This is a genomic window from Allobosea sp. Root483D1, assembly GCF_001429505.1.
Lineage (GTDB): Bacteria > Pseudomonadota > Alphaproteobacteria > Rhizobiales > Beijerinckiaceae > Allobosea.
Map to the genome: position 1 here is coordinate 202,334 of NZ_LMJW01000001.1, position 111,819 is coordinate 314,152.

The 111,819-nt window shown below is 66.8% G+C and carries 111 protein-coding genes and 1 tRNA gene (1 of these 112 running past the window's edge); 53 read left to right on the plus strand and 59 right to left on the minus strand.

What is annotated here, in order from left to right; genetic code table 11:
• Window positions 1-1,096 carry the 5' end (the start) of a hydantoinase B/oxoprolinase family protein gene (locus ASE66_RS01000; RefSeq protein WP_057187714.1) on the minus strand. Its footprint begins 2,501 nt before the window's first position, so only the first 1,096 of its 3,597 coding nucleotides appear in the window; it begins with the start codon at window positions 1,094-1,096; its stop codon lies off the left edge, out of view.
• Window positions 1,097-1,433: 337 nt separating this feature from the next.
• Between ASE66_RS01000 and ASE66_RS01005 the strand changes: the two genes are divergently transcribed.
• The 4 genes from ASE66_RS01005 to ASE66_RS01020 all read left to right on the plus strand — a co-directional run bounded on the left by ASE66_RS01005 (window position 1,434) and on the right by ASE66_RS01020 (window position 5,040).
• Window positions 1,434-1,982, plus strand: coding sequence for a TRAP transporter small permease (locus ASE66_RS01005; protein WP_057187715.1), 549 nt, complete (start codon window positions 1,434-1,436; stop codon window positions 1,980-1,982).
• Entirely contained in the window at window positions 1,982-3,286 is a 1,305-nt protein-coding gene (locus ASE66_RS01010; RefSeq protein WP_057187716.1) for a TRAP transporter large permease, read from the plus strand. Before ASE66_RS01005 ends, ASE66_RS01010 begins: the two co-directional genes overlap by 1 nt.
• 47 nt (window positions 3,287-3,333) lie before the next feature.
• Window positions 3,334-4,320, plus strand: a complete 987-nt coding sequence (locus ASE66_RS01015; RefSeq protein WP_057187717.1) for a TRAP transporter substrate-binding protein — start codon at window positions 3,334-3,336, stop codon at window positions 4,318-4,320.
• Between the two features lie 201 nt (window positions 4,321-4,521).
• On the plus strand, window positions 4,522-5,040 hold the full coding sequence (locus tag ASE66_RS01020) for a winged helix DNA-binding protein (RefSeq protein WP_244494764.1): 519 nt from the start codon (window positions 4,522-4,524) through the stop codon (window positions 5,038-5,040).
• A 9-nt stretch (window positions 5,041-5,049) separates the two neighbouring features.
• On the opposite strand, the gene ASE66_RS01025 is transcribed toward ASE66_RS01020, so the two are convergent.
• A complete protein-coding gene (locus ASE66_RS01025; RefSeq protein ID WP_057187719.1) occupies window positions 5,050-6,723 on the minus strand; it encodes an acyl-CoA dehydrogenase family protein in 1,674 nt (557 codons plus the stop codon).
• Window positions 6,724-6,953: 230 nt separating this feature from the next.
• On the opposite strand from ASE66_RS01025, the gene ASE66_RS01030 reads away from it, so the two are divergent.
• Window positions 6,954-8,222, plus strand: coding sequence for a cell wall hydrolase (locus ASE66_RS01030; RefSeq protein WP_057187720.1), 1,269 nt, complete (start codon window positions 6,954-6,956; stop codon window positions 8,220-8,222).
• Between the two features lie 66 nt (window positions 8,223-8,288).
• Here ASE66_RS01030 and ASE66_RS31895 read toward each other — a convergent pair whose 3' ends face one another.
• A complete protein-coding gene (locus tag ASE66_RS31895; protein WP_156411976.1) occupies window positions 8,289-9,848 on the minus strand; it encodes a hypothetical protein in 1,560 nt (519 codons plus the stop codon).
• The gene (locus ASE66_RS31900) at window positions 9,845-10,639 is read right to left on the minus strand and encodes a hypothetical protein (RefSeq protein ID WP_156411977.1); all 795 of its coding nucleotides are present in this window, start codon (window positions 10,637-10,639) and stop codon (window positions 9,845-9,847) included. The genes ASE66_RS31895 and ASE66_RS31900 overlap by 4 nt, the downstream gene beginning before the upstream one ends.
• 58 nt (window positions 10,640-10,697) lie before the next feature.
• On the opposite strand from ASE66_RS31900, the gene ASE66_RS31905 reads away from it, so the two are divergent.
• Complete coding sequence (locus ASE66_RS31905) at window positions 10,698-10,898, plus strand: hypothetical protein (RefSeq protein ID WP_156411978.1); 201 nt, start codon at window positions 10,698-10,700, stop codon at window positions 10,896-10,898.
• 202 nt (window positions 10,899-11,100) lie between these two features.
• The gene (locus tag ASE66_RS01045; protein WP_057187723.1) at window positions 11,101-11,292 is read left to right on the plus strand and encodes a hypothetical protein; all 192 of its coding nucleotides are present in this window, start codon (window positions 11,101-11,103) and stop codon (window positions 11,290-11,292) included.
• 115 nt (window positions 11,293-11,407) lie between these two features.
• Here ASE66_RS01045 and ASE66_RS01050 read toward each other — a convergent pair whose 3' ends face one another.
• On the minus strand, window positions 11,408-11,689 hold the full coding sequence (locus ASE66_RS01050; protein ID WP_057187724.1) for a hypothetical protein: 282 nt from the start codon (window positions 11,687-11,689) through the stop codon (window positions 11,408-11,410).
• A gap of 375 nt (window positions 11,690-12,064) precedes the next feature.
• Between ASE66_RS01050 and ASE66_RS01055 the strand changes: the two genes are divergently transcribed.
• The 6 genes from ASE66_RS01055 (at window position 12,065) to ASE66_RS01080 (ending at window position 17,052) form a co-directional block, all read left to right on the plus strand.
• Complete coding sequence (locus tag ASE66_RS01055) at window positions 12,065-13,093, plus strand: MipA/OmpV family protein (RefSeq protein WP_082613121.1); 1,029 nt, start codon at window positions 12,065-12,067, stop codon at window positions 13,091-13,093.
• Window positions 13,094-13,234: 141 nt separating this feature from the next.
• On the plus strand, window positions 13,235-13,441 hold the full coding sequence (locus ASE66_RS01060; protein ID WP_057187726.1) for a CsbD family protein: 207 nt from the start codon (window positions 13,235-13,237) through the stop codon (window positions 13,439-13,441).
• A gap of 184 nt (window positions 13,442-13,625) precedes the next feature.
• Entirely contained in the window at window positions 13,626-14,669 is a 1,044-nt protein-coding gene (gene pstS, locus ASE66_RS01065; RefSeq protein ID WP_057187727.1) for a phosphate ABC transporter substrate-binding protein PstS, read from the plus strand.
• Between the two features lie 100 nt (window positions 14,670-14,769).
• Entirely contained in the window at window positions 14,770-15,792 is a 1,023-nt protein-coding gene (locus ASE66_RS33635; RefSeq protein WP_057187728.1) for a sensor histidine kinase, read from the plus strand.
• A gap of 88 nt (window positions 15,793-15,880) precedes the next feature.
• Entirely contained in the window at window positions 15,881-16,183 is a 303-nt protein-coding gene (locus ASE66_RS01075) for a hypothetical protein (protein WP_057187729.1), read from the plus strand.
• Between the two features lie 248 nt (window positions 16,184-16,431).
• Window positions 16,432-17,052: a hypothetical protein gene (locus ASE66_RS01080; RefSeq protein WP_057187730.1), complete on the plus strand. Its 621-nt coding sequence runs from the start codon at window positions 16,432-16,434 to the stop codon at window positions 17,050-17,052.
• Between the two features lie 214 nt (window positions 17,053-17,266).
• Here ASE66_RS01080 and ASE66_RS01085 read toward each other — a convergent pair whose 3' ends face one another.
• The 4 genes from ASE66_RS01085 to ASE66_RS01100 form a co-directional block, all read right to left on the minus strand.
• Entirely contained in the window at window positions 17,267-17,536 is a 270-nt protein-coding gene (locus tag ASE66_RS01085; protein ID WP_057187731.1) for a hypothetical protein, read from the minus strand.
• A 4-nt stretch (window positions 17,537-17,540) separates the two neighbouring features.
• Window positions 17,541-17,810, minus strand: coding sequence for a translation initiation factor IF-1 (infA, locus tag ASE66_RS01090; protein WP_057187732.1), 270 nt, complete (start codon window positions 17,808-17,810; stop codon window positions 17,541-17,543).
• 73 nt (window positions 17,811-17,883) lie between these two features.
• Window positions 17,884-19,371 (minus strand): DEAD/DEAH box helicase, encoded by a 1,488-nt coding sequence (locus ASE66_RS01095; RefSeq protein ID WP_057187733.1) that lies wholly within the window; start codon window positions 19,369-19,371, stop codon window positions 17,884-17,886.
• 237 nt (window positions 19,372-19,608) lie between these two features.
• Complete coding sequence (locus ASE66_RS01100) at window positions 19,609-19,818, minus strand: cold-shock protein (protein ID WP_057187734.1); 210 nt, start codon at window positions 19,816-19,818, stop codon at window positions 19,609-19,611.
• 291 nt (window positions 19,819-20,109) lie between these two features.
• Here ASE66_RS01100 and ASE66_RS01105 point away from each other — a divergent pair, with 291 nt between their 5' ends.
• Window positions 20,110-20,604, plus strand: a complete 495-nt coding sequence (locus ASE66_RS01105; RefSeq protein WP_057187735.1) for a GFA family protein — start codon at window positions 20,110-20,112, stop codon at window positions 20,602-20,604.
• Between the two features lie 13 nt (window positions 20,605-20,617).
• Here ASE66_RS01105 and ASE66_RS01110 read toward each other — a convergent pair whose 3' ends face one another.
• Both ASE66_RS01110 and ppdK read right to left on the minus strand, forming a co-directional pair.
• Window positions 20,618-21,316 carry an HAD family hydrolase gene (locus ASE66_RS01110; protein ID WP_156411979.1) on the minus strand — a complete coding sequence of 233 codons (699 nt, stop codon included), beginning with the start codon at window positions 21,314-21,316 and terminating at the stop codon, window positions 20,618-20,620.
• 96 nt (window positions 21,317-21,412) lie between these two features.
• Window positions 21,413-24,097, minus strand: a complete 2,685-nt coding sequence (gene ppdK, locus ASE66_RS01115) for a pyruvate, phosphate dikinase (RefSeq protein ID WP_057187737.1) — start codon at window positions 24,095-24,097, stop codon at window positions 21,413-21,415.
• 312 nt (window positions 24,098-24,409) lie between these two features.
• On the opposite strand from ppdK, the gene ASE66_RS01120 reads away from it, so the two are divergent.
• Window positions 24,410-25,555 carry an alpha-hydroxy acid oxidase gene (locus ASE66_RS01120; protein ID WP_057187738.1) on the plus strand — a complete coding sequence of 382 codons (1,146 nt, stop codon included), beginning with the start codon at window positions 24,410-24,412 and terminating at the stop codon, window positions 25,553-25,555.
• Window positions 25,556-25,567: 12 nt separating this feature from the next.
• Here ASE66_RS01120 and ASE66_RS01125 read toward each other — a convergent pair whose 3' ends face one another.
• A complete protein-coding gene (locus tag ASE66_RS01125) occupies window positions 25,568-26,065 on the minus strand; it encodes a YcgN family cysteine cluster protein (protein ID WP_156411980.1) in 498 nt (165 codons plus the stop codon).
• A 183-nt stretch (window positions 26,066-26,248) separates the two neighbouring features.
• On the opposite strand from ASE66_RS01125, the gene ASE66_RS01130 reads away from it, so the two are divergent.
• The 7 genes from ASE66_RS01130 to ASE66_RS01160 all read left to right on the plus strand — a co-directional run bounded on the left by ASE66_RS01130 (window position 26,249) and on the right by ASE66_RS01160 (window position 33,741).
• Complete coding sequence (locus tag ASE66_RS01130; protein ID WP_057187739.1) at window positions 26,249-27,391, plus strand: ABC transporter substrate-binding protein; 1,143 nt, start codon at window positions 26,249-26,251, stop codon at window positions 27,389-27,391.
• 29 nt (window positions 27,392-27,420) lie between these two features.
• Complete coding sequence (locus ASE66_RS01135; RefSeq protein WP_057188625.1) at window positions 27,421-28,491, plus strand: FecCD family ABC transporter permease; 1,071 nt, start codon at window positions 27,421-27,423, stop codon at window positions 28,489-28,491.
• The gene (locus ASE66_RS01140) at window positions 28,488-29,285 is read left to right on the plus strand and encodes an ABC transporter ATP-binding protein (RefSeq protein WP_413814240.1); all 798 of its coding nucleotides are present in this window, start codon (window positions 28,488-28,490) and stop codon (window positions 29,283-29,285) included. Before ASE66_RS01135 ends, ASE66_RS01140 begins: the two co-directional genes overlap by 4 nt.
• Before the next feature lie 30 nt (window positions 29,286-29,315).
• Window positions 29,316-30,110, plus strand: a complete 795-nt coding sequence (locus ASE66_RS01145) for a class I SAM-dependent methyltransferase (RefSeq protein WP_057187741.1) — start codon at window positions 29,316-29,318, stop codon at window positions 30,108-30,110.
• A 162-nt stretch (window positions 30,111-30,272) separates the two neighbouring features.
• Window positions 30,273-32,486: a transglycosylase domain-containing protein gene (locus ASE66_RS01150; protein ID WP_057187742.1), complete on the plus strand. Its 2,214-nt coding sequence runs from the start codon at window positions 30,273-30,275 to the stop codon at window positions 32,484-32,486.
• A 32-nt stretch (window positions 32,487-32,518) separates the two neighbouring features.
• Complete coding sequence (locus ASE66_RS01155; protein WP_057187743.1) at window positions 32,519-33,094, plus strand: DUF1214 domain-containing protein; 576 nt, start codon at window positions 32,519-32,521, stop codon at window positions 33,092-33,094.
• A complete protein-coding gene (locus ASE66_RS01160; RefSeq protein ID WP_057187744.1) occupies window positions 33,091-33,741 on the plus strand; it encodes a hypothetical protein in 651 nt (216 codons plus the stop codon). The genes ASE66_RS01155 and ASE66_RS01160 overlap by 4 nt, the downstream gene beginning before the upstream one ends.
• A 68-nt stretch (window positions 33,742-33,809) precedes the next feature.
• Here the strand turns inward: ASE66_RS01160 and corA are convergent, their stop codons facing one another.
• From corA to ASE66_RS01175, 3 genes are all read right to left on the minus strand, one after another.
• Window positions 33,810-34,865, minus strand: coding sequence for a magnesium/cobalt transporter CorA (corA, locus tag ASE66_RS01165; RefSeq protein ID WP_057187745.1), 1,056 nt, complete (start codon window positions 34,863-34,865; stop codon window positions 33,810-33,812).
• Between the two features lie 130 nt (window positions 34,866-34,995).
• On the minus strand, window positions 34,996-35,787 hold the full coding sequence (locus tag ASE66_RS01170) for a hypothetical protein (protein ID WP_057187746.1): 792 nt from the start codon (window positions 35,785-35,787) through the stop codon (window positions 34,996-34,998).
• Window positions 35,788-35,861: 74 nt separating this feature from the next.
• Window positions 35,862-36,062: a hypothetical protein gene (locus ASE66_RS01175; protein ID WP_057187747.1), complete on the minus strand. Its 201-nt coding sequence runs from the start codon at window positions 36,060-36,062 to the stop codon at window positions 35,862-35,864.
• A 179-nt stretch (window positions 36,063-36,241) separates the two neighbouring features.
• Here ASE66_RS01175 and ASE66_RS01180 point away from each other — a divergent pair, with 179 nt between their 5' ends.
• Entirely contained in the window at window positions 36,242-37,369 is a 1,128-nt protein-coding gene (locus ASE66_RS01180; RefSeq protein ID WP_057187748.1) for a DUF2336 domain-containing protein, read from the plus strand.
• A gap of 3 nt (window positions 37,370-37,372) precedes the next feature.
• Here the strand turns inward: ASE66_RS01180 and ASE66_RS01185 are convergent, their stop codons facing one another.
• The 3 genes from ASE66_RS01185 to ASE66_RS01195 are packed head-to-tail and all read right to left on the minus strand — an operon-like array spanning window position 37,373 to window position 40,091.
• Window positions 37,373-37,708 carry a DUF1491 family protein gene (locus tag ASE66_RS01185; RefSeq protein ID WP_057187749.1) on the minus strand — a complete coding sequence of 112 codons (336 nt, stop codon included), beginning with the start codon at window positions 37,706-37,708 and terminating at the stop codon, window positions 37,373-37,375.
• Window positions 37,709-37,733: 25 nt separating this feature from the next.
• Complete coding sequence (locus ASE66_RS32635; RefSeq protein ID WP_200964530.1) at window positions 37,734-38,276, minus strand: hypothetical protein; 543 nt, start codon at window positions 38,274-38,276, stop codon at window positions 37,734-37,736.
• A gap of 18 nt (window positions 38,277-38,294) precedes the next feature.
• Complete coding sequence (locus tag ASE66_RS01195; protein WP_210178636.1) at window positions 38,295-40,091, minus strand: PAS domain-containing sensor histidine kinase; 1,797 nt, start codon at window positions 40,089-40,091, stop codon at window positions 38,295-38,297.
• A gap of 359 nt (window positions 40,092-40,450) precedes the next feature.
• On the opposite strand from ASE66_RS01195, the gene ASE66_RS01200 reads away from it, so the two are divergent.
• Together ASE66_RS01200 and ASE66_RS01205 are read left to right on the plus strand one after the other, a co-directional pair.
• A complete protein-coding gene (locus ASE66_RS01200) occupies window positions 40,451-40,732 on the plus strand; it encodes a hypothetical protein (RefSeq protein WP_057187752.1) in 282 nt (93 codons plus the stop codon).
• Between the two features lie 91 nt (window positions 40,733-40,823).
• Window positions 40,824-41,249, plus strand: a complete 426-nt coding sequence (locus ASE66_RS01205) for a SufE family protein (RefSeq protein WP_057187753.1) — start codon at window positions 40,824-40,826, stop codon at window positions 41,247-41,249.
• Here ASE66_RS01205 and ASE66_RS01210 read toward each other — a convergent pair.
• The 3 genes from ASE66_RS01210 to ASE66_RS01220 all read right to left on the minus strand — a co-directional run bounded on the left by ASE66_RS01210 (window position 41,246) and on the right by ASE66_RS01220 (window position 43,125).
• On the minus strand, window positions 41,246-42,052 hold the full coding sequence (locus ASE66_RS01210) for a DUF6456 domain-containing protein (RefSeq protein ID WP_057187754.1): 807 nt from the start codon (window positions 42,050-42,052) through the stop codon (window positions 41,246-41,248). The two genes, ASE66_RS01205 and ASE66_RS01210, sit on opposite strands and share 4 nt — an antisense overlap.
• Window positions 42,049-42,417, minus strand: coding sequence for a helix-turn-helix domain-containing protein (locus tag ASE66_RS01215; RefSeq protein ID WP_244494765.1), 369 nt, complete (start codon window positions 42,415-42,417; stop codon window positions 42,049-42,051). Before ASE66_RS01215 ends, ASE66_RS01210 begins: the two co-directional genes overlap by 4 nt.
• Before the next feature lie 291 nt (window positions 42,418-42,708).
• The gene (locus tag ASE66_RS01220) at window positions 42,709-43,125 is read right to left on the minus strand and encodes a MucR family transcriptional regulator (RefSeq protein WP_057187756.1); all 417 of its coding nucleotides are present in this window, start codon (window positions 43,123-43,125) and stop codon (window positions 42,709-42,711) included.
• 394 nt (window positions 43,126-43,519) lie between these two features.
• Here ASE66_RS01220 and ASE66_RS01225 point away from each other — a divergent pair, with 394 nt between their 5' ends.
• Complete coding sequence (locus tag ASE66_RS01225; RefSeq protein WP_057187757.1) at window positions 43,520-45,670, plus strand: S9 family peptidase; 2,151 nt, start codon at window positions 43,520-43,522, stop codon at window positions 45,668-45,670.
• Between the two features lie 85 nt (window positions 45,671-45,755).
• On the opposite strand, the gene ASE66_RS01230 is transcribed toward ASE66_RS01225, so the two are convergent.
• Window positions 45,756-47,210, minus strand: coding sequence for a hypothetical protein (locus ASE66_RS01230; RefSeq protein WP_057187758.1), 1,455 nt, complete (start codon window positions 47,208-47,210; stop codon window positions 45,756-45,758).
• A gap of 283 nt (window positions 47,211-47,493) precedes the next feature.
• Here ASE66_RS01230 and ASE66_RS01235 point away from each other — a divergent pair, with 283 nt between their 5' ends.
• On the plus strand, window positions 47,494-48,093 hold the full coding sequence (locus tag ASE66_RS01235; protein WP_057187759.1) for a superoxide dismutase: 600 nt from the start codon (window positions 47,494-47,496) through the stop codon (window positions 48,091-48,093).
• Window positions 48,094-48,159: 66 nt separating this feature from the next.
• Here ASE66_RS01235 and ASE66_RS01240 read toward each other — a convergent pair whose 3' ends face one another.
• Complete coding sequence (locus tag ASE66_RS01240; protein WP_162262432.1) at window positions 48,160-49,857, minus strand: methyl-accepting chemotaxis protein; 1,698 nt, start codon at window positions 49,855-49,857, stop codon at window positions 48,160-48,162.
• A 130-nt stretch (window positions 49,858-49,987) separates the two neighbouring features.
• On the minus strand, window positions 49,988-50,815 hold the full coding sequence (locus ASE66_RS01245; RefSeq protein WP_057187761.1) for a ChbG/HpnK family deacetylase: 828 nt from the start codon (window positions 50,813-50,815) through the stop codon (window positions 49,988-49,990).
• 106 nt (window positions 50,816-50,921) lie between these two features.
• Between ASE66_RS01245 and ASE66_RS01250 the strand changes: the two genes are divergently transcribed.
• Together ASE66_RS01250 and murJ are read left to right on the plus strand one after the other, a co-directional pair.
• Window positions 50,922-51,947, plus strand: a complete 1,026-nt coding sequence (locus ASE66_RS01250; RefSeq protein WP_057188626.1) for a glycosyltransferase family 2 protein — start codon at window positions 50,922-50,924, stop codon at window positions 51,945-51,947.
• Window positions 51,948-52,135: 188 nt separating this feature from the next.
• On the plus strand, window positions 52,136-53,662 hold the full coding sequence (gene murJ / locus ASE66_RS01255) for a murein biosynthesis integral membrane protein MurJ (protein WP_057187762.1): 1,527 nt from the start codon (window positions 52,136-52,138) through the stop codon (window positions 53,660-53,662).
• Between the two features lie 161 nt (window positions 53,663-53,823).
• On the opposite strand, the gene ASE66_RS01260 is transcribed toward murJ, so the two are convergent.
• The 4 genes from ASE66_RS01260 to ASE66_RS01275 form a co-directional block, all read right to left on the minus strand.
• On the minus strand, window positions 53,824-54,804 hold the full coding sequence (locus tag ASE66_RS01260; RefSeq protein ID WP_057187763.1) for an NAD(P)H-dependent flavin oxidoreductase: 981 nt from the start codon (window positions 54,802-54,804) through the stop codon (window positions 53,824-53,826).
• Between the two features lie 8 nt (window positions 54,805-54,812).
• Window positions 54,813-55,679, minus strand: coding sequence for a branched-chain amino acid aminotransferase (locus ASE66_RS01265; protein WP_057187764.1), 867 nt, complete (start codon window positions 55,677-55,679; stop codon window positions 54,813-54,815).
• Between the two features lie 176 nt (window positions 55,680-55,855).
• Window positions 55,856-56,173 carry an AzlD family protein gene (locus ASE66_RS01270; protein WP_057187765.1) on the minus strand — a complete coding sequence of 106 codons (318 nt, stop codon included), beginning with the start codon at window positions 56,171-56,173 and terminating at the stop codon, window positions 55,856-55,858.
• Entirely contained in the window at window positions 56,160-56,888 is a 729-nt protein-coding gene (locus tag ASE66_RS01275; RefSeq protein WP_057187766.1) for an AzlC family ABC transporter permease, read from the minus strand. The genes ASE66_RS01270 and ASE66_RS01275 overlap by 14 nt, the downstream gene beginning before the upstream one ends.
• A gap of 126 nt (window positions 56,889-57,014) precedes the next feature.
• Here ASE66_RS01275 and ASE66_RS01280 point away from each other — a divergent pair, with 126 nt between their 5' ends.
• Entirely contained in the window at window positions 57,015-57,623 is a 609-nt protein-coding gene (locus ASE66_RS01280) for a 4'-phosphopantetheinyl transferase superfamily protein (RefSeq protein WP_057187767.1), read from the plus strand.
• 10 nt (window positions 57,624-57,633) lie between these two features.
• Here the strand turns inward: ASE66_RS01280 and ASE66_RS01285 are convergent, their stop codons facing one another.
• The 7 genes from ASE66_RS01285 to pheS all read right to left on the minus strand — a co-directional run bounded on the left by ASE66_RS01285 (window position 57,634) and on the right by pheS (window position 66,091).
• A complete protein-coding gene (locus ASE66_RS01285; protein WP_057187768.1) occupies window positions 57,634-58,377 on the minus strand; it encodes a TerC family protein in 744 nt (247 codons plus the stop codon).
• Window positions 58,378-58,398: 21 nt separating this feature from the next.
• Window positions 58,399-59,103 (minus strand): TerC family protein, encoded by a 705-nt coding sequence (locus ASE66_RS01290; RefSeq protein WP_244494766.1) that lies wholly within the window; start codon window positions 59,101-59,103, stop codon window positions 58,399-58,401.
• A gap of 72 nt (window positions 59,104-59,175) precedes the next feature.
• Window positions 59,176-60,255: a tartrate dehydrogenase gene (locus ASE66_RS01295; protein ID WP_057187769.1), complete on the minus strand. Its 1,080-nt coding sequence runs from the start codon at window positions 60,253-60,255 to the stop codon at window positions 59,176-59,178.
• Window positions 60,252-61,154, minus strand: coding sequence for an alpha/beta fold hydrolase (locus ASE66_RS01300; protein WP_057187770.1), 903 nt, complete (start codon window positions 61,152-61,154; stop codon window positions 60,252-60,254). The genes ASE66_RS01295 and ASE66_RS01300 overlap by 4 nt, the downstream gene beginning before the upstream one ends.
• A gap of 225 nt (window positions 61,155-61,379) precedes the next feature.
• A complete protein-coding gene (gene pheT / locus ASE66_RS01305) occupies window positions 61,380-63,803 on the minus strand; it encodes a phenylalanine--tRNA ligase subunit beta (RefSeq protein WP_057187771.1) in 2,424 nt (807 codons plus the stop codon).
• A complete protein-coding gene (locus ASE66_RS01310) occupies window positions 63,800-64,987 on the minus strand; it encodes a glycosyltransferase (protein WP_057187772.1) in 1,188 nt (395 codons plus the stop codon). The genes pheT and ASE66_RS01310 overlap by 4 nt, the downstream gene beginning before the upstream one ends.
• 21 nt (window positions 64,988-65,008) lie before the next feature.
• On the minus strand, window positions 65,009-66,091 hold the full coding sequence (gene pheS, locus ASE66_RS01315; protein WP_057187773.1) for a phenylalanine--tRNA ligase subunit alpha: 1,083 nt from the start codon (window positions 66,089-66,091) through the stop codon (window positions 65,009-65,011).
• Between the two features lie 222 nt (window positions 66,092-66,313).
• On the opposite strand from pheS, the gene ASE66_RS01320 reads away from it, so the two are divergent.
• The gene (locus tag ASE66_RS01320; RefSeq protein WP_156411982.1) at window positions 66,314-67,075 is read left to right on the plus strand and encodes a TIGR00730 family Rossman fold protein; all 762 of its coding nucleotides are present in this window, start codon (window positions 66,314-66,316) and stop codon (window positions 67,073-67,075) included.
• Between the two features lie 212 nt (window positions 67,076-67,287).
• On the opposite strand, the gene rplT is transcribed toward ASE66_RS01320, so the two are convergent.
• Window positions 67,288-67,662 carry a 50S ribosomal protein L20 gene (gene rplT, locus ASE66_RS01325; RefSeq protein WP_057187775.1) on the minus strand — a complete coding sequence of 125 codons (375 nt, stop codon included), beginning with the start codon at window positions 67,660-67,662 and terminating at the stop codon, window positions 67,288-67,290.
• Window positions 67,663-67,690: 28 nt separating this feature from the next.
• On the minus strand, window positions 67,691-67,891 hold the full coding sequence (rpmI, locus tag ASE66_RS01330) for a 50S ribosomal protein L35 (protein ID WP_057187776.1): 201 nt from the start codon (window positions 67,889-67,891) through the stop codon (window positions 67,691-67,693).
• A 278-nt stretch (window positions 67,892-68,169) separates the two neighbouring features.
• Between rpmI and ASE66_RS01335 the strand changes: the two genes are divergently transcribed.
• Window positions 68,170-69,207, plus strand: a complete 1,038-nt coding sequence (locus ASE66_RS01335) for an amino acid ABC transporter substrate-binding protein (RefSeq protein ID WP_057187777.1) — start codon at window positions 68,170-68,172, stop codon at window positions 69,205-69,207.
• Window positions 69,208-69,269: 62 nt separating this feature from the next.
• On the opposite strand, the gene ASE66_RS01340 is transcribed toward ASE66_RS01335, so the two are convergent.
• Window positions 69,270-70,493, minus strand: coding sequence for an MFS transporter (locus ASE66_RS01340; RefSeq protein WP_057187778.1), 1,224 nt, complete (start codon window positions 70,491-70,493; stop codon window positions 69,270-69,272).
• A 129-nt stretch (window positions 70,494-70,622) separates the two neighbouring features.
• Here ASE66_RS01340 and ASE66_RS01345 point away from each other — a divergent pair, with 129 nt between their 5' ends.
• The 5 genes from ASE66_RS01345 to ASE66_RS01365 all read left to right on the plus strand — a co-directional run bounded on the left by ASE66_RS01345 (window position 70,623) and on the right by ASE66_RS01365 (window position 75,268).
• Entirely contained in the window at window positions 70,623-71,213 is a 591-nt protein-coding gene (locus tag ASE66_RS01345; RefSeq protein ID WP_057187779.1) for a TetR/AcrR family transcriptional regulator, read from the plus strand.
• Between the two features lie 111 nt (window positions 71,214-71,324).
• Window positions 71,325-72,218: a MurR/RpiR family transcriptional regulator gene (locus ASE66_RS01350; protein ID WP_057187780.1), complete on the plus strand. Its 894-nt coding sequence runs from the start codon at window positions 71,325-71,327 to the stop codon at window positions 72,216-72,218.
• A complete protein-coding gene (locus ASE66_RS01355) occupies window positions 72,215-73,552 on the plus strand; it encodes an aspartate aminotransferase family protein (RefSeq protein WP_057187781.1) in 1,338 nt (445 codons plus the stop codon). The genes ASE66_RS01350 and ASE66_RS01355 overlap by 4 nt, the downstream gene beginning before the upstream one ends.
• 58 nt (window positions 73,553-73,610) lie before the next feature.
• Complete coding sequence (locus tag ASE66_RS01360; protein ID WP_156411983.1) at window positions 73,611-74,639, plus strand: amino acid ABC transporter substrate-binding protein; 1,029 nt, start codon at window positions 73,611-73,613, stop codon at window positions 74,637-74,639.
• On the plus strand, window positions 74,639-75,268 hold the full coding sequence (locus ASE66_RS01365) for an aspartate/glutamate racemase family protein (protein WP_156411984.1): 630 nt from the start codon (window positions 74,639-74,641) through the stop codon (window positions 75,266-75,268). Before ASE66_RS01360 ends, ASE66_RS01365 begins: the two co-directional genes overlap by 1 nt.
• 56 nt (window positions 75,269-75,324) lie before the next feature.
• Here ASE66_RS01365 and infC read toward each other — a convergent pair whose 3' ends face one another.
• On the minus strand, window positions 75,325-75,894 hold the full coding sequence (gene infC / locus ASE66_RS01370; RefSeq protein ID WP_057188629.1) for a translation initiation factor IF-3: 570 nt from the start codon (window positions 75,892-75,894) through the stop codon (window positions 75,325-75,327).
• Between the two features lie 58 nt (window positions 75,895-75,952).
• Entirely contained in the window at window positions 75,953-77,176 is a 1,224-nt protein-coding gene (locus tag ASE66_RS01375) for a glycosyltransferase family 4 protein (protein WP_244494767.1), read from the minus strand.
• Window positions 77,177-77,300: 124 nt separating this feature from the next.
• Between ASE66_RS01375 and ASE66_RS01380 the strand changes: the two genes are divergently transcribed.
• Window positions 77,301-78,086, plus strand: a complete 786-nt coding sequence (locus ASE66_RS01380; RefSeq protein WP_057187783.1) for an alpha/beta hydrolase — start codon at window positions 77,301-77,303, stop codon at window positions 78,084-78,086.
• Window positions 78,087-78,096: 10 nt separating this feature from the next.
• On the opposite strand, the gene ASE66_RS01385 is transcribed toward ASE66_RS01380, so the two are convergent.
• From ASE66_RS01385 to ASE66_RS01410, 6 genes are all read right to left on the minus strand, one after another.
• On the minus strand, window positions 78,097-78,351 hold the full coding sequence (locus ASE66_RS01385; protein ID WP_057187784.1) for a DUF1150 family protein: 255 nt from the start codon (window positions 78,349-78,351) through the stop codon (window positions 78,097-78,099).
• Window positions 78,352-78,466: 115 nt separating this feature from the next.
• The gene (locus ASE66_RS01390) at window positions 78,467-78,895 is read right to left on the minus strand and encodes an Hsp20 family protein (protein WP_057188631.1); all 429 of its coding nucleotides are present in this window, start codon (window positions 78,893-78,895) and stop codon (window positions 78,467-78,469) included.
• A gap of 137 nt (window positions 78,896-79,032) precedes the next feature.
• Window positions 79,033-79,437, minus strand: a complete 405-nt coding sequence (locus tag ASE66_RS01395) for a RidA family protein (RefSeq protein WP_057187785.1) — start codon at window positions 79,435-79,437, stop codon at window positions 79,033-79,035.
• Between the two features lie 99 nt (window positions 79,438-79,536).
• Window positions 79,537-79,613, minus strand: a tRNA-His gene (locus ASE66_RS01400).
• 128 nt (window positions 79,614-79,741) lie between these two features.
• Window positions 79,742-80,764 (minus strand): hypothetical protein, encoded by a 1,023-nt coding sequence (locus tag ASE66_RS01405; RefSeq protein WP_057187786.1) that lies wholly within the window; start codon window positions 80,762-80,764, stop codon window positions 79,742-79,744.
• Window positions 80,765-80,924: 160 nt separating this feature from the next.
• Entirely contained in the window at window positions 80,925-81,320 is a 396-nt protein-coding gene (locus ASE66_RS01410) for a phasin (protein ID WP_057187787.1), read from the minus strand.
• A 256-nt stretch (window positions 81,321-81,576) separates the two neighbouring features.
• Here ASE66_RS01410 and ASE66_RS01415 point away from each other — a divergent pair, with 256 nt between their 5' ends.
• From ASE66_RS01415 to ASE66_RS01460, 10 genes are all read left to right on the plus strand, one after another.
• The gene (locus tag ASE66_RS01415; protein WP_057187788.1) at window positions 81,577-84,543 is read left to right on the plus strand and encodes a PAS domain-containing sensor histidine kinase; all 2,967 of its coding nucleotides are present in this window, start codon (window positions 81,577-81,579) and stop codon (window positions 84,541-84,543) included.
• A 116-nt stretch (window positions 84,544-84,659) separates the two neighbouring features.
• Window positions 84,660-85,817, plus strand: a complete 1,158-nt coding sequence (locus ASE66_RS01420; RefSeq protein ID WP_057187789.1) for an acyl-CoA dehydrogenase family protein — start codon at window positions 84,660-84,662, stop codon at window positions 85,815-85,817.
• 69 nt (window positions 85,818-85,886) lie between these two features.
• Window positions 85,887-86,549: a glutathione S-transferase family protein gene (locus ASE66_RS01425; protein ID WP_057187790.1), complete on the plus strand. Its 663-nt coding sequence runs from the start codon at window positions 85,887-85,889 to the stop codon at window positions 86,547-86,549.
• 86 nt (window positions 86,550-86,635) lie between these two features.
• Window positions 86,636-87,577 (plus strand): DMT family transporter, encoded by a 942-nt coding sequence (locus ASE66_RS01430; RefSeq protein ID WP_244494768.1) that lies wholly within the window; start codon window positions 86,636-86,638, stop codon window positions 87,575-87,577.
• A 231-nt stretch (window positions 87,578-87,808) separates the two neighbouring features.
• Window positions 87,809-88,798, plus strand: a complete 990-nt coding sequence (locus ASE66_RS01435; protein WP_057187791.1) for a LysR family transcriptional regulator — start codon at window positions 87,809-87,811, stop codon at window positions 88,796-88,798.
• Window positions 88,798-89,316, plus strand: a complete 519-nt coding sequence (locus ASE66_RS01440) for a tripartite tricarboxylate transporter TctB family protein (RefSeq protein WP_057187792.1) — start codon at window positions 88,798-88,800, stop codon at window positions 89,314-89,316. Before ASE66_RS01435 ends, ASE66_RS01440 begins: the two co-directional genes overlap by 1 nt.
• Before the next feature lie 3 nt (window positions 89,317-89,319).
• Complete coding sequence (locus ASE66_RS01445) at window positions 89,320-90,822, plus strand: tripartite tricarboxylate transporter permease (protein ID WP_057187793.1); 1,503 nt, start codon at window positions 89,320-89,322, stop codon at window positions 90,820-90,822.
• A gap of 61 nt (window positions 90,823-90,883) precedes the next feature.
• Window positions 90,884-91,855: a tripartite tricarboxylate transporter substrate-binding protein gene (locus ASE66_RS01450; RefSeq protein WP_057187794.1), complete on the plus strand. Its 972-nt coding sequence runs from the start codon at window positions 90,884-90,886 to the stop codon at window positions 91,853-91,855.
• An 80-nt stretch (window positions 91,856-91,935) separates the two neighbouring features.
• Window positions 91,936-92,481, plus strand: a complete 546-nt coding sequence (locus ASE66_RS01455; RefSeq protein WP_057187795.1) for an ureidoglycolate lyase — start codon at window positions 91,936-91,938, stop codon at window positions 92,479-92,481.
• A 103-nt stretch (window positions 92,482-92,584) separates the two neighbouring features.
• A complete protein-coding gene (locus tag ASE66_RS01460) occupies window positions 92,585-93,031 on the plus strand; it encodes a DUF1236 domain-containing protein (RefSeq protein ID WP_057187796.1) in 447 nt (148 codons plus the stop codon).
• Window positions 93,032-93,126: 95 nt separating this feature from the next.
• Here the strand turns inward: ASE66_RS01460 and ASE66_RS01465 are convergent, their stop codons facing one another.
• The 8 genes from ASE66_RS01465 to ASE66_RS01495 all read right to left on the minus strand — a co-directional run bounded on the left by ASE66_RS01465 (window position 93,127) and on the right by ASE66_RS01495 (window position 101,038).
• Window positions 93,127-93,564: an RES family NAD+ phosphorylase gene (locus ASE66_RS01465; RefSeq protein ID WP_057187797.1), complete on the minus strand. Its 438-nt coding sequence runs from the start codon at window positions 93,562-93,564 to the stop codon at window positions 93,127-93,129.
• Window positions 93,564-93,992, minus strand: a complete 429-nt coding sequence (locus ASE66_RS01470; protein ID WP_057187798.1) for an antitoxin Xre/MbcA/ParS toxin-binding domain-containing protein — start codon at window positions 93,990-93,992, stop codon at window positions 93,564-93,566. Before ASE66_RS01470 ends, ASE66_RS01465 begins: the two co-directional genes overlap by 1 nt.
• A gap of 66 nt (window positions 93,993-94,058) precedes the next feature.
• The gene (upp, locus tag ASE66_RS01475; protein WP_057187799.1) at window positions 94,059-94,700 is read right to left on the minus strand and encodes a uracil phosphoribosyltransferase; all 642 of its coding nucleotides are present in this window, start codon (window positions 94,698-94,700) and stop codon (window positions 94,059-94,061) included.
• A 34-nt stretch (window positions 94,701-94,734) separates the two neighbouring features.
• Window positions 94,735-95,952, minus strand: a complete 1,218-nt coding sequence (locus tag ASE66_RS01480; RefSeq protein WP_057187800.1) for a URC4/urg3 family protein — start codon at window positions 95,950-95,952, stop codon at window positions 94,735-94,737.
• Window positions 95,953-95,960: 8 nt separating this feature from the next.
• Entirely contained in the window at window positions 95,961-97,223 is a 1,263-nt protein-coding gene (locus ASE66_RS01485) for a GTP cyclohydrolase II (RefSeq protein WP_057187801.1), read from the minus strand.
• Between the two features lie 228 nt (window positions 97,224-97,451).
• Complete coding sequence (locus ASE66_RS32595) at window positions 97,452-97,613, minus strand: Thivi_2564 family membrane protein (RefSeq protein ID WP_129158631.1); 162 nt, start codon at window positions 97,611-97,613, stop codon at window positions 97,452-97,454.
• 369 nt (window positions 97,614-97,982) lie between these two features.
• Complete coding sequence (gene glyS / locus ASE66_RS01490) at window positions 97,983-100,121, minus strand: glycine--tRNA ligase subunit beta (RefSeq protein WP_057187802.1); 2,139 nt, start codon at window positions 100,119-100,121, stop codon at window positions 97,983-97,985.
• Window positions 100,121-101,038 carry a glycine--tRNA ligase subunit alpha gene (locus tag ASE66_RS01495; protein ID WP_200964547.1) on the minus strand — a complete coding sequence of 306 codons (918 nt, stop codon included), beginning with the start codon at window positions 101,036-101,038 and terminating at the stop codon, window positions 100,121-100,123. The genes glyS and ASE66_RS01495 overlap by 1 nt, the downstream gene beginning before the upstream one ends.
• 230 nt (window positions 101,039-101,268) lie before the next feature.
• Between ASE66_RS01495 and ASE66_RS01500 the strand changes: the two genes are divergently transcribed.
• Window positions 101,269-101,553 (plus strand): hypothetical protein, encoded by a 285-nt coding sequence (locus tag ASE66_RS01500; protein ID WP_057187804.1) that lies wholly within the window; start codon window positions 101,269-101,271, stop codon window positions 101,551-101,553.
• 7 nt (window positions 101,554-101,560) lie between these two features.
• Here ASE66_RS01500 and ASE66_RS01505 read toward each other — a convergent pair whose 3' ends face one another.
• Window positions 101,561-102,328, minus strand: coding sequence for a tRNA1(Val) (adenine(37)-N6)-methyltransferase (locus ASE66_RS01505; RefSeq protein WP_057187805.1), 768 nt, complete (start codon window positions 102,326-102,328; stop codon window positions 101,561-101,563).
• Window positions 102,318-102,545 carry a DUF2007 domain-containing protein gene (locus ASE66_RS01510; protein WP_057187806.1) on the minus strand — a complete coding sequence of 76 codons (228 nt, stop codon included), beginning with the start codon at window positions 102,543-102,545 and terminating at the stop codon, window positions 102,318-102,320. Before ASE66_RS01510 ends, ASE66_RS01505 begins: the two co-directional genes overlap by 11 nt.
• Window positions 102,546-102,839: 294 nt before the next feature.
• Here ASE66_RS01510 and ASE66_RS01515 point away from each other — a divergent pair, with 294 nt between their 5' ends.
• Together ASE66_RS01515 and ASE66_RS01520 are read left to right on the plus strand one after the other, a co-directional pair.
• A complete protein-coding gene (locus ASE66_RS01515; protein WP_057187807.1) occupies window positions 102,840-103,856 on the plus strand; it encodes a polyprenyl synthetase family protein in 1,017 nt (338 codons plus the stop codon).
• Window positions 103,857-103,879: 23 nt separating this feature from the next.
• Entirely contained in the window at window positions 103,880-104,461 is a 582-nt protein-coding gene (locus tag ASE66_RS01520; protein WP_057187808.1) for an NUDIX domain-containing protein, read from the plus strand.
• Between the two features lie 15 nt (window positions 104,462-104,476).
• Here ASE66_RS01520 and ASE66_RS01525 read toward each other — a convergent pair whose 3' ends face one another.
• The 3 genes from ASE66_RS01525 to ASE66_RS01535 form a co-directional block, all read right to left on the minus strand.
• Complete coding sequence (locus tag ASE66_RS01525; protein ID WP_057187809.1) at window positions 104,477-105,361, minus strand: 4-(cytidine 5'-diphospho)-2-C-methyl-D-erythritol kinase; 885 nt, start codon at window positions 105,359-105,361, stop codon at window positions 104,477-104,479.
• Between the two features lie 3 nt (window positions 105,362-105,364).
• Window positions 105,365-107,125: a tetratricopeptide repeat protein gene (locus ASE66_RS01530; RefSeq protein WP_244494769.1), complete on the minus strand. Its 1,761-nt coding sequence runs from the start codon at window positions 107,123-107,125 to the stop codon at window positions 105,365-105,367.
• Between the two features lie 463 nt (window positions 107,126-107,588).
• Window positions 107,589-109,268: an electron transfer flavoprotein-ubiquinone oxidoreductase gene (locus tag ASE66_RS01535; RefSeq protein ID WP_057187811.1), complete on the minus strand. Its 1,680-nt coding sequence runs from the start codon at window positions 109,266-109,268 to the stop codon at window positions 107,589-107,591.
• A gap of 172 nt (window positions 109,269-109,440) precedes the next feature.
• On the opposite strand from ASE66_RS01535, the gene ASE66_RS01540 reads away from it, so the two are divergent.
• The gene (locus tag ASE66_RS01540; RefSeq protein WP_057187812.1) at window positions 109,441-110,241 is read left to right on the plus strand and encodes a uracil-DNA glycosylase; all 801 of its coding nucleotides are present in this window, start codon (window positions 109,441-109,443) and stop codon (window positions 110,239-110,241) included.
• A gap of 141 nt (window positions 110,242-110,382) precedes the next feature.
• Window positions 110,383-111,813, plus strand: coding sequence for a cytochrome ubiquinol oxidase subunit I (locus ASE66_RS01545; protein ID WP_057187813.1), 1,431 nt, complete (start codon window positions 110,383-110,385; stop codon window positions 111,811-111,813).
• Window positions 111,814-111,819 lie beyond the last annotated feature (6 nt).

Consider the following 111,819-nt stretch of genomic DNA (forward strand, 5'->3'; position numbering starts at 1 on the left):
CGGTCACGGCAAGCGGGCCGCCGCGGCGATAGGCGGCCGGGCCCGGATTGGCACCGGCGGAATCGGGACCGACGCGGAAGCGCGAGCCGTCATAATGGAGAATGGATCCTCCACCTGCAGCAACGGTGTGGATCAGCATCATCGGCGCCCGCATGCGCACGCCGGCAACCTCGGTCTCGAAGGCGCGCTCATACTCGCCATCGAAATGAGCGACGTCGGTCGAGGTACCGCCCATGTCGAAGCCGATGACCTTGTCGAAGCCGGCTGAGCGGCCGGTCTCGGCAAGACCGACGACGCCGCCGGCCGGGCCGGACAGGATCGCGTCCTTGCCCTGGAACAGCTCGGCAGCGGTAAGACCTCCCGAGGACATCATGAACATCAGCCGCGCGCCGGTTCGGGCGATGTCGAGCTCCTCCGAGACCTGTGCGACATAGCGGGCGAGGATCGGCGAGAGATAGGCGTCGACCACGGCGGTGTCGCCACGGCCGACCAGCTTGATCAGCGGCGAGACCTCGTGGCTGACCGATACCTGCGGGAAACCGATCTCGCGGGCGATCCTGGCGGCGAGCTGCTCATGGGCCGGGTAGCGATAGCCGTGCATGAAGGCGATCGCGACGGCGCGAAAACCGGCATCGTACTGCGCCTGCAGTGCGGCGCGGATCGCGACCTCGTTCGGCGCCTGCTCGACGCTGCCGTCGGCCAGAATGCGCTCCTCGACCTCGACGACCGCGTCATAGAGCTGCTCGGGTTTGATGATCTCCTTGGCGAAGATGTCGGGCCGGGCCTGGTAGCCGATGCGCAGCGCATCGCGGAAACCCTTGGTGATGACGAGCAGCGTGCGGTCGCCCTTTCGCTCGAGCAGCGCATTGGTCGCGACCGTCGTGCCCATGCGGACCTCGCCGACCGTGCCGGCCGGGATCGGCTCGCCGGTCTTGAGGCCGAGATGGTCGCGGATGCCCTGGACGGCAGCGTCGCGATAGGCGCCGGGATTCTCGGAGAGCAGCTTGCGGGCATGCAACTTGCCTGCAGGATCGCGGCCGATCACGTCGGTGAAGGTGCCACCACGGTCGATCCAGAAGTCCCAACGGCCGCTCATGATCCGATCCCCCGATTATTGGCCCATAAGGCTCGGCGCGCTTTCCGTTCAGCCGGTTCCGGCTGAACGACAAGAATTCGCGCCAGATAAAAAGCCGAGCATGTTCTCATGGTGCCCACTTTTGCGGAACATGCTCACTGACGTTTCATCGATAAATCGTCGATGAAACGTTGACAAGCTCATTTCGCCGATTAGGATCGGCTTTGCGATCGGGACATGGCTGAGGGGCCGGACCGATCTTAGGGGAGGCTTTCATGACGGGACCGGTCCTGGCAACCGCTGCTTTGTGCATGGCGCAATCGGCTGGCATGGCGACACGCCGTCCGGAGGCGCGCGCATGATCCGCCGCTTCCTCGACGCGCTCTATCTGGTCTCCGGCTGGCTCGCCGGCGCCAGCCTCGTCGCCATCTTCTTGCTGATGATGTTCCTGTCCATCGGCCGCGAGATCAATTTCAACATTCCATCGGGCGACGACTTCGCGTCATGGGCCCTGGTCGCGATGGCCTTTCTCGGGCTCGCCCACACTTTCAAGCGCGGCGAGATGATCCGGGTCGGCCTGCTGATCGAGCGCCTTCAGGGCCGCCCCCGGCAGGCGGCGGAACTCATTTCCCTGACAGTCGCATCTGGCTTCATCGGCTACTTCGCCTTCCAGGCCGGGCGCCTCGCGCATGATTCCTGGCGCTTCAACGACATGTCGACCGGCGTCGTCTCGGTGCCGCTATGGATCCCGCAGCTCGGCATGGTGATCGGCCTCGCGATTCTGCTGATCGCCATGCTGGACGAGTTCGTCATCGTGGCGCGCGGCGGGAAGCCTACCTACCAGCCGGAACCGCCGAAAACCGTCGAGGAACTGGTCGAGCGCGTCGCGCAGGGCGGAGGCGTCTGATGGCCCTGCCCGAACTTGCGCTGGTCCTGCTGCTCTTCCTCGTCCTCATCCTGGCAAGCGGCATCTGGATCTCGGTCGGCCTTGGCCTGGTCGGCCTGCTCGCGATGACCCTCGTCACCGACGTGCCTATCGGCCAGGTGATGGCGACGACGGTGTGGAGCGCGACTGCGTCATGGACCCTCGCCGCGCTGCCACTGTTCATCTGGATGGGCGAGATCCTGTTCAGGACGCGGCTCTCCGAGCAGATGTTCCAGGGCCTGTCGCCCTGGCTGCAATGGCTGCCCGGCCGCCTGATCCACACCAACATCGTCGGCTGCGGCATCTTCGCGGCGGTCTCCGGCTCGTCCGCCGCAACCGTCGCCACCATCGGCAAGATCGCCCTGCCGGAGCTGAAGAAGCGCGGCTATGACGAACGTCTGAGCCTCGGCACGCTCGCCGGTTCCGGCACGCTCGGCCTCTTGATCCCGCCGTCGATCCCGATGGTGGTCTATGCGGTCACCGCCAACGTCTCGGTGCTCCAGGTCTTCCTCGGCGGCTTCCTGCCCGGCCTGCTCGTGATGGCGCTCTATATGGGCTACGTCATCATCTGGTCGCTGCTCAACCCGGACAAGACGCCGCCGCGCGACCCCATCATGCCGCTGCGCGCGAAACTGCGCCAATCAGCCAAGCTAGCGCCCTGTCTGCTGCTGATCGCCGCGGTCTTCCTGTCGCTGGTCCTCGGCTTCGCCACCGCGACCGAATGTGCCGCCTTCGGCGTCACCGGCGCGCTCTTCCTCGCCTGGTGGAGCGGCACGCTGACCTGGCCGACGCTGCTCGAAAGCATCATGAGCGCGACGCGGCTGACCTGCATGATCATGCTGATCCTGGCAGGCGCAGCCTTCTGCACCGCGGCGATGGGCTTCACGGGCATCCCGGCGGCGCTGGCGGACTGGGTCAAGGGCCAGCAGCTTTCGCCGCACATGCTCGTCCTGGCGCTGACCGTGATGTACATCATCCTGGGCTGCCTGATCGACGGCATCTCGATGATCGTGCTGACGGCAGTGATCGTGCTGCCGATGGTGAAGGAGGCCGGCTTCGACTTAGTCTGGTTCGGCGTCTACCTCGTCATCCATGTCGAGATGGCGCAGATCACCCCGCCGGTCGGCTTCAACCTGTTCGTGCTGCAGAACATGAGCGGCAAGGACACCTGGACGGTTGCGAGAGCGGCCTTTCCGTTCTTCATTCTGCTCAACGTCGCCGTGCTGATCATCACGACCTTCCCGCAGATCGTGCTCTATTTGCCAAAGCTCGCCTTCCCAGATTGAGATCAAGACCGAGCTACCAAGACCAAGCAACAGAGAGGGACAACGACATGCTCAACCGCAGAACCGCGATCGCCGCCTTTGCGCTCGGCTGCAGCGCCTTCGCGCTCGCCGCCCCGGCCTCAGCGCAAACCAAGTGGAACCTGCCGGCCGCCTATCCGTCCGACAACCCGCATTCGGAAAACCTTGTCCTCTTCGCCAAGGACGTCGAGACCGCGACATCAGGCAAGCTGCAGATCACCGTCCATCCCGGCGCCGCCTTGTTCAAGGCCCCCGAGATCAAGCGCGCGGTGGCCAGCGGCCAGGCCCAGATGGGCGAGGTGCTGATGTCGCTGCACGAGAACGAGGACCCGGTCTTCGGGATCGACGTCGTGCCGTTCCTGGCGACCTCGTTTGCCGACTCGCTGAAGCTCTACAAGGCGTCGAAGGCGGCGGTCGAGAAGAAGCTCGACAGCCAGGGCGTCAAGCTCCTGTTCATGGTCCCGTGGGCGCCGCAGGGCGTCTACACCAAGAAGGAGCTCAGCACGATCGACGACATGAAGGGCCTGAAATGGCGGGCCTATAATGTCGGCACGGCGCGCCTCGGCGAGCTCCTCGGCATGCAGTCGGTGACGATCCAGGCGGCCGAGCTGCCGCAGGCCCTGGCAACCGGCGTGGTCAACTCCTTCATGTCGTCGGGCGGTACCGGCTATGACTCGAAGGCTTGGGAGACCCTGACGCATTTCTACGACGTGCAGGCCTGGATCCCGAAGGACGCCACCTTCGTCAACAAGGCCGCTTTTGACGCCCTCGACAAGCCGACGCAGGAGGCGATCCTGAAGGCTTCCGCCGCCGCCGAAGCCCGCGGCTGGAAGATGTGGGAAGAGAAGACCAACTGGTATCTCGACCAGCTCAAGGCCAAGGGCATGAAGGTGCAGGCCCCCTCCGCCGCGCTCGCCGCCGGCTTCAAGAAGGCCGGCGAGACGCTGACCGCCGACTGGCTGAAGAAGGCTGGCGCCGACGGCCAGGCGATCGTCGACGCCTACAAGAAGATGTGAGGCATTACGGCCAACACGGGCGAACCGCCTCTTCCCTTCTCCCGAATGGGAGAAGGTGGCGCGGAGCGCCGGATGAGGGCCTGCCGCTTCCGCAAAAGGCGCGGCGGCAAAGCTGTCATCCGAACTTGAGAGGGCAGTCCCTCACCCCTACCCCTCTCCCATCCGGGAGAGGGGATCCCGCGCTCCATCCGGCACCGCATGATGCAATCGCCTGACGACCTCGGCCCGATCGTTTCCTCCGGCCATCTCGCCTCCGGCGCGATGCCGGCGCTGTCGGAGTTCGAGTTCGCGATGAACATGACGGTGCACGCCTTCCAGCGCTGGATGCTGCGCTGCATGACGGCGGCAGGCATTCCCGACCTGACGCCGATGGACGTGCTCGTCCTGCACAACGTCAATCATCGCGGCAAGGCCAAGCGCCTCGCCGACATCTGCCTCGTCCTCAACATCGAGGACACGCATCTGGTGAACTATTCGCTGAAGAAGCTCGAGCGCCTGAAGCTCTTGAAGAGCGGGCGCAAGGGCAAGGAGAAGACCGTCGCCATCACCCCGGCCGGCGAAGAGGCCTGCAAGCGCTACGCCCAGATCCGCGAGCAGCTCCTGGTGAAATCGGTGCTGGCGACCGGCATCGACCCGGCTCGCCTGTCGGAGATCGCCGCCGCGATGCGCTCGCTCTCCGGCCAGTACGACCAGGCGGCGCGGGCGGCGGCGAGCCTCTAAGAGCCCCGCTCACCCCTCGACCAGCCGCCGCGCGATCACCTGCGCCTGGATCTCGGCTGCGCCCTCGAAGATGTTGAGGATGCGGGCGTCGCAGAGCACGCGGCTGACCGGGTATTCCAGCGCAAAGCCGTTGCCGCCATGGATCTGCAGCGCATTGTCGGCCGCCGCCCAGGCAACGCGGGCGCCCAACAATTTGGCCATACCGGCCTCGAGATCGCAGCGCCGACCGGCATCCTTCTCGCGCGCGGCGAAATAGGTGAGCTGGCGGGCGATGACGAGCTCGGCCGCCATCATCGCGAGCTTGTCGGCGACGCGCGGGAAGGCGATCAGCGGCTTGCCGAACTGGAGGCGCTCCTGAGCGTAGCGCAGACCGAGATCGAAGGCGCATTGCGCGACGCCGAGCGCGCGCGCCGCGGTCTGGATGCGTGCCGCCTCGAAAGTCTGCATCAACTGCTTGAAGCCCTGACCCTCGACGCCGCCGAGCAGGTTCTCCCCCTTGACCTCGAAACCGTCGAAGGCGAGCTCGTATTCCTTCATGCCGCGATAGCCGAGCACCTCGATCTCGCCGCCGGTCAGGCCCTCGACCGGGAACGGATCGGCATCGGTTCCGCGCGGCTTTTCGGCGATCAGCATGGAGAGGCCACGATAGCCCGGCGCGTCGGGATCTGTGCGCACCAGCAGCGTCATGATGTCGGCACGGACCGGATGGGTGATCCAGGTCTTGTTGCCATGGACCTTCCAGCTGGCGCCGTCCTTCACCGCCTTGGTGCGCAGCGAGGCGAGATCGGAGCCGGTATTGGGCTCGGTGAAGACGGCGGTCGGCAGGATCTCGCCGGAGGCGATCTTCGGCAGCCAATGGGCCTTCTGCTCGTCGGTGCCGCCGTTGAGGATCAACTCGGCGGCGATCTCGGAGCGGGTGCCGAGCGAGCCGACGCCGATATAGCCGCGCGAAAGCTCCTCGGAAACGACGCACATCGAGACCTTCGACAGGCCCATGCCGCCGAACTCCTCGGGGATGGTCAGGCCGAAGACGCCGAGCTCGGCCATCTGCTCGACCACCGGCATCGGGATGTATTCGTTCTGCAGGTGCCATTCATGCGCATGCGGCGTGACCTGCTGCTCGCAGAAGCGGCGCATCTCGGAGCGGATCGCTTCCAGCGTCTCGTCGAGACCGGGATCGCCGACGCTGGCGAGCCCCTGGCTCTGGCTGAACAGCGCAACGAAGCGGGCGCGGTTCTCGGGCGTGTTGCCCTCGGCGATCAGCGCTTCGGCCGCATCCGAGCAGGCGGCGGCGACGGCCTTGGCCGTGAGGCCGAGCGACGGCAGACGGACGATCTCGCCTTGGCTCATCGGGATGCCGCCGAAGATCTGCGCGGCATATTCGCCGGCGCCGATCCGGATGGCGTAATCCTCGATCGCGCCGTAGCGATCCTCGGCCTGGAGCCGCTCGCCATAGGCTTTCAGCTCGCGCAGCGCCATCACATAGGTCGCGAGCCAGGAGAGGCCGTGGGCGGCGTGCTGCTCCTGCTCCAGCTTCGACGAGGAGATCCGGCCGTCGGCCAGCACCTTCTGCCTGACGGCGGCGATTGCCTCCTCCAGCAAAGCCTCGAAACCGGGCAAGGCGGCAGCGATCAACGCGACGGCATTGGCTTCGGAATCGGCCTTGAAGGCGGTGGCATTCATGTCTCTCTCCCTTTGTTGCGGCGCAGCATAAGGGAAGACTGGCGGATCGCGAAAGCCGTCTTTTGGCGAAGGCCCGAGGTGGCGGGCGCCGGGCGTTAACCCCCCTTCAACCCTGACAAGGGATTATCCGAGTGTCGCGAATTTGCATCATCGGATTCGCGGTCACTCAACTTTCGTCTTTCGGCAACGAGGGCCAGGGTCAGTTGCGTCTGCGTCGGCGATCGAAGCGAATGGGCTGGCAGAAGCTGCGCTGGGCGCTGGCGACCGTCGCCCCCTGGGCGCTCTCGGCCGGCATGCTGGTCTCCTTCACCGCCTCGGCCGGGCAGAAGCCCGATACGCTCGGCCCGCCGGGCTCGCTGATCCCTCGCACCGCGCCCGGCGCGCTCTCCGATCTCGCGGAAGGCCCGTCCCTGCTTGTTGCCGCCAGCGCCTTCCACATGCCGGAGCGCGCCTATGCCCGCCTGATCCAGCCGGCGCGCCTCTCCTTCGAGACGCCCGAGCGGACCTTCGCGATCGATCCGCGCCAGCCGCGCGAGGACATGAAGCGCACCGCCAATGCCTTCCCGCAGGTCGACCGCAGCAGCAAGGGCGACCCGCTCGTCGGCCTGCGCCCCACTCTCAGCCGCAACGGCCCGCCCGGCGAGTTCGAACGCGTCGTCTTCGGCGACACCGAGCCGGGGCTGATCTCGGCCGGCTTCTCGCTCGACGCGCTGGAAAGCCCGGAGGAGCCGCCGCTCGGCTTCGAGCCCTTCCTGCGCGACGAGGGCGTCACCGACCCGGCTCTGTCCGATTCCTCGCCGACGGCGGTGCCGAAGAGCATCGGCTCGCCGCGCCATGGCGAACTCGCCCCGGAAAGCCTCGACGGCGCGACACCGAACGTTCCCGCCGCGCTCGGCCAGTCCTCCAGCACGCCGGCGGCCACCGGCATGGCGGGCACGACCTCGGCGACGCCGATGCAGATGGCGCCCGTCGCCGGCGAACCGAAATCGCGCAGCCGCGTCGCCAAGTCGGAGCGCGGGGCAACCACGGACCTGCGCACCGTCGATCCCGCCGAGAAGCAGATCTACACCAGCCTGATCGCGCCCGAGAACATGGCCAAGGAGCAGCGCTGCCTGGCCGAAGCCGTCTATTTCGAGGCGCGCTCGGAGGGCGAGCAGGGCCGCGCCGCGGTAGCGCAGGTGGTGCTCAACCGGGTCAAGAGCGGGCTCTACCCGAACACGGTCTGCGGCGCGGTCTATCAGAACGCCAGCCGCCACCTCGCCTGCCAGTTCACTTTCGCCTGCGAAGGCAAGTCGCTGCGCATCACCGAGCCCGGCCCCTGGCGCGACGCCACCCGCATCGCCCGCGAGGTCTATGACGGAACGACCTATCTGGCGGAAGTCGGCGCCTCGACGCATTACCACGCCGACTATGTCCGGCCGTACTGGGCGCGCAAGCTGAAGAAGATGGACACGATCGGCCGGCATGTCTTCTACAAGCTCAGGCCGGGGCAGACGTAGTCGTGCGAAACGAATAATTACATGGCGACGGCAGGCGTTGCGCGAGACTAAACCATGCGTTGGCGATCACTTCTTTGCGGTTACTGAAGCGGGGATTCTTTGCTCGATTGCACCTTCGATCGGCGCCGAGCCAGAGCCGTATTTGTGACGTTTCAGCTCAACCAATTGCGCAGGCCCGTCGCTGAGCATGATGCCAATTTCGTAGATCAGATGTTTGCCAATAGGAACTTGAACATACTCGTACATCGAGAACGCTTCATGTTCCTCGACATGTCGAACGGAAATGACCACACCGCCTTCCATAAATTTGGGCTGCAGCAGTGTCATGCGATCGGATTTTTGAGCGGTCGCATTGCCTAAGAGCACACCAAAGAAGCGCTCCCTCGCCTTCAGATCAGAAGATTTCACCATGCGCCGCGCAAGGTGGCGAATAATCGACCACACCGATCCATCGGCTTCTTTGAAGTGCGCCAAATCAGAAATAGTTATCGGAATGTGCGCGCTATTGATCCCCAAAGCGAGTTGCCGGTCTGTGAGCGTCAGATGCACACTTATCCCGTAAACCTTGGCAAGATCAGGTGCCGGTTCACCAGAGAGCAACGATTCCGAAAGATCTACATCGAGCGTGGCCAGGCGTCCTACAATGCCCAAATCATCAGATCGCGGCCGTTCGGAAACGCTCCAGCCATTGTCGACAAGCTGCTTTCGCACGCCTAACTTGAACATTTCCGCCGAAGCCTGGTCGGTTTCCGGTACAAATAGAACGGCCGCCCCATTGCGGCGCAGAATGCGTCGACTGCTTTCGTCGCTGATACTGTTGAGGCCTTGAAAAACAGTGTCTTCGAAGCCTTTTGCTGTGCCGTGGGCGCCAAAACGCCACCCGAGACGCGGAAACGAATGGAGTTCGCGGGCGCGCTCGAAAATCTTTGCCCAGGCTGCAGATGGATTCCCCCTGCCAGCCGATCGTAAGAAGACCGTGGCACCCATTTTCCGAACATGTGGGCTGAGCCACGTCCAGTTGAGCCCCAACAACAATAGCAGATCGCGAGCGGCTGACCCTGGTTCGCGCGCCCAACCAAGTTCCGGAACAATAATCGTCGGCCGATCATCCGCCATCAGATCGAGTAAAGCTGGCGTTCGCCGTAAGCGGGTTTCAGCAATAGACACAACACGAATCGCGTGACCGGGCACAGGCAGCGATGCCATGCCTGCCTCCAGAACGAAGGCAGGTCGATCTGGGTCCGCAAGCTGAGCGTGAAACTCGTTCGTCTCGCCGTGGTGGTAGACCGCTACATCGCAAAGCTGCAAGAGGTCTGGCAACCAGCGGGGACTTTCCAAATCTGGCGCGAGCAAGATGTGAAGCTCGGCTCTTGGCGGCTGGACCGGATGATCTCGGATGACATCGTCGAAAAGGGTCCTATTGTCCCGCTTAATTTTGCTGATGTCCAAAGGGCTGAAGAGCATACCACGAAGGTCTTGCCCCCTTACATCTGCACCGTCGATGCTGGTTCCGATGTAGAATGTAGCAGGATCGAAACCCGCGACCTTCGCCAGTTCGCGAAGGTCAATCGTGGGCGCGTCAACAATTGCATCGATCGCCGCGAGCCAGTGCTTGCGCTCTTTCACGCCTGGCTCTCCGCTATGATGGCCGACAAGGTGATCGTGGCGTAAGGATCGTCAATCGGCCCGTTGAGTAAGCCAGCTTCCATAAGTCGATTACGGATCACCGCTTCCGCTGCAATTCGCTTGTTCGTGACCCACGGGACACCGGATTTTCGGTGAATAACTGGAAAATCGAGGTCTTCTCGTCTGCATCTGAGCTCAACGCGTATGCTCGGCTCAATACCCTTGGAGCGGTCGGGTCGCTCATCACGAACGGATAGCAGGCTGCTTCGCATCGCATTCCATGGGTGACCTGACAGCGCATCGCTTGAAGCTGGAGAGATTGCCCAGGCGTATTCGCCATCGCGAGTCTTAATCTGCGATACCGCCATGCTCTTGGACGCGGACACTATCCGGGTTGTGTCTTCACTGGCCTTCGAAGCCGACATGCCAACAGCCGCCTTGAAGCGGGCCTTCAATCCGTTTTCCGCAAGGCTTGTTGAAGCTTCGACACCTGCTTGAGCTTTGAGGCGTGTGGAGATCGTTCGCGCACGCGTTACTTTTGTATTGTCGGTGTCGCGACGAACGGACGAAATGACGACGCTGGCAGGTTCTGAAGAAGGCACAATTACCACCACCTCCACCCTTCTGAGCCGAAGTTCGAAGCGAACTGGGGACTCCGCCTCTTCTCCAATTCGGCCGGTTGCAAATGACACGTCGACGTGGAGTTCGGATACCTCCTGCGCAACAGAAAATTGCTTATGCCAGGAATCAAGACTTGCGACCTCAGCGAGCGCCCTTTTTCGGTTGTCCATGCTGCCCTCCCAGCCCATGTCGATGTGATATCACGACCCGCCGTCGGGTCGTGTTGAAATGCGCGCGCGCGACATTATCCGCGCTATGGCCGACTTCCTCGACGCCGCGCTGATTTTCGATCCGGATACCCGCACGGCTGACGTCGAGCTGGGTGAGGACGGCGATCTGCTGCTCGACGAGACGGCGCTCACCCCCCATGCTGATCTGGCTCGGCTCGGATCGGCGAACCACCGGCGGCCGAATAATCCACGGCCATAGTAATGGTCGGTGCCCCAATACGGCAGTCGAGATAGAGCAGAGTGCCCCGCCGATCCAAGCGCCGGATTCGTTCAAAGACCAGCGCCAGAAGGCGGGCGCATCCAAATTGCCCTAACTCTCGTAATTGCCCCAACCAGCCGCAGCGTTTTCCGCCCTGACGGCCGCAAGCAGCACAACGATCTGCTGTGTTGGAGCGCCCCTCATGGACCACGACAGAATTCGACAGGCTCAGGTCTTGCGTGTGAAAGCCTTGAAGTGCCGCCGCTGGGCCGCCACGGCCTGCGACCGCGAGATAGAGGCCCGCCTGACGGCGATGGCGAGCGCCTATGAGGGGCAGGCGGACGCCCTCGAACAGGACGCTGCCGCACCCGGCTGGACGCAGCAGGGACGATAGGCGCGCAACGCGGCTATGGCCGGTCTCGAGGCGCCGTCGGTGCCTGCGCTGGTGGGCCCGCGCATGGCAAAACCGCCCTGAGGCGATCTTGGCCAGATGCCTCGCCAGAACGCCTCTATTCGCCGTAGAGCACCGAGTGCCGCGCCGCTGCGAGGCTGTCGACCTGGCCCTTCCCGATCTTCTCGGGGTCGTAGAGCCAGCAGATCTCCTCGCCCTCGTTCGTCATCCGGCCCTGGGCGAGCTCTGCACCGGCATAGCCTGCTTCGCGCAGGTCGCGCCTGAGCCGGCGAGAGTCCCATCTGATCGCGGCATAGCCGAAGGCGTCATTATCGAGGACGAACCCGTCCTCCTTGATCCGCAGGAGGGCGTTCGTGATGTCTTGCGCTGAGTATGTCATGGCCTGTTCTGGGCTGTGATGACGCTCCTCTAGCCCGCTGGCTCTTGGCCAACCGATACGGATTTAGCTCGCATTTTAGCGACCGGCCGATTTCGCGCCTCGGTTGATCCGGTCCTTCGGCGAGCCTGCCCTACCGGACCCTGCACTGATGATCGAGCGCTGTCGCCGGCTGCGGCAACGCTGGTGCAATCAACCATCTTTACAGCGAAAAGATGGTGCGAGACGCCCGGCATCTGCGCGCAACCGTGACCGTATTGCCTAGCTGGGGAAAGCCAACCGAACCTCAGCCAGAGCAGACCGAGTTCATCGCCAACAGGCGGTGCGCATACAGCGAATAAGAGCCCCTTTCAGAATCCTGCGGACCCGGAGCCTTGAATGCTTTCTTGCAGCAGAACCGAGAAACTGGTCACGGCATCACGCGGAAACGGCCGTGGCTGCTTGTCAATTCACGCTTTCCCGAACGAGGCGGTCGATCACATGCCGGCCAAACCTGCCGGCAGGGTGAAGCGGCGACGGGTCGGGAACCGGGTTCGGATGGCGGGCTTTGCGATCGTGTTCCCGATGTCGGCTGCTGCCGCCGCCGCGGAGCTGGTGCGGCCTGCTGCTTCGACCATCCCCAAGACCGCAGCGAAAAAGCCGGACTGGACGGTCGAGCTCGGCGCGTTTGGCCTGTTCTCGCCGAAGTTCTTCGGCGCCAAGGACTCCAAATTCTCGGCGCTGCCCTATGTATCGATCAAATACAAAGACATCGCCTTCGCATCGATCGACAGGGGCATCGGGGTCAATGTCTTCTCGACGAACGGCTTCACGGCGGGAGCGTTCGTGAACTATCGGCCTGGGCGCGAGGTGAAGGAGAGCAGGCGATATCTGACCGGGCTCGGCGACGTCGACCCGACCCTCAGCGCCGGTGCGTTCCTCAAATATGATTATGGACGGTTCTTCTCCACGCAGATCACGCTCAGCAAGGGCATCGCGTCGATTGGCGACAACAAGACCAAGATCAACGCCATGGGGTTTCTGGAGAAAAGCAAGGGCGATCTCGGCACGCGCATAGACTGGAGTGCCGATGTACGGATGCCGCTGCTCGACAACCGGCTTCACCTGTCCGTAGGCCCCCGCGTCAGCTTCTTCGACAAGGAATACGCGGAAGCCGCGTATGGGATCACGGTCAATCAGGCGCTCGCATCCGGCTACCGAGCCTACAAGGCGAAAGGCGGCATCGGCGGAGTCGGCGTCGGCGGCAGCGCGCGCTATCGCCTGACAGACAACATCTCCGCGACCGCTTTCGGCAGCTATACCAGAATCGTCGGTGACGCCGCCAAGTCGCCGCTCGTGACCGGGCCAGGCGGCTCCAAGGACCAGTTCAAGGCAGGCGTTGGGCTGACTTACCAATTTGGCCTGTAAGATCGGCTTGTCCCGGGGTTCGAGGCTCCTGCGTGACCCTGCCGTACGGCAAGCGGCGATCGAAATCGGGCTCATCTCGCGAACAATTCAGCCGCCTGCGCGTTTCCTCATCACACCCATTACGAATATGAGGAGCGTCCGATGGACTGGAACCGCGTCGAAGGAAACTGGAAGCAGCTCAAGGGCAAGGTCAAGGAGCAGTGGGGCAAGCTGACCGATGACGATCTCGATGTCATCGCCGGCAAGCGCGACCAGCTCGAAGGCAAGATCCAGGAGCGTTACGGCATCGAGAAGGACAAGGTCCGCACCGATGTCGACGACTGGTACGGCCGTCAGACCTGGCACTGACCGTTCACGGTCGGTGCACGCTGCTAAACGGGCATGACCGTTGAAGGAAGGCCCCGCCGGCTCGCACCGGCGGGGCCTTTCGTTTGCCTGGACCATACCCGTCATCGCAACGTCACCGCCCCGCCCTAGCGTCGCCTTTGTCCATCATGGCCCGCTGGCGGCCTCGATACGGGTGAGAGACGATATGAAGCTCCTGGCCAGACTGGCTGTCGCCACCGCCCTCCTCGCCTCCTCCGCCATGCCCGGCACTGCGGAGCCGATCACCGGGGCCGGTTCGAGCTTCGCCTTCCCCGTCATCGGCAAATGGGCGCAGAATTATCGCATCGCCAAGTCGGATGGCGCCGAGATGACCCCGCTCGACATCGGCGTCGATTACGAGCCGATCGGCTCGCTCGGCGGCGAGGTCCGCGTCACCCAGCGCGCCGCCGATTTCGGGGCGACCGACCGGCCGCTCTCCTCGGAGGAACTGCAGCGCTCGGCCCTGATCCAGTTCCCGATCGTGATGGGCGGCATCGTCCCGGTGGTGAACCTCGAGGGCGTCGGCCCCGGCCAGATCCGCTTCACCGGCGCCCTCCTCGGCGACATCTATCTCGGCAAGATCAAGCTCTGGTCCGATCCGGCGATCAAGGCGGCCAATCCCGAGCTCAAGCTGCCCGACGCGCCGATCAGCGTGATCTACCGCGCCGACGGCTCCGGCACGAGCTTCAACTGGACCGACTATCTCGCCAAGGCGAGCCCGGAATGGCGCGACAAGGTCGGCGTCAACACGCAGGTTCCGTGGCCGGTCGGCGCCGGCGCCGAGCGCAGCCAGGGCATGACCGAGGCGGTGAAGCGGACGAAGAACGCGATCGGCTATGTCGAGTTCGGCCAGGTCGTGCGCGCCGGCCTCGCCTACGCCCAGGTGCAGAACAGGGCCGGTAACTTCGTGAAGCCGGATCCGGCGAGCTTCACTGCCGCGGCCGCCAGCGCCGAATGGGCGAAGGCCAAGGATTTCGGGCTGATGCTGACCGATGCGCCGGGCGCCGAGGCCTATCCGATCGTCGCCACGACCTTCGCCCTGATGCCGAAGCCGCGGACGCGCCAGACGCAGGAGGTACTCGACTTCTTCCGCCTCTCCTTCGAGAGCGGCGCAGCGGACGCCACCACGCTCGGCTATGTGCCGCTGCCGGAGACGCTGGTGAAGCAGGTCGAGGACTACTGGGCCGCCAGCATGAAGGCGGGCAGCTGACTTGCCGGCAGCGACGCGACGAACATCCTGTCAAATGACTTTGCATCCGTGACGGAGCTGCCTTAGTCCTGCGGTCACGGCGGGTAGCGAGGCGGCTGGCATGGATCGGGATGCGTCCTCGGACGCTCAATATCGGCTTGCGGCACGCGAGGCCGAGCTCGCCCGTGTCCAGAAGATCGGCCAGATCGGCGGCCTGACCGTCGATCTGCGCGGCGGCCAGTTCCGCAACACCCGCTCACCCGAATATCTCGTCGTCCACGGCCTGCCGCCCGAGGCGGTCCACGAGGCGCATGAAGACTGGGTCCGGCGCATTCACCCGGACGACCGCGACCGCGTTCTCGGCCATTTTCTAGCGACCGTCGACAGCCGCTCGACCGACTACGAGGTCGAATACCGCATCATCCGGCCAAGCGACGGGCAGACACGCTGGATTCTGGCCAAGGCCGAGATCGAGCGGGACGAGAACGGAACGCCGGTCCTGCTCCAGGGCGCGCATATCGACGTCACGGCCCGCAAGCAGGCAGAAGAGCAGTATGAGCTCGTCGCCCGCGAATTGTCGCATCGCATCGCCAACATCTTCGCGGTCGTGAGCAGCCTTGTTCGGATGGCGGCGCGGGCCGAGCCGGAAAGCCGCGCCTTCGCCGCGAAACTCGAGGAGAGATTGGCGGCGCTGCATCGCGCGCATGCATTTGTCGGCCGAGGCCGGGCCGAAAGCGAGGGAGGCCTGGTCGACCTGCTGTCGCGTCTTCTCGCCCCTTACGGCGAAGGCTCGGCGGGACGCGTCCGGATTGAGGGGCAGGACGGGCCGATCGGCCCGCAGGCAGCGACCTGCATCGCGCTGATCGTCCATGAGCTGGCGACGAACGCGGTGAAGTACGGCGCGCTCTCGTCGCAGACCGGGACCGTGACGGTCTCGGTCCATCGTGACGAGCGCGCCGGCCGCGTCGAATGGCGCGAAACGGGAGGACCTGCGATCGAGGCCCAGCCCACACGCGGCGGCTTTGGCTCCACCATGATCGAACGCACCATCAGAGCTCATCGGGGGCTCGAGTTGCGATACGAATGGGAACCAGCCGGCCTGTTCGTCACGATCGACGCAAGCACTGACGCGCTGAGCCGCTAGCCGCTCAGCCCCCGTTCATCGGTGCGTTCCTAGTCTGCTTGTGATCATCTGTCCCAGGCCCGGGCCTGGGAAGACCAGGAGGACAGCCATGATGTTGAAGACGCTCGCCATCGCGGCCGTCATCGGCGCTGCCATTTCGTCGACGACCAGCGCGAACGCCCAGTACTACGACCCCTATTACCGGCCGGCTCCGCGCTATGATTACGACAGGCCGCCCCCGCCCTATGGCTATGACCGCCCGCGCTATGGCTATGAGCGGCCTTACCGCCGGCGCATCAACGATGTCTGCGTAACCTCGCGCGGCTCGTGCGAGGCAAGGCCCGCGCCATCCAACACGCCCTGCAGCTGCTATATCGAAGGCTTCGGCATGAAGCGGGGCGCAATCGAGTGAAGCGAGCCGGAAGCGCCCTACCCTCGGGCGGGGCCTGCCCTTGGCCGGCCGCACACCGGCGGCCCGAAGGACTTTGAATACAGGACAACCCGGCCGACAGATCAGTCGCCGACGGAGCGCGTCCAGCTGAACGGAACTGGTTAATTTTACCTTGTTTTGCAGTTAACCTTGTCTTCATAGATCGTCTCAGGCTTTCTTACCTCAACGACGCAGCGGCAGCGTTGCGCAACGCAGGGTTGGGGTCAGCTATGACGTTCAGACTTCTTTCGCTTTCGGCTCTCGCCGCCACGGCCTTGATGGGCCTCGCCGCTCCGGCAGTCGCCGGCGGCTGCACCGCTTCCTCCTGCTACCGGGCCCCGGTCAGCAATTGCGGCGGTGGCTCCTGCTACAAGCTGGTCACGGCGCCGCCGGTCTACGACACCGTCAACGAGAGCTATGTCGTGCGCCCGGAGCGCACCTTCTCCAAGGTCATCCCGGCGGAGTACGAGGCCGTCATCGAGAAGGTGGTGGTCCAGCCGGAACGCCGCATCGCCCGCCAGATCCCGGCCCAGTACCGGACCGTCTCCGAGAAGGTGCTGATCTCGCCGGCCACCCGGCGCTGGGAAGTCAGCCGTGACGCTTACGGCCAGACCACCGGCTGCTGGGTCGATGTCCCCGCGCGATACGGCTATCAGCAGCGCACCGTCGAGGTTTCGCCCGCTTCGGTCGATTACGACGTCGTTCCGGCCGTCTATGGCGAGCGCAGCCGCCGCGTCATGGTCAGCGCCTCGCGGGTCGTCCACGAGACCGTGCCGGCCGAGTATGCGACGCGCCAGCGTCAGGTCATGGTCAGCCCCGGCTCGCAATACTGGGCCAAGGGCGGCTACTGAGTTTTTCGAGTTTTCTTCGTAGTACCTGTCACCACGTAACAAGCACCTCACGCCCCGGCTTCGGCCGGGGCTTTTTTTTATTGAGCGGTGGAATTGCAAGTCATGCTCGGGCTTGACCCGAGCATCTCAGGCCGGATGAGGCTCGGGCCTGCGCCTTCTCGTCCTGAGATTCTAAGCCTGCGCTCCGCTCCGCCCGAGAATGACGGCGGAGGGTTCAGGCGAGCCCGCCGGTCAGCAGGATCAGCACGCCGATGCCGAGCGCGAAGGCGAGGATGCGGGCCGGCATCGTGAACAGGGCGCCGGGCGGCTGCTTCATCGCAATGCCGGCGACGACCTCGACCAGCGCCAACGCCAGCAGCACGTAGACGAAGGGCGGGAAGGTGCCGCCCTTGGCGATCCAGCCGGTGTTGACCGCAAGCGAGGCGAGCGCGCCGAGCCCGATACCGGCCGCGATGAAGAATTGCTCGGGCCGGCTGAAGCGCACGGCGTCAGCGCCGGCGGAAGTTCTGCGGCCGCGGCGGCATCGGTCCGGGGCTGGCGGTCTTCTGGCGGAAGTTGATCCGGCCGCGATCGAGATCGTAGGGCGACATCTCGACGACGACGCGGTCGCCGGCGATGGTGCGGATGCGGTTCTTCTTCATCTTCCCGGCCGCATAGGCCAGGATGACGTGATCGTTGTCGAGCTTGACCCGATAGTTGCCGTCGGGGAGCACCTCGACCACGGTGCCGTCGAATTCGAGCAGTTCTTCTTTCGCCATTCGCTGATCCTTCGTCTTGTCCTCGGCGTGGGGCTAGGCCGGATAGGCCTGGCCCCAGCGATTGCGGTGCCTGTCAGTTCGGGCGCCGTCCGCCGCCGGTGCGTCGTTGACCCGTTCTTTGCTGCAAGAACGCGACGCCGCCAAGTCCTTCCTTGCCGGAAGCCGCTTCTTTTCGCGCTCCGGCCGCCTCATGGCGCGGGGCGGGACGCTCTTGGCGCGGCTGCTCCGGACGGGCCTGCTGCGGCCGCGACTGGTTCTGTCGTGGCTGCTCGCGGCGCTGCTCCTGACGCTCGCCCTGCTCGGGCCGCTGGGCGTTGCGGCCCTGTCCGCCCCTGCCGTCGCGGCGCTGGCCATTCTGCGGCTGCGGTCGGCCCTGTCCCTGACTGCGACCGCCGCGGTTCTGCGGCGGCTTCTTCGGGGTACGACCATCCCAATGCGGCACGTCGCCGATCGGGGTGAGCGCGATCTTGGTCAGCTTCTCGATCGCGGCAAGATCGCCGCGCTCTTCCGGCGTGCAGAAGGCGATGGCGACGCCGGACGCGCCGGCGCGCGCCGTGCGGCCGATGCGGTGGACATAGGTCTCGGGCACGTTCGGCAGATCGAAATTGACGACATGGCTGATGCCGTCGACATCGATGCCGCGCGCGGCGATGTCGGTCGCGACCAGGATGCGCAACTCGCCATCACGGAAGGCGCCGAGCGCACGCTCGCGCTGACCCTGGCTCTTGTTGCCGTGGATCGCGGCGGACTTGATGCCGGCCAGCTCGAGCTGACGCACGACCTTGTCGGCGCCGTGCTTGGTGCGGGTGAAGACGATGGCGCGCTCCATCTCGGGAACGCTCAAGGTCTTCGCCAGCAAGGCCGGCTTCTGGCCGGCTTCCGTGAAGATGACGCGCTGGTCGACCTTCTCGGCGGTGGTCGCGACGGGCGCGACCGCAACCTCGACCGGATCAGTCAGATAGGCGGAGGCGATCTCGCGGATCGCCTTCGGCATCGTCGCCGAGAACAGCAGGGTCTGGCGCTGCTTCGGGATCAGCGTCGCGATCTTGCGCAGCGCGTGGATGAAGCCGAGGTCGAGCATCTGGTCGGCCTCGTCCAGCACCAGGAACTCGATCTCGCGAAGCGAGACGGCGCGCTGGTCGACGAGGTCGAGCAGGCGGCCGGGCGTGGCGACGAGGATGTCGATATGCTGGCCGAGCGCGCGGATCTGCTTGCCGACCGGCACGCCGCCGAAGATCACCGTCGACTTCAGCGAGGTGAACTGGGCGTAGGTGCGGATGCTCGCCTCGATCTGGGCTGCGAGCTCACGGGTCGGCGACAGGATCAGGGCGCGCACGGACCGCGGCTGCATGCGCCGCGGCTGGTTCATCAGCCGGTGCAACATGGGCAGCGAGAAGGCTGCCGTCTTGCCGGTGCCGGTCTGGGCGGCGCCGAGCAGGTCACGACCGTCGCGAATGGAAGGGATCGCCTGCGCCTGGATCGGCGTCGGCGTCTCATAACCTTCGGCGGCGAGCGCTTTCAGAAGCGGCTCGGCCAGGCCGAGGTCGGTAAATTTGGTCAAATCAGGTCTTTCTGAGCCGAACAGCGTGGGGCGCACGTGGTGAACGGAAGCGCCTCGGCATGCCATCTCGGTCTACGCATGGTCTCTTTCCGCCCGGCGAACCGCTAGCCACTGCGCCGGGGGATATTGGTGCAACGGGCCTGGCACGCCTTGTCGTTCAGCCATTACGGCCGAAGACAGGCGTGCCAACCCGATCTGGGAACGGACGGACCGTCGCGGTCCGTCCGGATCGTATCGTCAGCCGACGGCGAGATTGCCAGCCGAGGACTTGCCGGTCTTGCGATCGGCGATCAGCTCGTAAGAGACGACCTGGCCCTCCTGCAGCTCGCGCAGGCCGGCCCGCTCGACTGCGGAGATGTGGACGAAGATGTCCTGACCGCCGTTCTCAGGGGTAATGAAGCCATAGCCCTTGGTGGCGTTGAACCACTTGACGGTGCCCTTGTTCATATCGGGACTAATCCTTGCACTTCAGATCCGCGTATTGGTGGAATCCAGAGCCGGACGCGCGGACGCCTCGCCATGGTCGTGTAGCGACGTGTGGTGGATCTGAAGTGGCCCGCCGACCGGAATACCCGCGCGGAGGATTGGCCAGAACCGGCCGCATCTCGTCTTACATCGGTGGAGCTAGCACAAATTGCAAGGTCGGTCCAGTTTGGGCGGGATGCGTCTCCGTCGCAACGGGTTGAACAAGCCTGCGTCCAGCTGGTTGTCGTCTGAAGGATAGTCGGGACGCGCACGATGCCGATCACACTGAAAGGTTCCTGTCGCTGCGGCAAGGTCCGCTTCACGGCAGACAGTCATACGCCGGTGCCCTACCAGCTCTGCTACTGCTCGATCTGCCGCAAGACCGCAGGCGGCGGAGGATTCGCCATCAACATCATGGCGGATGCAGCCACTCTTGCGATCGAAGGCGAAGACGCGATCGGCGTCTTCCAGGCCGAGATCCGTGACGACACCGGCCGCTGCGAGACCTCGCGCGGCGAACGGCGCTTCTGCAAGAGCTGCGGAACGGCGCTATGGGTGTTCGATCCGGCCTGGCCGGAACTCATTCATCCCTTTGCCTCCGTCATTGACAGCGACCTGCCGAAAGCCAGCGAAAAGACCCACTTGCTGCTCCGTTTCAAAGCAGACTGGGTCGAACCCGCTTTCGGGCCCCATGATCAACGCTTCGACGACTACCCCGCGGAATCGATCGAGGATTGGCATCGCAAGCGCGGACTGTGGGTCGACTAGCGCTGGCGCGCGCTCAATCGATCTCGCGGACCAGATCGACCAGCCCGCCGAGATCGACGAGCTTGCGGAAGCGCACCTCGCCGGCCGGCTCCTCGGCATGCTCCAATGCCCAGGTCAGTTCATGCGGCACATGCGCCGCCCAGGCGCCGGCGACGAGCGCCGGGACGATGTCTGATTTCAGCGAGTTGCCGACCATCAGCGCCCGCCCCGGCCCGTCGCCATGGCGGGCGAAGAGCCTCTCATAGGTCGCGGCGCTCTTGTCGCTGACGATCTCGACCGCGTCGAAGAAATCGCCGAGACCGGACTGCGCGAGCTTGCGCTCCTGGTCGAACAGGTCGCCCTTGGTGATCAGCACCAGCCGGTAACGGCCGGCGAGCGCGGCAAGTGTCTCCTGCGCATGCGGCAGCGTCTCGACCGGATGGCTCAGCATCTCGCGGCCGGCGGCGAGGATCTCGCCGATCACCGCCGGCGGCACCTGGCCGCGCGTGATCTCGAGCGCGGTCTCGATCATCGAGAGGGTGAAGCCCTTGATGCCGAAACCGTAGAAGGAAAGGTTGCGCTTCTCGGCCTCGAGCAGCTTGCCGGAGATCTCGGCCGCCTCGCCATGCTCGCCGAGCAGTGCGACGAAACGGTCCTCCGTCAGCCGGAAGAACTGCTCGTTCTGCCAGAGCGTGTCGTCGGCATCGAAGCCGATGGTGGTGAGCTGGCTCATCCCGCCCTCCATTACCCCTACAGCCCTCATCCTGAGGAGCGATCGCAGATCGCGTCTCCTCAGGATGAGGGCTGCTGGAGTTACAAAGCGCCTCGCTCAGGCGTCCTTGGCCTTGATCGCCCCCAACGCCGCCTGGGCGGCGGCAAGCCGCGCGATCGGCACGCGGAAGGGCGAGCAGGAGACATAGTCGAGGCCGACGCTCTCGCAGAAGCCGATCGAGGCGGGATCGCCGCCATGTTCGCCGCAAATGCCAAGCTTGATGTCCGGTCGCGCCTTGCGGCCACGCTCGACGGCGATCCTGACGAGTTCGCCGACGCCGTCCTGGTCGATCGTCACGAAGGGATCGGATTCGAGCAGGCCCCGCGCCGTATAAGCGCCGAGGAAGGAGCCGGCATCGTCGCGGCTGATGCCGAGCGCGGTCTGCGTCAGGTCGTTGGTGCCGAAGGAGAAGAACTCGGCGCTCCTTGCGATCTCCTCCGCCCGCAGCGCGGCGCGTGGCAATTCGATCATGGTACCGACCTGATAGGCGAACTCGCTGCCACTCTCCTCCTTCACGGCAGCCGCCATCGCATCGATCCGGCCCTTGACCAGGTCGAGCTCGGGCGCGCCCATGACGAGCGGTACCATCACCTCGGGAATGACCGGATGGCCGGTCTCCTTAGCTGCGATCACGGCGGCCTCGAAGATCGCCCTGGCCTGCATCTCAGCGATCTCGGGATAGGCGACCGCGAGGCGCACGCCGCGGAAGCCGAGCATCGGATTGATCTCGTGCAACTCGCCGGCGCGGCGCTTCAGCTTGTCGACGGTCGTGCCCATGGCTGAGGCGACCTCGGCGATCTCGTCGTCGGTGTGCGGCAGGAACTCGTGCAATGGCGGATCGAGCAGGCGGATCGTCACCGGCAACCCCTGCATGATGGTGAAGAGCTCGACGAAGTCCTGGCGCTGCATCGGCAGGAGCTTGGCGAGCGCAACGCGCCTGCCCTTCTCGTCCTCGGCCAGGATCATCTCACGCACGGCAAGGATGCGGCCGGCATCGAAGAACATGTGCTCGGTGCGGCAGAGCCCGATGCCCTCGGCGCCGAACTCGCGCGCCGCCTTGGCATCGCGCGGGGTTTCGGCATTGGCGCGGACCTTGAGGCGCCGCACCTTGTCAGCCCAGCCCATCAACGTCCTGAAATCACCGGAGAGTTCCGGCTGCTGCATCTTGACCTCACCGAGCAGCACCTGGCCGTTGCTGCCGTCGATGGTGATGAAATCGCCGGCCTTGAGCGTGGTCTGTCCGACGGTCATCGTGCCCTTGGCGTAGTCGACGCGGATCTGGCCGGCGCCGGAAACGCAGGGCTTGCCCATGCCCCGCGCCACGACCGCCGCATGCGAGGTCATGCCGCCGCGCGTGGTCAGGATGCCCTCGGCGGCGTGCATGCCGTGAATGTCCTCGGGGCTCGTCTCGACGCGCACGAGGATGACCTTCTTGCCGCCCTTCTTGGCGGCCTCGGCTGCCTCGGAAGTGAAGACGATCTCGCCGGCAGCGGCGCCGGGCGAGGCCGGCAGGCCGCCGGTCAGCACGCGCCGCTCGGCCTTGGTGTCGATGGTCGGATGCAGCAGCTGGTCGAGCGCACCGGGCTCGACGCGGCCGACCGCTTCCTGCTCGGTGATCAGGCCTTCGTGGGCGAGTTCGACCGCGATCCTGAGCGCCGCCTTGGCGGTGCGCTTGCCGGAACGGGTCTGCAGCATCCAGAGCTTGCCCTCCTGGATGGTGAACTCCATGTCCTGCATGTCGCGGTAGTGCTTTTCGAGGATGCCGTAGATGCGGCAGAGCTCGGCATAGGCCTCCGGCATCGCCTTCTCCATCGAAGGCTTGTCGGATTTGGCGGCCGCCTTGGCCACCTCGGTAATGTCCTGCGGCGTGCGGATGCCGGCGACGACGTCCTCGCCCTGGGCGTTGATCAGGAACTCGCCATAGAGCGCATTCTCGCCGGTCGAGGGGTTGCGGGTAAAGGCGACGCCGGTCGCCGAGGTCTCGCCCATATTGCCGAAGACCATCGACTGGACGTTGACCGCCGTGCCCCAGGAGGCCGGGATGCTGTTGAGCTCGCGGTACTTGATGGCGCGAGCGTTCATCCACGAGGAGAACACGGCGCCGACCGCCCCCCAGAGCTGCTCATTCGGATCCTGCGGGAAGTCGGAGCCGAGCTCCTTCCTGACGATATCCTTGTACTTGCCGACCAGCACCTTCCAGTCATCGGCCGAGAGATCGGTGTCGAGGTTGAGGCCCTTGCGCTCCTTGTAGTCTTCGAGCGCCTCCTCGAAATGGTCGTGATCGATGTCGAGCACGACGTTCGAGTACATGGTGATGAAGCGGCGATAGCTGTCGAAGGCGAAGCGGGCATCGCCTGAAGCCTTGGCGACGGCTTCGACGGTGACGTCGTTGAGGCCGAGGTTGAGGACCGTGTCCATCATGCCCGGCATCGAGGCGCGCGCGCCGGACCGAACCGAGACGAGCAGCGGATTGGCTGGATCGCCGAAGGTCTTGGCCGTCAGCTTGGCCATGCCCGCCAACGCCGCCTTGACCTCAGTCTCGAGCGCAGCCGGGAAGTTCTTGCCGTTGTCGTAGTACCAGGTGCAGACCTCGGTGGTGATAGTAAAGCCTGGAGGCACCGGAAGTCCCAGATTGCTCATCTCGGCCAGGTTCGCGCCCTTGCCGCCGAGCAGGTTCTTCATGCCCGCCTCGCCTTCGGCCTTGCCGTCGCCGAAGGTGTAGACCCACTTCTCGCCTGCCATAGCCTGCCTTTCCCAACGTTGGTGACCGGCATTGAACGCCGGCGCGCCCGCATGGTTTCGCATTTGCGGCAGCACCTGCTGCGGCGCACCCGCGCGGCGTGGTCATGCCGAAAAGCGCATGAACAATCAATGAGCATGCGCAATGCCATCTCGCCGCCCGGCAATATCAGGCCGACGGCGACACGCGGCGCAATATGGTCAAGGCCGGTGCCGCGCGATAGGGTGCCGTCCCGCCTTGAGAAGCGGCAGCGGCCGCCGATCCAATGGTTGCCAGCGCCGCCTCACCTACCCAGAACGACGCCGAAGCGAACGATGCGCCTGAACGACTGCCACAATTTCCACGACTTCCGCAGGCTCGCCAAAAAGCGGCTGCCGGAGCCCATCTTCAACTACATCGACGGGGGCGCCGATGACGAGGTCACTCTCCGGCGGAACTCCGAGAGCTTCGAGCGTTGCGATCTCATTCCGAGTGTCCTGCGCGGCGTGAGCAGCCTCGACACCTCCGTCACCGTGATGGGGCAGAAGCTCGCCGTGCCGTTCTACTGCTCGCCGACGGCTCTGCAGCGGCTCTTCCATCATCAGGGCGAGCGCGCGGTCGCCGCCGCGGCGGCTCGCCACGGCACCATGTTCGGCGTCTCCTCGCTCGGCACCGTCAGCCTCGAGGAGTTGCGCAAGACCCATAGCGGCCCGCAGGTCTACCAATTCTACTTCCACAAGGACCGCGGCCTGAACCGCGCGATGATGGAGCGCGCCAAGGCGGCCGGCGTCAACGTGATGATGCTGACCGTCGACAGCATCACCGGCGGCAACCGCGAGCGCGACCTGCGCACCGGCTTCTCGATTCCGTTCAGGCTCAACCTCGCCGGCATCACCCAGTTCGCGATCAAGCCGCAATGGGCGCTGAACTATCTCACCCACGAGAAATTCAGCCTGCCGCAGCTCGACAGCCACGTCGACATGGGCGGCGGCGCGATGTCGATCAGCCGCTACTTCACCGAGATGCTCGACCCCGCGATGACCTGGGACGACGTCGCCGAGATGGTCAGGCTCTGGTCAGGGCAGTTCTGCCTGAAGGGGATCATGTCTGTCGCCGACGCGAAACGCGCGGTCGAGATCGGCTGCACCGGCATCATCCTGTCCAACCATGGCGGCCGGCAGCTCGACGGCTCGCGCGCGGCCTTCGACCAGCTCGCCGAGATCGTCGATGCCGTCGGCGACCGCATCGACGTGATCATGGATGGCGGCATCCAGCGCGGCACACATGTGCTGAAGGCCCTGTCGCTCGGCGCCAAGGCCGTCGGCGTCGGGCGCTATTACCTCTATCCGCTCGCGGCGGCCGGGCAGCCGGGAGTCGAACGGGCCCTCGATCGGCTCAAGACGGAAGTCGAACGCGGCATGAAGCTGATGGGTGTCACCAGGCTCGATCAGCTGTCGCGCGAGAATCTGCGCTTCCGGTAGCCTCCCGGCGCTTCAGCCGGCCTTCTTGCCGCGCGCCGCCTTCGGCCAGCGCAGCGGCCAATTGACGATGCGCTCGACGATCTCCTCCTCGGCGACCTCGTCCTCATTGGCGTAGACGCGGTTTCTGACAGACACGCCTGCGGCAACCACCGTCTGCGGGTCGCCCGAGACGAGCGGATGCCACCAGGGCAGGTCCCTGCCCTCGCCGACGAGCTTGTAGGCGCAGGTGGGCGGCAACCAGGACAGCGTGCGCACAGCCTCCGGCGTGAGCGTCACGCAATCGGGAACGGTCTTCGAGCGGTTGGCGTAGTCGTGGCAGCGGCAGGTCGCCGCATCGAACAGGCGGCAGCCGATATCGGTGGCATGGATGCGGCCGGTATCGTCGTCCTCGAGCTTGACCAGGCAGCAGCGCCCGCAGCCGTCACAGAGCGATTCCCACTCCGCCTCGGTCATCTCGTCGAGCGTCTTGATCCGCCAGAAAGGCGGGTTCTCGGTCATCCCATCGGCCATGGCCGCTTATGCCTCGGCGCGGCGGCAGAGGGAAGCGCGCTACCGTCGCAACGCGCCGGACTCGGCCACACAGCTTATATCCGTTCTAATCTCTATTTAGAGAAATTATAATCTACGAAAATTGACCGAATACTCGGATCGGCCTAACGGGAGGAAGAATTCCCTCGTTCACGAGCTCCCCCGATGCTGACCCGTCGACATCTGCTGCGCGCCTTTACCGTGACCGCGGGCCTGGCGATCACGGCCCTGCCCGCACTGGCCGACAAGGTGACGGTCACCGATATCGTCGGGCGCAAGGTCGAGGTCGAGGCGCCGGTCAAGCGTATCATCCTCGGCGAAGGCCGGCAGATGTACTTCGTCGGCGCGCTCGACAAGGACGAGCCGTTCAAGCGCGTCGTCGGCTGGCGCGACGATCTCGGCAAGGCCGATCCCGAGACCTACCGCGCCTATGAGAAGCGCTATCCGCAGATCGCCAAGCTGCCGACCTTCGGCGGCATGAAGGAAGGCGCCTTCGACATCGAGCAGGCGATCGCGCTCAAGCCCGACGTGCTGTTCCTCAACATCGAGGCCAAGATCGCCAGCGACGAGGCCAAGCTGGTCGAGAAGCTCGCCTCGGTCGGCATCCCCGTCGTCTATGTCGATTTCCGCGAGAAGCCGTTCGAGCATACCGAGCCGTCGATGCGGCTGATCGGAAAGCTCTTCGGCAAGGAGCAGGTGGCGGAGGACTTCATCACGTTCCGCGCCGAGCAGATCAAGGTCGTGACCGATCGCCTCGCCAAGGCGACCGATCTCAAGCGCCCCCTCGTGATGGTCGAGCGCGCCGGCGGCTATTCCGACGATTGCTGCATGTCCTTCGGCAACGAGAACTTCGGCAAGATGGTCGACTTCGCCGGCGGCCGGAACCTGGCAACGCCTTTGATCCCCGGCACCTTCGGCACGGTCAATCCCGAGCGCATCGTCGCCGACAATCCTGATGTCGTGATCGTCACCGGCAGCAACTGGGACGGCTACGTGCCGGGCGGCGCCTGGGTCGGCCTCGGCTATGGCGCCGACATGACAGAGGCGCGCCGCAAGCTCGCCAACCTGATGAAGCGCCCCGCCTTCGCGCAGACCACGGCGGTGAAGACCGGCCGCGCCTACGGCATCTGGCACCAGTTCTACAACAGCCCTTATCAGTTCGTGGCGATCCAGCAGATCGGCAAATGGCTGCATCCCGAGCTGTTCAAGGACGTCGATCCCGACGCGACCATGAAGACGCTGCACGAGCGCTTCCTGCCGCTGCCCTATTCGCCGGGCCTGTGGGTCTCGCTCGAGGCCGGCAAGTGAGCCTGGCCCCCGCCAGCGCGGAGGAGATCGTGGCCCAGCCGGCGGAAGCCGCGGTGCGCGCCGCGCAGGGGCGGGACGCCTACCGGGCGCTGGCGCTGCGCCGCAAGCTGATCCTCGCCGGCTTTGCGGCCGTGCTGCTGGCCTGCCTGATCGTCGACCTGATGCTCGGGCCGGCGCGCTACAGCGTCGCCGAAGTCGTCAACGCGCTGATCTCGCCTTCGACCGCGCCGGCCGCGGTCCGTGTCGTGATCTGGGACATCCGCCTGCCGGTCGCGCTGATGGCGGTCGTCACCGGCGCCGCGCTCGCCATCGCCGGCGCGCAGATGCAGACCGTGCTGAACAACCCGCTCGCCAGCCCTTTCACGCTCGGCATCTCGGCGGCGGCGAGCTTCGGCGCGGCGCTGGCGCTGGTCTTCGGCGTCTCCATCGTCCCGCTCGCGATCGACTATGTCGTGCCGCTCAACGCCTTCATCATGGCGATGGGCGCCTCGCTGCTGATCCATCTCCTGAGCCAACGTCGCGGCGTCACCACCGAAACGGTCGTGCTGCTCGGCATCGCACTGGTCTTCACCTTCAACGCCCTGCTGTCGCTGCTGCAGTTCTTCGCCTCCGAGCAGGCGCTGGGGGCGGTCGTCTTCTGGATGATGGGCTCGCTGACCAAGGCTAACTGGCACAAGCTCGCCATCACCTCGGCCGTTCTGCTCGTCTGCATTCCGCTGTTCGCCCGCCAGGCCTGGGCCCTGACGACGTTGCGCCTCGGCGACGAGAAGGCGGCGAGCTTCGGCATCAACGTCAAGCGGCTGCGGCTCGAGACCATGCTGCTCGTCGCCCTGCTCGCCTCGGTGCCGGTCGCCTTCGTCGGCACGATCGGCTTCATCGGCCTGGTCGGCCCGCACATCGCCCGCATGGTGATCGGCGAGGACCAGCGCTTCTTCATGCCGGCCTCGGCGCTGGCCGGCGCCGCCGTGCTCTCGGCCTCGTCGGTGGTCAGCAAGTCGCTGATCCCCGGCCTGATCTTCCCGATCAGCATCGTCACCGCATTGGTCGGCGTGCCCTTCTTCTTCAGCCTGATCCTGACCAGCCGGAAACGCTCATGGTGAAGCGCCTGACGCTCAACGATGTCGGCGTCGCCTATGGCAAGCGCCAGATTCTCTCGGGGATCACCACGCCGGCGATGACGGGCGGCGAAATCATCGCCGTGATCGGCCCCAACGCCGCCGGCAAGTCGAGCCTGTTTCGCCGCATCGCCGGCCTGCTCGGAGGCGCCGGCTCGGTCCAGATCGACAGTTCGTCCGGCAAGTCGCCCTGCTACCTGCCGCAGGACACTGCGGTGAACGCGGTGCTGACCGTCTACGAATCGATCCTGCTCGCCCGCAAGCAGGGCGGCTCCTGGGGCGTCGGCGACGACGAACTCGCCGCGATCGACGAGGCCCTGCATGCGCTCGACATCGCCGACCTCGCCTTCCGCGGCCTCGGCGAACTCTCCGGCGGCCAACGCCAGCTCGTCTCGATCGCGCAGACGCTGGTGCGCCGGCCCGAGATCATGCTGCTTGACGAGCCGACCAGCGCGCTCGACCTGCACCGCCAGTTCGAGGTCCTGAGCCTCGTCAGCCGCCTGGCGCGCGAACGGCAGATCTGCGTGCTGATCGCGATCCACGATCTCAACCAGGCGCTGCGCATCGCCGACAAGGTGATGGTGCTGTCGCAGGGGCGGCTCGCCGCCTTCGGCGATCCGCGCGAGATCATCACGCCGGCCCTGCTGGAAGAGGTCTACGGCGTCGTCGCCCGCGTCGAGGCGAACGACGGCGAAACGCCCTTCGTCGTGGTGCATGGTTCCGCCCGCAGGCGCAGCCGCGGCGATACGGAGCTTGCACACGCCCGGGCAGCGGAATAATTCCATCCCAGTTCAGCTTGGCGAACGCCGATGTCAGACAGCAGCCTCCCCACCGGTCGTTCCACCCCTGGCGCCAACTTCTCCCTCAAGGAGGAGATCCGGTCCTATTGGTCCGGGCGCGCCGCCACCTTCGACAGCCAAGTCGGCCACGCCATCAAGTCGGATGCCGAGCTCGCCGCCTTCCAGTCGCTGCTGCGCCAGTCCTTCGGCACGGCGCCGCGCGAGGTGCTCGACCTCGCCTGCGGCACCGGCGAGATCACCCGCGCGCTGCTCTCGCTCGGGCACAAGGTCACGGGAATCGACTTCTCCGACGAGATGCTGACGCGCGCCCGGGCCAAGCACGGCGACAAGGCCCGCATCCTGGCCGGCGATGCCGAGCGCCTGCTCGACGACGATGGAACCTACGAAGCGCTGGTGACGCGCCATCTGGTCTGGACGCTGACCGATCCGGAAGCGGCTTTCGCCGAATGGTTCCGGGTGCTGAAGCCCGGCGGCAAGCTGCTCGTCATCGACGGCGACTGGATCAACCGCTCCTGGCTGCAGGGCCTGCTCAACCGCGCGGCGACTTTCCTGCGCGAGCGTGCCGGCGCCAGCCCGCACGGCTCAGATCGCGAGGCCTTCGACTCGATCACCAGCCGCTTCTTCTTCCGCGAGGGCCTGAGCTTCGAGCGGCTCGGCACGATGCTGCGCCAGGCCGGCTTTGCCCGCATCGAAGCGGCCGACTATGCGCAGGTGGTCAAGGCGCAGCAGCGACATGCGGCCCTGCACGATGCTCTTCGGCTGGCGTCCTCGACCCGCTTCGCGCTGCTGGCCACCAAGGGCTGACCACACAGCGGCACATCCTTTTTGCCGTGCGGCCACACCATCGCCCTCTTCCGTTGCCGGCCCCGAGCCCTTACCTTCTGAGATCGGGCCAGGTCTTCGCCGACCGGTCCGGGATACCGCGGACGTGCGCCCGCGGCAGGCTCAGGATGCCCGACCGCCGTGATGGAGTTCAGGAAAGCGAGCTGGACGACCCGTCTCAAGCGCTTCGCGCTGAGTGTGGATTCGTGGATCGACGCTTCGCTTTATTCCGCGGGTCATCGCGCCGGCGATATCTATGAACGCATCCGCAGCATCACCGACCGGCTGACCGTCAGCGGCCCGAAGCGGCTCGCGGCTGAGTTCGCCAGCGAGGGGCTCAATGTCGGCATCGCCGGCGCGATCGTGATGCTGATGCTGGCGATCCCCGCCTTTCGCGAGGGGCGCGAGGAAGCACTGAAGAACCAGGTCTTCGCCGTCACCTTCCTCGACCGCTACGGCTCCGAGATCGGCCATCGCGGCGCCCGCCATGACGACTCGCTGAAGCTCGAGGAATTCCCCGACCACCTGCTCAAGGCGGTGCTGGCGACCGAGGACCGACGCTTCTACGACCACTTCGGCATCGACGTGATCGGCACCTTCCGGGCGCTCACTGTCAACGCCCGCGCCTCCGGCGTGGTCCAGGGCGGCTCCTCGATCACCCAGCAATTGGCCAAGAACCTCTTCCTCAACAACGAGCGCTCGCTCGACCGCAAGATCAAGGAAGCCTTCCTCTCGCTCTGGCTGGAATACCGGCTGACCAAGAACGAGATCCTCAAGCTCTATCTCGACCGCGCCTATATGGGCGGCGGCACCTTCGGCGTCGCGGCGGCGGCCGAGTACTATTTCGGCAAGTCGGTGAAGAACGTGACGCTGGCGGAAGCGGCGATGCTCGCCGGCCTGTTCAAGGCCCCGTCCAAGTTCGCGCCGCATGTCAACCTGCCGGCGGCGCGGGCGCGCGCCAACGACGTGCTCGGCGCGATGGTCGATGCCGGCTTCATGACCGCCGGCCAGGTCGATTCCGCCCGCCGCAACCCGGCGACGCCGATCGACCGCAGGCGCGATGCCAGCCCCGACTACTATCTCGACTGGGCGTTCGACGAGATCCGCAAGCTCGCCGAGGACGGCAAGCTCGGGCCGGAGCGGGTGCTGACGGTCAAGACCCCGCACGATCCGGCGATCCAGAAGCGCGCCGACGAGGCGGTCGAGTCGATCCTGCGCCAGCACGGGCCGGCCTATCGCGCCCGGCAGGCGGCGGCGGTGATCATGGACCCGGACGGGGCGGTGCGCGCCATCGTCGGCGGGCGCGACTATGGCGCGAGCCAGTTCAACCGCGCCACGGCGAGCCTGCGCCAGCCCGGCTCCTCCTTCAAACCTTACGTCTACGCGGCCGCAATGAGCGCCGGGCTCTACAAGCCGACCACGATCGTCACCGACCGGCCGGTCTGCATCGGCAACTGGTGCCCGAACAATTACGGGCGCTCCTATTCCGGCTCGATGCCGCTGACGGTGGCGCTGGCGAAGTCGATCAATACGATCCCGGTGCAGATGTCGATCGCGATCGGCAAGGCGACCGGCGAGACGCACGAGGCCCGCGCCGCGCGCATCGGCCGGATGAAGATCGTCGAGACCTGCCGCGCCATGGGCCTGACCACGCCGCTGACGGACACGGTCTCGCTGCCGATCGGCGCCGCCGAGGTCACCGTCCTCGAACAGGCCGCCGGCTATGCCGTCTTCGCCAGCGGCGGCAAGCGCGCCAAGCCCTATGCCGCCTTCGACATCCGCAATTCGGCCGGCGAAGAGATCTACCGCCATGATCGCGACGAGCCGCCGCCGCCGCAGGTGCTGAGCACGCAGGTCGCCTTCGAGATGAACCAGATGCTGTCGACTGTCCCGACCGCCGGCACCGGCCGGCGCGCTGCGCTCGATGGCGTCGTCAGCGCCGGCAAGACCGGCACGACCAACGGCTACAAGGATGCCTGGTATGTCGGCTACACCGGCAACCTCGTCGGAGCGATCTGGTTCGGCAACGACGATTCCTCCGAGACCAACAACATGACCGGCGGCTCGCTGCCGGCGATGACCTGGAAGGAGATCATGGCCTTCGCCCATCAGGGCATCGAGCTGAAGCCGATCCCGGGCGTGGCGCCGCAGCCGGGCGACGCCAAGATCGCCGCGGCGAAGGCTGCCGACCCGGCGGCGACGGCCGGCGCCAGCGCCGGCCACATGCCGCGCAGGTCCTTCGAGGTGCTTTCCTCGGTCGGCGCGATGTTCAAGGCCGTCGAGGCGCCGCGGGCCGCCCGCGCCTCCGTCCAGGCCGGGGTCCGGGACGTCCCCGCCGGCCGCTCCGTCATTCGTTAGGATCCCAAGCTGATACGGACCGAGATCGTTCCATGCGCGTCCTCCCGCTGGCCTATGTGATCGCGCTCGGCGCCGGGCTCGGCCTCGTCTCCGCGCGCTATGCGGTGGCGGAGCGGCCCTGGTTCGGCCGAGCCCAGGTCGGCGCCTGGACGAGCTGGCCGAACAGCGGTGCGCGCGACATCGACCCCTATATGCGGGCCTATCTGGCGCGCGGCGTGCACCTGCCGCTCGGCGCCGGCGAAGGCCTGGAGCTGATCGCCAAGGAGGACGACGCCGGACAGGGCCTCGACGCGCGCTGCCGCTATCTCGTCAGCGGGGCGACACCGCCGGCGCGCGGCTGGTCGCTCGGCGTCACCGACCCCAGCGGACGCTCCCTGCAGCTGCCGATCGAGCGCGAGAGCTTCACCGATGCCGAGATCGTCCGCGGCGAGCGCGGCGGCATGCGCATCGCGCTGGCGACCACGCCCGAGACCGGCAATTGGCTGCCCTTGCCAGCGGGGGGGCGCTTCCAGCTGCGCCTGCGTCTCTACGATACGCCGATCTCGAGCCATGCCGGCGAGCTCAGGCCAGATGCCCTGCCCCGCATCACCAGGACCGACTGCCGGTGAGCGCGATCGACGATAGCCTGATGGTGCCGGCCGCGGAGCAACCCGCCGCCCGCGCGCGGGCATTGCCGCGCCGCCTCCTGTCGCGGCTGGGGAGCGGCCTGCTGCGGCTCGTGCTGCTGACCCTGGCAGGCCTGCTGCTAGCCGGAATCGTCCACATCGTCACCGTGCTCCGCATCCCCGTCCTCGCCACGCACGATGCGGCCACGGTCTACGCGGCGCTGGGCGCGAACGGCCATGCCGACCTTGCGACGCCACCGCCAGCGGGACTGCCCGCCATCCTCGACGGCGCCCCCAACAGCGTCGCGGCGGTCTGCAGCTACGACCTCGCGGCCGGGCCGCTGCGCGTGGTGGCCCGCACCGGCTCCCTGCCGCTCGGCCTCACCGTCCACCGTCGCGGCGGCGGCGTCGCCTATGCGATCACCGACCGCGCCGCGATCCGCGGCGTCCTCGAATTCGTGGTGATGACGCAGGAACAGCTCGACGAGCGCCTTGCCAATGACGAGGAAGGCGAGACGTCGCGGGAGCTGCGGGTCATCTCGCCCTCGCTGCAGGGGCTGGTCGTCGCCAGGGTGGTGGTCAGCCGCGCCTTCGACCGCAGCGAGGCGGAGGCGCTTGCGACCGGCGTCGCCTGCGGGATGGCGGATTAGGCGCTCCGGCGCTTTGTTCTATCGCATCTTCTTCGCGCGAACCGGCGTCCACTTCGCTCGGAAATGCTCTACAGCCAGCCGTTGCGCTTGAAGCGCCAGAAGAGCGTGAGGCAGGTGGTGACGATCACCACCAGGACGACATAGTAGCCGTAATGAGTCTCCAACTCGGGCATGTTCTTGAAGTTCATGCCATAGATGCCGGCGACCGCCGTCGGCACCGCGAGAATGGCCGCCCAGGAGGCGAGCCGCTTGGTTATGGAGTTCTCCAGGCTCTGGCCGACGAGCAGGCTCGCCTCGAAGGCGAAGGCGAGCACCTCGCGCAGGCTGTCGATCTTCTCCTGCACGGTGCGGATATGGTCGGTCACGTCGCGGAACATCGCGGCGAGCGTCGGGCGCACCTGCGGCACGCTGCCATTGGTCAGGCGCTGGCAGACCTCGACGAGCGGGCCGACCGCATTGCGCAGGCGTAAAAGGTCGCGCCTGAGCATGTAGAGCCGCTCGATATCGGCGCGCGCCATCGGCTTGGCGAGGACCTTGTCCTCGATCTGCTCGACCTCGTCATGGATCGATTCGAGCACCGGCATGTAGTTGTCGACGATGAAATCGAGGATGGCATAGAGGATGAAGTCCTCGCCCTTGGCCAGCGAGGTCGGGCAGGTCTCCCAATGCTGCCGGACCGATGTGTACGACGTCGAGGCGCCGTGCCGGACGCTGACGATATAGCCGTGCCCGATGAAGATGTGGGTCTCGCCGAAGGCGATGCGCTTGTCGATCATCTGCGCGGTGCGGGCGACGACAAACAGGGCGTCGCCATATTGTTCGAGCTTGGGCCGCTGATGGGCGTTGGTCGCGTCCTCGACCGCCAGGGGATGCAGGTTGAACTGCTGCTGCACGCATTTGAGCAGCGCCGCCTCGGGCTCGAGCAGCCCGATCCAGACGACATGGCCGTCCTTGCGGGACCACTCGCCGGCTTCCTCGATCGGGATGTCGGCGATGCGCACGCCATGGGCGTAGACGCTCGAGGCGACGACGCCGGCCTCATGGCGATGGCCCTGATCGACCGCGGGGTCGGCGGGCGCTTCCGCCGCCGAGGACGCCGTGAACCTGACGTGTGCGACTGACATGGGGTCACTCCACTGATCGCCAGCTCATCGGCAGGCTAGACCCAATCTGGCGGGGATGGGAACCATTTTTCGCAGTGCAGCTTCGCCGTGGCTTCGGCTTGCCGGGAAGCGCGTTCTCGCGGGAGCGTCCCTACCCCTTGTAGACCACGGGCCCGCGCCCTGCCGGAGCGCCTGTTCCGCCGAAGACGCCGATCAGCGGCAGGTTGCAGGCCGTGCCGAGCTCGCTCTCCAGCCCCATGATGGCGCGCTCGGCCCGGACCGCCTCGCGCGACGGCATCTCGACGACCAGATTGTCCAGCGAGAAGCGATAGCTCTTCAGCCTGAAGCGGGCGCGCTCGCAGACCCAGAGCATCAGCCCCTCGTTCTCGGCGACGCGCTGGGAGGCCGGATCGCGCTGTTCGGGCAGCACAAGCTGCGAGGCATCGAGGGCCCGCAGGCGCGCGCGGTCGGCATTGATGACTCGCAGGGCGTTGGCGCGGAACTGGGCCAGCAGCAGCCGGTCGCCATTGGCGTCCTCGCTCAGCCGGTTGTAGCGCGATGCCTGCGAGGCGAAGGAGCCCGAAATCAGGGCGCGATGATAGGCGGCGACGTCGTTCGACTGGGCCTCGACCGGCAGGATGCGGGCATGGGCGAGCTTGGAGACTTCCCGGTCGAAATCGCTGCGCTCATGCGCGGGCAGGACGAGCCGCCAGGCGCGGGCCCGCAATTGCTCTTCGTCGTCGGTCAGGTGGAACCAGGACGAGGCCTCGCCGCGAAAGCGGGCGCTCCAGTCGCCGATGGCCGGCGCGATCTGGTCGGCGAAGATGTTGGGGCGGGGCCGGCCGAGATCGCCGGTGGTCGAGCAGCCAGCGAGGAGAAGACAGGACAGGGCCGCGGTTGCGACCGAGTGGGATGCGAAAGAGTGGGAACCGGTTTTTCGCATGAATCCCACTCGAACTCTCAAGGCCGGATCGTGGTTGCTCTGGATCGATCCAGATCATCGCGATCTGACGGCTCTCACCCCGGGCGCCTGCGCCGCGTCTCGCGTTCGCCGCGACCGGCGGGCCGCGGCCGACGTGGCGGCTTGCTCGCGGCCGGCTCGTGCTGGCGCTCGTAGCGCACGCCGGTGAAGAACAGGATTTGGCCGAACGGCCCCTCTGCCAGAGGAGCCTGGCTGGCGAAGCGCCTGCGCGGCGCGAAAGGAATGACGTCTGCCATGATGCGCCTCCCTTGCTGGCGCCTGCACCCAATTCGCAAAAAACGCGGAAGCCCGGACAGCCTTTGCACAAACTGCGCCGCTCATCCTCAAGACCATCAAGGGCCATCATGGTTAACGCCGTGCTAACGCATCGGGGATAAATTTCTGAAAAATGCACTCCGCCTGATGAGAATCGCCCATGCCGTCCCGCATCGCCGCAGACCTTGCCGAACTCGCCAGGCTGGCCAGCGATGGCGGGCTCGACCTGCGCCAGGTCGCCCTGCGGGTGAAGACCGATCTGCTTCTGGCGACGCCGAGCCCCTCGCATGAGGACATGGAGGCCTTCCGCGCCATGGCGGAGGCCCTGGTCCCGGTGATCGACGAGACGACGGCGACGATTCTCGCGCGCAAGCTCGCGAACTGGCCGCATGCCCCGCGCGAGGTGCTCGCAGACTTGCGCGCCCGCGGGGGCGAAGTCCTGGCCGCCCTGATCAGCCATGGCATGCCGCTCGGCGCGACGGAGATCGAGGAGATCGCGGCCGAAGGAGAGGATGAAGCGCGACTTGCCCTCGCCGGCCGGCATGACCTCACCGGCAGCGCCAGCATCGCGCTCGCCGGCTGCAACGACATTAAGATCGACGCGGCGCTGGCTGCGAATGCGGCGGCGCCGCTGCCGCACGCCGCGCTCGACCTGCTGCTGCCGCGCGCGGTCCAGAGGCCCGCCCTCGGCGCGAGCCTGCTGGCGCGGTCCGACCTGCCGGTGTCGGAGCTGACGCCGCTCTTCCTGCAGGCCAGCCTGGAAAAGCGTCTCGCCATGATCGATGCGGCCAAGGCGCATGAGGCGCTGGCGCCTTCGCCGCGACCAACGACGCTCGACGGCGACCAGATCTCCGGCCTGGTCGCGACGGCCCTTTCCGACCGGCAAGGCGCCTTCGCGGCACTGGCGGGTGCCTTCGGCGGCGATGCCCGCCTCGCCACGGCGATGGCGAACGATCCGTCGCGCCAGCTCGCGGCGCTGGCGCTGATCGGCTGCGGGGCGAGCCCGGAGGATGCGACGCGCTTCCTGATCGGGCTCGGCGACGACGCGGCCCGCTCGGTCGAGCGCATCTTCGCTTTAGTCGAACTGATGCGCTCGCTGCAGCCGGCGGTGGCGCGGCGACTGGCGCAGCAGATCGGCGGGATCGCGCCGCGCAGCAGCCGTCCGGGCACGCTGCAGCCCGCCATGGACCCGAGCGGCACGCCGGCTCGCCCCGGCGCCGAGCGGGCGCCAATGCGCGGCATCGTCCAGGAGGTCAGGCGCAGACTCGGCGGCGGCAGCAGCGACTGAGAGCTAGCTCTCGACGACGTCCAGGCTGGGATCGCCGGCGCGGTTCTCGATCTCGACCAGCCAGAGATCGCTGTCGAAGCGGACCTCGCGTTCGACCCGGTCCTCGATCGCGAGCGGATCGGCGTCGAGTACGAGCTGGAAGCGCCGCTCGCCGGTCTCGTCGGCCAGCGCCTGCGGCGCCGGGCCGTAGAGCGCGGCGGTGCCGTCGAGGCGATCGAGCTTGACGAAGATGGCGCCGGCCTCGCGTGCGCCACGCCGGCGCAGCACCGCGACGAGCCCGTCATGCGCGGTCCGGCGCAGATAGGCCGAAACCCAGAAATCGCTGGTCAGGCGCGGCAAGGTCAGCGCTTGCGTGGCGCGGGCTTCAACGCCGCACTCCGCGGATATCCGCCGGGGGGCGAATGTCGGAACCGTTGATCAGGTCAGCGATCGGATCGCGCGCCGCCGGCGGGGCAGCCGGAGCCGGGCGGGCCGGAGCCGCCTGCGCCTGGCGCGGCTGTGCAGGCGCGACCGGAGCCGGCGGGCGCGGCGCGGTGTCACGGGCAGCCGGCGCCAGCGTGCCGGGGCGCGACGGCGGCATGACCGCCTGCTGGGCGGCCGAATTCGCTGGCTCGGCGACCACCGGGGTCTCGGCCCGGCGCGGCTCGGCCGTCCGCGCTGCCGATTGCGACGGCGGCGACAGCATCGGCGCCGGATGGCGGCCCTTCTGGAACAGCACGGCGTTCAGCACGATCAGCACCGACACGGCCGCGAAGAGCAGCACGAGGAGGCCGCGGCCCGGCCGGCGGGTGAGCCAGCGCAGCATCCGAGCCGGCATGGACGGTGCGGCGCGTCGGCCGGCAGGGCGGCGCACGGGCATAGACAGCGTCGCATCGGAACGGGCACGGGCGGCGAGCGTAGCTGACATGGGTCTTGAACTCTCGGGTCAGGCGGTCAGGCGAACGGGTTGCTTGGTCTCGAGGCCGCGGCGCGGGGCGCGGGCAAAGGTCGCGATGCGGGCCGGCTCGCTCGAGGCGGCGACGCCGCCGATCGGCAGACGGACGCCGACGCGGGTGCCGACACCGGGCGCGCTCTCGATGGTGAGCGTGCCGCCATGCAGGCCGACCAGCCCGCGCACCACCGATAGGCCGAGCCCGGTTCCGTCATGGGCGCGATCATAGGACGACTTGGCCTGGAAGAAGGGATCGCCCAGCCGCGGCAGATCGGCGGCGGCGATGCCGATGCCGGTATCGGAGACCGACAGGTCGATCATCCCGCCATCACGCACCAGAGCGAGCATGACGCGCCCGCCCGGCGGCGTGAACTTGATCGCGTTCGAGAGCAGGTTAAGCATGACCTGCTTCAGCGCGCGCCGGTCGCCGAGCAGCTGCGGCAGATCCGGACCGACGATGCGTTCGAGTGCGACCGTGCCGCTGCTGGCCTTGAGCGCGACGACGTTGCAGCAATCCTCGGCAAGCTCGGCCAGGTCGAGCGGGTCCTGCTCGATCGTCATCGCCCCGCTCTCGATCTTCGAGACGTCGAGCAGCGTGTTGACCACATCGAGCAGATGATGGCCGGAATCATGGATGATCCTGGCGTATTCCTGGCGCTGCGCCGGGCTGAAGGAGGTCCCGAGCTCGCCGCTCAGCATCTCGGAGAAGCCGATGATCGCGTTGAGCGGCGTGCGCAGCTCATGGCTGACCGTCGCCAGGAACTGGCCCTTGACGTCGCTCGCCTTGACCGCCTCGACGCGGCCGCGCTCGCGCTCCTCGTCGATCGCGTGCCGGTCGGTGACGTCGCGGCTGACGCAGACGACGGCTGCGCCGGCGCGCGGGCCGGTCTGCTCGATGCGCCGGGCGCTGAGATCGAGCCAGCGTACCACCGGGCTCGCGCTGGCGTGGCCATCGGCGCCCGCCGGAACGAAGAGGACGCGGAAGCAGGCGCTGGCCCGGCCGCCGCCATGCGCGGCATCGCTCAACGCCTTGAGAAAGAGCGGCCTGTCGGCGATGTGGACGCGCTCGAACAGCCCCCGGCCGAAAAGCTGGGCCGGCTCGGCCCCGGTCAGGCCGCGAGCGGCCTCGTTGGCGAAGACGACGGAACCGGCCGCGTCATGCCAGGTGACGAGATCGCCGACATGCTCGAGCATCAACTGGGCCCGCGCATCGGAGGCGCGGTGCTCGCGCAATTCGTCGTCGCGGCGATAGAGGAAGCCGATCGTGATCAGCGCGGCATGCAGGATCGCGACCGCCGCGAATGCCGGCATCGCCTGCCAGGTCCATGACGCCGGCTCCAGGATCGCGCCCGTTCCCTGCAGGGCGACGACAGCGCCAAGACCGATCACCGCGAGCGCGCTGGCGCGCGCCACATAAGGCCGCGAGCCGAAAAACATCGCCTCGGCCGGGACCGCGGCAAGCCAGATGAGCAGCGGCGAAGACGCCCCACCGGTCAGGCAGGCGAGCGTGGTGATCAGCAAGGTCAGGGCAGCGCCGGAAATGCAGTGCGCGAGATCGAGCCGGCCGGTGCGGGAGAGCAGGAACACCGCGAGCAGCGGCAATGTCAGCGCGACGAGCACGAGCAGTTCGAGCGCACCGATGCGGCCGCGCCAGGCAATATAGGCCGGCATCAGGCTGAGCGCCGCGATCGAAGCGGCGAGCCTGCTCAGCATGAAGCGCTCATGACGCATGCGCTCGAGCGAGTCGGCCAGCGCCGATGGATGGACCATCGCCGCGACCTGCGCCCTCACCGCCGTCATCAAACTGGAAAACCGCAAACGCGCACCTCTGCCGGCCTCGGCGCTTTCGCCTCGCCTTGTTGTCACGATCCTCGCGGCTGCCGTTTAAGCGGGGCTTAAAGCGACGAGATCCGAAAATGGGCACCTCCTCGGTGCATGGCAAAATAACTCTTGTTTTTCAATAAATTGCACCGACCGCGGCGCTCTGCGCCAAGCCAAGTGGTTGTTGGCAGCAAGGTGAATGGAAGCTGAAGACGATGCGCCGTCTTTGATTCAAATCGAGGCTTTCCGCGACACGCGATCTTTCGACCCACGCGCTATCGTCACGTCATTCACGGGCTGGGGAGCCTGGAACCGGACGGGGACGACAGATGGCCTATCTTCTGCGCAGCCTGGCGATCGTCGGCGTGATCGCGCTGAACTCGCCCGTGCATGGCACGAAGAGCGAGCCCGATCCGCTCGCGGTCGATGCCAAGGCGGCGATCGCGATCCTCGCCAAGATCGACCCCAAGGCGGCGCTGCAAGGCGCGACCAGCCTGCGCGAGGCCGCCGAGGTCCTGGCCGGACTGGAGCCCGAGACCCGCGCCCGGGTCCTTGCCCTGGCGGCAAGTGCTGCAACCCGTGCCACCGAAAGCCAGCCGCGACAGCGCTGAGACTTGACCTCTCCGCGCGGGAGGCCGAAGACGCTCGCCATCGCCGCCGCCCGTCAGCGGCGGGATGAGCCGGAGGCCGACTGCGGAGTCCATGAGCGAGAGCCTCGACGAGATCGTCGCCAATTTCGAGCTGCTCGACGACTGGGACGATCGCTACCGCTATCTGATCGAACTCGGCCGCACGCTCGCGCCCCTGCCCGAGGCGGCGCATAACGACGCCAACAAGGTGCGCGGCTGCGCCAGCCAGGTCTGGCTCGAGACCCGCGCCGAGGGCGGCCCCGGCGAAACCACGCGCCTGTTCTTCCACGGCGACAGCGACGCTCATATCGTGCGCGGGCTGGTCGCGCTCGCCATCGCCATCCATTCCGGCCATACGGCGCAGGAGATCCTGACGACCGACGCCTTCGCGATCTACGAGCGGCTCGGCTTGGCGGCCCATCTGACGCCGCAACGCTCGAACGGCGTGCGCGCCATGATGGAGCGGATCAAGAACGACGCCCGCGCCGCGCTCGCCTAATCCGGACGTTCCGACTGTGGAATCGACGGGCGCGCATCGGGCGCGCGCCAGGCGGATCGGCCTGCTGGCAGACACTGCTTCCCACCCAGCCCGTAGTGCTCGACAAGCGCCGCCAGTGCGAGCCGGAGCACGACCTTGGCCGAACGCGCCGGCCATCTGCGCTCGCGCTCGATCAGGTCGAGTCCTTTGAGGAAGCCGCAGACATCGATCGCCAGGCCCGATAGTTCGGGGCCGAGACGTTTGCAGGCGAGGCGCACGCGCTGGCGCGCCGCCAGGCTGGCATCGGAGGCTTCGGCCGGCCCGCGCATCGCAGCGTGGGTGCCGGCAGCGAGGGCGGCATCCCAGTTAACCGTCGTCCGCGGCAGCATCTGCGCCAGCGTCAGATCGGCGCGGAAGCGCTCGCCGGCGGCGAACTCGACGGCAGAGATCTGTGGCGCCCCGTCCTTGCCCGGGCGACGATGGAGCCAGAGCAGTGGGCTTTCGCGCTCATCAAGCACGACCTGCTGGGCCTCGCCAGCGACCATGACCGTCGTCGTCGCGCGCGGCCTTTCGGCCTCGGTCTCGGCAAGACCCAGCCGCCGCTTGCCCCTTTCCATGAACCATGCGGCGAAACCGGCAGCGACCATCGCATCCGCTTCGCCGGCGGGGACATAGCCTGCCCCGAGCGTGGCACCTCCGGCACCGCGACGGTAGAGCGCGATCCGGCCACAGCCGAGCGGCGAGTCGACCGCATAGGCGCCGGGTTCGCTCAGATGTCGCAGCAGGCGGGACGACGATTGGGGGCGCTCGTCACCGACGCTCATCGTGCAGCCTCCGGCCCGAAGCCGAGTTGCAAGCCGAACGCCAGATGCGCCAGACCGGTCTCCAGTGCCGAGACGGCGAGGTCGAAGGCCGGCTGCTCGCGCCGATCCTCGACCAGGGCGCAGGCGTGACGCACGGTCGTGCGGTCACGCTCGAAGCAAGCGCCGACCTCCGTCAGCGTCAAGCCGAAGCCGACATGCGTCAGATACATCGCAAGCTGGCGGGCGAAGGCGATCCTGCGGGGTCCGCGGCCGGTACGCAGGGCTCCGGCCGGCAATTGCAGTGCGCCGCAGACGGCCGCCTCGGCGAGCCGCGCCGGAGCGCTCCACGGCATCGAATCTGACCGCTTGGCGATCAGTATGTTCATGATATGTTCCATTGCGAGCATCGCCTCCGCGAACTCAACCGCGATGCTTAAAGGTATATATTCCTATGTCATCTCGCTGCAAGCGCAGAAGCGGCCGTCCCGACAGGCTCCTGACAGTTTCCGGTTCCGGCCGGCGGGCCTGGAGCGGCGACGAACTCACCAGCGCGACGACTTGCTGGACGGCGCACCCTCCAGTCCCGCGCCGTGAAAAGAAGCGATCCCAAAGAAAAAGCCGCCGGGCGAACCGGCGGCTTCACTGCATGGGCTATGATGCAGCTTGGTCGGGATAGATCAGCGGCGCTTGCGGCGCTGCTGGCCGAGACCCATCTTCTTGGCGAGCTGCGAGCGCGCCTCGGCATAGTTCGGCGCGACCATCGGGTAATCGGGCGGCAGGCCCCACTTCTCGCGATACTGCTCCGGCGACATGTTGTACTGGGTGCGCAGATGGCGCTTCAGCGACTTGAACTTCTTTCCATCCTCCAGGCAGATCAGATAATCGGCCGTGATCGACTTCTTCACCGCGATAGCAGGCTTGGGCGCCTCGACCGGAACAACCGGTGCAACGCCGCCAACGACGCGACTGAGAGCGGCGTGAACGTCGCTGATCAGCGCCGGCAGTTCGGAGGCAGGAACAGAATTGTTCGACACGTAGGCGGAAACGATATCTGCCGTGAGCTCGATGAAATCGGAACCGTCTTGGTCAGCCATGATGGCGTTGCTCCATTGTTATCTTTGACCGGTCGTAGCGGTGACTGCGCCCAGATCTGTTTCCAGGCGCGAGCGCCTTCTCTGACCTCCGCCGACGAACGGTCGAATTCCCGCCGGAATAGAATCATGCAAAACGGACCAGCCGGCACTCGTCTAAGCCATGCAGATCAATATCGCAAGTGGCCTAACAAGGATTCGAATACATTCGCTGAGACATATTATTGCTTATTTTAAGAGCGCAAACCGTAACCATCGCGCTTTGCGCTGCAGCATTTGCGCCAAAAGGTTGTCCTTGTCAGTGTCTGCATCGACCTCTACCTGTCGGCAAAAGACAAAATGATCCTGATCCGGATCCCCTCCTCGGAGGTGGTCTAACCGACACTGGAGACCAAGCATGACTAGCCCGCGCAAGGTCGCCTCGCCGCCGACTGCCGCCATCCGTGCGCAGAACCTTACCGTCCACGGCGTTGCATTGAGCGACGACTATGCCTGGCTCAGGGCCGAGAACTGGCGCGATGTGCTGCGCGACCCGGACACCCTACCGGCCGAAATCCGAACGCATCTCGAGGCGGAGAACGCCTGGTGCGACACGCTGATGGCGCCAACGCAGGCGCTGCAGCGCGCGCTGATCAAGGAAATGCGCGGCCGCATCAAGGAAGATGACAGCGAGCCGCCCCAACCTGACGGCCCCTTCCTCTATTACAGCCGTTATCGGCGCGGCGGCGAGCATCCGCTGATCTGCCGCAAGCCGCGCGCGGATGAGCGTGACAAGGCTGGCCGCGAGCAGGTCATGCTCGACGCCGACGCGCTCGCCGAGGGCAAGGAGTTCTTCGATCTCGGCGATGCCGAACACAGCCCCGATCATCGCCTGCTCGCCTGGAGCGCCGACGAGGCGGGCTCCGAGCTCTTTCTGATCCGGATTCGCGACCTAGCAACCGGCAAGGACCTGCCGGACGCGATCGCCGACACCTCCGGCGAGATGATCTGGGCCGCCGATTCCAGCGCTTTCGTCTATGTCGCGCTCGATGACGACCATCGCCCGACGCGCGTGCTGCGCCACCGGCTCGGCACGCCGCAGAGCGAGGACGAATTGCTCTACGAAGAGGCCGATCCCGGCCTGTTCGCCGATATCGACCAGACCCAGTCGCGCCGTTTCCTGCTGATCTCCAGCAGCGATCACGAGACCTCGGAGGTCAGCCTGGTCGACCTGGCCGAAACGGCCGGCACGCCCAGGCTGATCGCGCCGCGACTGGTGGGACGGCAGTATAGTGTCGAGCATCATGGCGACGAGTTGCTGATCCTGACCAATGCCGACGGCGCCGAAGACTTCAAGATCGTGCGCGCGCCGCTGGCCGATCCTTCGCCGTCGAACTGGATCGATCTCGTGCCGCACAAGCGCGGCCGGCTGGTCCTGAGCCATATCTGCCTCGCCGACCGGCTGATCCGCCTGGAGCGCGAGGACGGGCTGCCGCGCATCGTCATCCGCGACCTCAAGAGCGGGACGGAAAGCAGCGTTGCCTTCGACGAGGAAGCCTATGGGCTCGGCGTCGATGCCGGCTACGAATTCGACACCGACACCCTGCGCTTCATCTACGCCTCGATGGCGCGCCCGGCCGAGACCTATGACTACGACCTCGCGACCGGCGAACGCAGGCTGGTGAAGCGCCAGGAGGTGCCGTCCGGCCACGATGCCGAGGCTTATGTCGTGCGCCGCATCTTCGCGACGGCCAAGGACGGCGCGCGGGTGCCGGTCTCGCTGCTGCACCGGCGCGACCTCGTGCTCGACGGCTCGGCTCCCTGCCTGCTTTATGGCTACGGCTCCTATGGCGCGGCGATGTCCGCCTCCTTCCGGACGCGGCCGCTCAGCCTGGTCGACCGCGGCTTCGTCTACGCCATCGCCCATATCCGCGGCGGCACCGACAAGGGCTGGGGCTGGTATCTCGACGGCAAGCGCCAGAACAAGCCCAACAGCTTCACCGACTTCATCGCTGCCGGCGAAATGCTCGCGGATGAGGGCTTCACCAGCCGTGGCCGCATCGTCGCCGAAGGCGGCAGCGCCGGCGGCATGCTGATGGGCGCCGTCGCCAATCTCGCGCCGGAGCTGTTCGCCGGCATCATCGCCGAGGTGCCCTTCGTCGATGTGCTCAACACCATCCTCGACGAGAGCCTGCCGCTGACCCCGATGGAGTGGCCGGAATGGGGCGATCCGATCCGGGACGTCGCCGCCTTCAAGACGATCCTGGGCTACTCGCCCTATGACAACGTCAAGGCGCAGGCCTATCCGCCGATCCTGGCCACGGGCGGGCTGGCCGATCCGCGCGTCACCTATTGGGAGCCGGCTAAATGGGTGGCGCGCCTGCGCGCAACCATGACCGGCGGCGGCCCGATCATGCTGCACACCAACATGGACGCCGGCCATGCCGGCGCCGCCGGGCGCTTCGATTCGCTGAAGGAAACCGCCCTCGCCTACGCCTTTGCCATCACGGCAGCCGGCGACGGCTGGGATGCGGCGAGGGCAGGATCGGATCAGACTGAAGCAAGCTGACCGGTCCGTCTCACTTTTTGATCGAGACCGCTTTTCTGATCAGCTTGCAATGCAGGCTGATCAGAAAGGGCTATAGCGAACCGGGTCAGTTCGCGCTGGATTCCAGCTTGTCCTTCTCGCTGGCGAGGTAGGTCTTGAGCTCGTCCATTGAGGCGAAGACATAGTCGCCGTCCGGCGTACGGGCATGGATCGAGCCGTCAGCGAACATGGTGAACTGCGTCTCGCCGACCTGGTAGGCGCCGATCACGCCTTCTTCCGACGCCGCCGGCTCTTCGCCAGGCTTGGTTTCGGCTGCCAGCGTTCCGGCATTCTCCGCAAGTGGTGTTTCCGCTGGCGGTGTTTCCGCCATGGTGGAAGCCGCGTCCTGAGCTTCCTCGTCCTGACGCGCGGACTCGGGCTCCGCTGCGGTGGGCTCGTCCTGCTGCGTGGGAGCCGGCTCGGCCTTCGCGTCCTCCGACGAGGCCTTGTCGGCGGCTTCGGCCTCGCCCTCGCTCAAGGCGCCGGGATCGCGTGGCTGCGTCACCGGCGGCCAGGGCCGCGGCGCTATCCAGCTCTCCGCTGTGTCGAGGGTATCGCGGTCGCGTCGCGGCGGCTCGACCTCGGGCGCATTGACGACACCGGAAAGCTGGTCGCGCAGCGCATTGAACTCGTCGTCGACCGAGGCAGATTGCTCGCGCGCCGGGCGGTCGATGCGCGGCCACCAAAGCTGATCGTCGTGCACCAAGACAGGCGCGGATTCCTGCTTCACCGTGGCCGACTCGTCGTCCGCTGGCTTGGCTTCAGGCTCATCGACGGCGGCGGCAGCGGGTCCGTCCTCGCCGCCCTTTTCGTCAGCTGGTTGCGGAACCTCTTCGGCGTCGACAGAAACCGGCAATTCCGGCTCGTCTTTCGACGTGTCGGCCTTCTCACCGGCTTCTCCGCTCTCGCCCCGCTCATCCGGATGGACGTCAGAGGGCGCCGCATCGAGCACCGGGGAGACCGGGGGTAGCAGCCAGTCGTCGATTTCGCCGGCCGTGGCCGAGGGCGCTTGCGAGGGCTCGGCGGCGGCGGTCTCGGGGCGATCGGAGTGGACGCTGCCGTCCTCCTCCGTCTTATCGGCTTCATCCGCCTCGTCGGCCGCCTTCACGAGCGGCTCTTCCTCGGTCTTCGCCAGGCCGAGGAGCGCCCCAGTGGCGGCGGTAGCGCCTGCACCGGCCGCCAGCGCGGTCGCGATGCCGATGGAACTCGCCTCTGGTGTAGGCGCCCTCTCGACCACCGGCTCCGCCCGCGCAGGCGCCTCGCTCGGCAGCGGTCGTTCGGCGGGACGCGGTTCGGACAGCGCCACCACTGCCATGGCGCCGCTGACCAGGCTCTTGAGCCGGCGGATTTCGGCGAGCACGGCCGCGAGCGCGAGCAGGATCAAGCCGCCCACCACCGACAGTCCTCCAAGGATGACTTCTGTGAAGCCACGTTCCAGGACACGATATGGCCAGCCATCGACGATGGCATAAGCGCCGCCCGCCAGCAGAGCGAACCCGAGAACCACGAAAAGCCTGACCAACGCTTGCTCCTTTGAGGCCGGACGAGCTGCGACAGCTTGCCACCTCGGCGGTTAACCTATCGATACCGTCCGGTATTGCCAACCAAACGGCCTGTGCGAGCCCTCCCGCCGAGACCCAAGGCGGCCGTGCCGGATTTCTGCGGCCCCGGCGGTTGCCGCTGCCGGCCGAGGGGCTTAACTAACAGGCGAATGGCGGGGTGATCCGCCGGGCAATCATTGCCCAAGCGTTGCGTCATCGCAGCCATTCTCACGTCGCGATTTCGACAGCCCAAGGAGAGGCCCCATGTCCTTTACCCTGCCCGATCTTCCTTATGCGCATGACGCCCTCCAGCCCTATATGTCGAAGGAGACGCTGGAGTTCCACCACGACAAGCACCACCTCGCCTACGTCAACAACGGCAACAACGCGATCAAGGGCACGGAATTCGAGGGCAAATCGCTCGAGGAGATCGTCAAGGGCTCCTACGGCAAGAACCCGGCCGTGTTCAACAATGCCGGCCAGCACTACAACCACCTCCACTTCTGGAAGTGGATGAAGCCGAATGGCGGCGGCAAGCTGCCGGGCGCGCTGGAGAAGGCGATCACCGATTCCTTCGGTTCGGTCGACAAGTTCAAGGAAGACTTCGTCGCCGCCGGCGTCGGCCAGTTCGGCTCCGGCTGGGCCTGGCTCGAGGTCAAGGGCGGCAAGCTCGCCGTCAGCAAGACCCCGAACGGCGAGAGCCCGCTGGTCCATGGCGGCACGCCGATCCTCGGCGTCGACGTCTGGGAGCACTCCTACTACATCGATTACCGCAATCGCCGCCCGGACTATCTCAAGGCCTTCCTCGAGAGCATGGTCAACTGGGACTACGTCGCCGAGCTCTACGACGGCGCCAAGGCCTGATCGCTGCGCTCGAATCGATGAGTATGGACAGGGCCCGAAAGGGCCCTGTTTCGTTTATGGGAGATGTCAGGCGGCGACGCGCTTGAGGAACTGATCGACGGTCGAATCGAGTCGCATCGCCTGAGCCGAGACCTCGCCGGCGGCATGACGGACCTGCTCGGCCGAGCGACCGGTCTCCTCGACACTGTCGGCCAGCACGCTGAGGTCGCTCGAGACCGAGAGCGCCGAGGTGCTCGCCATGGCAACGCCGCTGGCGATCTCGCCGGTCGCGATCGCCTGCTGCTCGATCGAGGTCGCGACCGAATTGGCGAAGCTCTCGATCGCGCCCATGCGGCTGGCGATGTTCTGGATCGCGGCGACGACCTCGGTCGTCGCGCCCTGGATGGCGCCGACCTGGCTGACGATCCGGTCGGTCGCGTCGGCCGTCTGGGACGCCAGGCTCTTCACCTCGGCTGCGACGACGGCAAAGCCACGCCCGGCCTCGCCGGCGCGTGCCGCCTCGATGGTCGCGTTCAGCGCCAGCAGATTGGTCTGTGCGGCGATGTCGCGGATCAGGTTCACCACCTCGCCGATCGCCCGCGCTGTCTCGTCCAGTGCCTGGACGGAGCCCGCCGTGTCACGGGAGGCGGAGGCCGCCTCGACGATCTCGCTGCGAACGCGGCGGATCTGGAACTCGACCTCGCGGATCGCCGCTCCCATCTCCTCGGCCGCCTGGGCGGCGCTCTCGACATTGGCCGAGGCGCCATGGGAGTTCTGCGCGGCGCGGGCCGCCCGCTCCGAGGATTCCGCCGCGACCCGGGCAAGCCCGTCCGACGCTTCGCCCATCCGGTCGGCATTGCTCTTGAAGGCCTCGAGCGCGACACCGACCTCACCGCGGAAGAGGGCAATCGCCTCCTCGACACGCTTTTGATGGCTATGGCGCTCCGCCTCGGTCACGAGCTGCCGCTGCTGCAGCGTCGCGCGCTCGGCGAGGCGCAGCTTCAGGACGCCGAGCGCCCTGGCGATCGCCCCGATCTCGTCCTGCCTGCCGGCCGCGTCGATCGGCGTGTCGAGCTTGCCGTCGGAGATGCCGACGATCGCCCGGGTCATGCTCTTCAGCGGCCGCATCGTCCGCGACAGCGAGATCCAGAGCAGCGGCCCGAGGACGACGAGCAGGGCGATGCCGATCCCGATCGTCAGGAACTGCTCCCAGGCCGAGCGCGCGATCAGCCGGGTCTTGTCGAAGCGCAGGGCGACATAGCCGATCTGCTTCTTGAAGCCGCCGACCTTCACCGACAGCAGCTGCGTCACATAGGTCTTATCCTCGAGCCGCAGCGTGTCCTGCTCGCCAAGCACATCCCAAGCCTCCCGCCCGAGCAGCCGGGCGAGCTTGTTCGGGGTCAGGGACAGCCGCGCCTCATCAGTGCGGCCGGCCGTGGCCAGAGCGACGAGATCGTCGGCGACGAAACCGGCGTCGAAATCGGGATCGCGCTTCAGCGATTCCAGGATGTAGCTCAGGGTGACGGTGTCGCGCGCCAGGATCAGCGGCGGCGAGGCATGGGCGATCATCGCGGTCAGCGACATCATCTTCTGTTCGAGATCGCCGCGCGTCTTGGCCTCGTTGTAGCGGGCAGCCGCGATGACGACGAAGACGATCGCGATGGCGACGATGGCGACCGCTGCGCCCGCGATCTGGCTGCTGAGCGAGCGCATCACCCGCTCGACCTGGCCGATCTGCGGCGTGGCCGTCTGCGATCGCTGCGCCCGCGACTGAAACCAGGCCATCACGCTCATATCCCGCGGACTCCAGACACCGACATCCCAGACGTCGGGACTGCCACCCCACAGAGTGAACGAACGAGGTAAATTTTCGATTGCGTACGAACGGGTTTGCACGCAGGACGACAAGCCAAAACTAAGCAGCAGCCGCGAAACGGGCGATCCGAAGCCCCTGCGGCGCGAAAGCCATCAGCGCCGCATGTTCGAGCGGACGCGTCGCGACGACCGGGTCGAGCGCGATCAGCTCGTCGTCGACATGGCCGGGATGGCACATCACCAGATGCGCCGGCCCCGGCTGGATGAGGAAAGCCGTGAGATCGTCGGTGAAATCGCGCCGGGGATCGAAGGGCGAGAAGCCCGAGAAACCACGATTGGTCGGGATGCCGCGCCGGGCCGCGGCGCGGCGCAGGCCGGTGGCGAGCCCGGCCACCGTCAACGCTTTGCCCATAGCGACACCGCGTGCCCGGATCGCGGCGAATGAATCGGACGGGTCGCGCAGATAGACCGAGCCGGCCGGGTAGCGCGCCGCCAGCGCATCGAGCACCGCCCGACGGATACCGGGGAGGACATGGACATGCTGGTGGCCGTCGACGAAATCGGGCGCCCGGCCGAGATGCTGCTCGAATGCGTCGAGCTGGCGGGCGATCTCGCCGGCGATCTCGGCGCGCGCGATGCCCGAGCGCAGCGCCAGCGGCGCGAGCTCGCCGAGCTTCGGCAAGCTACCGGACGCCGCGACGGTGGGCATGGCCGAGAGCGGCGCGGCGCAGGTCAGGTTGAGATGGAGGCCGAGATCGGCCTTGCCGGAGAAGGCGGCGAGCTCGCCGGCCAGACGCGGCCAGTGCGGTCGGTTGGTCATCGCCCCCGTGGCCGAGAGCCTGCCCGCCGCGAGCAGCTCCAGGATCGAACGGCTAACGCCCTCGGTCATGGCGAAATCATCGGCGCAGAGCACGAAGCTGCGGGTCATGCTGGCCGTTACCCCCTATTCATCTGCTCTGGTGTATGGAGCCTGCGGCTGGTTCCACGGACACAGCCCTAACTGAGCAACGAAGGTCCCGAAAGTCTTGTCCGCGATTGCGCCCAGTTCCGCCTCCGCCACGACGCAGGCGTCCGCTCCACGGCCGCAGCTCTCGATCGTGGTGCCCGTCTACAACGAGGCTGACAATCTCGCGCCGCTGATCGCCCGGCTCGAGCCGATCCTCCACGCCCATGCCGCGTCCTGGGAGATCATCTGCGTCGATGACGGCAGCCGCGACGGGACGCTGGCCGCGCTGCGCGCCCTGCACGCGCAGGACAGCCGCATCAACGCCATCTCATTCAGCCGCAATTTCGGCAAGGAGGTCGCGATCGCCGCCGGGCTCGACCATGCCAACGGCGACGCCGTCGTGATCATGGACGCCGATCTGCAGCATCCGCCGGAGGTGATCCCCGCCTTCCTGGCGAAATGGCGCGAGGGCTTCCTCAACGTCTACGGCCAGCGCACCGACCGCGAAGGCGAGAGCCCGCTGAAGCGCAATTTCGCCAAGGCGTTCTACAAGCTCTTCGCCAGCTTCGGCGAGACCGAATTGCCGGAGGGCGCCGGCGATTTCCGCCTGCTCGACCGGCGCGCGGTCGAGGCGCTGCGCGCCCTGCCCGAGCGGGCGCGCTTCTCGAAAGGCCTCTATGCCTGGGTCGGCTTCCGGGCGACGGGCGTTCCCTTCGAGGTCGGCGAGCGCGCCCATGGCGAGAGCAAGTTCCGCTTCAGCAGGCTGTTCAGCTTCGCCTTCGACGGACTGTCCTCCTTCTCGACCGTGCCGCTCAAGATCGCGACCTGGCTTGGCGTGCTGATCGCGATCGTGGCCACCCTGACGGGCCTGTATTTCATGGTCCGGACGCTGCTGTTCGGCACCGACCTGCCCGGCTTTCCCTCGCTGATCGTCTCGATCATGTTCTTCTCCGGCATCCAGCTGATCTCGCTCGGAATGATCGGCGAATATGTCGGGCGCATCTTCGCCGAGGTGAAGCGCCGGCCGCTCTATCTGGTCGGCGAGCGCGTCGGCTTCGACACGAATGACGGCATCACGCCACGCGGCGATGTGCTGCCGCCAGTGATCGGGTAGGTCGACGCTGGACATTCTCCATCAGCGGCGGCATCGCTTCCGACATGATTCCGACGTCATTCCGGCCGAAGCGCAGGAAAGTGCCGGAATCCATCATAGGGCTCGGCGCTCTACGATGGATTCCGGATCAGCGCCGCTTCGCGGCTTGTCCGGAGTGACGGGGCGGACATGACGCACTCTTGCGGACGATGCTGAGAAAGATCCTCTCCGTCAGCGGCTTCACGCTGCTCTCGCGACTGTCCGGCTTCCTCCGCGACATCGTGCTCGCGGCTGCGCTGGGCGCCAGCGGGCTGATGGACGCCTTCTCGGTGGCGCTGCGCCTGCCCAATCATTTCCGCGCCATCTTCGGCGAGGGCGCTTTCAACCAGGCCTATATCCCGGCCTATAGCCGCATTCGCGAGCAATCGGGCGAAGCCGCCGCAGCACAGTTCTCGAATCGCGTCTTCTCGCTGAACCTCGCCGTCCAGCTCGTGCTGCTGGCGCTCGCCATCCCGTTCATGCCGGAGCTGGTACGGCTGCTCGCGCCCGGCTTCGTCAACGACCCCGTCCGCTTCGACCTCGCCGTCACGCTGACGCGGATCACCTTCCCCTATCTGCTCTTCATCACGCTGGTGACGCTGCTCTCGGCCAATCTCAACGCGGTCGACCGCTTCGCCGCCGCGGCGGCAGCGCCGATCCTTCTGAATATCTGCCTGATCGGCGCGCTCTTCACCGCCTTCCTGTTCCCGAGCGCAGCGCATGCCGCCGCCTGGGGCGTCGCCGTCGCCGGCGTGCTCGAATGGCTGCTGCTCTGGATCGCGGCGCGGCGGACGGGCGTTTCGGCGGCGCTGACCCGGCCGCGCCTCGATGGCGAGGTGAAGGGCTTCCTCAAGGCTTTCGGGCCGGCCGTGATCGGCTCGGCCGGAGTGCAGATCGCTCTCTTCGCCGACACCATCATCGCCTCGCTGCTGCCGGCCGGCGCCTATTCAGCCCTCTACTATGCCGAGCGTCTCTACCAATTGCCGCTCGGCGTGATCGCGATCGGCGTCGGCACAGTGCTGCTGCCGACGATGAGCCGCGCCATCGCCACCGGCAACGAGGCAAAGGCGGAAGCAGCACAGAACCGCGCGATCGCGCTGACCCTTGTGGCGGCAGCACCCTTTGCCGCCGCCTTCCTCGCCATCCCCGAACTGATCGTCGGAGCGCTGTTCGAGCGCGGCCGCTTCGACGATGCGGCGACGCAGGCCGCAGGCGCGGTGCTGTTCGCCTATGCAGTCGGGCTGCCTGCGATTCTGCTGATCCGCGCGCAGGTCTCCAGTTTCCAGGCGCGTGGCGACACGACCACGCCGATGCTGGTCTCGCTCGCCGCCATCGCCGCCAATGTCGGGCTGAAGCTGCTGCTCTGGAAGAGCCATGGCGCGCCGGGCCTCGCTTTCGCCACCGCCGTCGGCGCCTGGATCAATCTCGGTGCGCTCTATGTACTGGCGCTGAAGCGCGGCTGGACCAATCCTGATCGCCGCCTGCCGCTGCTGATCCTGATCGTCGGCGTCGCCGCCGGTTTCGCCGCGCTGGTCGCGCGGCTATTGGCCGAGCCGCTTTACGGCCTGCTGATCTCATTCCCTTACGAGCCGCGCCTGATCGCGCTCGGTATCCTCAGCCTCGTCGCCGCCGGTATCTACGGCGTGGTCGCGCTCGGGGGCCTGCGATCGGCCGGGCTCTGGCGGCTGCTGCGGTAAGCTCAGTCGTCATTCCGGGGCAGGCCGAAGGGCTGAGCCCGGAACCCAGAACCGATGTCCTGGTCGAAGGAGCACGTCGCCCACCACATCATTGTTCCGACCGGCATCGGTTCTGGATTCCGGGCCCTTCGCTGCGCGAAGTCCCGGAATGACGATGTGTTTCAGCCGCCAACCAGCCGAGCGCCGGCCTTCAGCTGGCTGGCCGCCTCATCCACCATCCGCACCACGATCTCGCCGGCAGTGGGAATGTCCGAGATCAGGCCGGCGGCTTCACCGAAGACCACCGCCGCCCTGTCCGGGTCGCCGGCCATGAAGGCCTCGCGATAGGCAGGAGCCTCTTCTTCGATCGCCGCCCGCAAATCGGCATCGCGGCCACGCCATCTGGCGATGAAGTCATTGTCGCTGACGCGGATGTCGAAGGGCTGCGGCCAGTCGAGCCGGCGGGCGATGTCCGGAAGCGGAGAACGCACCGTCTGGTCGCCCGTCGCAGCGACGGCCGCGGCATGATGGTTGGGATGGACCAGCGCCTCGCGGCTCGCCCAGAAGCGGGTGCCGACCAGGACGCCGTCGGCGCCGAGCATCAGCGCCGCGGCGAGGCCGCGCCCATCGGCAATGCCGCCGGCGGCGAGCAGGAGTGTATCCGGGCTTTCGCGTGAAAGCAGGTCGGCAACCTCGGGCACGAGGGGAAAGGTGCCACGGTTCTGCCCGTGGCCACCCGCCTCGGCGCCCTGCGCAACGATGATCGCGGCCCCTGCCTCCAGCGCCGTCCGGACATGGCCGAGGTTCTGGCACTGGCAGATCAGCGGCACGCCGGCCGCGGCGACCTCGCTCGCAAAGGGCATGGGATCGCCGAAGGAGAGCATCAGCGCCGCCGGCTGGCGCGCCAGGACCTCGCCGAGCAGATGCGGCTGCTTCGCCAGCGACCAGGTGATGAAGCCGCAGCCGGTACGGGTGTTGCCGGCGGCAGCATATTGCGTGGTGAGCCAGGCGCCGTCGCCATAGCCGCCGCCGATCAGGCCGAGCCCGCCGGCGCGGGTCACCGCGGCAGCGAGCGCCCCGCCGCCCGCCAGAGCCATCGGCGCCGACAGGATCGGATGCTCGATCCCGAGGCGCTCGGTCAGGCGGGTGGCGAGGCGGGCCATAATGGGCCTCAGGCGCCCTTGCTGCGGGCGAAGTCCATGTAGAGCTCGCGCGCCTTGCGGAACATCGGACCGGGCTGGAGCTGCCGGCCGTCGATGCGCGAGATCGGCATGACCTTGGAGTAGTTGCCGGAGGAGAAGATCTCGTCGGCCTGCTCGAAATCGGCGTAGCCGAGCGTCGTCTCCTCGACCGGCACGCCGGCCTGGCGCAGCAGGCCGATGGTGCGCTGACGGGTGATGCCATTGAGGAAGGTGCCGTTCACGGCCGGTGTCTTCACCACGCCGTCCTTGGCGAGGAAGACGTTGGAGGTGCCGGTCTCGGCGACATTGCCGAGCATGTCGAGGACGAGCGCGTTGTCGAAGCCCCTGCCCTTGGCTTCACGCAGGATGCGGGCATTGTTGGGATAGAGGCAGCCGGCCTTGGCATCGGTCGGCATGGTCTCGAAGGTCGGGCGGCGAAAGGCGCCCTTGGTCACCGAGAAGCCGGTGCCGGGGTCGCCCATCGGCGCCTCGAACAGGCAGAGCGCGAACTGGGTCGATTCGGGATCGCCGATGATGGTCGACGGGCCATCGGCCTCGGCCCAATACATCGGCTTGATGTAGAGCGCGGCGCCGCTGCCGAATTTCTTCACCCCTTCGGCGGTCTTGGCGATGATCTCCTCGGCCGACACGGTCGACTTCAGGCCCATCGCCACGGCGGACCGGTTCACGCGGGCGGCGTGCCGGTCGAGATCGGGCGAGACGCCATCGAAATAGCGGGCCCCGTCGAAGACTTGGGAGGCCTGCCAGGCGGCATGGGTGCGCGGCCCCATGATGCCGGGATTGCCCTCGCGCCACTCGCCGTCGAACCAGGTCCATGTCTGCGAATACCAGGCCATCATGCGCTCCGATCGTCAGTGCTTCTGGCCGGCACCGTCTGCCGCAGGCAGGGCGACGTCAACATGTCGCCCGCATGCCGGCGAACGATTGCTGTGATGGGTGCGATCGTAGCCGGTGATGGATCGCCGTGGCGGGCGGAAGGGCCCAACTGACCCATGGCCTGGCGCCCGGGGCGTCAGAAGCCGGCGGCGCGCATCAGCGAGACCACGCCCATGCCGACAAGGAGCGCGAGCAGCTCGCTGCGCCGGATCACCATGCTGGCGATCGCAGCCAGCAGAGCCAGGCCAGCGGCGAGGCCGAGCCGCTCGATCAGCGGCAACACGGTCGCGACCACGATCGAGCCCGGCAGGGCCGCGAGCCCGCGCCGCACCCGCGGCGTCAGCGGGATGAAGCTCATCAGCACGACGCCGGAGATGCGGCAGAGATAGGTCACCAGCGCCATGCCGAGGATGGCGAGATAAGGCCCCCAGCTCCCGGGCTCAGGCAGGGTCATCGAGCAAGGCTCCTGCCACTGCGCCGGACAACGCGCCGACGATGATGAAGGCATAGCCGTCGACGAGGCGCACGGTGATCAGCGCGACAATGCCGGAGACGATCCAGGGCAGCGCCGCGCGCTTGCCGCGCCAGAGCGGCACGATCATCGCCGCGAAGAAGATCGGCATGACCATGTCGATGCCGTATTTGCGGGGATCGGCGATCAGGGCTCCGAGCAAATGGCCGGGGATGGTCATGAGCACCCAGACCACCCAGAGCCCCAGACCGGCGCCAAGAACGACACCGACGTCGCGTCCGCCTTCGCCGTGATAGCGCGTGCCGACCAGCCAGTTGGCGTCGGTGAAGAAGGAGAGCTGGAAGGCGGTCACGAACCAGTGATAGCGCGAGAACCAGGGCTGCAGAGACGCGGCCTGCAGGACGGTGCGGGCGTTGACCGTCGCAGTAACGAAGGCGAGCGCGACGATCGCTCCCCAGGTCCACTCCGGGCGCCAGAGCTCCATCGCGACGAGCTGCGAGACGCCGGCATAGACCAGCGCGCTCATCATAACCGCCTCGAACAGGCTGAGGCCCTTGGCCGAGGCGGCGGCACCGAAGGCGACGGCGAAGATGATTACGCCCGGCATCAGCACGGAGACGCGGCGCAGGCCGAGCAGCATCCCGGCAAGGGTGAGCTGGGCCGCGGGGTGTGGTTCGGATTTCGCTTCGGAAGCCATGTGTCCTCGAACCGGTTTCCTGATGTTGCGTCAACGCCTTGCAAGCTCCGGGCCTGCATGAGCGTGGCGCAGGGCGGACCGGTCAGTCTCCTTCCGATGAGAGGCATGCTGCACTAGAACCACGGCATGCTCTGGCTCTCCTCCATCGATCAGACCGCCCCTGCCCTGCCCGCGGTGTGGCTGATCGCAACAGAGACGCAACCGACAAACCTGCCGGAGCGCTCGGAGCTGCGGCGATCATTGGCCCGCGAGACGCTGGCGCGCCAGTTCGGTCTAACGGAAGATGCTGTCGAGATCGGGCATGAGCCGGCAGGACGCCCACTGATCGTCCGCCCGCGTGGCAGCGGTCTGCACCTGTCGCTGGCTACGCGCTCCGGCCTCGTCGCGATCGCCCTGGCGCATCGGCCGGTCGGCGTCGATGTCGAGCGGGTCGCGCTCGCAAGCGAGCCGCCGCTTGCCGCTCTGCATCCCGGCGAGCGACGCTGGCTGGAGAGCCTGCCGGCCGCTGCCCGGCCATTGGCCTTCGCCCAGCTCTGGAGTGCGAAGGAGGCCTATGTGAAGGCGCTCGGGGCCGGCTTTATGCGGGCGCCCGAGAGCTTTTCGGTGCGACTCGACAGCGCCGAACGTTTCGCCATCGTCGACGAAGCAAACGGGGGGCGGTCCAGCGGCTTCCTTACGCTCACGAAAAACGGCGGCCATGAGACCATGGCCGCCGCGTTCGTCACGCTCGATTGAGCCTGGTTTTTCAGCCGGGCTGATCGACCGGCTTCTTCTTGAGGAGATAGCCGGCGACGACGACGACCAGTGCGCCGAGCACCGCCGCCGTATAGAACGGCGTCTTCGCAGGCAGGAGGCCGATCGGGTTGACGTCGGAAACCGGCGTGCTGACGACCCAGTTCGGCATGTTCGCCTGCAGCCACTGCAGCACCGCCATGTCGCTCAGCAGCATCTCGCCGGCGATCCAGCCGAGCAGGGCCGCACCGAGCCAGATCAGGATCGGGAAGCGCTCGAGGACGGTCGAGAGCATCCGGGCGCCGAAGATGATCAGCGGGATGGTCAGCAGCAGGCCGAAGATGAAGAGCTCGAAGTGTCCGCGCGCCGCAGCGGCGATGGCGAGCACGTTGTCGAGGCTCATCACCGCGTCGGCGATGGCGATGGTGCGCACCGCCTTCCAGAGATTGTCGCTGGCTGCGACGTCGCTATGCGCTTCCTCCTCACCCTTGGCGAGCTTGATCGCGATCCAGAACAGCAGGAGCGCGCCGACGACCTTCAGGAAGGGGACGGCGAGCAGATAGGTGACGACCACCGCGAAGATGATGCGCAGGCCGACGGCAGCGCCGGCGCCAAGCCAGATGCCGACCTTGCGCTGCTTTTCCGGCAGCGAGCGAACGGCAAGCGCGATCACGACCGCGTTGTCACCGGAGAGCAGGAGGTCGATCCAGATGATCTGGAGTAGCGACGTCCAGAAGGCGGAAGATGCGAAGTCCATAGGTCGATCGGCCCCTTGTTTTTAGTGTGCCGGATCTGGCCGGCGATGCTTGAGGAAATAGCCGAGGCCGAGCACGAGCAGGGCCCCGAAGATGGCAGCGGGGTATTCGAGCTGATGGGCCAGCGTCTCGCCGAGCTTGCCGATCAGCCAAGGGTCGGTCTCGAACATCTCGCCTGCGACCCAGCCGAGCAGGCCAGCGCCGGCCCAAACCAGGATCGGGAAGCGGGTCAGGAGCGAGGTGATCAGCGATGCCCCGAGCACGATCAGCGGGATCGAGATGATCAGACCGCCGACCAGCAGCGGGATCGAATCCTTGGCGACGGCGGCGATGGCGAGCACGTTGTCGAGGCTCATGACGATGTCGGCGATCGCCACCGTCTGCACCGCCTTCCAGAGCTTGCTGCTGGCGGCGACCGCATTCTCGTCGCTCTCGCCATCCTCGAGGATCAGCTTGACCGCGATCCAGACGAGCAGAAGCGCACCGACGATGTGCAGGAAAGGCATGTTCAGGAGGGAGGCGATCAGCACCGTGAAGACGACGCGCAGCAGCACCGCCACGCCGGCGCCGAGCGCGATGCCCTTGGCGCGCTGCTCGGGCGCGAGCGCCCGGCAGGCGAGCGCAATCACCACCGCATTGTCACCCGACAGCACGATGTTGAGCGCGATGATCTCGAAGAGCTTGCCCCAGAGCGCCGGGTCGAGCAGTGAGAATGTCAGATCGGGCACCTTATCCCCCTCCTTAAGTCTTACGTCTTTTTCGGCGCCGACCACTGCTTGTGGTCAGCGCCGGCGTCGTCGTCAACCCAGCGCCTGCTCGATCGCCTTGCCCGCAGCCTCAGTATTCAGGCTACCGCCGAGATCGCGCGTGCGGGTGCGGGCATCGCCGAGCGCACGCTCGATCGCTGCCTCGATCGCCTTGGCCGCTTCGTGCTCGCCGAGATGATCGAGCATCATCGCCCCCGACCAGATCTGGCCGACGGGATTGGCGATGCCCTGCCCGGCAATATCGGGCGCCGAGCCGTGCACCGGCTCGAACAAGGACGGGAATTCGCCGGTCGGGTTGATGTTGCCGGAGGGCGCGATACCGATCGTACCGGTGCAGGCCGGGCCGAGATCGGAGAGGATGTCGCCGAACAGGTTCGAGGCGACGACCACGTCGAAACGGTCCGGATTCAGCACGAAATGCGCGGTCAGGATGTCGATATGGTACTGATCGACCGCGATGTCGGGATAGTTTTTGGCCATCTCCTTCACGCGCTCATCCCAATACGGCATGGTGATGGAGATGCCGTTCGACTTGGTCGCCGAGGTCAGCTTCTTGCGCGGCCGGCGCTGCGCCAACTCGAAGGCGTATTTCAGCACGCGGTCGACGCCGACGCGGCTCATGATCGTCTCCTGGATGACGATCTCGCGCTCGGTGCCGGCATACATGCGCCCGCCGACCGAGGAGTACTCGCCCTCGGTGTTCTCGCGCACGACGAAGAAGTCGATATCGCCCGGCTTGCGGCCGACCAGCGGCCCCGGCACGCCCGGCATCAGGCGCACGGGACGCAGATTGACGTACTGGTCGAACTCGCGTCGGAACAGCAGGAGCGAGCCCCAGAGCGAGATATGGTCGGGCACCTGCGCAGGCATGCCGACCGCGCCGAAGAAGATCGCGTCATGGCCGCCGATCTTCTCTTTCCAGTCGTCCGGCAGCATCTTGCCGTGCTTGGCGTAGTAGTCGCAGGAGGAGAAATCGAACTCGTCGAGTTGGAGTTCGAAACCGTATTTCTTCGAGGCTGCCTCGAGCACACGCAGTCCCTCGGGCATGACCTCCTTGCCAATGCCGTCACCGGCGATGGCAGCGATACGGTAGACGCGGTTGGTGCGGCTCATATGTCTTCTCCGAAGAAGGCCGAGAATTCGGCGGCGACGAGATCGGGGATCTCCTCCGCCAGATAATGCCCGCCCGGCAGGGCTCGGCCTTGGACGTTTTCCGCGCGCTCGCGCCAGAGCGCGAGCACATCGAAGCATTTCCCGACGGCGCCGCGCTCGCCCCATAGCGCCAGCAGCGGACATGCGAGCTTCTTGCCGCCATCGGCATCATCATGGGCAATGTCGATCGTCGCCGCGGCGCGATAGTCCTCGCAGCTGGCATGGATCATCGCCGGATCGCGGAAGCAGCGGAGATACTCATTGAGCGCGGCCGGCTCGAACAGCCGCATGTCCGAGGCGCGCCGGCTCGTCCAGTAGAACTCCGGATCGGCGCCGATCATCCGCTCCGGCATCGGGGCCGGCTGGATCAGGAAGAACCAGTGCCAGTAGGCGCGGGCGAAGGCGTCGGTGGTGTCGCGATACATCTCGCGCGTCGGCGCGATGTCTAGGGTCGCGAGCTTCAAAACTCGCTCGCCATGATCGAGCGCCAGCCGATGGCCGACGCGGGCGCCGCGATCATGCGAGCCGACGCAGAAGCGCTCGTGCCCGAGCGCGCTCATCACCTCGGCCATATCCTGCGCCATGGCGCGCTTCGCGTAAGGCGCGTGATCGGCCGCGCTCGGCGGCTTCCCGGAATCGCCGTAGCCGCGCAGGTCGGGGCAGACCAGGGTGAAGCGCTGCGCCAGCTGCGGAGCGACCCGCCGCCACATGATGTGCGTCTGCGGATAACCGTGGAGCAGGAGCAGCGGCGGCCCCTCCCCGCCGGTGCGGACGCGAATGCGCCCCCCCGTCGTCGCAACGTCGAGCAACCGGAAGCCGGGAAACAGATCGTCCGCGACGGGGAGCTCGGTCAGCAACATCAGGCCTCTCGGATTGCAACAATCAGAGCCGATACCCGGATTTTCAAACGATTTCGTGCGCCGATTATTTCATAATCCTGATCAATAACGGTGACGTGGCAAAAGGCACGCGCCGTCATTCTCGGGCGGAGCGAAGCGCAGACCCGAGAATCTCAGGACCAGAAGGCGCTGGATGGAGTCTTTTCCGGCCTGAGATGGTCGGCTCAAGGCCGACCATGACGTCCTTTATCCGCGCAGCACAGCCCCATAGCGCTTGGTCATCTCGGCGACGATCTTGGCCGCGACGGCCTCGATCTCGGTGTCGGTCAGCGTCTTCTGGGTCGGCTGCAGCGTCACCGCCAGCGCCACCGACTTCTTGCCCGGCTCGACGCCCGTGCCCTCGTATATATCGAACACACTCGTCTCGGCGACCAAAGCCCGATCGGCATTCTGGGCGCTCCTGGCCATCTCGCCGGCCGCCACCGCCTTGTCGACGATGAAGGCGAAGTCGCGCGTCACCGGCTGGAAGTCTGAGAGGGCGAGCTTCGGCTTGACCTTGGTCGGCTTGTATTTGGGCGGCGGCAGCGCATCGAGATGGATCTCGAAGGCGACCAGCGGGCCCTTGACATCGAGCGCCTTCAGCACGCGCGGATGGACCTCGCCGAAGGCACCGATCACGTTTTTCGGGCCGAACTGGAGCGTCGCGGAACGGCCGGGATGGGCCCAGGCCGGGCCACCGGCGATGACCTGCAGACCACCGACCGGCACGCCGAGCCCGGAGAGCAGGCCGAACACATCAGCCTTGGCGTCGAAAGCGTCGACCGGCTTGGCGCCGCCGTCCCAATGACGGCCGGCGCCTTCGAGCCTGGCCGTGCCGCGGCGCAGGCCAGCGGCGGCGATGAGCTGGCCTTCCGGCTCGTCGCTCTGGAAGACCTGGCCGACCTCGAACAGGGCGACGTCGCCGAAGCCGCGATCGGCATTGGCCTGCGCCGAGCGGATCAGCCCCGGCAGCAAGGACGGCCGCATGTCGGAGAGATCGGCGGCGATCGGGTTGGCGAGCACGAGCTTGCGCGAGCCGCCGCCGAAGAGCTTGGCCGCGGCATGCGAGATGAAGGACCAGGTCACCGCCTCGACCAGGCCGCGGCTGGCGAGCAGGCGCTTGGCCTGGCGCGTGCGCTTCTGCAGCACGGTCAGAACCGGCTTGATCACCTCGCCCTTGATGCGCGGCAGCGGCGCCGCAGCGACGCGATCGAGCCCGGCGATGCGCAGGATTTCCTCGACGAGATCGGCCTTGCCCTCGACATCGGCGCGCCAGGACGGCGGCGCGACCTTGACGCGGTCGCCGGCACCGGAGACGTGGAAGCCGAGCGAGGTCAGCGCCAGCTTCATCTCGACTTGAGGCAGGTCGAGCCCGGTCAGGCGCTTGACCTCCGACCAGGGGAAGTCGATGGCGCGCGGACTCTCCGGCAGGTCGCCGGCGAAGACGACCTCGGACGGCTCGCCGCCGCAGAGCGTCATGATCATCTGCGTCGCCATGTCGAGGCCGGGCCGGGTGAAATCCGGGTCGATACCGCGCTCGTTGCGGTAGCGGGCATCGGAGTTGATGCCGAGGGTCCGGCCGGTGCGGGCAATGTTGAGCGTGTTCCAGAGCGCGCTCTCGACGAGCACGTCGGTGGTGCTCTCATCGCAACCGGAATGCTCGCCGCCCATCACGCCGGCGATCGATTCGACGCCGTTGTCGTCGGTGATCACGACCATGTCGGAGGTCAGCGCATAAGTCCGGCCGTCGAGCGCCAAAACCTCCTCGCCCTCCTTGGCGCGGCGGACGACGAGATCGCCCTTGACCTTGGCGGCGTCGAAGACGTGCAGCGGCCGGTTGCGGTCGAAGGTCATGAAATTGGTGATGTCGACCAGCGCGTTGATCGGGCGAAGGCCGATGGCGCGCAGCCGCGCCTGCAGCCACTCCGGCGACGGGCCGTTCTTGACGCCGCGCACCAGCCGCAGCGCGAAGGCCGGGCAGAGATTGCGGTCCTCCTCGGCGAAATCGAGCTTGAGCGCGACCGGGCACGGGAAGGCGCCGCGCACCGGCTGGACCGGCGGCGTCTTGATCGTGCCGAGGTCGGCAGCAGCGAGGTCGCGGGCGATGCCGGAAACCCCGAGCGCATCGGCCCGGTTCGGCGTGACCGCGATCTCGATGACGGCATCGTCGAGGCCGGCATAGGTCGCGTAGGGCTGGCCGACCGGTGCATCCTCCGGCAGGTCGAGGATGCCGTCATGGTCCTCGGAGATCTGCAATTCGGCGGCCGAGCAGAGCATGCCGTTCGACTCGACGCCGCGGATCACGCCCTTGCCGAGCGTGATGTCCTTGCCCGGGATGTAGGTGCCCGGCGGAGAGAACACGCTCTTCATGCCGGTACGGGCATTGGGCGCGCCGCAGACGACCTGGACCGGCTCGCCCGAGCCGGTATCGACCATGCAGACGCGCAGGCGATCGGCGTTCGGATGCTGCTTCGCCTCGATGACATAGGCGATGGTGAAGGCGCTGAGCGCCTTGGACTTGTCCTGGACGCCCTCGACCTCGAGACCGACGCGGGTCAGCGTCTCGGTGATGGTGTCGAGCGAATCGGTGGTGTCGAGATGCTCTTTGAGCCAGGAAAGCGTGAATTTCATGGTGTTCCGTCGCTACGCATATTGACCGCCGACAGCGCCGGGGCGGCTTGATTCAGCTCGTCCTCGCCATCGGCCTTGATCTTCATGGCATTGCCGCGCCAGCTCACCTCGCGCGCGACGAAGGCATAGGCCCAGATGCCGGGGAAAGCGAGGTCGCGCGCCAGATAGGCAAGCGGCGTACGCCAGTTCACGAACCAGCCGACGCCCTTCGCCAGCACGATCTCGCCCGCATACCAGATCGCCAGCACGGCGAGCACGCCCTGCCAGGCGGAAAAGCCGAAGGCCGGCGCAGCGAAGGCGGCAAGCAGCGCCGGTACCAGCGGCCCGACCAGGATCTCCGGCGCGAAGAAGGGCAGGAAGGTGACCCGGCGCAGGCGGGCCCAGCGGAACTGGCGCTGGACGACATCGCGCAGGTGGCGCGGCCCGAGCGGCTGCTCGAAGGGCTGGCCGACGAGATGGACGTGCTTGCCGGCCTTGCGCACCAGCTTGGTCGCCGCCGCATCCTCGGCGATCTCGGCGGCGAGCGCGGCGATGCCGCCATTGGCATCGAGGAAGGGTTTGTTCCAGAGCATCGACTTGCCCTGGGCGAAGCCGAAACCGAGCGCCTCAGCGGCATATTGCCAGCGCGCCTGAAAGGTATTGAGGAAAGCGCACTCGACCTCGGCGCCGAAGCAGCCCGGCCGCGAGCCGGCCGGCGTCGAGCAGACGAGCCCGGTGTCCTCGCGCCAGGAGGCCATCAGCCGCTGGATATAGTCCTTGGGCATCAGCACGTTGGAATCGGCGAGGACCACCCAGTCATGGCGTGCCGCCTCCCAGCCCTTGACGCAGTTATTGAGCTTGGGATTGGCGCTGACGGCGACGTCGCCGACGATCAGGCGGACGCGGTCGGCTCCGTAAGTGTCGATCAGTTCCTCGATCAGCGGCACGATCGGATCATGACCGTCGGCGACGCAGAAGATCGTCTCGTATTGGGGATAGTCGAGCTCGAGCCCCGAGGTCAGCGTCTCCCGGCTGAAGGTCTCGATGCCGCGCACCGGCCGCACGACCGTCACCGGCGGCGCGAGCTTCTGCAGGCGCGACGGCGCCGACCGGCGGCGCAGGCGCATGAAGGCGATGGCGAGGCAGAGCAGATTGGCGGCGACCATCAGCGCCGCGATCAACCCTGCCCATTGCGCCGCGTTCATGCGTCTCCCCTCTCGGTGAGGTTACGAGGTCAGCCCGCCGGTCAGGGTCGGCAGGTCGAGCGGACGGAAGCCGTAATGCGACAGCCAGCGGACATCGGCCTCGAAGAAGGGCCGCAGATCCGGCATGCCGTATTTCAGCATGGCAATGCGATCGATGCCCATGCCCCAGGCGAAGCCCTGATAGACATCGGGATCGAGCCCGCAATTCTTCAGCACATTCGGGTGGACCATGCCGCAGCCGAGAATCTCGAGCCAGTCGTCGCCCTCGCCGAAGCGGATCTCGCCGTCCTTGCGCGAGCACTGGATGTCGACCTCGGCCGAAGGCTCGGTGAACGGGAAGAAGGAGGGGCGGAAGCGCATCTTGACGCCTTCGACCTCGAAGAACGCCTTGCAGAACTCCTCCAGCACCCATTTCATGTGGCCGAAATGGGTCTTCTTGTCGATGACGAGACCCTCGACTTGATGGAACATCGGGGTGTGGGTCTGGTCGGAATCCATGCGGTAGGTCCGGCCCGGGCAGATCACCCGGATCGGCGGCTCCTGCGACATCATCGTGCGCACCTGGACCGGCGAGGTGTGGGTGCGCAAGAGCTTGCGCTCGCCATTGGCATCCGGCGCGAAGAAGAAGGTGTCGTGCATCTCCCGCGCCGGGTGTCCGACCGGGAAGTTGAGCTTGGTGAAGTTGAGGTCGTCGGTCTCGACATCCGGGCCTTCGGCGACCGCAAAGCCCATGTCGCCGAAGATCGCGGTGATCTCATCGATGACCTGGCTGATCGGGTGGATGCGCCCGCGCGCCTCCGGCCCCTCGCGCACCGGCAGCGAGATGTCGAGCCGCTCGGCCGAAAGCCTGGTTTCCAGCGCCGCCTCACCGAGCGCTTCCTTGCGGGCGCCGAGCGCCTGCTGGACGGTGTCGCGCAGGCCGTTGATGCGCGGGCCCTGCTCCTTGCGTTCGTCCGGCGTCATCGTGCCGAGCGTCTTCAGCAGGCCCGAGACCGAGCCGGACTTGCCGAGCGCCGCGATGCGCAGCTGCTCCAACGCCGCCTCGTCGCCGGCCGACTCGATCTCGCCGATCAGGGAGTCGCGAAGGGTATCGATGTCGTTCATGCCAATTCAGCCTGTTTGCGAGCCACCTTCTAGGGGGTCGAGCAAGCGGATGCCAGCCTGAATCGCGCTGGCAAAGCATCCTGCTCACGCGGTTTTCGGCAACGGCGCCACTCTAGCCATCGGATCATGACAATCCCGTCGCAATCATCGTTGCGCTGGAGGCAAGGGGCGACAGGACCGACCCAGCACAGCTATGCAGTGCGGACGACGGAGACCACAGACATGCCCGACAACACCGCCCAGAAGACTTCGCCCTCCTACCGGGTCGCCGCACTCGACCAGGATTTTCTCCTCGGCGATTCGACGCGCGGGGCGCGCTTCATGCTCGAATACCAGAAGGCCGAAGACGCCCTGCGCGCCCGCGGCATCGTCTCGACCATCGTCGTCTTCGGCTCGGCAAGGGTGCGCGAGGGCAATCCCTGGTACGAGGCGGCGCGACAGTTCGGCAAGATCGCCTCGGAACGCGGCGGTGCGCTCGACGGCAAGGAGAGCGGCCGTCACCATGTCATCGCTACCGGCGGCGGGCCGGGCATCATGGAGGCGGCCAATCGCGGTGCCACCGAGGCCGGCGCGGTCTCGATCGGCTTCAACATCACCCTGCCGCACGAGCAGGAGCCGAACGCCTGGTCGACGCCCGACCTGACCTTCCGCTTCCACTATTTCGCGATGCGCAAGATGCACCTTGCCATGCGGGCGGCAGCGCTGGTCGTCTTCCCCGGCGGCTTCGGCACGCTCGACGAATTGTTCGAGATCATGACGCTGGTGCAGACCGGCAAGATGCCGCCGGTGCCGATCGTGCTCTACGACAGCGCCTACTGGCAGGGGCTGATCAACCTCGACCGGATGGCCGAGGCCGGCTTCATCCGGCCGGAAGACCTGAAGCTGTTCTGCTATGCCGATACGCCCGAGGAGGCCTATCAGCGCATCGTCGACGGCGCCGGCGAGAGCTGGACGCCAAAGGCGGTGGAGACCGTGCAGACATAGGCCCTTCGCTTCCGCTCCACCTTTCCGGTCGTCCCGGGCGCAGCGAAGCGAAGACCCGGGACCCATTCCGGAACGGTTTAGGCATGGGTCCCGGATCGGCGCCGCTTCGCGGCTTGTCCGGGACGAGCAAACTCTCGGCGGCGTGCGAAATCGACAAACAAAAAAGGCCGGCGTTTCCGCCGGCCTTTCGTATTCCAATCGAGGCAGACCGCTCAGGCGGCCTTGGCCTCGGCGCCGAGCGCGCCCTTGACCGTCTCGACCACCGCGGCGAAGGCAGCAGCGTCGTCGATCGCGAGGGCCGACAGGGTCTTGCGGTCGAGCTCGAGGCCCGCCTTGGCGAGGCCGCCGATGAACAGCGAGTAGGTCAGGCCATGCTCGCGGACCGCAGCGTTCAGGCGCTGGATCCAAAGGGCGCGGAACGTGCGCTTCTTGTTCTTGCGATCACGATAGGCGTACTGCATCGACCGATCGACGGCCGCCTTGGCGGCGCGGATCGTGTTCTTGCGGCGGCCATAGAAACCCTTGGCGGCCTTGAATGTCTTCTTGTGCTTGGCGTGGGACGTTACGCCCCGTTTCACGCGAGCCATGTTTGATCTCCGGAAAAGTTAGGGGGCGTCAGCCGTTCGGCAGGAAGTACTTCTTCACGTTGGCGGCATCGCCTTCGAAAAGAACGTTCGTCCCACGGTGATTGCGGAGCTGCTTGTTGGTCCGCTTGATCATGCCGTGACGCTTGCCGGCCTGGGCGTAGAGTACCTTGCCGGTTCCGGTGATCTTGAAGCGCTTTTTGGCGCTCGCCTTCGTCTTCATCTTGGGCATTTCAGCTCCTCATAGGTCGCGAGCGCGAACAATGCGCCGCTTCAATTTTGCTTTGGGAAGCAAAGAACGACCGCCACGGCAGCCCTTATCAGCCGGGCGATCGAAGGCGCGGCTTATGGCAGAAAGGCCGGAACCTGGCAAGAGCCTGCGACTAGGGCACAATCCATCGCGAGCGCGATGCTTCGCGCCGGCGGACATCGCAGCCGTTTGGAATTCGTCATATCACTGTAATTGTTTCGAACCATCGCAGCTGCATCCCCGCCCCGGAGACGATCACCGTGAAGTCAGCCCTCCTCAGTCTGGCAGCGGGCCTTGCGCTCGTCGCCGCCTCCACCGCGTCCGCCTTCGCCCAGAGCGGCAGCCCGTCCACCCTCGACCGGATCAAGGCGCGCGGCCATATCGTCTGCGGCACCAGCGAAGGCGTGCCGGGCTTCTCGCTGCAGGACGGCAAGGGCGTCTGGAACGGCTTCGACACCGATCTCTGCCGCGCGCTCGCAGCCGCGATCTTCAACGACCAGGACAAGGCGCAGTATCTGTCGCTGTCGAGCAAGAACCGGCTCGTGGCCTTGCAGTCCGGCGAGATCGACGTCCTGGCGCGCACCACGACCTGGACGCTGAGCCGCGATATCGGCCAGGGCCTCAGCTTCACGGCGGTTAACTATTATGACGGCCAGGGCTTCATCCTGCGCAAGAAGCTCAACGTGAACACAGTCAAGGAGCTCAACGGCGCCTCGGTCTGCGTCGCGCAGGGCACAACCACCGAGCTCAACCTCGCCGACTATGGCCGCACCAACAACCTCAAGTTCGAGACCGTCGCCTTCGCCACGCTCGAGGAGACGGTCGCGGCCTATGAGGCCGGACGTTGCGACGCCTACACCACCGACCTCTCCTCGCTCGCCGGCACGCGCAACAAATTGCAGAAGCCGGACGAGCACATCCTGCTCCAGGAGGTGATCTCCAAGGAGCCGCTCGGCCCCTGGGTCCGCAAGAGCGACCAGGCCTGGTTCGACATCGTGCGCTGGACCGTGTTCGCCATGATCAACGCCGAGGAACTCGGCGTCACCCAGGCCAATGTCGACGAGATGGCGAAGAGCTCGCAGAACCCGGAAGTCCGCCGCATGCTCGGCGCCGAGAGCAAGTTCGGCGAGTCGCTCGGCCTTAGCAACGACTGGGTGGTGCGGGTCGTCAAGGCGGTCGGCAATTACGGCGAAAGCTTCGAGCGGCATTTCGGCGCCCAGAGCCGCAACCCGCTACCGCGCGGCGTCAACAAGCTCTGGTCCCAGGGCGGGCTGCAATACGCACCGCCGATCCGCTGAGCGGTTTGCAAATAGATCGGGCGGCCTCCTTCGGGAGGCCGCCCTTTTTTGTGAGACAGGCTTTAGGCGCAGTTCGCCTTCAGTCCGTCGATGTCTTCGCCAACGGGCCGCCGCGGCTCGGCGAGCAGGCAGAACCCGACCGCGACGATCGCCAGCGCCGAGAAGCCGCCACCGACCGAGACGTAGAAGCCGGTGCTCGCGCCATAGGCGTCGATCAGCCAGCCCGAGGCTGCCGAGCCCGCCGCCATGCCGATGCCCATGCCGGTCATCACCCAGGTGATGCCCTCGGTCAGCTTCGCGGCCGGCACATGCCGCTCGACCAGCGCCATGGCGACGATCACGGTCGGCGAGATCGAGGCCCCGGCGATGAAGAGCACGATGCCCAGCATCCAGAGCGACGAGACGATCAGCAGCGGCAGCGTCGTCGCCGCGGCAAGCGCGATCGAGAGCAGCAATTGCGTGGCGAGCGGCATACGCAGGCGGAGCGCGCCAAAAACGAGGCCGGTGATGAAGGAGCCAGCAGCATAGGCCGCGAGCGCCAGACTCGCCGCCGCCTTGTTGCCCTGCGCCTCGGCAAAGGCGACCGCTGTGACCTCGGCCGTGCCGAAGACCGTACCGAGCGCGACCATCAGCAATGCGATGATCTGCACCGGCACCAGCCGGATCGCGGAACCACCTCCCACGCCATGTTGATGCACCGGAGGCTCGGTCTCGCGCTGCGCCACGAACAGGGCCATGCCGATGGCGAGCAGAATCGTCGCCGCGAGCGGACCCGCCTCCGGGAACCAGACGACGCTTAGGCCGATCGCGATCACCGGGCCGACCATGAAGACCATCTCGTCAACCACCGATTCGAAGGCGAAGGCGGTGCGCAGCTGCGGCGTGTCGCGATAGATCTCGGTCCAGCGGGCGCGCACCATCGCCATCATGCTCGGCTCCATTCCGGCGAGCGCGGCGAAAAGGAAGAGCACCCAGATCGGCGCGTCGAAGCGCGTGGCCAGCATCAGCCCGATCAGCGCGACGACGGTCGCGAACGTGGCGGGAACCAGCACCTTGCTCTGGCCATGGCGGTCGACCAGCCGCGAGATCTGCGGCGCGATCAACGCGTTGGATAGCGCAAAGGTCGCGGCGACAGCACCGGCGAGCCAGTACTGGCCGCGCGCCTGCGACAGCATGGTGACGATGCCGATGGTGACCATCGACAGCGGCAGGCGGGCGACGAAGCCGGCGGCAGAGAAGCCGATCGAGCCGGGGGCCCGGAAAATCTCGCGATAGGGGTTAGGCATGGACGTCTCCGTCACATCGAGGCGCAGCTTGGAAGCGCAATTGACATACGTTGCGTATGTGACATGAGTAATTACATACGAGACGTATGTCAATTCACATACGCGCCGTATACGAAGGGGGTATGGACGATGCGCAAGCCGCGCACCCAGATGATCGCCGAGACGCGGGCCAAGCTGATCCGCGCAGCACGCGCCGCCTTCGGCACGATCGGCTATGCCGAGACCTCGATGGACGAACTCACCGCCTCGGCCGGGCTGACGCGCGGGGCGCTCTACCATCACTTCGGCGATAAGAAGGGCCTGCTGGTGGCGGTCATCGTAGAGATCGACGGTGAGATGAACGCCTATATGCAGGCCGCCACTGCAAAGGCGGGCGATCCCTGGACCGGTTTCCGCAATGAATGCACCGCCTATATCGAGCTGGCGCTCGACCCGGAGATCCAGCGCATCATGCTGCGCGACGGACCGGCCGTCCTGGGCGATCCCTGGGACTGGCCGACCTTGAGCGAATGCATCCGCTCGATGACGGAGAGCCTGACCAAGCTGGCCGAGACCGGCGTTACCGCGCCGATCGATGGCGAAGCGGCGGCACGGCTGATCGCCGGAGCGACGCAATACGCAGCGCAGTGGATCGCGCATGCGCCCGATCCACAGGCGACCTCGCGCAAGGCGATCGATGCCTTCAACCTGATGCTCGACGGGTTGCTCGTGCGGAACTGACCAGGCTCGGGATCCCCGACAAGTGGCAAGTAAACATGAAACGAATGTTTCATGTTGTATCAATCAAAGAATCTGTTTCACAGCATACCCCACCCTGCTAAAGTCCGGCGCATGGACAAATCCGGCCTGACGGCGAGCCTCACCGAGAGCTTCGAGCAGTTGCCGCAGCAATTGCAGGCCGCGGCGCGCTGGGTGCTCGACCACCCGGCCGATGTCGCATTGCTGACGACGCGCGAGCAGGCCAAGCGCGCCGGGCTATCGCCGGCCACCCTCACCCGACTGGCCCAGCGCTTCGGCCTCAAGGGCTATGACGAGCTCCGGGCCGCCCATGCCGCGGCGCTGCGGCGGCGGCCGGAAGATTTTGCCGGCCGCGCCGGCGAGCTCCTGCAGCGCCATGGCGAGGAGGGCCCGAGCGCGATCGCGCAGGACATGTTCGCGGCGCTGGCCGAGCATCTGAAAGCGCTGTGCGAGCCGCAGGCGCTGGCTCGTTTCGAGCAGGCTGCAGACTTGCTGAGCGAGGCTGGGACCGTGTTCTGCTTCGGGCTGCGCTCGGCCTTCCCGGCGGCCTTCATGCTCGACTATATCCGCGACCTGATCGGCGCAAACTCTGTCCTTGCAGACGGCGCCGGCGGGCGCGGCATCGATGCGCTGCGCCGGATCGGGCCGGGCGATGCACTCTTCGCCGTCTCGGTCGCGCCCTATACCCGCCTCACGGTGCAGGCGGCCGAGATCGCCCGGGAGCGCGGCGCGACAGTCGTGGCGCTGACCGACAGTGCGCTTTCCCCCCTCGCGGCCATCGCCGACGTGGCTTTGCTGGTCCGGACCGAGACGCCCTCCTTCTTCCACACGATGACGCCGGCCTTCGCCGCGGTCGAATGCCTGGCGGCGCTGATGACGGCCCGCAAGGGTGAGGCCGCGCTTGCCGCGATCGCCCGCCACGAAGCCGCGCTCGACGGGGCCGGCACCTTCCTCAATCCCAGACCGTCCAGGCGAGGCCATCGATGAGCCACATCCTGCATCGCATGCTGAGCGAGACCTACCCGACCGCAACCAGCGGCGAAGGCATGCTGCTGCGCGACCAGAACGGGCGCGAGCATATCGACGCCTCGGGCGGCGCCGCCGTCTCCTGCCTCGGCCATGGCCATCCCGATGTGCTGGCTGCGATGCATGCCCAGATCGACAAGCTCGCCTATGCCCATACCAGCTTCTTCACCACCGACGTCGCCGAGGAACTCGCCGACCATCTGATCGCGCGGGCGCCGGCCGGGATGGAAAGCGCCTACTTCTGCAGCTCGGGCTCGGAGGCGATCGAGGCCTGCCTGAAGCTGGCGCGGCACTATTTCGTCGAAAAGGGTGAGCAAGCCCGCGTCAACTTCATCTCGCGCCAGCAGAGCTATCACGGCATCACGCTGGGTGCGCTCTCGGTCGGCGGCCGGATGAAGGACCGTGCGCCCTTCGCTGAGATGCTGATGCAGGGCCACCACATCTCGCCCTGCTACGAGTATCGCGGCCGCCGCGCTGACGAAACCAGCGAGGAATACGGGCTTCGCGTCGCCGAGGAGCTCGAGACGAAGATCCTGGAACTCGGGCCGGAGACGGTCTGCGCCTTCGTCGCCGAGACGGTGGTCGGCGCGACGCTCGGCGCGGTGCCGGCCGCGCCCGGCTATTTCAAGCGCATCCGCGAGATCTGCGACCGCCATGGCGTGCTCCTGATCCTCGACGAGGTGATGAGCGGCATGGGCCGCACCGGCACGCTGCATGCCTGCGAGCACGAAGGCATCGCGCCGGACCTGATGGCGATCGCCAAGGGGCTGGGCGGCGGCTATGCGCCGATCGGCGCGATGCTGGCTTCGAAACGGGTCGTCGAAGCCGTCAGGCAGGGCTCGGGCATCTTCCCGCACAGCCAAACTTACGTGGGCCATCCCCTCGCCTGCGCCACCGCGCTCGCGGTGCAGAAGGTGATCGAGCGCGACGACCTCCTCGCCAATGTCCGCAAGCAGGGCGCCAGGCTGGAACAGCGCCTGCGCGAGCGCTTCGGTAATCACCATCATGTCGGCGACATTCGCGGGCGCGGCCATTTCTGGGGTGTCGAGATCGTCGCCGACCGCTCGACCAAAGCGCCGTTCGATCCGGCCCTGAAGCTCAATGCCAGGATCAAGCAGGCGGCGCAGGAACGCGGCCTGCTGATCTATCCGATGGGCGGCACCGCCGATGGCACCGCCGGCGACCATGTCCTGCTCGCGCCGCCCTTCATCATCGATGCCGCAACCGTCGATACCATCGTCGAACGGCTGGGCGACGCCATCGACGCGAGCCTGGCCTCGGCCCGACCGGCCTAAAGGCTCTACCCGACCCGGGCCATCAAGAGCCCGTAGCGACCACCACAGGGGAACTGCCATGAAAACCAAGCAGCTGAAACATCTGCTCTTCGCCGGACTTGCCACGCTCGGTCTTGCCGGCGTGGCCAACGCCCAGACCGGCACGCTCGACCGCGTCAAGGCGCGCGGCGAGCTGACCTGCGGCAACCACATCGCCTTGCCCGGCTTCGGCATGCAGGGGCCGGACGGGCGCTGGGACGGGCTCGACATCGATCTTTGCCGCGCCGTCGCCTCGGCGGTCTTCAACGACCCGAACAAGATCAAGTTCGTCCCGACGACACCACAGATGCGCTTCGTCGTGGTGCAGACCGGCGAGGTCGACATGCTCGCCCGCAACGCCACCTACACCATGTCCCGCGACACCTCGGCCGGCATGTCCTGGCCGATCATCAACTATTTCGACGGGCAGGGTTTCATGGTGCGCAAGTCGCTCGGGGTCACCGAAGCGAAGGGGCTGAACGGCGCCTCGATCTGCGTGACGCAGGGCACGACGACCGAGCTCAACCTCGCCGACTTCTTCCGCGCCAACAAACTCAAATACGAGATCATTGGCTTTTCCACCAATGAGGAGGGTGTGAAGGCGCTGGAGGCTGGGCGCTGCGACGCCTTCACCACCGACACCTCCGGCCTTGCCGCCGAGCGGCTCAAATTCTCCAAGCCGGACGATTTCGTCATCCTGCCGACGCTGATCTCGCGCGAGCCGCTCGGCCCGGCGGTGAAGCGCGGCGACGAGAGCTGGTTCAACCTGGTCAAGTGGACGCATTACGCCATGCTCAACGCTGAGGAGCTCGGCGTGACCAAGGCTAATGTCGACGAGATGCTGAAATCGGGCAATCCGGAGATCAAGCGCCTGCTGGGCACCGAGGGCAAATTCGGCGAGGGCCTCGGCCTGAGCAATGACTGGGCCTATCGCGTGATCAAGCATGTCGGCAATTACGGCGAGAGCTTCGAGCGCAATGTCGGCGCGGGCTCCAAGCTGCAGTTGAAGCGCGGGCTCAACGACCTCGCCTCCAGGGGTGGGCTGCAATACCCGCATCCCATTCGCTGATGCGGATCGCTCTGATCCACGCCCTGCGCCATTCGCCGCCTCCGATCGAGGCGGCGTTCGCGCGGCTGTGGCCTGAGGCCACGCTGATGAACCTGCTCGACGACAGCCTCTCGGCCGATCTCGCCCGCGACGGACAGATCACCGAGGCGATGACCGGGCGCTTCCTGAGCCTTGCCGGCTATGCGCGGGCGACCGGCGCCGACGGCATCCTCTTCACCTGCTCGGCCTTCGGCCCCTGCATCGAGGCGGTGCAGCACGCCCTTGCCCCGCTGCCGGTGCTGAAGCCGAACGAGGCGATGATCGAGGAAGCCATGGCGATCGGCGGCCGGATCGGGCTCCTCGCCAGCTTCGCGCCGACGCTGCAATCGATGCCGCCGGAGTTTCCGGGATCGCTGACGGTCACCCCGAAGCTTGCGGGAGGCGCGCTCGCCGCCCTCGACCGTAGCGACGGGCCCGAGCATGACCGGCTGGCAGCGCTGGCCGCAGCCGACCTGGCCGATTGCGACGCGATCGCTCTGGCGCAGTTCAGCCTCGCCCGAGCGGAACCAGCGGTCGCCGCCGCGACAGGCAAGCCGGTGCTGACGACGCCGGACAGCGCCGTGCGCAAGCTCAAGCGCCTGCTGAGCTGAACGAAAAAGGGCGCACCTGACAGTGCGCCCTTTTTTCATCGTTGCGATACCCGCGCTTACCTGGGCGCGAGCACCATGACCATCTGACGACCTTCGAGCTGCCAGTCGCTCTCGACCTTGGCGACTTCGGCCGTATCGACCTTGACGCGTTCCAGCACCTTCACACCGAGATCCTGGTGCGCCATCTCGCGGCCACGGAAGCGCAGGGTGACCTTCACCTTGTCGCCTTCCTCGAAGAAGCCGTGCATCGCCTTCATCTTCACTTCGTAATCGTGCTTGTCGATGCCCGGACGAAGCTTGATTTCCTTGATCTCGATGGTGCGCTGCTTCTTGCGCGCCTCGGACGCCTTCTTCTGCTCGAGAAAGCGGAAGCGGCCGTAATCGAGGATCTTGCAGACGGGAGGCACAGAATTGGGGGCGATCTCGACCAGGTCGAGACCGGCATCCTCGGCAATCTTGAGCGCGTCGAAGAACGAGACCACGCCACGGTTGGCGCCGGTATCGTCGATGAGCTGGACGTCGCGGACGCCACGAATGTCACGGTTGGCGCGGGGACCGTCCTTGACGGGAGCTGGTGCGGCACGGAAGGGACGACGAATGGCTGTATTCTCCTGTGACTGGCGCATCGCGCCGTTGGTGAGACACATTGCACAACGCGAAGCGTTGTCAATGGATCAGGCGGGTTCAGCGCCCGAGCAGGGCGCAATAGACGTCGAGTGTGTCGTTGACCATCGAAGCCAGCGAGAAATGGCGCTCGACATGCAGCCGGGCGCGCCGCGCCAGCGCGTCGCGGGCGGAGGGCCGCAGCGCCAGCGCCTCGCGCAGGGCCTCGGCGAGCCCCGCCGCATCGTCGGGCGGCACATGCCAGCCGCTACGCTCCTGCGGCGTGACCTGCGGCGGCGCCAGCACCGTCTCCGGTACGGCGCCGAGATTGGAGACGACGACCGGCGTGCCCATGGCCTGCGCCTCGACGGCGACGCGGCCGAACGCCTCCGGCTCGGTCGAGGGCACGGCGACCACGGCAGCCGCCAGGAAGGCGGCAGGCATGTCCGAGCAATGGCCGACGCGGCGGACCCGGCCCTCGAGTCCGGCCCTGGCGATGGCGTCGTCGAGCTCGCGGACATAGCCGTCGCGGCCCTGCGCATCACCGGCGAGGATGAAAGCGGTGTCCACGTCGCCGGCATCGCGCAACTGGCGCGCCGCCTCGATCAGCACCTTCTGCCCCTTCCAGCCGGTGAGCCGGCCGGGCAACAGCACGATGCGCTGATGCGGCTCGACGCCCCAGGCGCTGCGCAGGGCGCTGATCCGTTCGGGACTCACGGCCGACGGCGCGAAGGCCGAGAAATCGGTGCCGCGATGGACGACGCGGATGCGCTCGCGGGCAAAGGGGTGGCGGGCACGGATCAGGTCGGCGGTGTAGCCGGAATTGGCGATGACGACGTCGCTGCGCGCCATCACCGAATTGTAGAGGTTCTTCACCGTCGAGCGGGCGTTGTAGGAGCCGTGATAGGTCGTGACGAAGGGCAGCTTCAGGGCCCGTGTCGCCGCGAGCGCGACCCAGGCCGGCGCCCGCGAGCGGGCATGGACGAGGTCGACCCGTTCGCGCTTGCAGAGCAGCGCGAAGGTGCGCACGTTGAGCAGCATCGAGAGCGGGTTCTTGGCCGCCGCCGGAAAGGGCAGCCAGATGCCGCCCTTGGCCTGCAATTCGGCGACGAGCCGTCCGCCCTCCGTCGCGACCAGCGCCCGCGCACCGACCTCGGTCAGCCCCGCGGCAATGTCGACGGCGGTGCGCTCGGCACCCCCCGCTTCCAGATCCGGGATGATCTGCAGCACGGTGCGCCCGGCGAGCGGATGCGTCTCGGTCGAAGGCAGGGATAATTGCGCGCCGGAACGCAGGGAGGTGCTCACTGCTTGAAAAGGCCTTCTGCTTGGCGACTCGCGGGTGCTATCGGGTTCAGATGATGACCAAATCGGGCGGTATTGCAGCAGGGACGCGCCTGCTTTCACCCGGTTCACCACAGGAGAGCATAGGGTGACGAGGCCTGAGCCGCAATTTTTGAGCGTCGGCACTGATGCGGAGCGCCGCGAGATCGCAGTGCTGACGCAGGCAGGCAACGGCCCGCCGGTGGTCTGGCTCGGCGGTTTGCGCTCGGACATGCGGGCGACCAAGGCCGAAGCGCTCGCCGCTTGGGCCGAGCGCACGGGGCGCGCCTTCATCCGCTTCGACTATGCCGGCCATGGCGAATCGAGCGGCGACTTCGCCCAGTGGACCATGTCGCATTGGCTCGAGGATGCGCAGGCGGTTCTCGCCGCCCATACGCAGGACCCCGCCATCCTGGTCGGCTCGTCGATGGGCGGCTGGGTTGCGCTGCTGGCGACGCTGCGCCTTCGTCAAGCAGAACCGCGGCTGCGGCCGACTGGCCTGGTACTGATCGCGCCGGCCGTCGATTTCACCGAGGAATTGATGTGGGCGCAGATGCCGGAGGCGATCCGCCAGACGATCGTCAATGAAGGTGTCTGGCAGCGGCCGTCGGAATATTCGCCCGAACCTATGCCGATTACGCGGGCACTGATCGAGGACGGGCGGCGCCATCTCCTCTTCGGGCAGCCGCTCGAGACCGGCTGCCCCATCCATATCCTGCAGGGCATGAAGGATCCCGACGTGCCCTATGGCCAGGCGCTCAAGCTGGTGGAGCATCTGCCGCACGATCCGGTCGTGCTGACGATGATCAAGGATGGCAATCATCGCCTGTCGACACCCGAGGACATCGCGCGCCTGATCGCCGCCGTCGAGGGCATCGCCCCCGCGGCGGCGTAAACGCGGCGCGTCAGTGCAGGCTGACCATCCTGAGATCGTGCTCCCAGGCGTTGGCCGTCGCGGCCTCGCGGGAATCGGTCACTAGGATCGGTGCGCCATCGGCCGAGAGCAGCGCGAACAGCTGCAGTCCGGGCTCGATCTCCGGCGCCTGCGGGAAGATGCGAGCCAACTCATCCGACATGATCGGCTTGAGATAGGCGACCTGGCCATTGCCGAGGGCGGCGAATTCGGCCGTGGTCAGGGGGGTCTCTCTGGTCTCAGTCATCGCGCCCTCCTTCAGAGCAGTGCGAGGCGGTTTGATTGTGCATCCTTGATCATGAACGGAAGGCAAACCGCATGCCTCCTCGAACTGACGTCTACGAAGCGCCTTCTCCAGGCCCCTAGTCGCGGCTCATGATATCGATACGCCGGACGAGCCGTTCCGGTTCCGGACGGGCCAGGTCGATGGCGAGCAGCCCGTTCGAGAGATCCGCGCCTAGAACATGCATGCCATCGGCAAGCAGGAAGGAGCGCTGGAACTGCCGCGCGGCGATGCCGCGATGCAGGAAATGCCGCGTCTTGTCGTCGACCTGACGGCCGCGGATGGTCAGCTGGTTTTCCTCCAGCGTGATCTCGAGCTGTTCGCGCGAGAATCCGGCCACCGCGAGCGTGATCCTGAGCTTGTCGGGCTCATCCTCGGTGCGCGGCATGCGCTCGATATTATAGGGCGGATAGCCATCGCCGGCGCCTTTGGCGACCCGGTCGAGAGCCCGCTCGATATCGTCGAACCCGAGCAGGAAGGGATGCGACAGGCTAGGCGGACGCGTCATCACGAAGCCCTTGAAAGGCGCCTCTGGAACAACCGGAGCCCGCTTGCGCAGCGCCCCGAACGCGAAAGGCGAACCCAACCGCGTGAACCGGATATGGCGAGCGGCGCGCCCCGTCGCAAGTCCCGCCCGGCCGGCGCTCAATCCAGCGCGGCGATCGCCTCGATCTCGATGAGGAGGCGCGGATCGACCAGCGCCGTGACCCCGACCATGGTGCTCGCAGGATAAGGGCCGTCGCCGAGATACTTCATCCGCACCTTGCGCACGGCGACAGCCTTCTCGGTCGAGAGATCGACGACATAGGTCACCAGCTTGAACACCTTGGTGAAGTCTGTCCCGGCAGCAGCCAGCGCCGCGGCGAGATTGGCATAGACCTGCTCGGCCTGGGCGGCGATGTCGCCCTCTCCCACCACCTTGCCCATCGGGTCGTAAGCGACCTGGCCGGAGACATGAACCTGCCGCTCCGCCTTGACGATGGCGAGGTGCGAATAGCCGGTCGGCGGCGAGAGCGAGGCCGGGTTGAGAAGATCGATCTTGCTGGGCATGGCGTGCTCCCGAGGCTTGCGGCTCGAAGCCGCGCGGCAAGCTAGGCCAGCGCAGGGCACACGCGCAATCTCGGGAAGGATCGGTACAGAAGAGAAAGATGGTACAGCCACCCCGGCTTGAACGGGGGACCTCTAGATCCACAATCTAGCGCTCTAACCAACTGAGCTATGGCTGCACGGCTTGCGCCTGATGTCGCGGCGCTTGGAAGCAGTCCGGCGACGGCGCGGAACCTAGTGCCACGCCTCACCGAATGCAACGGCGAAATGCGAGCCGGCGCGCGGAAAACCGCGCCGGCTTTCGAAATCAGCGACGCGGCAGCTCCTGGCGCGCCGTCGCGGCGAGATCGCCGAGATGAGCGGCAAAGGATTCATAGCTGCGGCGGAAGGCCTTGGCCTGGAGCGCGACCGCATCCGCGGTACTCTGCGTGCGGGCCAGGGTCTCGACCTCGCCCAGCGTCGCCTTCAGCTCGGCGCAGGCATGGTCGAGCACCTTGGCCTGGACGGCGCCGAAGGCACGCGTCAGCGCCAGGGTCGGCTCCAGCCAGGCGGCAGCCGAGAAGGGAGCGACCGCAACCGGCTTCGGCGCTTCGACCGGCTTGACAGCGACAGGCGAGGCAACGGCAGGCGCAGCAGCCGGCTCGGGAGCCTCGACGAGCTTGACCGGGGCGGGCGTGGGCTTGGCCACAACAGGAGCCACCGGCTTCGCCGCAACCAGCTCGACCTTGGCGGGCTCGACCTTGGCGGGAGCGGGCTGCACCTTGATCGGCTCGGCGGAGAGCTTGGCCGGTGCAGGCACGGACGCCGGCTTGGCGGGCGCGAGCTTGGCGGGCGCGGCCTTGGCGGCTTCAATCTTCACCGCGGGAGCGGCGACCTTGGCGGCCGGCTTCGCGATCTTGATCTTCAGCGGGGCGGTGCGCTTGGCGGGCTCGGCAGCAGGCTTCGCGACGGGCTTCGTTGCGGACGCGGCGATAGCAACGGCAGCAGGCTTCACCACCGGCTGGGCGGCGGGTTGCGGGGCCGTCGGCACGGGAGCGGCAACCTTGGGAGCAGCGGACACCGGAGCAGCAGACACCGGAGCAGCAGACTTGGCCTCGACCTTGGCGACCGGCGCAGGCGTGAGCGGTGCGGCGACAGGCTTCACCGCCAGCGTGGACTTGGTGTCCACGGGCTTGGTGTCCACCGGCTTGGCTTCCAGGGGCCTGGCTTCCACGAGCTTCGCCTCGGGGGCCTTGACGGGCGCGGCCGGTGCGAGCGGCGTCGGCTCGCTCAGCGCCTTGACCGGCGCGAGGCTGATCGGCGCCTTGCCGGGGGTAGTCTGCTTAGCCATCGGATCTCTCCTTCACGGTTCCGGCAGGCGAACCTGCGCGATCGACGAAACCGGGCCCAGGCAGGCCCCGCGGGATGTCTCATCCCGATCGAGTACGCCTGCGCCGGCGCCCGGCCGCTTCGTCGTGAAAGCCCGCTCCGCACCCGCGGCGCTCAAGGCTTCACTTCAGCTTGGTCGCCTTGGCGGCGGTCTCGGCTGCCTTCTTGGCGGCGTCCTGCACGCTCGTGCCGACATCCTTGAGCTGCGTCTGCAGCGCGGCCATCTGGGCCTTGAGGAACTCGGACTGGTGCTGGAGCACCTCGTTCATGTCCTTCGACTTGACGAGCTTGTTAGCAAGGTCGAAGGCGGCCGCGATGTTGTTCTCGGCGTAGGACATCGCCTTCTTGGTCATGTCCTGGACGTTGACGCGAGTCGACTCGGCCGAGCCATGAGCGCTGTCGACGGCCTTCTGGGCGGCGCCGATGAAACCGTCGAAAGCCTTGCGGGCCTGATCGACGCTCTTCTCGGCGAAATCGCGCATTTCGGCGGGGACTTCGTAGGGGTTCTTGCCGTCCATGGTGGTCCTCCTGCGACTGAGCCCAGCGTCTTCGCCGTCGCCGACGTCACGCCGCTATTGTGCACTGCAATATCATTATTGCAGTGCAATGACAACGCCGCCCCTGCAAGGGCAACGCAAGCCATATTAACGCTGTTTGGAAACGTCAGGGGAGAGGCAGGGTTCCCGCATGGATTCGCCCCGCTCGCGCGGTTATTAAAGATTTGTTAGGCATATTCGCGCGGGCTGGAGTCGTCAGCAGGTTGAGCGGAGCGGGATGAGCGAATCCGGACGGGATTGGAACGGCGTTGCCGGCGCGCTGGCGCAGGATCCCGCACTCGCGGGCTTCGCCGGCGAAGGCGCGCTGCTGCTCTGGCCGGCCGGCAGCGATGCGCCGGCCTTCGCCAACGGCGGCGGCCGGGCCCTGCTCGACGCCTTCGGCGGCGCGGCTAAGCTGCCCATGGCGACACGCGAACGCCTGCGCCTGCTTGCCGGCGGGCTCGCCTCGCCGACTGCGCTCAGGCTCGAAAGATTGCGGCTCGGCGCGTCGCTGACCGGGCTCGTGACCTGCGGCTGCAAGCGAATCGAGACCGATTCCGGTCCAGTGCTGGCCGTCGGCGTCACCGCCTCCGAGCTGCGGCGCCTCGGCATCACCGTGCCGAAGGAAGAGCCGCGCACTCCCATCGCTCCGGCGGTTGGGCCCGCCACTGCGGACGCAGGTGGCCAGGCCGAATCAGTCGAGCAACCGCGCCGCGCCAATCTGCGCTTCCTGTGGGAGAGCGATCTCGGCGGGACGCTGATCAGCCTGTCGCAGGATTTCGCGGAGCTCGTCGGCCTGGAGGCGGCAGGCGCGACGCAGGGGCGCAACTGGTCCGCCTTGCTCGCGAGCGATGTCGTCGATCTCGATGGCGACCTGGCCGCACGTCTCGCGACCTCCTCGACCTGGAGCGGCCGCGCCGTGCTCTGGCGTGTCGGCGCCGGCGAAGGTGCCCGGATCGAGCTCTCCGGCTTCCCGCTGTTCGACGGCGAGCGCAACCCCGCCGGCTTCCGCGGTTTCGGCCTGGCCCGCTCGCCCGCCAACGAGGTTTTTCCGGACCGGGAGGCTCTCGAAGAAGAGGCCGTTTCGGTCTCTCCGGAGGTCGATGCCCCCGAGGCGCCCCCTGCCGAGGCAACGGCCGCGGAAGAGCTGCCTGAGCCCGCGCTGAGCGACATTGCCGAGGCCGGGTCGGTTGAACCGACAGAGGCACGCTCGGAAGACGACGACGCCGAAGCGGATGCGCCGGTAGAGGCCCCGGACGCTGAAGCCGAGCTCGCAGCTTCGGACGACGAGTCTCCGACGACGCGAGCCGACGACGGCGACGCTGCCCCGGAGGCCAGCGAGCCGCGGCAGCCGGTCCCCACGCCGCCACCGGCCAATGTCGTGCCGCTGCGCAATGGCCATCTGACCGCCGTGCGCCCGGTGCTGGAGCCCTCCAAGACCCTGCTCTCCTCGGCCGAGCGCAACGCCTTCCGTGAGATCGCCAAGGCGCTCGGCGCCCGCATCGCCGGCGAGGAAGACGAGCCCGGCGAACCGCGCCTGCCCGCAGCGACGCCGCTGCGCATGCCCGACGAGGAAGCGGGCAGCGCGAAGGAGAAGGTCTCCGCCGAGGCTCCGGCGAGCGCTGCGTCGCCCTCTGCCGCGGCGCCCGAACCACGCCCGCGCGTTGCCAACGCCCATGCAGAGATTCTCGACCGGCTGCCGATCGCGGTGATGGTCAATCGCGACGAGACGGCGCTCTACGCCAACCGGACCCTGCTCGATCTGCTGGACTATGCCGATCTCGACGATCTCACCTCGGCCGGTGGCGTCAGCAAACTCATCAAGGGCGCGAGCCGCGGCAGCGACGGCGCGATGATCCTGGTCGGCCGCAAGGGCGGGCTGACCAGTGTCGACGGCCGGCTCTCCAGCGTGAGCTGGCAGGGCGAGCCCGCGACGCTGATGGCCTTCCGCAACAGCGTGCCGGGCGGCGCCCTCAAGCTGCTGTCGCCGGAGGAGGCGGAGGAGCAGGAGCTCGCGGCCGAATTCGAGGCGGAGGAGGAAGAGGCCTCCGCTCGCGTCGAGCAGCTCCGGCTGGAGGGGCAGGCGAACGACGCTCGCGTCTCCGAGCTCTCCGCCATGCTCGACACCGCGACCGACGGCGTCGTCACCGTGGACGGGCGTGGGCGCATCCTCGCGCTCAACAAGAGCGCCGAAGCGTTGTTCGGCTACGACCAGCGCGAGGTCGCCGGTGAGCTCTTCACCCTGCTCTTCGCGCCGGAGAGCCATTCGCCGGCGCTCGACTATCTCGACGGGCTGATCGGCGGCGGCGTCGCCTCGCTGATGAACGATGGCCGCGAGGTCATCGGGCGCGTGCGCCAGGGCGGGCGCATCCCGCTGTTCATGACCATGGGCCGCATCGCCGAGGGACCGGACAGCAAGTTCTGCGCGGTGCTGCGCGACATCACCGCCTGGAAGAAGACCGAGGGCGAGTTGGTCGAGGCGCGCAAGGCGGCCGAGAAGGCGAGCGCGCAGAAATCCGATGTGCTCGCCAAGATCAGCCACGAGATCAGGACCCCGCTCAACGCCATCATCGGCTTCGCCGAGGTGATGGCCGAGGAACGCTTCGGGCCGATCGAAAACGAGCGCTACAAGGAATACCTGCGCGACATCCACCTGTCGGGCGGCTATGTCATCAGCCTGGTCAACGACCTGCTCGACCTCGCCAAGATCGAGGCCGGCAAGCTCGACCTCGACTTCGTCAGCGTCAACCTGAACGAGATCGCGTTGTCGGCAGTCAATCTGCTGCAGCCGGAGGCGCAGCGCGGCCGCGTCGTGCTGCGCTCCGGCCTGGCGCCGAAGCTGCCGCCGGTCGTCGCCGACGAGCGCTCGCTGCGCCAGATCGTGATCAACCTGCTCTCCAATGCGGTGAAGTTCACCGATGCCGGCGGGCAGGTGATCGTCTCGACCGCGCTGGGCGACCAGGGCGAGGCGATCCTGCGGGTGCGCGACACCGGCATCGGCATGGACGATGACGAGATCAAGCTGGCGCTGGAGCCGTTCCGGCAGGTGCCGACCACGCGCAAAGCCGGCGGCACCGGCCTCGGCCTGCCCCTGACCAAGGCGCTGGTCGAAGCCAACCGCGCCGCCCTGACCATCACCAGCGCCAAGAAGGAAGGCACACTGGTCGAGGTCATCTTCCCGCCGCAGCGCGTGCTGGCGAGCTGACGGGCGCGGCGGGACCGCCGCGATACGCACGATGCGGAAGGCGGAGCCGCGCATTGGCGCGCGGCACGGCCCGCTCTACAATTCGAGCCTCCTGCCCTCGACCGGCGAGCATCCGCATGCAGTTCGCGCTCAGCGAAGAAGAAGAACTCATCCGCGACAGCGCCCGCAAGCTCGCGACGGACCGGCTGGCGCCGCTGGCCGAGCGGCTCGACCGTGGCGAGGGGCGGCCGGAATTCCTCGCCAATCTAAGGCTGCTCGCGCAGAACGGCTTCATGGCGCTCAACGTCAAGGGGCTGTTCGGCGGAACCGAAGCCGGCACCGTCGCCTTCGCCCTGGCGCTGGAGGAGCTCGCCGCCGCCTGCGCCTCGACGGCCGTGACGACCTCGGTGACCAACATGGTCGGCGAAGTCATCCAGGCCGTGGGCAACGAGGATCAGAAAGCGATCTACCTGCCGAAGCTGGCTGACGGCACCTACCCGGCCGGCGCCTTCTGCCTGACCGAGGCCGGGGCGGGTTCTGACCCTGCCGGCATGAAGCTGCGCGCCCGGCGCGACGGCGAGACCTACGTGCTCGACGGCGAGAAGATCTTCATCACCTCCGGCGAATATGCCGGGCTCTTCGTGGTCTGGGGCGTGACCAACCCCGAGGCGGCGAAAGGCAAGGGCATCTCGGTCTTCCTGGTGCCGGCCGACACGCCGGGCGTCAGCGTCGGCAAGGCCGAGACGAAGATGGGCCAGACCGGTTCGGCCACCAACACCATCCATTTCGACGGCGCCCGCATCCCTGCCGCCAGTTTGATGGGCAAGGAGAATGACGGCTTCCGCGTCGCGGTCGGAGAGCTCGCCGGCGGACGCATCGGCGTCGCCTCCGTCTCGCTCGGCATCGCCCGCGCCGCGATGGACGCCGCCAAGTCCTATGCCCGCGAGCGCAAGCAGTTCGGCCAGGCGATCTCGGAGTTCCAGGGCCTGCAGTGGATGATCGCCGATCGTGAGGTCGACCTGCATGCATCGCGGTTGCTGATCCTCGATGCGGCCGCGAAGAAGGATCGCGGCGAGCCTTTCGCCAGAGAAGCCTCGATGGCGAAGCTCTTCGCCTCGGAGGCGGCGCATCGCTGCACCGACGCGGCGATCCAGATCCATGGCGGCGCCGGCTATTGCCGCGATTTCCCGGTCGAGCGCTATGCGCGCGATGCCCGCATCACCCGGATCTACGAGGGCACATCGGAGATCCAGCGGCTGATCATCGCCCGCGAGACCTTGCGTCAGCTCGGCTGAGCTTCGTAGAATTTTCTTCTCCGCATCCGCCGGATTCGGAGCCCCTTCCCGCTCGCCGGAACCCTGCCCATGTCCCTGACCATCTATGGCTGCTATCGCTCGCGCGCGACGCGCAATGTCTGGCTCGCCAACGAGCTCGGCATCGCCTTCAAGCATGTGCCGGTGATCCAGGCCTATCGCCTGCCCGACCCCAACGCGCCGGACGCACCTGTCCACACGCGCAGCGCCGAGTTCCTCGAGGTGAATCCGAACGGTCATATCCCCTCGATCGACGATGACGGTTTCGTCCTGCACGAGTCGCTGGCGATCAATCTCTATCTCGCCCGCAAGCATGGCGGCCCCGTTGCGCCGAAGGATGTGCAGGAAGAGGGGCTCGCGGCGATGTGGTCGCTCTGGGCCGCGACCGAATGCGAGACGCATGCGCTCAACCTGACCTACCATCTCGCCGCCTACCCGCCCGAGAAGCGCGATCCCGCCCTCGTCAGCGCGGCGCTGGCGGCCCTCGCCACGCCGTTCGCGGTGCTCGACAAGGCGCTGGCCGAAGGTGGCGGCCACATCATGGGCGGACGCTTCACCGTCGCCGACATCAATGTCGGCGAGGTCATCCGCTACGCCAAGCCGGCGACGCAGCTCTTCGACGCCGCTCCGAACGTCAAGGGCTGGCTCGACGCGCTGCATCAGCGGCCCGCCTTCAAGGCGATGTGGGCGGCGCGCGACGCCGAGCCGGCCTGAGCGGCTCCACGGAAATCGGGTGGCCGGGGCTCCCCCCGGCTGCCTACTGACGCAGGATGACCCGCCCTGCGAGGACAGCTTCCGTCATGACACAAACGACCTCCGCTCCCTCGCTGCGCATGGGCCCGACCGAGTGGCTCCTGCTCATCGTCCTCTCGGTCCTGTGGGGCGGCTCTTTCTTCTTCAACAAGCTCACCGTGGCGGAGTGGCCGCCCTTCGCCGTCGTGCAGGTCCGCGTCGGGCTGGCGGCACTGTCGCTGCTGCTGGTGGTGCGGATCACAGGCCAGTCCATGGCGGTAGGGCGCAGCATCTGGCTCGCCTTCTTCGGCATGGGCATCCTCAACAACCTGATCCCGTTCAGCCTGTTCCTCTGGGGCCAGCAGCAGATCGCCAGCGGCCTCGCCTCGATCCTGAACGCGACCACGCCGGTCTTTGCCGTGCTGGTGATGCACTGCTTCGCCGGCGAGAAGGCGACCGGACTGAAGCTCGGCGGCGTCCTCGCCGGTCTTGTCGGCGTCGGCATCCTGATGGGTCCCGATGTGCTCGGCGGGCTCGGCTCCAACCTGGCGGCGCAGCTCGCCTGTGTCCTCGCGGCGATTTCCTATGCCTTTTCCGGCCTGTTCGGCCGGCGCTTCCGCGGCCTGCCGCCGCTCGTCGCTGCCACGGGACAGCTTACCGCCTCGACGATCATGATCGTCCCGATCGTCTTCTTCCTGCATCCGCCCTGGACGCTGCCGATGCCCTCGCAGCAGGCTGTCCTCGCGGCGATCGGCCTGGCGCTGATCTCGACGGCGCTGGCCTACATCATCTTCTTCCGGATCATGCGCGCTGCCGGGCCGAGCAATGTCATGCTGGTGACCTTCCTGATCCCGGTCAGCGCCATCCTGCTCGGCTCCGGCCTCTTGGGCGAAGAGCTGCTGCCGCGCCACTTTGCCGGCATGGCCGCGATCTTCGTCGGGCTCGCCTTGATCGACGGCCGGGTTGCCGGGCTGTGGAATGCGAGGCGAGCCGGCGCCCCGACCGCTTGACCGGGCTCCGCGGGCGTCCACAAACTCAGAAGAATCAATCCACTACAGTATTGCCCGACCGCTGGAGCGGCGTTCACCCTGTGGATGCCGCTCCAGCGGCAACGAGCTTTGTTGCCAATAAATTATGAATTGCTCTAGGGTCGCAAAACTGGCGACAGGCGCTAAAGGGCATAACCGAAACAACTGGCAGATATCACAAAAAGCGATACGCCAGAGGGGAGCGCGACAACCATGGACCTGAGGCAACTGCGATGTTTCATCGCGGTGGCGGAAGAGCTGCACTTCGGCCGGGCGGCCGAGCGGCTCGGCCTTGCACCGCCAGCGCTTTCGCGCCAGATCAGCGCGCTCGAAGACGAGCTCGGCGTCAGCCTCCTGACCCGCACCACGCGTCAGGTCGCCCTCACCCGCGCCGGTTTGATCATGCTGGAAGAGGCCAAGGCCATCCTGGTCAGGATGGAGCGCGCCTCCCGCTCCGTGCGCGAGGCCTCGCTGGCCTCGAGCAAGGTACTGCGCGTCGGCGCGATCGACGCGGCATCGTCGAGCTTCGTGCCAGAGGCGCTCGTCACCTTCCGCTCCCGCCATCCCGGCATCGAGATCAAGTTCGTCGAGGCGATGACGGCGCCGCTGGTGCAGATGCTGGAGGCCGGCAAGCTCGACCTCGCGCTGCTGCGTCCGCCGCGCAAGCCGACCGACTGCGCCTTCGAGATCCTGCGCGTCGAGCGGCCGATCGTGGTGCTGAGCGAGAGCCACCCGCTCGCCGCGCGCGAGCATCTGACCATGCAGGATCTCGTCGGCGAGCCCTTCGTGGTGCCCTCCAAGCGCATCCGCCCCTTCGCCTACGACCTCGTCATGGCCTATTTCGAGAGCGTCGGCGCGGTCCCCAACGTCACCATCGAGGCGACCGAGAAGCCGGCGATGATGTCGGCTGTCGCGGCCGGGCTCGGGATGGCGCTGGCGCCGGACTGGGTCTCGCGGTTGAGCTTCCCGGGCGTCACCATGCGGCGCCTGCGCGGAGCGCTGCTCGATCCGCCGCCTCCCGGCGCGCTGGTCGGTGTCGCCTGGCGGCCGCATCAGAAGCTGGCCGCGCGCGACGACTTCCTCGCCATCCTGCGCGAGAGCGTGACACTGATCGACGACGGCAACGTTCTGCCGTTCAGCGTAACCGGGCGCGGCAGGAAGCCTGCTCCGCGCACTGCAACCACCCGAGCCGGAGGACATTGATGAGTCTGAACAAGATCGAGGCTGCGCAAGGCTGGCGCATCCGCTCGACGCAGGATTTCGCGGGCGGCCTGTTCATGATCGGGCTGGCGGCCCTTGCGCTGTTCCTGGCGCGCGACCTGCCGCTCGGCACGTTGCGCCAGATCGGCCCGGGCATGCTGCCCAAGTCGATCGCAGTGATCTGCGCCGCGCTCGGTGCGCTGCTCAGCCTGAACGCGATGCGCTACAAGGGCGAAAAGCTCAGTGGCTGGTCCTGGCGCGGCGTCTTCTTCGTGCTGGGTGCGGCAGTGGTCTTCGGCCTGACGATCCGCGGCTTCGAGATCGGCCCGCTCAAGGTGCCCCAGCTCGGCATGCTGGTGTCCGGACCCCTGGTCGTGTTCATCGCCGGCCTCGCCGCCGAGGATGTCAGGCTCAAGGAACTCGCCATCTTCGCCGTGGCGATGACGACTGCCTGCGCCCTCCTGTTCAAATACGCGCTGAGCCTGCCTATCCCGCTGGCGCCCTGGCTGCTGGGAATCTGACCGATGTCTGAAATGTTCGCCAATCTTGGGCTCGGCTTCTCGGTCGCGCTCAGCTTTCAGAACATCGCGCTGGCCTTCGTCGGCTGCCTGGTCGGTACGCTGGTCGGCGTCCTGCCGGGCGTCGGGCCGATCGCCACCATCGCCATGCTGCTGCCGATCACCTTCGGGCTCGATCCGGTCGGCGCGCTGATCATGCTGGCCGGCATCTATTACGGCGCCCAGTACGGCGGTTCGACCACCGCCATCCTCGTCAACATTCCCGGCGAGGCCACCTCCGTGGTGACGACGCTCGACGGGCACCAGATGGCCAGGCAGGGCCGCGCCGGCGTCGCGCTCGGCACCGCCGCGCTCGCCTCGTTCTTCGCCGGCTGCGTTGCCACCGTCGTGATCGCGGCGCTGGGCGCGCCGCTGACCAAGCTGGCGCTGTTGTTCGGGCCGGCCGAGTATTTCTCGCTGATGGTGATGGGCCTGTGCTTTGCCGTCGTGCTGGCGCGCGGCTCGATCCTCAAGGCCTTCTGCATGATCATGCTGGGCCTGCTGCTCTCGACGGTCGGCACCGACCTCGAGACCGGCCAGGAGCGCATGACCTTCGGCTTCCCGCCGCTCTCCGACGGCATCGACTTCGCTGTGCTGGCGATGGGCGTATTCGGCTTCGCGGAGGTGCTGCGCAACCTGGAGAACCCGGAGGCGCGCGACGTCGTCCGCGCCAAGATCGGCCGGCTCCTGCCGGGCTGGAGCGATATCAAGCAGGCGGCCATGCCTGTCGTTCGCGGCACCGGCATCGGCGCGATCCTCGGCATCCTGCCCGGCAACGGCGCGGTGCTCGGCCCCTTCGCCAGCTATACGGTGGAGAAGAAGATAGCCAAGGACCCGTCGCGCTTCGGCAAGGGCGCGATCGAAGGCGTCGCCGGACCGGAGGCGGCCAACAACGCCGGAGCCCAGACCGCCTTCATCCCGCTGCTCACGCTCGGCATCCCGCCGAACGCGGTGATGGCGCTGATGGTCGGCGCGATGACCATCCACGGCATCATCCCCGGCCCGCAGGTCATGACCAAGAACCCCGACCTGTTCTGGGGCATGATCGCCTCGATGTGGATCGGCAACCTGATGCTGCTGGTGATCAACCTGCCGTTGGTCGGGCTGTGGGTGAAGCTGCTGCAGGTGCCCTACCGCCTGATGTTCCCGGCGATCCTGATCTTCTGCTCGATCGGCATCTACTCGGTGAACAACCAGCCGGTCGACGTCGCCTTCACCGCGCTGTTCGGCCTGTTCGGCTACCTCCTGATCAAGCTCGGCTTCGAGCCCGCCCCGATGCTGCTCGGCTTCGTGCTCGGCAAGCTGATGGAAGAGAAGCTGCGCCAGGCGCTGATCATCTCGCGCGGCTCGTTCATGACCTTCATCGAGCGGCCGATCTCGGCCGGGCTGCTGCTGGTCGCCGTCGCGATCCTCGTCATCGCGCTGATGCCGGCGATGTCGAAGAAGCGCGAAGAGGTCTTCACCGAATGACGGGGTTGTCACCCAACCCCGTTCCACCATCTTCAGGATATCGCGTCAGGGAGGACTACCAATGAAGAAACTCGCCCTCAGTCTCACCGCAGCGCTCGCCTTGGCGCTGCCGGCTCAGGCCCAGTCCAAGTACCCCGAGCGGCCGATCACCATGATCGTGCCCTTCGCCGCCGGCGGGCCGACCGACATCATCGCCCGCATCGTCGGCGAGAACATGTCGAAGACGCTCGGCCAGCAGGTCGTGGTCGAAAACGTCGCCGGCGCCGGCGGCACCACCGGCATCACCCGCGCGGTAACGGCGACGCCGGACGGCTACACCATTGCGATGGGCCATCTCGGCACCTTCTCGGCGGCGCCCGCCACCTATCCCGGCCTGAAATACGACCCGATCAACGGCATGCAGACGATCGGGCTCGCCGGCGGCACGCCGATCCTGATCGTCGCCAAGAAGGCCTTCGCGCCGAAGGACCTCAAGGAGTTCGTCACCTATGTGAAGGCGAACACCGACAAGGTGAACGAGGCCCATGCCGGCGTCGGCTCGGTTTCGTGGACGACCTGCACCCTGCTCAAAGGCCAGCTCGGCGTGCCCAAGCTGAACTCGGTCGCCTATCGCGGCACGGGCCCGGCATTGAACGACCTCGTCTCCGGCCAGGTCGACTTCATGTGCGACCAGATCGTCAGCGTCGCCGAGCAGATCAAGGCCGGCACGATCAAGGCCTATGCGATCGCCTCGGCGGAGCGCTCGCCGGCCCTGCCGGACGTCCCGACCACCAAGGAAGCCGGGCTGCCCGAGTACCAGATCGAAGCCTGGAACGGCATCGCCGCGCCGAAGGGCCTGCCCAAGGACGTCGTCGACAAGCTGGTCGACGCGCTCGACAAGGCGCTGAACGACGAGACCGTCAAGAAGCGCCTGCTCGACCTCGGCACCGTGCTGCCGACCAAGGAAGAGCGTACGCCCGCCGGCTTCGCCGCCCTGATCAAGCGCGACGCCGACAAGCTCTCGCCGGTGCTGTCCGCCGCGCCGAAGCAGTGAGCGGCTGATCCAGGCATCAATGGACGGCGGGCCGCGAGGCCCGCCGTTTTCTTTTGGCCACAGCGCATTACGATGCCGGCATGCGCCGCATCGCCCTGCCCGTCGCCCCGCTCTCCGCCGAAGCCTTCGCTCCCTACGGCCGCGTCCTGTCGCCTGCGAGCGCGCGTGACACCGGCCGCGAGGGCTACGACATCTGGATCCAGCCCTTCGCCGCCGAAAGCCGGCCACGGCTGCAGATCGTCCGCTATCATGCCCGGCCCTTCGTGGTCGCACTGGTCGAGCGGCATCTCCACGTCACCGAGGCGCGCCAGCCGCTGGGCGGACCGCCGGCCGTCATCGTGGTCGCCGAACCGTCCGAAACGCCGCCCGGGCCAGAAGCGCTCCGTGCCTTCCGACTCGATGGCGAGGGCGTGCTGTTCCACCGCGGCACCTGGCATGCGATCGACGCCTATCCCGAGCGCGGCGACCATGCCGATTTCCTGTTCCTGTCGGAGGAAGCGACGGTCAGCGAATTGTTCGACAATCCCGGGCGCGCTCCAGAACGGACCCAGGTTTTCGATTTTCTTGCTGCAGGAATCGAGCTCGTGATCGACACTAACTCGCCGGAAAATCAAAAGAATCGGTAGGTCCGGTTACGATCGTACACAGCTCGTGACTCTTGAAGCGGAACCCTATCGGGCACTTTTCCGTTTCCTCCTCCGAGGTTTCCCCTCTGTAAGGAGAACGGTCATGTTCAAGAAGCTTGCTCTGGTTACGGCCCTTGCCATCGTCCCGGCTGCGGCCTTCGCCCAGAATCCCGAAGGCGCCCAGGGCGGTGCGGCCAGCGGCATCGTCGGTGGTGCGACAGCAGGTGCTGTCGGCGGTGCCGTCGTCGGTGGGCCGGTCGGCGCGGTGGTCGGCGGTGTCGGCGGCGCAGTGGTCGGCGGCGTAACCGGCGGGATCATCGGCGACAACACCCCGCGCTTCCGCACCTATGTGGTCGAGCAGCGCGTGCCGTCCTACACCTATGCCGAGCCGGTCGTGGTCGGCACCGTGCTGCCGCAGCAGGGCGTGGTCTATCGCGAGGTGCCGGCCGAATATGGCGAGCGCGCCAGCGGCTATCGCTACACCGTGGTGAACAATCGCGCCGTGCTGGTCGAGCCGCAGACCCGCCGCGTAGTCCAGATCATCGAGTGATCCCAGTTGATCCGCTTGCCGCTTGCGCCATCAAGGCCTGAGTGACCATCCGGATCACAAGGCCCGCCCCGGCAACGGGGCGGGTTTTTGTGGTGTCAGCTGGTCAGCGGCAACCACAACCGCCGGTCGAAATTGAAGGGTTGCGTCGTGAGGACCTTGATCCCGACCGCATCCGGATGGCGCGGATTGACCAGGACGTTGAAGCTCCGCGGTGCGATGAAGGACGGCACCTTCAGGAGCGCGGTCGCACCCGCAGCCAGCCAGGCATCGCCCAGCGCCTGCGGCTCCAGCGCCGCCGGATCGCCTTCGCCGATCGACGCAGGCCCCGTCTCGATCTCGATCAGGACGTAGTCGTCCGGAATCAGCTCCGGCGTGAGGTCGAGATGGACTCGCACCTCAAGGATGGCGAGGGCGGGATTCTCGGCGGTGTAGACGACAGGCCATCCGGGCGAATTCCAACGACCGCCATAGAGCCGCGCGCCCTCGCCGCTCAGGTCGGCGAAGGCGGCGCGGGCGACGCGCCAGACCTTCATCAGGCGGCGATGCCGTGCGCGATCCTGCCGAGCAGTGCCTCGACTTGCGCCGCGCCTTCACCGGTGTCGAGCAGCGCCAGCGGCTTCTCGCCATCGAGCGCGAGGGTCGCGCGGCGCAGCCAGGCTGCCGCCTTGTCCTGCGAGCCGAAGGTGACCTCGGCCTCGGCGATGACGCGCGCAGCGCGCATCAGCCGGTCGGACTGCTCCGTGGTCAGCGTTCCGATCTTGCGGCGATGGCTCAGCGTCTTGCGCGGCAGCACGAGCTCGTCGATCTCGGTCAGCGTCATCCGGCCGCTTTCGATGACATGCTCGATCGTCCGCACCGGAAAGCCGCGGCGGACGGCAGCGATGAGATCGCGGCTGCTGGCGGCAGGGCCACCCAGCGCCGCCTGGCCACCGACGACATCCAATGCAGTCAGGGCAACCATGGCAATACTCCTTGGCGATATGCCCATAAGATAGGGGCATATCGCCAAGACTTCAATGGGAACGCGTCAGCGCGTGCCGAACATCCGGTCGCCGGCATCGCCGAGGCCGGGGACGATGTAGCCGTGATCGTTGAGACGCTCGTCGATCGCCGCAGTCCAGATGCGCACATCCGGATGGGCATCGCGCATGCGGGCGATCCCTTCAGGCGCAGCGAGCAGGCAGACGAAGCGCAGATCCTTGGCGCCGCGCTCCTTCAGCCGATCGACCGCCGCGACCGCCGAGTTCGCCGTCGCCAGCATCGGATCCATCACCACGATCATGCGGTCGGCAATATCGGAGGGCGCCTTGAAATAGTATTCGACCGCCTGCAGCGTCTGCGGGTCGCGATAGAGGCCGATATGGGCGACGCGGGCGGCGGGAACCAGCTCCAGCATGCCGTCGAGAAAGCCGACACCGGCGCGCAGGATCGGCGCGAAGACCAGCTTCTTGCCGGAAATCACCGGCTGCATCGACTTCTGCAGCGGCGTCTCGATCTCGATCATCTCGGTCGGCAGGTCGCGCGTGACCTCGTAGCAGAGCAGCATACCGATCTCGTTCAGGAGCTGGCGGAAGCTCTTGGTCGAGCGGTCCTTCTCGCGCATCAGCGTCAGCTTGTGCTGCACCAGCGGGTGGTCGACGATGGTGACGCCGTTTACGCTCGTGGTCATGCAGTCCTGATCCCCTTCGTCTTCTTGGCTTTATCTAGAATACCGTGCCGTCGCTGACGATGGTCAAGGGCGGGCCGCCACCCTCGCGCTTCTCGCGGGCGATGCGGCGGCCGGCGGCCCAGGTGCCACCCTCCAGCACCTTGGCGAGCGGCAGCTGCTCGGCGCTCAGGCCGAGCTCAGCCCGCACCAGTTCGCCGATCCTGTCGAGCAGCGCAACCGTCAGCGCCCGCCATTCGACCACGAGCTGCGAGCCGACCTCGTGGCCGCGCACCGCATCGGCCGGGTCCTTGAGCGCGAGCACGCCGAGATCGAGCAGGAGCCCGCCATTGCGGTATTCCGGCAGGCCGGTGAGCTCGTCGATGTCGACGACCTGGATGCCGGCCCATTGTAGCGGCTCGATCAGCGAATAGCTCAGCCATTGCGAGAGCTTGTGGAACGGCACGATTCCGGCGGTCACCTCGCCCGGCGCGATCAGCGGATGCTTCCAGCTGTCGCCGAGCGCGATGCCGGCATAGCTCAAACGCGACGGCCAGATGCCACCGAGCACCTCCAGCACCTGCGAGAGGATATAGGCAGCGCGGATCGAGCGGCCTTCGGCCGCCTCCATCAGCCGGTCGAACAGGTCGCCGGGCCGGGTCAGCCCATGCTTCTCCAGCTCCTCACCGAGACGGTTGAGCAGTGCCGCGCGGCCTTCGACAGCAACGAGCGGATTGCTGTCCGAGACCTGGAAGCCATCGACCAGCGCCGCGGCGTCGAGATGCCTGAGCGCCTCGCTGTCGACGCGCAGCGGCTGCGCCGGATCGCTGGAGAAGGCCCCTGCAGCAAACATGTCGAGCGAGGCCAGCGCCAGCCCTTCCGAGCGGCCGATGTTCTGGCCGCTCACCGCGTCGCGATAGTGCCAGCCGGCGCCGGCGCCAGCATCGAGCAGGACGCTGACGACGGCGAGATCGTAGGCCGCGCGCGCCCGCGCCCGCACATCGGCGAACTGGGCTCCGGCATCCAGCACCTTCCAGCGGTCCATGCCGGCGATGACGAAATGGCGCCAGCGGGCATGGAAGGGGATGTCGAGCGCCGGATAGTTCTGGCGGATCGTCTCGACCACATAGGCCGCGCAGGCAGGCAGGCGCTCGGGATGGACGCTGAAATGCGTCAGCCTGCCGGCAAGGCCGAGCTGCAGCATCTCATGGGCGCGCTCGCGGACAGCGGCCGGCTTGAGCAGCTGGCGGACGGCTTCGGGATTGGAGTCAGGCATAGGCGGGTTCAGAACTTTTCGAGGTCGCGGCCGACGGTGGCCTTGAGTGCATTATCGCCGGGCGCGCCGTCGGGCGAATAATAGCCCGCCGCCTTCTTGGCTTCGATTTCGACGGACGCATCCGGCGGGACGAGTTCGGGCGGGATGGCGACGCGCTCGCCGATCTCGATGCCGCTCTCGACCATGGCGTCGTATTTCATGTTCGACATCGACATCAGCCGGTCGATGCGCTTGACGCCGAGCCAGTGCAGAACATCCGGCATCAATTGCTGGAAGCGGGCATCCTGCACGCCGGCGACGCATTCGGTGCGCTCGAAATAGGTCGCGGCGGAATCGCCGCCCTCCTGGCGCTTGCGGGCATTGTAGACGAGGAACTTGGTGACCTCGCCGAGCGCCCTGCCCTCCTTGCGGTTGTAGACGATCAGGCCGACGCCGCCTCCTTGCGCTTCCTTCACCGCTTCCTCGATGCCGTGAACGAGATAGGGCCGGCAGGTGCAGATGTCGGAGCCAAACACGTCCGAGCCGTTGCACTCGTCATGGACGCGGCAGGCGAGCGTCTTCTTGGGATCGCAAATCGCCGAGACCTCGCCGATGACATAGGCGGTGATCGAGCCGATCGGCGGCAGGAAGACCTTGAGGTCGGGCCGCGTCACCAGCTCGGGATACATGCCGCCGGTCTGTTCGAACAGCGTGCGGCGCAATTCGTTCTCGCTGGTGGCGAAGCGCTCGGCGATCCCCGGCAGATGCCAGACCGGATCGACTGCGATCTTGGTGACGCTGATGTCGCCAGAGCCATGAAGGATATGGCCATCGGCCGCCAGCCGATGGCCGGCCATGGCCGCGAGGATCTCGGGCAGGTTGAGCCGCGCCTTGGTGACCGCGATGGTCGGGCGGATGTCGATGCCCTCGCCGATCCACTTGCCGAAATCCTGCGCGACGCGATGGCCGAACGGATCGAGCGAGACGATCCGGCTGGGCTCGAACCATTGCGGCTGCGGCAGGATGTCGGAGGTCGGATGGGTGTTGGTCAGGTCCGGCCGCTGCGCCGGGTTCATGGCGCGGGCGGAGATGGCGAGAGCGCGATAGACCGAATAGGAACCGCCATGGGCGCCGATGACGTTGCGGTCGGCCGGGTTGGTCGTGGAGGCGATGACCGGCCCGCGCTCCTGCGGCGTGTCGGCACCCCACTGGATCGGGAAGCGGGTCGAGGCGTTGCCGGGCTCGGGATGCGAGGTCAGGCGGATATGGCTGGTGCGGTTCTGCGAAGTCATCGCGGCGATCGCTCGATCTCGAACGGGAAAGGGCCCGGGACGGGTCACGTCCGGGGCCCTCTGGACCAATGAGAGTCTGGATCAGCGCGGGATTTTCGTCAATCAGCGGATGGAGACGTCACCACCGCCACGGCCGGGCCTTGTCCCGACCATCCATGGGCTCGCCGGTCACGGGCGATGTTCGCATGGATGCCCGCCACGGGGCGAGCATGACGGCGGCCCCTTTGGCTAGAAGACCGCGAGATAGCGCAGCAGCGAGATGATGCCGATGATGATGACGATGATCTGGACGATGTTCTTGATGTTGCCGTCGATCGGCAGCATCCGCACCAGATAAAGCACGAGAGCGATCACGAGAATGGTGATCAAAAGCGAAATCAGAATGCTCATGGCTCAAATCCTCTTATCGCGGCCGAAAGCCGGCCCCCCGAAGCGCCAGCTGCGATGCATTCGCAGGCAGCGGCCTCGGGCTAGAGAACGTCGAGCCCTGGGAAAAAGTTCCGGAAGGGTAGCTGGCTGAGGTGTTGGGACAGTGCTTTCCCGCCATCGTTAGGCGCCCGTAGAAGACTGCGGGATGGGGAGCCAACGGCAATGAAGGGCGCGGGGAACCCTTCTCCCGTGTGGGAGAAGGGCAGGGATGAGGGCCTGCCCTATCCGATTGAGGTCGCAGCGGCGCCGTTGCACTCAAGTAATCAGCGGCGGNACCCCTGCCCCTCTCCCATCCGGGAGAGGGGTTCTGTGTCGCGCTCCCCGCGCTAGTCAGCCGGCAATCCGCGAGAAATCCGCGACCGCGCGGGTCGCCTCGCGCAGCTGGTTGAGCAGCTTGAGGCGGTTGGCGCGCAGGGCCGGATCGGGATCGTTGACCGTGACCTTGTCGAAGAACGCGTCGACCGCGGGCCTGAGCTCGGCGAGCGCCGACATGGCGCCCTCATAGTCCTCGGCAGCGACCGCCGCTTCCGCCTTCGGCGTCGCTTGCGCCAGCGCGACCGCGAGCGCCTTCTCCTCGATCAGCCCGGCAGCGGCGATGAGCTGGAGATCGGCGGCATCAGCGAAGGCGCCCTCGCCGTCCTTCTTCTCCTCGGCCTTGAGGATATTGGCGGCGCGCTTGTAGCCGGCCAGCAGGCTCTTGCCGTCCTCGGTTTCGAGGAAGCGGCCGAGCGCGGCGACGCGGCGGGTAATGAGCAGGAGATCGTCATTGCCCGACGCGCCCTCTCCCAGCACCGCATCGACCAGATCATGCCGCGCGCCCTGGTCGCGCAGCATGACCTTCAGCCGATCGTGGAAGAAGGAGAGGAGGTCATTGTCCCTGGCGAACTTGGAGAGTTCCAGCCGCACCCCGTTCTCGACCACCAGCCGGATCACGCCCAACGCCGCACGGCGCAGCGCATAGGGGTCCTTGCTCCCGGTCGGCTTCTCGTCGATCGCCCAGAAGCCGACCAGCGTATCGAGCTTGTCGGCGAGCGCGACAGCGACCGAGACCGGGTCGGTCGGGACGCGGTCGGAGGGGCCGAGCGGCTTGTAATGCTCCTCGATCGCCGCGGCGACCGAGGGATTCTCGCCCTGCAGCTCGGCATACTTCCGACCCATCAACCCCTGAAGCTCGGGGAATTCGCCGACCATCTCGGTCGGCAGGTCGGCCTTGGCGAGCTTGGCCGCGCGCTCGGCCAGCGCCGGATCGGCGCCGACGATCGGCGCCAGCTCCTTCGCCAACGCCGCGATACGCTGGACGCGCTCGCCCTGCGTGCCGAGCTTGGCGTGGAAGACGACGCCGAGCCGGTCGAGCTTGGCCATGCGCTGATCGAGCGGCTTGGCAAGATCGAGCCCGAGCTTCTCGGCGCTCTCCTTGAGCGTGTCGAGATCTGGCAGCGGGCCGCGATCGGTCTGCCAGAAATAGGCGGCATCCGAGAGGCGGGCACGCACGACCCGGCCATTGCCGGCGGTGATCGCCAGGCCGCCATCGCTGGCCATCAGGTTCGAGACCGGGATGAAGCGATTGGCCAGCTCGCCGGAATTGGGATCGCGCAGCACGAAGCATTTCTGGTTGGCGCGGATGGTGGCGCGGATCGCCTCGCCGGGGATATCGAGGAAGCGCTCCTCGAAATCGCCCATCAGCACGACCGGCCATTCGACGAGGCCGGCGACCTCCTCCAGCAGGCCCTCGTCCTCGATCAGCTCCAGCCCCGCGGCGAAGGCGAGGTTCTTGGCATCGGCCGCGATGATCTGCTTGCGGCGGTCGGCATCGAGCACGACCTTGGCCCGCTCCAGGCTCGGGACGTAATCGTCGAAGCGCTTGACCGTGATCGGCCCCGGCGCATGGAAGCGATGGCCATAGGTGATGTTGGAGGAGTGGATGCCGTCGACCTCGAACGGCACGACCTCGGGATCCTCGGTCTCGGCGCCGAAGGTGCAGAGGATCGAATGCAGCGGGCGGACCCAGCGCAGCGAGCCGCTCTGCGCCGAGGCTTTGCCCCAGCGCATCGATTTCGGCCAGGGGAAGGCGCGGATCACGGCCGGCACGATCTCGGCGATCGCGGCGACAGTCTCCTGCCCCGGCTTCTCGATCACGGCGACGTAGGAATCACCCTTTTTCGGATCGCTGACGATGGTCGCCTGGTCGAGCGAAGACAGCCCCGCCGCCTTGAGGAAGCCCTGCACGGCGGCGTCCGGCGCGCCGACGCGCGGCCCCTTGCGCTCCTCGCGGACATCGCGGCCACGCACCGGCAGACCGGCGATGGTCAGCGCGAGCCGGCGCGGCGTCGCGAAGGCCTTGGCGCCCTCATAGGTCAGGCCGCGCTCGACCAGCGCATCGGTGACGAGCTTCTTCAGGTCCTCGGCGGCCTTGCGCTGCATGCGCGCCGGGATTTCCTCGGAGAAGAGTTCGAGCAGGAGATCGGGCATCAGTTTGCTCCCCCGCCGGCGGTCTTCAGCCAGGCCGCACCGCAGGCCTTGGCGAGCTCGCGCACGCGCAGGATGTAGCTCTGGCGCTCGGTGACCGAGATCACGCCGCGCGCATCGAGCAGGTTGAAGACATGGCTCGCCTTGATGCACTGGTCATAGGCCGGCAGAGCGAGCTTGTGGCTGGGATCGTTGCCGCCGATATCGGCCTCGCCGGCGGCGAGCAGTGCCTTGCACTCGGCCTCGGCATCGCTGAAGTGCCGGAAGAGTACCTCGGTATTGGCGTGCTCGAAATTATGCCGCGAGAACTCCTGCTCGGCCTGCAGGAAGACGTCGCCATAGCTGATGCGGTCCTCGCCTTCGAGGCCGTTGAAGTTGAGGTCGTAGACGTTCTCGACGCCCTGGACATACATGGCGAGGCGCTCGAGCCCATAGGTGAGCTCGCCCGCGACCGGGGCGCATTCGACGCCGGCGACCTGCTGGAAATAGGTGAACTGGCTGACTTCCATGCCGTCGCACCAGCACTCCCAGCCGAGACCCCAGGCGCCGAGCGTCGGGCTCTCCCAATCGTCCTCGACGAAACGGACATCGTGCAGGGCAAGGTCGACGCCGATCGCCCTGAGCGAGTCGAGATAGAGCTGCTGCAGATCAGGCGGCGACGGCTTCAGGATGACCTGGAACTGGTAATAGTGCTGCAGCCGGTTCGGGTTCTCGCCATAGCGGCCGTCCTTGGGGCGGCGAGAGGGCTGGACATAGGCCGCCTTCCAGGGCTTGGGACCGAGCGCGCGCAGCGTCGTCGCCGGATGGAAGGTGCCGGCACCGACCTCCATGTCGTAGGGCTGGAGGATGACGCAGCCGCGCTCGGCCCAGAAGCGCTGCAAGGTCAGCAGCAGCCCCTGGAAGGAGCGGGTCGGGTTCAGCGGATCGGAGGACGCGGCCAAGGGCATCAGCCTTTTAAACTGTCGAGAAACTTGCGGCGTGATTAGGGGCTGGCGACGCTCATGGTCAAGCGCTGGGCCATGAATGGCGCATGAACCCTTCGGCAAGGATCGCATTCATATAGCGGTGGCTATCGTCGCATCATCGAACGGTCCGCGGCATTCGGGGCGAGTGCTTGAGACGGGCCGACGCGACACGCAGGAGTATGCACATGCTGTCGAACCGTATCGCCGCCGCCCTGTTCGGCGCCGGCGCCCTCCTCTTCACCGGCCTTGCCGTCGCCCCGGCCAACGCCGCGCCGTTCGCGGCCGGCAGCGCCCCTGCCGCCTCGACCGGAGCCGGACTGATCGAGCAGGTCCAGTACTACGGCCGGCCCTATTATGGTCCGCGCCGCTATTATGGCCGCCCGGTCTACCGTCCGCGCTGCTATTTCGTCGATCGGCGCGTCTGGAACGGCTATCGCTGGGTGATCCGCCCGGTGCGCGTCTGCCGCTGATCCAGCCCTAGGCGAGCAACGCCTCGCCGCGATGGAGCGCCTCGCTGAAGGCGGTGAAGCGCCCATCGCCGCCATTGAGAACGAGAGCCGGCAGCAAAGCTGCCGGCTTTTTGCTGCCGAGACGGGCCGAGACGATCACCCGGATCGCCGGCCGCTCCGCCTGGCCGTGGACCGGACGGATCTCGACCCCGCCGAACCCCGTTTCCAGGCCGGCGAGAACCGCTCCCAGCGCCTCGGCGCGGTGGATGATGCTGACGCCCCCGCCCGGCTTCAGGACGCGACGCGCCTCCTTCAGCCAGTCCCCGAGCGATTGCCCCGCGACATGCGCCACGCGCCGGTTGGCGACCGGGGAGGCGCGCACCTCGCCAGCCTCGAAGAAGGGCGGGTTCATCGCGATCCAGGCCATCGACGCCGTCGTCAAACCCTGGTGAGCGAGGCCCCCGCCCCGCTCGCCGATCGCACAAACGACAGTGCGCACCCGCTCCTCCAGGCCGTTGAGCCCGGCATTGCGGGCCGCGAGCGCGGCGAGTTCCGGATCACACTCGACCAGGACGACATCGAGCGCCGGCTGCCGTAGCGCGACGGCGAGCCCGATTGTGCCGACGCCAGCGCCGAAATCGGCGAGCGACCCTTCGCCGAGCTCGGGAACCGCCGCAGCCAGCAGGACGGCATCCGAGCCGGCGCGATGCCCTTTCACCGGCTGCAGCAGGCGCAGGCGCCCGCCGAGCAGCCGATCCTCGCCGATCTCGCCGAGGCCGGGCGCCTCAGCGCTCATGGCGGAGTTCGTCGCCATAGCCCGCCTCGATCAAGAGTGCGCGAGCGCGCTTGCTGTCCTGCTCACGTACCAGCAGGCGGCGCGGAAAGGCACCGATCATGCCTTCGAGGGCGCTGATGTGCTGGTCGGCGATCAGGCAATCGAGATTGGCCGAAGCCAGCAGGGCTTCGATGGCGCCGAGCAGGACGATATCGTTGGAGCGGACGAGTTCATGCATGCGGTCATGGAGCCCACGAGGCGCGCCGGGCGCAACAGGAAAGATCGCCTTGAGCCCGTTCCGATCAGCTTGCACCGCAAGCCGATCGGAAAAACGGTCTCTAAACTCAAAGCGAGAGACGGATTCACCGATCAGGTTGAGCCAACCTGATCGGATCCGGCTCTAGCCCGGGCCAGAACGGCAGCGCAGCGTCAATCTGCTGCGCCGCGAAGGATTGCCGGGGGCTGGCCACGCATGCGACGTTTGTGGCAAGGGCATATGCGCGGATGCGCGAGAACCGGCCGGAGTTTGCGAGTGGGCGTCGTCGTAGCTTTCGAAGACAAGGACACCGGCCAAAGCGGGATCGAACCGCTGGTCGGATTGACGCGCGCCGACATGGAGCGGGTCAACGCGATGATCCTGTCGCGCACCGGATCCGAAGTGACGATGATCCCGGAGGTCGCGAACCACCTGATCTCGTCCGGCGGCAAGCGCCTGCGGCCGATGCTGACGCTGGCGACGGCGGCGCTCTGCGGCTATCGCGGCGAGGGCCATGTCAAGCTCGCGGCTTCGGTCGAGTTCATGCACACGGCGACGCTGCTGCACGACGATGTCGTAGACCAGAGCGACATGCGCCGTGGCAGGCTCGCCGCCCGCATGCTCTGGGGCAACGAGGCGAGCGTGCTGGTCGGCGATTTCCTGCTCGGCCAGGCCTTCAAGATGATGGTCGAGGTCGGCTCGCTGCGCGCGCTCGACATCCTCTCCACCGCCGCGGCCGTGATCGCCGAGGGCGAGGTCATGCAGCTCGCCGCCGCCAAGAACACCGAGACCACCGAGGACGAGTACCTCGCCGTGATCCGCGGCAAGACGGCCGAACTTTTCGCCGCGGCCTGCGAGGTCGGGCCGGTGATCGCCGGATCCTCGAAGGGCGAGGCGGCCGCCTGCCGCAGCTACGGGCTCAATCTCGGCATCGCCTTCCAGCTCGTCGACGACGCGCTGGACTATGGCGGCTCCGCGGGCCAGCTCGGCAAGAATGTCGGCGACGATTTCCGCGAGGGCAAGATCACGCTGCCGGTGGTGCTCTCCTTCCGCCGCGGCAACGAAGAGGAGCGTGCCTTCTGGCGCCGCACCCTGCAGCAGGGCGAGGTCCGCGACGGCGATCTCGAAGCAGCGCAGGCGCTGATGCGCAAGCACGGCACGCTCGCCGACACGATCGAGCGCGCCCGCCACTACGCCAAGATGGCGAAAGACGCGCTCGGCCTGTTCCCGTCATCGCCAATGAAGCAAGCGCTCAACGACGCCGTCGATTTCTGCGTGGCGCGGGCGCACTGAAGCCCGCTCGGCAAGCACCTCGCATGACATCCGATCCGAAAGCGGAAATCCGGACGCTGTCGTCGCGGCTCGTCTACGAAAACCGCTGGATGAAGGTCCGGGAAGACGAGATTCTCCGCCAGGACGGATCGAAGGGCATCTACGGCGTCGTCGAGAAGACCGATTTCGCGGCGATCGTCGCGATTGAGAAGAACGGCGACTTTCACCTGGTCGAACAGTACCGTTATCCGGTTGGCCGGCGCTTCTGGGAGATACCGCAAGGCTCCTGGGAAACCACGCCGGAGGCCGACCCGCTCGACGTCGCCCGCGGCGAGTTGCGTGAGGAGACCGGGCTCGAAGCCGGCGAGATCATCCGCGTCGGCTACCTGTACGAATGCTACGGCTATTCGAATCAGGGCTGCCACGTCTTCCTGGCGCGAAACCTCACCGCGACGACGCAGCGGCTCGACCACGAAGAGCAAGGACTCGTTACCCGCCGCTTCTCGGCGGCCGAGGTGGCAATGATGATCGAAAGTGGCGCCATCCGCGACGCGACGACAGTCGCGACAATCGGCTTGCTGATGCTCAAGGGCCTATTGCCGCAAGTCGCGAGCCCAACGCCTTAAGGCGCCGTACCCGCCTCACCTCAACACGGTCGGCTTCACCCACCAATCCGGCTGGCCATGCGCCAGGAGCTTGCCCGCCTCGGCGCTGGCACGGCAGTCGTCGAACAGCGCAAAGCAGGTCGCGCCGGAGCCCGACATGCGTGCCAACCGGCAGTCGGGCAGCGCAGACAATATCGACAGCACCTCACTAATGACGGGCGCGACTGCGCGGGCCGGCCCTTCGAGATCGTTGCCGGAGGCGGCCAGCGCGGCGATCAGCGACGCCGAGGTCGCTGGCGATGGCTCACCCGCCTTGACCGCCTCGACGCCGCCTGCATGCCCCTGCCCCGACTGGAGCCCGAGCGCGCGGAACACCGGCGCGGTCTCGACCGCGACGCCGGGATTGACCAGGAGCGCAAACAGGCGCGGCAGCCGCAGCGCCGGGCCGAGTTGCTCGCCGATGCCGCGCATGACGCGAGCGCGCGCCTCCAGGCAGACCGGGACATCGGCGCCGATCCGGCCGGCGGCGGCGAGCAGCGCCGGGTGCGACAGCGGCAGGCCGTTGAGCCGGGCCAGCAAGCGCAGCGCCGCGGCCGCATCGGCCGAGCCGCCGCCGATGCCCGAGGCGACCGGCAGGCGCTTGACGAGATGGAAGCGGCCCGAGCGCAGGCCGGCAATCTCCTCGCGCAGGACGCGCTCGGCCTTGAGGACGAGATTGTCCGGCTCGCTCGAGAGGCCTGCGGCGAACGGGCCGGAGAGCTGAAGGCCGCCGGGTTCACCGGGCATAAGGCTCAGCTCGTCGCCGACGCCGGCGAAGGCGACGAGGCTGTCGAGCTCATGATAGCCGTCGGCCCGGCGTCCAAGGACGCGCAGGCTCAGATTGACCTTGGCCGGGGCGCGGGTCGCCAGCTTGGCAGGCAAGGATCAGCCGCCATCCTTCTTCGGCTCGGCCGCATTGGCCGAGGGCGCCTGATCGTCGAGCCCCTTCTCGATCTTGCGCTGGATCCGGGTCAGGTCCTCCGGCTCGGGCCCGAGATCACGGGCGTAGTTCCACTGGTAGCGCGCCTCGAGATAGCGCCCGGTCTTCCAGTAGACGTCACCGAGATGGTCGTTGATCACCGGATCGGAAGGGCGCAGCTCCATCGCCTTCTCGAGTTCGGCTGCCGCCTCATCATAGCGGCCGAGCCGGTAATGCGCCCAGCCGAGCGAATCGATGATGTAGCCGTCGCGCGGCCTGAGCTCGACGGCACGGCGCAGCATGCCGAGCGCCTCTTCGAGCTTGAGGTTCTGGTCGACCAGTGAATAGCCGAGATAGTTGAGCACGAGGGCACGCTCGCGGCCGAGCGCCTCCGGCATCAGCTCCAGCGCCTTGCGCAGATCGGCTTCGGCCTGCGGCCATTTCTTGGTGCGCTCATAGGCGATGCCGCGCGAGTAGAACAGGTCCCAGTTGGAGCGGCTGGCCGTGCCGAGCTTGGCGACCGCCTTGTCATAGGTCGCGGCCGCCTCCTCGAAGCGCTTGCGCGAGCGATAGATGTTGCCGAGCGCAGAGGTGGCGTCGATATCATCGGGCCGCGCCGCGATGATCGTCTCGAGATACTTGACCGCCTCGTCGGTCTTGCCGAGCTGTTCGAGGCCGAGCCCGATCTGGATGTCGGCGACGGGCCGCAGCGGCGAGTTCTCCGGCATGCGGCGGTAGACCTGGACCGCATCCTCGGTCTGCTTGGCGCGCTCCAGGATGTCGGCCAGCGTCAGCACGGCGAGATCGTGGCCGGGATCGAGATAGACCGCGAAGCGCAGGTAAAGGAGCGCGGTGGCTTCGTCTCCTTGCAAGATGCCCGCGCTGGCGAGGCCGTAGAGCACTTCGGCCGCACCCTGCTGGGTGTTGCCGACGATGCGCTGCAGCGGCTCCTTGCTGCTGATCTTGGCGATGGCATCGCGCACCACCGGATGGTTCGGGCGCACGCGCTGCTCGAAATCGTTCAACGTCGCCAGGGCCGCCTCGCTGTCGCCGGCGCGCGCCTGCTGGCGGGCCCAGAGATCGACGAGGCGCAAATTGGTCTTCTCGGCGTCATAGGCCGCCTTGAGCCGGCGGCTCGCGTCGTTGCGGCGGCCGGCAATGTCGAGGATCAGCCCGGCATGGAAATCGCGGAAACGGTCGAAGGTCGCTTCACCCTTGAGGCGCTCCAGCGTGTCGAGCGCGCGGTTGGTCTCGCCCGAGCCGGAATAGGCCCAGGCCGCAAGCAGTGTCGCGGTGATGTCGGCGGAACGGCCGCGGCCGCCGCGCTGCAGCTGGGTGCGGGCCGCGCCATAGTTCTTCTGCTTCAGCGCACGCACGCCGAGCGCCAGCTGGGCGAGGCCGTTGGTGGCGTCGCGCTGGATCAGTTTCTCGGCGGCGCGGAAGGTCTCGTTCATCGCGCCGTCGGCGAGGAAGGCGACGAAGCCGCGCTCGAGCAGCTCGCTGTTCTGGGGATCGTTCCTGATCGCCTCGCGCAGGTAGATCGAGGCCGCGCCGAGGTCGCGGGCAGAGCCAGCCACGACGGCCGCCAGGTAATTGCCTTCGAGGCTCTCGGCCGGCTCGAACTTCTCGACCGGGCGCGCCTGCGCGAGCGCGGGCATGCCGACATGCAAACCTGCGACAAACGCCAGCACTAAAGCGGCGCTACGGCCGTTGATCTGAAACGTCACGTTCAACTTTCTCCCTCGGTCCGCCCCGGCGCCGGGGACTGGTCCGTGGACGGGACCGTGACCTGAACGATTAGGCCGCCAACATGGCCGTTTCCGGGCCTGCCGACAAGCCCGGTGTCGCCGCTGCAACGCCACCGTCACGCTGACGTGAAAAGCACGCTCAACTGCTTGGAGCAGCAGTTGAAACATTAGCGTTCCGCAAAGCAAATCGGCATAGAATTCCGCTGTCGCGGATATTCGCGACGATTCGTTTAGGACACTTCAAATGAAGAAGGTCTCGCTCGCTCTCGCTGCGGTCCTGACGCTCGCCGGCATCGCCGGCGGCTGCGCCACCAAGGAGCCGGAGAAGCCCGCTCCGATCGTCCGCAAGGGCTGATTCGCCGCCCCGCCCAGCTGAAAAGAACAAGGCCGCGCGGGGTGCATCCAGCGCGGCCTTAATCTTGGATAAGCGGCTCGAAGACTATCACATGTTCGAGTAGTTTGGACCGCCTGACCCTTCCGGCACCGTCCAGGTGATGTTCTGGGCCGGGTCCTTAATGTCGCAGGTCTTGCAGTGCACGCAGTTCTGGGCGTTGATCACGAAACGCGGCAGCGACTGCTTCTCCGGATCGGCATAGACCACCTCGTAGACGCCGGCCGGGCAATAGAGCCGCGCCGGCTCGCCATAGAGCGGCAGGTTCTGCAGCACCGGCACGTTCGGGTCGGTCAGCTTCAGATGCGCCGGCTGGTCCTCCTCGTGATTCGTCGCCGAAAGGAAGACCGAGGAGAGCTTGTCGAAGGAGATCTTGCCGTCGGGCTTGGGGTAGCCGATCGGCGTGACCATGCCGATCGGCTTCAGCGTGGCATGGTCGGGCTTGCCGTGCTTCAGCGTGCCGAAGGGCGACCAGCCGAAGAGCTGGTTCAGCCACATGTCGATGCCGCCGAGCATGACGCCGCCGAGCGTGCCGAGCTTCGACCAGAGCGGCTTGACGTTGCGCACCAGCTTGAGGTCGCGGCCGATCTCGGAGTCGCGCCAGCTCTCCTCGATCCCGTCGACCATGTCGTGGGAGCGGCCTGCCGCCAGCGCCGGCACGAGGTGCTCAGCCGCCAGCATGCCCGACAGGATGGCGTTGTGGCTGCCCTTGATGCGCGGCACGTTGACGAAGCCGGCCGAGCAGCCGATCAGCGCCCCGCCCGGGAAGGTCAGCTTCGGCACCGATTGCCAGCCGCCCTCGGTGATGGCGCGCGAGCCATAGGAGAGGCGCTTGGCCCCCTCGAAGACGTCGCGGATCATCGGGTGGGTCTTGAAGCGCTGGAACTCGTCGAAGGGCGAGAGCGTCGGGTTCGTGTAGTTGAGGTGGACGACGAAGCCGACCGAAACCAGGTTGTCGTCGAAATGGTAGAGGAAGGAGCCGCCGCCGGTCGACATGTCGAGCGGCCAGCCGAAGGAGTGCTGGACCAGCCCCTTCTTGAACTTCTCCGGCTTGACCTGCCAGATTTCCTTGAGGCCGATGCCGTATTTCTGCGGCTCGCGGCCTTCGTCCAGAGCAAAGCGCTTGATCGCGATCTTGGAGAGCGAGCCGCGCGCGCCCTCGCCGAGCAGGGTGTAGCGGCCGCGCAGTTCCATGCCGCGGGTGAATCGTTCCGAGACCGTGCCGTCCTTGGCGATGCCCATGTCACCGGTGGCGATGCCGGCGACCGAGCCGTCCTCGTTGTAGAGCAGCTCGGCGGCGGCGAAGCCCGGATAGATCTCGACGCCGAGCGCCTCGGCGCGGGCCGCGAGATACTTTGCCACCAAGCCGAGCGAGCCGACGAAATTGCCGTGATTGTTCATCAGCTTCGGCATGGCGAAATTCGGCAGGCGCGCCCCGCCGGCCGGGCCGAGGAAATAGAAGACGTCCTCGCTGACTTCGGTATGGAGCGGACGCGCCTCGTCCTGGCGCCAGTCGGGTAGCAGCTTGTCGAGACCGATCGGATCGATGACCGCACCGGAGAGGATATGCGCGCCGACCTCAGAGCCCTTCTCGACCACGACGACAGAGATCGCCTCGTCGAGCTGCTTCAGCCGGATCGCAGCGGCGAGCCCGGCGGGACCAGCGCCAACGATAACGACGTCATAGTCCATGCTCTCGCGCGGCGTGCTTTGCGCTTCCTTCAGATCCATGCTGCCCTCCACCCGCGCCGCTTATATGTCGTTAGATAGTTTATATATGAACTATCTCGATCGCCCCGCCAAGCCGCGGGGCTGATTGGAATTCCTCTATCCGGGGCTCCCGCTTATTTTGCAACAGCGAACGGGCTCGCTTCGTTCCGTGCGCCGCTGTATTCTGCCGCTCATGTCCCTTGATGCCGTCTCCGCAGCCGAACTGATCGCCTGGTACGCCGAAATGGGCGTCACCGAAGCGCTCGACGAGACGCCGCACGACCATTTCGCAGCTGCACCCGAGCCGGCGCGACAGCCTGTCGCACGTCTCGTCCCTGCGCCACAGCAGGCCGCGCGACGCCCCGTCGATGCGGCTGCCGCTACCTCCCCCGACGAGGCGGCGCTGTCGGCGCGGGCCCTGGCGCGAGCGGCGACGACGCTGGACGAGCTCAAGGTGGCACTCGCGAGCTTCGAAGGCTGCCCGCTCAAGGCGACCGCCAAGAACCTTGTCTTCGCCGACGGCAATCCGGCGGGGAAGGTGATGGTCGTCGGCGAGGCGCCGGGGGCCGACGAGGACCGTGCCGGCCTGCCCTTCGTCGGGCGCTCGGGACAATTGCTCGACCGGATGCTCGGCGCGATCGGCCTCACCCGGCAGGAGCATGTCTACATCGCCAACACCGTGCCCTGGCGCCCGCCCGGCAACCGCACGCCGACGCTGCAGGAGGTGGCGATCTGCCTGCCCTTCATCCAGCGCCAGATCGAATTGGTCGATCCCGACATCCTGGTCTGCATCGGCGCTCCCTCGGCGCAAGCGCTGCTCGGCGTCACCGGCATCCTGGCCTCGCGCGGCCGCTGGATGGAGTACGACACCGGCAAGCGCATGATCCGGGCGATCCCGACGCTGCACCCGGCCTATCTCCTGCGCCAGCCGCTGCAGAAGCGTCTCGCCTGGCGCGACCTGCGGGCTCTCAAGGCCGCCCTCGACGCGCTTTGACGCAGCGGCGCGATGCCACTGCGTCACCACCGACGGCTGCCCTGCCGCATCCGCTTGATTATTCCGTGTGCAAAGTAGAACCTGCAACCAGCAGGGTCTTTTCGGCCATGACGTTCGTGGCCGGCACGCCGGAGCGATGCGATGGAAATCGACGCCTTTCTGCTGTCACGTATCCAGTTCGCCTTCACGGTCTCGTTCCACATCGTCTTCCCGGCCTTCACGATCGGGCTCTCGGCCTATATCGCGACGCTGCTGGGCCTGTGGCTGAAGACCGGCGACCAGAAATTCCATCTGCTCGCCCGGTTCTGGACCAAGATCTTCGCGGTCTCCTTCGCCATGGGCGTGGTTTCCGGCATCGTGCTCTCCTACCAGTTCGGCACCAATTGGAGCCGGTTCTCGGCGGTGACCGGCAATGTGATCGGCCCGCTGATCGGCTACGAGGTGCTGAGTGCCTTCTTCCTCGAGGCGTCCTTCCTGGGCGTGCTGCTGTTCGGCTGGAAGCGGGTGCCGCCCTGGCTGCACTTCCTCTCAGCCATCATCGTCGCCGGCGGCACGGCGCTGTCCGGCTTCTGGATCCTCTCCGCCAACAGCTGGATGCAGTATCCGGCCGGGCACGAGGTCCGCGACGGCATCGCCTATCCGGTCGACTGGCTGAAGATCGTCTTCAACCCGACCTTCCCCTTGCGCTTCGCGCATATGATGACGGCCGCCTATCTCACCACCGCCTTCGTCGTGCTGGCGACAGGCGCGCGCCATCTGCTCGCCGGCCACCGCACCGAATCGGCCAGGACGATGGTGCGCATGGCGATCCTGATGATCGCGCTGACCGCGCCGCTGCAGGCTGTCATCGGAGACTTCCACGGCAAGCAAACCGCGATCTACCAGCCGGCCAAGCTCGCCGCGATCGAGGCGCATTGGGATTCGTCGAAGCCCGGCGCGCTCGTCCTGTTCGCCTGGCCGGACGAGAAGGCCGAGCTCAACCGCTTCGAAATCTCGATCCCCGGCGTCGCCAGCCTGCTCACCCATGGCAGCATGGATGCGTTGTTCCCGAGCCTGAAGGACTTCGCCGTCCAGGATCGTCCGCCGGTCCTCATCCCCTTCTTCGGCTTCCGGCTGATGGTTGGGCTCGGCACGCTGATGATCCTGTTCGGCTGGGTCGGGGCCTGGCTCTGGTGGCGCGGCCGCATCTTCGAGTCGCGGCGCTGGCTCTGGATCGCCCAGTACACCTGGCCGGCCGGCTTCATCGCCATTCTCGCCGGCTGGTTCGTCACCGAGGTCGGGCGCCAGCCCTGGCTCGCCACCGGCATCCTGCGGTCCAAGGATGCAGTCTCGCCGATCACCACCGCCGAGGTCGCGATCTCGCTGGCGCTGTTCGTCTTCGTCTATTGCGTGGTGTTCGCAGCCGGCATCGCGCTGATCAACCGCCTGGTCGCCAAGGGGCCGGACGAGATCAGCTCCGAGGATCCGCCCGAGCAGCCGTCGAAGCGGCCGCTCAAGGCAGCGCAGGCGCCGGCCTCCGCCATCTTCGGCGACGGCCATCCCGGCGACAACAAAATCCAGCCGGCGAGCTGAGGAGAG

Coding starts and splice junctions, on each gene's coding strand:
- ASE66_RS01045 (WP_057187723.1), top strand. CDS start 11,101: ATGGACCACGACAGAATTCGACAGGCTCAGGTCTTGCGTGTGAAAGCC.
- ASE66_RS01455 (WP_057187795.1), top strand. CDS start 91,936: ATGCGCCGCATCGCCCTGCCCGTCGCCCCGCTCTCCGCCGAAGCCTTC.
- ASE66_RS01285 (WP_057187768.1), bottom strand. CDS start 58,377: ATGGACTTCGCATCTTCCGCCTTCTGGACGTCGCTACTCCAGATCATC.
- ppdK (WP_057187737.1), bottom strand. CDS start 24,097: ATGGCAGGCGAGAAGTGGGTCTACACCTTCGGCGACGGCAAGGCCGAA.
- ASE66_RS01210 (WP_057187754.1), bottom strand. CDS start 42,052: ATGAGCGTCGGTGACGAGCGCCCCCAATCGTCGTCCCGCCTGCTGCGA.
- ASE66_RS01320 (WP_156411982.1), top strand. CDS start 66,314: ATGCCCGACAACACCGCCCAGAAGACTTCGCCCTCCTACCGGGTCGCC.
- ASE66_RS01175 (WP_057187747.1), bottom strand. CDS start 36,062: ATGGCAGACGTCATTCCTTTCGCGCCGCGCAGGCGCTTCGCCAGCCAG.
- ASE66_RS01350 (WP_057187780.1), top strand. CDS start 71,325: ATGGACAAATCCGGCCTGACGGCGAGCCTCACCGAGAGCTTCGAGCAG.
- glyS (WP_057187802.1), bottom strand. CDS start 100,121: ATGCCCGATCTCCTGCTCGAACTCTTCTCCGAGGAAATCCCGGCGCGC.
- ASE66_RS01120 (WP_057187738.1), top strand. CDS start 24,410: ATGCGCCTGAACGACTGCCACAATTTCCACGACTTCCGCAGGCTCGCC.
- ASE66_RS31900 (WP_156411977.1), bottom strand. CDS start 10,639: ATGGACAACCGAAAAAGGGCGCTCGCTGAGGTCGCAAGTCTTGATTCC.
- ASE66_RS01215 (WP_244494765.1), bottom strand. CDS start 42,417: ATGAACATACTGATCGCCAAGCGGTCAGATTCGATGCCGTGGAGCGCT.
- pheS (WP_057187773.1), bottom strand. CDS start 66,091: ATGAACGACATCGATACCCTTCGCGACTCCCTGATCGGCGAGATCGAG.
- ASE66_RS01500 (WP_057187804.1), top strand. CDS start 101,269: ATGCTGTCGAACCGTATCGCCGCCGCCCTGTTCGGCGCCGGCGCCCTC.
- ASE66_RS01200 (WP_057187752.1), top strand. CDS start 40,451: ATGGCCTATCTTCTGCGCAGCCTGGCGATCGTCGGCGTGATCGCGCTG.
- rpmI (WP_057187776.1), bottom strand. CDS start 67,891: ATGCCCAAGATGAAGACGAAGGCGAGCGCCAAAAAGCGCTTCAAGATC.
- ASE66_RS01485 (WP_057187801.1), bottom strand. CDS start 97,223: ATGACTTCGCAGAACCGCACCAGCCATATCCGCCTGACCTCGCATCCC.
- ASE66_RS01520 (WP_057187808.1), top strand. CDS start 103,880: ATGACATCCGATCCGAAAGCGGAAATCCGGACGCTGTCGTCGCGGCTC.
- ASE66_RS01060 (WP_057187726.1), top strand. CDS start 13,235: ATGGACTGGAACCGCGTCGAAGGAAACTGGAAGCAGCTCAAGGGCAAG.
- ASE66_RS01360 (WP_156411983.1), top strand. CDS start 73,611: ATGAAAACCAAGCAGCTGAAACATCTGCTCTTCGCCGGACTTGCCACG.
- ASE66_RS01260 (WP_057187763.1), bottom strand. CDS start 54,804: ATGGCCCGCCTCGCCACCCGCCTGACCGAGCGCCTCGGGATCGAGCAT.
- ASE66_RS01405 (WP_057187786.1), bottom strand. CDS start 80,764: ATGGCTAAGCAGACTACCCCCGGCAAGGCGCCGATCAGCCTCGCGCCG.
- ASE66_RS01265 (WP_057187764.1), bottom strand. CDS start 55,679: ATGGCCTGGTATTCGCAGACATGGACCTGGTTCGACGGCGAGTGGCGC.
- ASE66_RS01480 (WP_057187800.1), bottom strand. CDS start 95,952: ATGCCTGACTCCAATCCCGAAGCCGTCCGCCAGCTGCTCAAGCCGGCC.
- ASE66_RS01105 (WP_057187735.1), top strand. CDS start 20,110: ATGCCGATCACACTGAAAGGTTCCTGTCGCTGCGGCAAGGTCCGCTTC.
- upp (WP_057187799.1), bottom strand. CDS start 94,700: ATGACCACGAGCGTAAACGGCGTCACCATCGTCGACCACCCGCTGGTG.
- ASE66_RS01465 (WP_057187797.1), bottom strand. CDS start 93,564: ATGAAGGTCTGGCGCGTCGCCCGCGCCGCCTTCGCCGACCTGAGCGGC.
- ASE66_RS32635 (WP_200964530.1), bottom strand. CDS start 38,276: ATGTCAGCTACGCTCGCCGCCCGTGCCCGTTCCGATGCGACGCTGTCT.
- ASE66_RS01275 (WP_057187766.1), bottom strand. CDS start 56,888: ATGGCTTCCGAAGCGAAATCCGAACCACACCCCGCGGCCCAGCTCACC.
- ASE66_RS01055 (WP_082613121.1), top strand. CDS start 12,065: ATGCTTTCTTGCAGCAGAACCGAGAAACTGGTCACGGCATCACGCGGA.
- ASE66_RS01145 (WP_057187741.1), top strand. CDS start 29,316: ATGTCAGACAGCAGCCTCCCCACCGGTCGTTCCACCCCTGGCGCCAAC.
- ASE66_RS01460 (WP_057187796.1), top strand. CDS start 92,585: ATGTTCAAGAAGCTTGCTCTGGTTACGGCCCTTGCCATCGTCCCGGCT.
- ASE66_RS01395 (WP_057187785.1), bottom strand. CDS start 79,437: ATGCCCAGCAAGATCGATCTTCTCAACCCGGCCTCGCTCTCGCCGCCG.
- murJ (WP_057187762.1), top strand. CDS start 52,136: ATGCTGAGAAAGATCCTCTCCGTCAGCGGCTTCACGCTGCTCTCGCGA.
- ASE66_RS01345 (WP_057187779.1), top strand. CDS start 70,623: ATGCGCAAGCCGCGCACCCAGATGATCGCCGAGACGCGGGCCAAGCTG.
- ASE66_RS31905 (WP_156411978.1), top strand. CDS start 10,698: ATGCGCGCGCGCGACATTATCCGCGCTATGGCCGACTTCCTCGACGCC.
- ASE66_RS01240 (WP_162262432.1), bottom strand. CDS start 49,857: ATGGCCTGGTTTCAGTCGCGGGCGCAGCGATCGCAGACGGCCACGCCG.
- ASE66_RS01280 (WP_057187767.1), top strand. CDS start 57,015: ATGCTCTGGCTCTCCTCCATCGATCAGACCGCCCCTGCCCTGCCCGCG.
- ASE66_RS01080 (WP_057187730.1), top strand. CDS start 16,432: ATGACGTTCAGACTTCTTTCGCTTTCGGCTCTCGCCGCCACGGCCTTG.
- rplT (WP_057187775.1), bottom strand. CDS start 67,662: ATGGCTCGCGTGAAACGGGGCGTAACGTCCCACGCCAAGCACAAGAAG.
- ASE66_RS01150 (WP_057187742.1), top strand. CDS start 30,273: ATGGAGTTCAGGAAAGCGAGCTGGACGACCCGTCTCAAGCGCTTCGCG.
- ASE66_RS01005 (WP_057187715.1), top strand. CDS start 1,434: ATGATCCGCCGCTTCCTCGACGCGCTCTATCTGGTCTCCGGCTGGCTC.
- ASE66_RS01075 (WP_057187729.1), top strand. CDS start 15,881: ATGATGTTGAAGACGCTCGCCATCGCGGCCGTCATCGGCGCTGCCATT.
- ASE66_RS01295 (WP_057187769.1), bottom strand. CDS start 60,255: ATGAGCCGCACCAACCGCGTCTACCGTATCGCTGCCATCGCCGGTGAC.
- ASE66_RS33635 (WP_057187728.1), top strand. CDS start 14,770: ATGGATCGGGATGCGTCCTCGGACGCTCAATATCGGCTTGCGGCACGC.
- ASE66_RS01540 (WP_057187812.1), top strand. CDS start 109,441: ATGTCCCTTGATGCCGTCTCCGCAGCCGAACTGATCGCCTGGTACGCC.
- ASE66_RS01170 (WP_057187746.1), bottom strand. CDS start 35,787: ATGCGAAAAACCGGTTCCCACTCTTTCGCATCCCACTCGGTCGCAACC.
- ASE66_RS01130 (WP_057187739.1), top strand. CDS start 26,249: ATGCTGACCCGTCGACATCTGCTGCGCGCCTTTACCGTGACCGCGGGC.
- ASE66_RS01365 (WP_156411984.1), top strand. CDS start 74,639: ATGCGGATCGCTCTGATCCACGCCCTGCGCCATTCGCCGCCTCCGATC.
- ASE66_RS01100 (WP_057187734.1), bottom strand. CDS start 19,818: ATGAACAAGGGCACCGTCAAGTGGTTCAACGCCACCAAGGGCTATGGC.
- ASE66_RS01440 (WP_057187792.1), top strand. CDS start 88,798: ATGAGTCTGAACAAGATCGAGGCTGCGCAAGGCTGGCGCATCCGCTCG.
- infA (WP_057187732.1), bottom strand. CDS start 17,810: ATGGCGAAAGAAGAACTGCTCGAATTCGACGGCACCGTGGTCGAGGTG.
- ASE66_RS01245 (WP_057187761.1), bottom strand. CDS start 50,815: ATGACCCGCAGCTTCGTGCTCTGCGCCGATGATTTCGCCATGACCGAG.
- ASE66_RS01340 (WP_057187778.1), bottom strand. CDS start 70,493: ATGCCTAACCCCTATCGCGAGATTTTCCGGGCCCCCGGCTCGATCGGC.
- ASE66_RS01425 (WP_057187790.1), top strand. CDS start 85,887: ATGTCCCTGACCATCTATGGCTGCTATCGCTCGCGCGCGACGCGCAAT.
- pstS (WP_057187727.1), top strand. CDS start 13,626: ATGAAGCTCCTGGCCAGACTGGCTGTCGCCACCGCCCTCCTCGCCTCC.
- ASE66_RS01205 (WP_057187753.1), top strand. CDS start 40,824: ATGAGCGAGAGCCTCGACGAGATCGTCGCCAATTTCGAGCTGCTCGAC.
- ASE66_RS01535 (WP_057187811.1), bottom strand. CDS start 109,268: ATGGATCTGAAGGAAGCGCAAAGCACGCCGCGCGAGAGCATGGACTAT.
- ASE66_RS01225 (WP_057187757.1), top strand. CDS start 43,520: ATGACTAGCCCGCGCAAGGTCGCCTCGCCGCCGACTGCCGCCATCCGT.
- ASE66_RS01450 (WP_057187794.1), top strand. CDS start 90,884: ATGAAGAAACTCGCCCTCAGTCTCACCGCAGCGCTCGCCTTGGCGCTG.
- ASE66_RS01155 (WP_057187743.1), top strand. CDS start 32,519: ATGCGCGTCCTCCCGCTGGCCTATGTGATCGCGCTCGGCGCCGGGCTC.
- ASE66_RS01020 (WP_244494764.1), top strand. CDS start 4,522: ATGCAATCGCCTGACGACCTCGGCCCGATCGTTTCCTCCGGCCATCTC.
- ASE66_RS01415 (WP_057187788.1), top strand. CDS start 81,577: ATGAGCGAATCCGGACGGGATTGGAACGGCGTTGCCGGCGCGCTGGCG.
- ASE66_RS01505 (WP_057187805.1), bottom strand. CDS start 102,328: ATGAGCGCTGAGGCGCCCGGCCTCGGCGAGATCGGCGAGGATCGGCTG.
- ASE66_RS01300 (WP_057187770.1), bottom strand. CDS start 61,154: ATGTTGCTGACCGAGCTCCCCGTCGCGGACGATCTGTTTCCCGGCTTC.
- ASE66_RS01385 (WP_057187784.1), bottom strand. CDS start 78,351: ATGACTGAGACCAGAGAGACCCCCCTGACCACGGCCGAATTCGCCGCC.
- ASE66_RS01125 (WP_156411980.1), bottom strand. CDS start 26,065: ATGGCCGATGGGATGACCGAGAACCCGCCTTTCTGGCGGATCAAGACG.
- ASE66_RS01025 (WP_057187719.1), bottom strand. CDS start 6,723: ATGAATGCCACCGCCTTCAAGGCCGATTCCGAAGCCAATGCCGTCGCG.
- ASE66_RS01410 (WP_057187787.1), bottom strand. CDS start 81,320: ATGGACGGCAAGAACCCCTACGAAGTCCCCGCCGAAATGCGCGATTTC.
- ASE66_RS01310 (WP_057187772.1), bottom strand. CDS start 64,987: ATGAACGCGGCGCAATGGGCAGGGTTGATCGCGGCGCTGATGGTCGCC.
- ASE66_RS01110 (WP_156411979.1), bottom strand. CDS start 21,316: ATGAGCCAGCTCACCACCATCGGCTTCGATGCCGACGACACGCTCTGG.
- ASE66_RS01390 (WP_057188631.1), bottom strand. CDS start 78,895: ATGACGCGTCCGCCTAGCCTGTCGCATCCCTTCCTGCTCGGGTTCGAC.
- ASE66_RS32595 (WP_129158631.1), bottom strand. CDS start 97,613: ATGAGCATTCTGATTTCGCTTTTGATCACCATTCTCGTGATCGCTCTC.
- ASE66_RS01510 (WP_057187806.1), bottom strand. CDS start 102,545: ATGCATGAACTCGTCCGCTCCAACGATATCGTCCTGCTCGGCGCCATC.
- ASE66_RS01030 (WP_057187720.1), top strand. CDS start 6,954: ATGGGCTGGCAGAAGCTGCGCTGGGCGCTGGCGACCGTCGCCCCCTGG.
- pheT (WP_057187771.1), bottom strand. CDS start 63,803: ATGAAATTCACGCTTTCCTGGCTCAAAGAGCATCTCGACACCACCGAT.
- ASE66_RS01235 (WP_057187759.1), top strand. CDS start 47,494: ATGTCCTTTACCCTGCCCGATCTTCCTTATGCGCATGACGCCCTCCAG.
- ASE66_RS01180 (WP_057187748.1), top strand. CDS start 36,242: ATGCCGTCCCGCATCGCCGCAGACCTTGCCGAACTCGCCAGGCTGGCC.
- ASE66_RS01470 (WP_057187798.1), bottom strand. CDS start 93,992: ATGGTTGCCCTGACTGCATTGGATGTCGTCGGTGGCCAGGCGGCGCTG.
- corA (WP_057187745.1), bottom strand. CDS start 34,865: ATGTCAGTCGCACACGTCAGGTTCACGGCGTCCTCGGCGGCGGAAGCG.
- infC (WP_057188629.1), bottom strand. CDS start 75,894: ATGCGCCAGTCACAGGAGAATACAGCCATTCGTCGTCCCTTCCGTGCC.
- ASE66_RS01355 (WP_057187781.1), top strand. CDS start 72,215: ATGAGCCACATCCTGCATCGCATGCTGAGCGAGACCTACCCGACCGCA.
- ASE66_RS01545 (WP_057187813.1), top strand. CDS start 110,383: ATGGAAATCGACGCCTTTCTGCTGTCACGTATCCAGTTCGCCTTCACG.
- ASE66_RS01010 (WP_057187716.1), top strand. CDS start 1,982: ATGGCCCTGCCCGAACTTGCGCTGGTCCTGCTGCTCTTCCTCGTCCTC.
- ASE66_RS01270 (WP_057187765.1), bottom strand. CDS start 56,173: ATGACCCTGCCTGAGCCCGGGAGCTGGGGGCCTTATCTCGCCATCCTC.
- ASE66_RS01220 (WP_057187756.1), bottom strand. CDS start 43,125: ATGGCTGACCAAGACGGTTCCGATTTCATCGAGCTCACGGCAGATATC.
- ASE66_RS01430 (WP_244494768.1), top strand. CDS start 86,636: ATGACACAAACGACCTCCGCTCCCTCGCTGCGCATGGGCCCGACCGAG.
- ASE66_RS01445 (WP_057187793.1), top strand. CDS start 89,320: ATGTCTGAAATGTTCGCCAATCTTGGGCTCGGCTTCTCGGTCGCGCTC.
- ASE66_RS01420 (WP_057187789.1), top strand. CDS start 84,660: ATGCAGTTCGCGCTCAGCGAAGAAGAAGAACTCATCCGCGACAGCGCC.
- ASE66_RS01015 (WP_057187717.1), top strand. CDS start 3,334: ATGCTCAACCGCAGAACCGCGATCGCCGCCTTTGCGCTCGGCTGCAGC.
- ASE66_RS01050 (WP_057187724.1), bottom strand. CDS start 11,689: ATGACATACTCAGCGCAAGACATCACGAACGCCCTCCTGCGGATCAAG.
- ASE66_RS01435 (WP_057187791.1), top strand. CDS start 87,809: ATGGACCTGAGGCAACTGCGATGTTTCATCGCGGTGGCGGAAGAGCTG.